Raw genomic sequence first — 81,066 nt, forward strand, 5'->3', positions numbered from 1 at the left:
CCGACCACGCCCCAAACCACCCAACCCCAACCTCCCGCCCCCAAGCCCGAGCGAGCGAAGCGAACAAAGCCCAGGCCCCAGGCCGAAACCCAGCCCAAGCCCCCGGCCCAGGCCGAGCGAGCGCCAGCGAGCAAAGGCCAGGCCCCCGGCCGAAACCCAACCCCACCTCCCAGCCCAAGCCCGAGAGAGCGCAGCGAACGAAGGGCAGGCGCCCGGGCGAAGCCCGGCCAGCGGCGACGAAGGAGCCGCGAGGCGGCGGAGCCGCCGCGCCTACCAGGCGAGCGTCCCCGGCGCCCCCTTGAACGGTCCGGTGACGCGTGACGTGATCCATCCCCCGTAGAAGTCGCCCTCCTGCGCCTGCACCTGCTCGCCGTCGAGCAGGCAGCGGTCGACCTTGCCGGGATAGATCGCGACGTGGTCGACGAGGTCGCGGTAGCCGTCGTTGGGCGTCCGGTAGGTCCAGGCCCCGGCGGCGATGGTGCGCTCGGGCGTGACGACGTCGAAGTAGGACGCCGCACCCTTCCACTCGCACCACGTCGATCCCGGAACGGGCCGGAGCACGCCCTCGGCGAACGCCCCGACGGGCAGGTAGTAGGTCGGCGGGTGGCTCGTCTCGCAGATCCGGTAGGACGTGCTGGTCTCGGCGATCCGTACCCCGCCCATCGCGACCACGATGCGCTCGTCGCTCGGCTCGATGGACGGCGGACGCGGATAGTCCCAGACATTCTCGACAGGGCGGGGTGAAGGCATGACACCGAACGTACCCATGTCGCACGAGACCCGCTCGCGAGAACGCACCCTGCTGCCCGCAGCGAGCCCTTCGACTTACGAGGTCTCGACCATGTGACGCCTCCGGCGTGTCACGCTCGACCTGGTCTCGGCGCGATTCGCTGGCGCGAATCGACCTCAACCAAACAGCACCTCGACCTCGTCGTAGAGGTCGGGGCGGACGGTCTTGAGCTGGTCGGTGCCCTCCGACAGCGGCACCCGGGCGATCTCGGTGCCACGCAGCGCCATCATCGTGCCGAAGTCGCCCTCGTGCACCGCGGTGATGGCGTGCAGCCCGAACCGGGTGGCCAGCCAGCGGTCGAACGCCGTGGGCGTGCCACCGCGCTGCACGTGGCCGAGGACGACTGCGCGCGCCTCCTTGCCGGTGCGGCGCTCGATCTCGGACGCCAGGCGGTCGCCGATGCCCCCGAGTCGTACGTGCCCGAAGGCGTCCTTCTCGCCACTGACGAGCGACATGTCGCCGCCCTCGGCGGGGACTGCCCCCTCCGAGACCACGATGATCGGTGAGTACTGCGTCGCGAAGCGGCTCTCGACCTGCGCGCACACCTTGTCGATGTCGAACGGACGCTCCGGGATCAAGATGATGTTGGCGCCGCCGGCCATCCCGCTGTGCAGGGCGATCCAGCCCGCGTGGCGTCCCATGACCTCGACGACCAGCACCCGGTGGTGCGACTCGGCGGTCGTGTGGAGCCGGTCGATCGCCTCGGTCGCGATGTTGACCGCGGTGTCGAAGCCGAAGGTGAAGTCGGTGCCCGACAGGTCGTTGTCGATCGTCTTCGGCACCCCCACGACGTTGACGCCGAGGTCGGCGAGCTTCGTCGCCACGCCGAGGGTGTCCTCGCCGCCGATCGCGATGAGCGCGTCGACGCCGTGCTGGGCCAGGTTGTCCTTGATGCGCTCGACGCCGTTGTCGATCGCGAACGGGTTGGTGCGCGAGGAGCCGAGGATCGTGCCGCCACGGGGCAGGATGCCGCGCACCGCATCGACGTCCAGCGCGATCGTGTCGTTCTCGAGCGGCCCGCGCCACCCGTCGCGAAAGCCGATGAACTCGTGGCCGTACGCCGCCACGCCCTTGCGCACCGCTCCACGGATGACTGCGTTGAGCCCGGGGCAGTCGCCTCCCCCGGTGAGCATGCCGACGCGCATCTGGATCTCCTCGTGGTGGTGGACGTGGTTCAGTCGGGCTTGATCTCTTCCCACACCTCGTCGGCCTCGGCCCGGGCGACCGCGTTGGCGGCCTCCTTGTCGCGGGCCTGGTCGCGCTTCTTGGCGTCCTGCGCGTAGAGGTCGACGTACTCCTGGCCCGAGAGGCGCATGATCTCGTACATGATCTCGTCGGTGATCGCGCGCAGGATGTAGCGGTCGTCCTGCATGCCCTCGTAGCGACTGAAGTCGAGCGGCTTGCCGAAGCGGACGCCGGGGCGGGCGAAGCTGCCGAAGATCTTGCCCGGAGGCGCGACGACGTCGGTGCCGATGACGGCCAGCGGGATGACCGGCACCCCTGCCTCGAGCGCGAGCCGCGCGACGCCCGTGCGGCCGCGGTAGAGCAGGCCGTCGTGCGAGCGCGTGCCCTCGGGATAGATGCCGCACACCTCGCCGTCGGCGAGCAGGCGCAGCTGGGTCTTGATCGCGCCGGCCGCGGCCGATCCGCTGGTGCGGTCGATCGGCACCTGACCGGCGCCGGAGAAGAAGGTCTTCTGGAGCCAGCCCTTGATGCCGGACCCCTCGAAGTACTCGGCCTTGGCGACGAACGTGACCCGACGCGGGATCACCAGCGGCATGAAGAGCCAGTCGCTGTAGGACAGGTGGTTGCTCGCAAGGATCGCGGCGCCCTCCTTGGGGACGTGCTCGGTTCCTTCGGCCCACGGTCTGAAGATCAGCTTGAGCAAGGGACCCAGCGCGAGGAACTTCAGGAACCAATAGAACACGGACAGGACACTACTCCGAACCGACCACCTTTCGCACGAGGCGACGCGCGGTGACCGATGATGATGGATGATGAGGACATGACTTCCTCGCTGGTGGCCGGCGCCGAGCCCTTCTCGGCCGACGGCGGTCGTACGGGCGTGCTGCTGAGCCACGGATTCACCGGATCCCCCGCATCGATGACGCCGTGGGCCCAGCAGCTCGCTGGCCTCGGTCACACCGTGCGGGTCCCCCGCCTGCCCGGCCACGGCACCACGTGGCAGGACATGAACCGCACCCGGTGGCACGACTGGTACGCCGAGGTCGATGCCGCCCTCACCGACCTGCACCAGACGTGCGACCGCGTCGTCGTCGCGGGGCTGTCGATGGGTGGGTGCCTGGCCCTGCGGCTCGCCGAGCAGCGCCCCGACGACGTCGACGCCCTCGTGCTCGTCAACCCGGCCGTCAACGTCAACCGCTTCGACGTCAAGCTGGTGCCCGTCCTGCAGTGGATCGTCCCGGCCATGCCCGGCATCGGCAACGACATCAAGAAGCCGGGGCAGGACGAGGTCGGCTACGACAAGACCCCGCTCAAGGCGCTGGCGTCGCAGCTGACGATGTGGAAGGACGTCCGCGCCGGACTCGGCCGCATCACCCAGCCCCTGCTGCTCTTCCGCTCCGTCGACGACCACGTCGTCGACGAGTCCTCGCAGGCGATCATCCTCGACGGGGTGTCATCGACGGTCAAGGAGCTCGTGACGCTGCACGACAGCTTCCACGTCGCGACCCTCGACAACGACGCACCGCTGATCTTCGACCGCACCGCGGCCTTCATCACCGAGCACGTGGGAGCAGGGGCGGCATGACCGAGCGCGACGACTTCGACAAGATCGTCGAGGGGCTCGACCTCGACCTGTCGTTCCCCGACGAGCCCGCTGATCCGGCACCCCAGGAGCACCCGTCGATGCGCCGGCTGCCCGAGTCACCGGGACCCGACGACACCGAGGAGCCGTTCTACCGCAAGGTCGAGCAGAAGCCGCTCGTGCCGCGTCGGCGCGGCATCCTGCTGGCCTGGGCGGGCGTCGTCGGCGCCCCGCTCGCCCTCGTGCTGGCGACGGTCGCCCACGTATTCGTCGGACAGTCGATCCTGGCCGGCGCCGCGCTCATCTTCGTGGCTTCGGCGACATACCTTTTCTTGCAGCTGCCCGAACACGGGCCCTCGCGGAGGGATTGGCCGGACGACGGCGCCGTGCTGTGAGCCGGGCCATGTCGGCGGCGCCGATGAGGCCCGCCTCCGGCCCGAGGTGAGCCCGGACGATCCGCGCCTCGGCGCGGAAGCCACGACCGGTGAGGGTGCGTGAGAACGCCGCCCGCGCCGGGTCGATGAGCAGCGGTCCGGCGTCGCTGACGCCACCACCGATCACGAACATGCCGGGGTCGAGCGCGGCGGCGAGGTTGGCGATGCCGACGCCGAGCCAGTCGCCGACGTCGGCGATCCACTCGATCGCCTCGGCGTTGCCGGCCTTGGCGTGCTGGCTCACCAGGTGGCCCTCGATGCGCTCGACCGTGCCGCCGGCCTCGGCGAGGAAGAGCTTGCCCAGCTCGGTGCCGTCGGTCGCGGCCTTGCGGGCCCGTCGGGTCAGCACCCGTCCGCTGGCGTACTGCTCCCAGCAGCCCTGGTTGCCGCACTCGCACTGGTTGCCCTGCGGCACGACCTGCATGTGCCCGAACTCGCCGGCGATGCCGAACTGGCCGCGGTAGGGCTGGCCGTCGATGACGATCGCCCCGCCGATGCCGGTGCCGAGGGTGATGAGCACGAGGTCGGCCTCGTTCTGCGCGGCCCCGAAGCGCCACTCGGCCCACCCGGCTGCGTTGGCGTCGTTGTCGACCAGCACGGGAAGACCCGTGCGGCGAGCCACGGAGTCGCGCAACGGCTCGTGCCGCCACGCCAGGTGCGGGGCGAACAGGACCGTCGACTGCGTCGCGTCGACGAAGCCGGCCGCGCCCACACCGATCGCCCGGATGTGGTGCTCGCGGCGGAACTCCTCGGTGATGTCGGCGATCGCGTCGATGACCTCGAGCGGCTCGGTCGTCGGGGTCTCGCGCTTGAGGCGCGCCAGGACATGACCGTCCTCGTCGACGACGCCTGCGGCGATCTTGGTGCCGCCGATGTCGATGCCGACGGCCAGCTTGTCTGCCACTACGCGGGCTCCACTCTCGCAAGATCGGCCGCGCCGATGATGCCGGCCTCGTTGCCGAGGGCGGCCAGGCGCAGCGCGGCCTCGGGACGGTGCGCCCGGGCCGGAAGATGGGTCTCGAACGCGTCGACGACCGGCCCGAGGAGCAGGTCGCCCGCAGCGGCCACGCCTCCACCGATCGCGATGACGCTGGGGTCGAGGATCGTCGCGAGCACCGCGGCTCCCTCACCGATCCAGCGGCCCAGCTCGGTGATCAGCTCGATCGAGAGGGCATCGCCCTCCTGCGCCAGCTTCGTGACCGCAGGACCGCTGATGCGCGAGAGGTCGCCGTCGGCCAGGGCCGCGATGGCCGCGGCTGCAGGGTCCTCGTTGGCGACGCGCTCACGGGCGTCGCGGACCAGGGCGCTGCCGCTGCCGTACTGCTCGTAGCAGCCGCGCTGGCCGCAGCCGCACAGGATGCCGTCGGGGACGACGCGCATGTGACCGATCTCGGCCGCGACGCCGAAGCCACCGCGGAAGAGCTGACCGCGGTGGACGATGCCGCCACCGATGCCGGTGCCGACCGTGATGAGCAGCAGGTCGTCGGTGTCCTCGCCGGCGCCGAAGCGGAACTCGCCCCACGCCGCGGCGTTGGCGTCGTTCTCGACGACGATCGGCAGGTCGACGAGGGCGCGCACGTGGGCGGCGAGGGGCTCCTCGCGCCAGTCGATGTTGGGCGCGAACCGCACCGTGGCGCGATCCTCGCCCACGAAGCCGGCCGCCCCGATGCCGACGCCCACCGGGCGGTCGTCACCGGTGAGGCGGTCGACGAGGTCGGCGACGATCGCGGGGATCTTGGTCGAGTCGTCGGGCGTCGGCTCCGAGACGGCCTCCAGGATCTCCCCGGACGCGGACACGAGGCCGGCGGCGATCTTGGTGCCGCCGATGTCGACGCCGATGGCGAGGGTCACTTCTCCTCCTGGGGCGCCAGCGCCGTGTCGACCAGGTCGCGCAGCGACCGGGCGAACGCAGCAGCCGACTGGGTCACCGAGGCGAGCGCCTCGGGGTTGTCACGCACGAAGCCGACGACCTGGCACACCGGGCACCAGGACGTCGAGCACACGTGGTCGCTCTTCGGGGTCTCCGGGGCGGCGGTGCTCGCATGAGGAGCACTCGCCACGGCGCGGAACAGCTTGAACGCCTCCTCGGCGATCGAGCCGACCGGCTCGGCACTGCTGGCAGAGGCCGAGGTGGCGTCCGCGGTCGGTCCTGGACCGGTCACAGGGCCTCGACCTGTTTCTTCAACCCCTTGAGGGCGGTGTCGATGATGACCTTCTCAGCCTTGCGCTTGAGCATCCCCAGCAGCGGGACGGAGACGTCGACCGCGAGCTGGTAGGTCACCCGGGTCTGCGCGTCGCCGAGCGGCTCGAGGACGTAGGCACCGTCCATCGAGGTCAGCATCTTGCCCGACTGCGTCAGGCTCCACGACACCGTGCGGTCACCGTCCCAGACATAGCCCAGGTCGTACTCGTCACGGATCGGCGTCGCATCGAGCACGAAGTGCACCTGCTCGGCCCGTCCGCCTGCGCCCGCCACGACGACATCAGCGGTCTTCACGCCCGTCGCCCACACCGGGTAGGCAGCGAAGTCGGCGATCACGTCCATGATGCGGTCAGCGGGGGCGTCGATGACGATGTCGCTCGTGGTCCGCGCCATCACCCCTCCTCGTCCGGCTCGCTGTGTCCACCCATGCTAGTGGTTCCCGCGACCATCACCTGCGCCGGTACTCAGCCTCGTGGCGGCGCGGCCCCTTCGGTCGTGCCGGGTCCGGGCGAGTAGCCTGCCGTACGTGACGCAGCCGCAAAAGCCCGCTCTGGGCAACCTCAGCGATGACATCCTCGACCGCCTCCCCCAGCACGCCGACGACGTGGCCCTGGCCCGCGCCGAGGGTGACGCCTGGACCGACGTGACCCTCGCGGAGTTCCACCGCGACGTCGTCGCGGTGGCCAAGGGGCTCGTGGCTGCCGGGGTCTCCCCCGGTGACCGCGTCGCGCTGCTGTCGAAGACCCGCTACGAGTGGACCGTCTGCGACTACGCGATCTGGTGGACCGGAGCGGCGACCGTGCCGATCTACGAGACGTCCTCGGCCGCACAGATCGCCTGGATCCTGTCCGACTCCGGTGCCGTCGCGGCGATCGTCGAGAACGACGGCCACCTCGGACGCGTCGAGGAGTCGCGCTCGCAGGCCCCCACGCTGCAGCACGTCTGGACGATCGACGCCGGTGGCATCGACACGATCACCGCGCTCGGGGCCGACGTCACCGACGAGCAGCTGGAGGAGCGCCGCGCGACCCTGACGAGCGACACCCTGGCGACGCTGATCTACACGTCCGGCACGACGGGCCGGCCCAAGGGCTGCCGCCTCACGCACGGCAACTTCCGCTACGAGCTGCAGGCGGCCACCGAGCAGCTGCCCGACCTGTTCGGCACCGAGAACGCGTCGACGCTGCTGTTCCTGCCGCTGGCGCACGTGTTCGCCCGCATCATCCAGGTCGGCGCGATCCGCTCCGGCGCCAAGCTCGGACACACGGCCGACGTCAAGGACCTCGTGACGCACCTCGGCACGTTCCAGCCGACGTTCGTGCTGGCCGTGCCCCGGGTGTTCGAGAAGGTCTTCAACACCGCGAGCGGCAAGGCGTACGCCGACGGCAAGGGCAAGATCTTCGACCGCGCGGCGCAGACCGCGATCGCCTACAGCCGGGCGCTCGACACCGGGAAGCCCGGGCTCGCGCTGCGGGCGCGCCACACGGTCTTCGACAAGCTCGTCTACGGCAAGCTCCGCGACGCCCTCGGCGGGCACGCCGAGTGGGCCATCTCGGGCGGCGCGCCGCTCGGCGACCGGCTCGCCCACTTCTACCGCGGCATCGGCGTCACCGTGCTCGAGGGCTACGGCCTGACCGAGACGACGGCTGCGCTGTGCGTCAACACGCCCGAGGGACAGCGGGTCGGAACGGTCGGACAGCCGCTGCCCGGCACCGAGGTGCGGGTCGCCGACGACGGCGAGCTGAGCTTTCGCGGGCAGCAGGTCTTCGACGGCTACTGGCAGAACGAGGCCGCCACCGCCGAGGCGATCGACGCCGACGGCTGGTTCGCGACCGGCGACCTCGGCGAGGTCGACGACGACGGCTACGTGCGCATCACGGGTCGCAAGAAGGAGATCATCGTCACGGCCGGCGGCAAGAACGTCGCCCCCGCGGTGCTCGAGGACCGCGTGCGCGCGCACCCCTACGTCAGCCAGTGCCTCGTGGTCGGCGATGGCAAGCCCTTCGTCGCCGCCCTGGTGACGATCGACGAGGAGGCCTGGACCGGCAGCCTCGACGACCCGGCCCTGCTGGCCGAGGTGCAGAAGGCCATTGACGACGCCAACACCCAGGTGTCGCAGGCCGAGTCGATCCGCAAGTTCCAGATCCTGCCCGAGGACTGGACCGAGGAGAACGGCTACCTCACCCCCTCGTTCAAGGTGAAGCGCAACGCGGTCCTGCGCGATCTTCACGACACGGTCGAGGCGCTCTTCGTCAGGTAGTCCCGCCACTCGGCGGTCAGCTGCTGCACCGTCAGGCCGAACGAGTCCCGCAACGCGGTGCTCAGGCGCGTGCCGCCGAGAACCGACTCGTAGAAGTCGACCACGTCAGCGCGCCCGTAGCGCTCGTCGAGCAGGCGGAAGGCCATCCACGCGGCCTCGTAGGCCGCGCCGAGCCCGTGACTCGTCGCACCGAACGCCGCGGCGTCCGGCAGCGATGTCGGCACCCGGCCTGCCGTGACCTCGGCGAGGACCTGACCGGCGCTGACCGACAGCGGCGCCGAGTCGTCGCGCAGCGCCACGTAGTCGGCGAAGCCCTCGACGACCCAGCTCTCGGCACTGGTGCCGACCGCGCCGGTCAGCAGGTGCGTGCCCTCGTGACTGAGCACGACCTGGGCGGCCCGGCGGTCCATCGTCGCGAAGAGTGCGGGGTTGAGGACGATCACCGACCCACCGGACGACGTGGTGCTGCGGTCGAGCCGGGTCGTGACGGCGGCGATCTGGCGGACGTCCTCGACGCCCTGTCCGACGATGCGCGCCATCTGGTCCTGGGTGCGCGGCGACACGATGACGAGCTCGCCCTCGGCGCCCGGGACGGCCGACGCGACCGCGGCCCGGGCGGTCGCCGCCATTGACTCGACGGGCAGCTGGTCGTCACCCCCGTCGACCGTCACGACGGTGCTGCCGGACGTCCGCTCCACGGCGACCCGGCCGGCCAACCAGATCGGCAGCGTCGTCGTGCGCGGTGCGGCGTCGACGATCGAGAAGTCGCCGTCGGTCTGCGGCGCCACCCGGAAGGCGACCGACGAGCGGTGCAGCGTGTCGGAGCCGAGACCGGACTCGGGCCCCGGGCGCCAGGCCACCTCCGCGACCATCCGTGCGGTGCCGTCGGCGCGGTCGGCGACGTCGCCGCCGCTGATGTAGCGCAACGAGACCTCGGTGGCGCCGACCGCGACGAGCGAGGCCCAGGTGCGACGGCCGAAGTCACGGCCGGCGGCCAGGTCTCCGGTCGCCTCGACGAACTGCTGCTCGGTCGTCGCCGACGACAGGTCGCGCAGCTGGCTCGTCAGTCGCGACGAGGCGTCGGCGCCGATGGGGACGACGGCGGGCTCGTCGGTTCCCCCGTCCCACGGTCGCTGCCACAGCAGCAGCGACCCGGCGAGCAGGGCAAGCACCACCACGGCCGCCACGTTGGGCGACGGCCGGAGGCGGCGCTCAGCCAAGCGAGTGTCAGCCGACCCGTGCAGCGCGGGTGAAGCCGCTCAGGGTCGTGATCTCGACGCTCTTGCCCGGACGCGGAGCGTGGACGACCTTGCCGTTGCCGACGTAGAGGCCGTCGTGCGACATGTCGCCGTAGGCGACGATGTCACCGGGCTGCAGCTGGTCCATCGGCACGGCCTTGCCGGCCGCGATCTGCGGGCCGACGACCCGCGGGATCGAGACGCCGGCAGCGGCCCACGCCTTCATGACCAGGCCGGAGCAGTCCCAGCTGTTGGGGCCGGTGCCGCCATAGACGTAGGGGTCGCCCATCTGGGCCATCGCGAACGCGAGCGCGGCCTTGGCCTTGCCGGACGCCTTGACGTCGAAATCGATGTCGAGGCCGCTGCCGGCGTTGAACTTGGCCTGCTCGGCCGCCGTGAGGCGCGCGAGCTCGGCCTTGGCGGCCTCGTACTTCTTGCGGATCTCGGCGCGCTTGTCGTCGGCCTTCTTCGTGGCCTCCTTCAGCGCGTCCTTGCGGTCCTCGAGCTGCGCACGGCGGTTCTTGAGCTGCTTGCTCGTGCGGCCGAACTGGGTGAGCTCGTCGGCACGGGTGCTGTTGAGGGCCTGGACGGCGCCGAGGCCCTCGAGGAACTCCTCGGGGTCGTCGCTGCCGAGCAGGCTGGCCGTCGGGCCGAGCGGGGCGTCGAGCTGCTGCTGGACGATCGCTTCACCCAGCGCCTGCTTCTGCTCGCGGTAGGTCGTGAGCTGGCGATCGATGTCGGTCGTCAGGTCGTCGATCTCGGCCTGGGTCGCCTTGGTCTGCTCGCCGAGCGCGTTGACCTGCTCGTTCATCGCCTCGACCTCGTGGAACGCGTTCTCGACGTCCTTGGAGGTGACGGCCGGCTCGGCCTGGGCCGACGGGAACGCGAACATCGCACCCGTGACGACCAGGGCTGCCGTCACGGCGATGCCTCGGCGGCCGCGGGAGCTGCGTCGGGCAGCGGTTCGATCAAGAGCGGGGGGGTGCATGCGCACGCAGAACTCCTACATCCTCGACGTCTACCGGGTGAGCTGACGGGTTCGGGCCTCGGATTGCCCTACGGTCCGTGCGAGCACGGACCGACTCACCCCACCTACGTGGTTCCCCGGTTCGCCCCAGACATCTTCCCCATGGCTGCGGCGACTCGACGGTGCGTCCGACACCGCCCTGGAGGGCGGCGTTCACCGGACGCACAAGCCATCACTCTAGGTGCAGCCATGGGCCAATTCAACTTGGACCCGCCCGAGACGAGGGGGTCAGACCGCCTGGGTCTCGGGACCGGCCAGCGGCGTCACGAGACGTAGCGGGGGTGTGAGACCGGCGTCGGACAGTACGCCGAGAGCGGCCATCTCGTCGGCGTCGATCTCGATGCCGGCCGGCGGGGCGCCGAGCAGGAACGTGACGACGCAGTCGCCGCAGGCGCTGGGGCTGCGGACGAGGCAGCGGTCGCAGTCGACGACCACCGAGTCGGCGGGATGGAACTCGTGCATCTCGTGACCTCCTGTGCTGTTCATGCGGACGCCTCCTGGTGTGGGGAAGACCCCGTCGTTCGGGGACATCGACCACGCTAGGAGGCGCCTCCGACAGAAACGCCGCAGACCACGGCAGATCCGTGCGCCTCCACCCGACTGTCGGTGGTCGCGCCTACCGTGTGCGAGGTGGAAGCCGTGCAGGGATCGTTCGACGAGCTGGGTCGCCATCTGGCCGACGTCACGTTCTGCGTGGTCGACCTCGAGACCACCGGCGGGTCAGCGGCCAAGGGGTCCAAGATCACCGAGTTCGGCGCGGTCAAGATCCGCGGCGGCGAGGTGCTCGGCGAGTTCCAGAGCCTGGTCAACCCCGACGAGGTCATCCCGGCCTACATCACGGTCCTGACCGGCATCACCAACCAGATGGTCATCGACGCCCCGCGCATTGCCGAGGTGCTCCCGAGCTTCCTGGAGTTCGCCCGCGGCACGGTGCTGGTCGCCCACAACGCCCCGTTCGACGTCGGCTTCCTCAAGCACTTCAGTGCCGTCCTTGCGATCCCCTGGCCCGGTTTCGAGACGCTCGACACCGCGATCCTCGCGCGCCGCGTCCTGAGCCGTGACGAGGTGCCCAACTGCAAGCTCTCGACGCTCGCCGCCCGGTTCGGCGCGACGACCACGCCCAACCACCGCGCACTGTCCGATGCACGGGCCACGGTCGACGTCCTGCACGCCCTGTTCGAACGGCTTGGCCCGCTCGGCGTCACGACGCTCGAGGAGGTGTCGACCTACACGTCCAAGGTCAAGCCCGAGCAGCGCCGCAAGCGCCACCTGGCCGAGCACCTGCCCGAGGCACCCGGCGTCTACCTGTTCCGCGACGCCAACGACGAGATCCTCTACGTCGGCACCTCCCGCAACCTCCGCACGCGCACCCGGTCCTACTTCACCAAGGCCGAGACCCGCACCCGCATGGGCGAGATGGTCATGCTGGCCCAGCGCATCGAGGGCATCGTGTGCGCGACGGCCCTCGAGGCGCAGGTCCGCGAGCTGCGCCTGATCGGCAAGCACCGCCCGCCCTACAACCGCCGGTCCAAGTTCCCCGAGCGGCTCAGCTGGCTCAAGCTCACCCGCGAGCCCTGGCCCCGGCTGTCGATCGTGCGCCAGATCCTCGACGACGACGCCGACTACATCGGCCCCTTCCGGGGCCGATCCGCCGCCGAGAGCGCTCTCACGGCCCTGCACGACTCGTTCCGCATCCGCCAGTGCACGCCCCGGCTGGCCCAGAAGTCCCGCTCGTCCCCCTGCGCGCTGGCCGAGATGGGCCACTGCCTCTCACCGTGCGACGGATCGGCCGACGCCGGCGAGTACGCCGCCGAGGTCGCTCGCGTCCGCCGCGCCATGACAGGCGACCCCGAGGACCTCGTCGTCACGGTCCGCGCGCGGATGCTCGACCTCGCCCGGTCCGAGCGGTTCGAGGACGCAGCGGTGTGGCGCGACCGCCTCACCTCGTTGCTGCGCGCCGTCGTGCGCACGCAACAGCTCCGCGAGCTCACCAGCATCGACGAGCTCGTCGCCGCCGGCCCCCATCCCGACGGCTGGGAGGTGCACGTCATCCGCCACGGCCGGCTCGCGGCAGCGGGCATCCTGCCCCGCGGCGTCCACCCCGCCGGATGGACCGATGCGCTGCTCGCCACGGCCGAGACCGTCGTGGGCGGGTTCGGTCCCATCCCGGCGGCGACGGCCGAGGAGACCGAGACGCTGCGCCGCTGGCTCGACTCCCCCGGGCTCCGCATGGTGCGCGGCTCGTGGCAGACCCCCCTCGAAGGCGCCGCGCGTCACCTCACCCCCCTGGAGCAGGCCAGCGCGACCTGGCAGCAGCTGCAGCGACCGGGCTGAGCCCGGGCATACGCTGAGACCATGATCACCGCCATCGTCTTCATCCACGCCGAGGTCGCACAGCTCAGCGACATCGCCGAGCAGATCGCCGACATCGACGGCGTCAGCGAGGTCTACTCCGTGACGGGCGACCTCGACCTCGTCGCGATGGTGCGCGTGCGCGAGATCGACGACGTCGCCACGGTCGTCGCCGACCAGCTCAACAAGGTCGACGGCGTCCTGTCGACCCAGACCCAGATCGCCTACCGCGCCTACAGCCAGCACGACCTCGAGGACGCCTTCAGCATCGGCCTCTGACCCTCAGCGGGGTGGGGCGAGCTCCTGCGTCACGTCCGACCACGTCGCCAGCGACTGCGCGGCTGCCCCGGAGTCGATCGAGTCACGGGCTCGCTCGATGCCGGCGGCGATCCGCTCGACCAGCGTGCCGGGCGTGGCGGCATGGGCCGCGATCGCCGCACCCGCGTTGAGCAGCACCGCGTCACGCACCGGGGACACCTCGCCCTCGACCACACGGCGGAACACGTCGGCGTTGTAGGTCGGGTCTCCGCCGCGCAGCGCCTCAGCCGACGACAGCGTGATGCCGAGCTCGCGCGGGTCGAGCACCCCCTCGGTGACCGATCCGCCCAACACCTCCCAGACGCGGGTCGTGGTGGTCGTCGTGATCTCGTCGAGGCCGTCGTCGCCGCGGAACACGAACGCGTCGGCGCCGCGCTCCGCGAAGACACCTGCCATGAGGGGCGCCATGCGGATGTCGGCGCACCCGATCGCCGATGCCCCCGGCTGGGCGGGGTTGACCAGCGGACCCAGGAAGTTGAACGTCGTGGGGACGCCGAGCTCACGCCGCACCGGACCGGTGTGCCGGAACGACGGGTGGAACACCGGCGCGAAGCAGAACGTGATGCCGGCACGCTCGAGGACCTCGACGATCCGGCCGGCGGGCACGTCGAGCCGCACCCCGAGCACCTCGAAGACGTCAGCGGTGCCGCTGGAGCTGGACGCCGCGCGGTTGCCGTGCTTGACGACGCCGACCCCGGCACCGGCCGTGACGACCGCCGCCATGCTGGAGATGTTGACCGTCTTGGCCATGTCGCCGCCGGTGCCGACGATGTCGACGACCCGACCGGGCACCGTCAGGAGCGTCGCGTGCTGGAGCATCGAGTCGACGAGTCCCTGCAGCTCGACCAGCGTCTCGCCCTTGCTCCGCAGCGCCATCGCGAAGCCGGCGATCTGCGCCGCGGTCGCGTTGCCGGAGAGGATCTCGTCCATCGCCCACGACGTGGAGGACGCGTCGAGGTCCCTGCCCGCCACGAGTCCGGTGAGGACCTCGGGCCAGGTGTGTGTCATGGCCGCGCCGCTCAGCCGGGCTGCAGCACGCCCCGCGCGAGGTCGATGACGACCTCGGCGAGACGGATCGGCTCGATCGGGTGCGCGAGCGCCGCCTCGGCGCGCGACCAGGTGGCGAGCCACGCGTCCTGCGGACGTCCGGTCAGGACGAGCACCGGAGGCGCCTGGAAGATCTCGTCCTTCATCTGACGGGCGATGCCCATGCCGCCGGCAGGGACCGCCTCGCCGTCGAGGATGACCAGGTCGATGCCGCCAACATCGAGGTGCTGGAAGACCACCGGCTCGGTCGCGCACTCGACGTACTCGAAGGGCGGAAGGTCCGGGTGAGGGCGCGCGCCGAGCGCTGCCAGCACGGCAGCGCGGACGTCACGATCGTCGCTGTAGACCAGGACACGTAGGGGCTTGTGCTCACTCACAAGTCGATCGTACATAATGGTGATGTGGCGACTACATCAGTGATTCCGGCTTCCCGACTTCACGGCCAGGAAGGCCGCCCCTCCATGGTGACGGTGGGCACCATCGTCTGGCTCTCCAGCGAGCTCATGTTCTTCGCCGGCTTGTTCGCGGCGTACTTCACGATCCGCAACATCTCCCCCGAGCTGTGGGACCAGTCCACGCAGCTGCTCAACGTCCCGTTCGCGACGGCCAACACGACGATCCTCGTGCTGTCGTCGGTGACGTGCCAGTTCGGCGTCTTCGCCGCCGAGCGCGGCAAGCCGGGACGCAGCGGCTCAATCTGGCAGTTCAGCCAGTGGGGCATGCGTGAGTGGTTCGTCCTCACGTACGTCATGGGCGCGATCTTCATCGGTGGCCAGGCGCTCGAGTACGCCGAGCTGGTCCGCGAGAACGTGACCATCCCCAGCTCGCCCTACGGAAGCCTCTTCTACCTCGCCACCGGCTTCCACGGCATCCACGTCGTCGGTGGTCTCCTCGCCTTCCTGCTCGTGATCGGCCGCACGTTCGCGGCACGCAAGTTCACGCACGAGCAGGCGATCTCCGCGATCGTCGTGTCCTACTACTGGCACTTCGTGGACATCGTGTGGGTCGGGCTCTTCGCCACGATCTACCTCATCAAATAAGGCTTGCCTCCATCCAGCCAGACAGTGCACCGAAAGGTACGCTGGCACCACTTCTAGGAATGAGGTTCTCGGTGCGGAAATTGTCCACGAGGCGCCGGCATCCACTCGCCGGACTCGTCGTTCTCCTGATGGCTCTCCTCGTCGTCGGCGGTGTCTACACGGCCGTCGCGCCGAAGCCCGCCACCGCTGAGACGGCCACCACCAACGACGTCGAGGCCGGCCGCCAGCTGTTCCTCGTCGGTTGCGCCAGCTGCCACGGCAAGAACGCCGCTGGCATCGAGACCAAGCGCGGCGGCAACTACGGCCCCACGCTGATCGGCGTCGGTGCGGCCTCGGTCGACTTCCAGGTCGGCACGGGTCGTATGCCCATGGCACAGACTGCGCCGCAGGCTCCGCGCAAGACCCCGGTCTACACGGCCGAGGAGACACGCCAGCTGGCCGCGTACATCGCCTCGCTCAGCCCCGGCCCCGCCGTCCCGGACGGTGAGTACACCGACCTGGACAAGGCGAGCGTCGAGGACGTCCGCGAGGGCGGCGAGCTGTTCCGCAGCAACTGCACCGCGTGCCACAACTCGGTCGGCGCCGGTGGCGCCATGCCCGGCGGCAAGTACGCGCCCACCCTGAAGGGCGTGTCCGCCAAGCACATCGCCGAGGCCATGATCACCGGCCCGCAGCAGATGCCGGTCTTCTCCGACGACGTCATCACGCCCGAGGACAAGCGCAACATCATCGCCTACGTCAAGCAGGTCCAGGACCAGCCCAACTACGGCGGTCTCGCCGGCGGTGGCCTCGGCCCCGTGGTCGACGGACTGTTCACGTGGGTCATCGGCATCGGCGGTCTCGTCATTGCCGCGATCTGGATCGGAGCACACGGAGCAAGGGTGAAGAAGTCATGAGCGACGAGCTGGACACCCGTCAGGACGCCGAGCCGATCAAGGACCCGGGACTTCCCGAGCACCTCTACCGGCCGCAGGACGTCGACGAGAGCCAGGCACGCCGGACCGAGCGTCAGATCGCGTGGATGTTCCGCATCGCCGCGCTGCTGCTCCTCGGCTTCTGCTTCGGCTACTTCCTGATCGACAAGGACGAGACGTTCCTCGGCTGGTCGGCCCAGAACTTCACGTTCGGCATGACGCTCGGTGGAGCGCTGCTCCTCATGGGCGTCGGCATCATCCAGTGGGCCAAGAAGCTCATGGGCGACCACGAGATGGTCGAGATGCGCCACCCGTCGGCCTCGTCCGCCGAGGATCGCGCTGCGGTTCTCCAGGACATCAACGACGGTGTCAAGGAGTCCGGCTTCGGTCGGCGCCCGATGATCCGCAACAGCCTCCTCGGTGCCATGGGCGCCCTGGGACTGCCGGCGATCGTCCTGCTGCGTGACCTCGGCCCGCTCCCCCACGGCCAGCGCGACACGGTCTGGAAGAAGGGCATGCGCCTGGTCAACGACGTCACCGGCACGCCGATCAAGCCGTCCGACATGCAGGTCGGACAGCTGGTCAACGGCGAGCCTGCGATCGTCTACGAGGTCGACGCCGACGGCGAGCGCGTGCTGCACGGCACCGAGCTCCTGCAGGCCAAGTCGAAGGCCGCCATCATCGTGGTGCGCATGCGCCCCGAGGACATCACGCCCTCCAAGGGACGCGAGAACTGGGGCATCGACGGCATCCTGTGCTACTCCAAGATCTGCACCCACGTCGGCTGCCCCATCAGCCTGTGGGAGCAGCAGACTCACCATCTGCTGTGCCCGTGTCACCAGTCGACCTTCGACCTGGCTGACAACGGAAAGGTGGTCTTCGGACCTGCTCACCGGCCGCTCCCGCAGCTGCCCCTGGGCCTGGACGACGAGGGCTATCTCATCGCCATGAGCGACTTCCCGGAGATCGTCGCGCCGAGCTATCCTGAACTCGCGCGAGACCAGAAGAAGCTGGACAATAAAGCATGAGCACCACCGAGCAGGAGTACACGCCGATCCAGGACACCGGGTTCGGGAAGAAAGCCGCAGGACCCGTCGAGTGGTTGGACGATCGTCTGGGCCTGGCTGGCGTCGCCAAGAAGAACCTCCGCAAGGTCTTCCCCGAGCACTGGTCGTTCATGCTCGGCGAGATCGCCCTCTGGAGCTTCGTCGTCCTGCTGCTGACCGGCGTCTTCCTGACGTTCTGGTACCAGCCCAGCATGACCGAGGTCGAGTACCAGGGCTCCTACCTGCCGTTCAACGGCCTGGAGATGTCCAGCGCGTACAAATCGACGCTCGACATCTCGTTCGACATCCGCGGTGGCCTGCTGATCCGTCAGATCCACCACTGGGCCGCGGCGCTGTTCGTCGCCGCGATGATGGTCCACATGCTCCGCGTGATGTTCACCGGCGCCTACCGCAAGCCGCGCGAGATCAACTGGCTGATCGGTCTCACGCTGCTGCTCCTCGGCCTGGTCGAGGGCTTCGCGGGCTACTCACTGCCTGACGATCTGCTGTCGGGCACCGGCCTGCGCTTCGTGGACGGTCTCATCCGCTCCATCCCGCTGGTCGGTTCCTACGCGGAGTTCTTCATCTTCGGTGGCGAGTTCCCCGGTGACGAGATCATCCCCCGCCTCTACATGGCGCACATCCTGCTGATCCCGGCGCTGCTGCTGGGTCTCATCGGTGCGCACATGCTGCTGCTGGTCTTCCACAAGCACACGCAGTGGCCTGGCCCGGGACGCACCGAGAAGAACGTCGTCGGCTACCCGATGCTTCCGGTGTACGCGGCCAAGGCCGGCGGATTCTTCTTCGTCGTCTTCGGCTTCCTCGCCGTCATGGGTGCACTGCTGCAGATCAACCCGATCTGGGCCTACGGACCGTACAACCCGTCCGAGGTCACGGCAGGCTCGCAGCCCGACTGGTACATGGGCTTCGTCGAGGGCGCCGTCCGCGTCATGCCCAACTGGGAGAGCACGATCTTCGGCTCCACCGTGAGCTGGAACGTGTTCATCCCCGGCATGATCCTGCCCGGCATCTTCTTGACCGTCGGCATGCTCTGGCCCTTCCTGGAGCAGTGGATCACCGGTGACAAGCGTGAGCACCACCTGCTTGAGCGCCCCCGCAACGCCCCGTTCCGCACGGCGTTCATCGTCGCCGGCATGACGGCCTACGCGGTGCTCTGGATCGGCGGTGGCAACGACATCATCGCCACGAAGTTCGGTCTGAGCCTCAACGCGATCACCCGGTTCGTCCAGGTCGGCTTCTTCGTCGCCCCGGTCATCGCGTTCATGGTGACCAAGCGGATCTGCATCGGCCTGCAGCGCGCAGACGCCAACCGGATCCTGCACGGCTACGAGACCGGTGTCATCGAGCGGACGCCTGACGGCGGCTTCTCGGAGCGCCACGCTCCCCTGCCGGCGGGTTCGCAGTACACGCTCACGGCGCACGATCGCCTTCCCGCGCTCGAGGCTCCGGCCGAGACCGACGGCAACGGGGTGGCGGCGCCGCACGGACGAGTGGCCAAGGTCCAGTCCTGGCTGCGTGCTCGCTACTACGACGGCGCACTCGACAAGCCCACCGTCGAGGACGTGCACCACGCCGAGGAGCACCTCTCCGGCCACGACGGTCACCCCGTCGAGCTGGGCGACGAGTTCCAGGGCGTGTCGGAGACGGGCATCCCCCGCGTCCACTGAGTCACGGCTCTGACGAGGCCCCCACCAGCGCTGCTGGTGGGGGCCTCGTCCGTCTAGGGTGGTCCGGGTGATCGACTACGTGCGCCCGGCCGTCGTCGTCGAGGACTATCTCGACCGCGACGGCAGCGTCATCCCGTACGGCCGCAGGTGGCCCGAGAACGGTGGAGACGGGCCCGACGAGACCTACAGCGTGACCCAGCACACACAGAGGTTCAGGCCGCTCCTCGTCGTCGCCCAGGCCATCCTGGAGCACCTCGCCCTGACCTATGACGTGTCACGCACCGACACCCCGACAGGCGCCGTGCTCCGGCCCGCTGACCCGGACGCCGCTCCCCTGGTCTTCACCTTCACCGAGGGTGACGAGCCCTGGGCCCAAGTCCGCGCCGGGGTCGACCACGAGCTCGTGGTCGAGTGCGGCTGTGACCACTGCGACTGCGACGTCCTGGACCTCGTCGACTCGCTCGAGGAGTCAGTCGACGCGGTGCTCGACGGTCACCTCAGCGAATGGCTCAACGAAGGTGAGCGGTACGACCCGGACGACTTGTTCGTCGTCCACCAGGTGAGGGGTCCGGACGGCGAGACCAGGGAGAGCGGGAGCAGCGAGGTCACCGACGAGGACGCCCGCGAGCAGCTGCGCCGACGCTACGCCCAGGTGCCCGAGCGGTGGGCACCGTGGAGCCTCAGGCGTCGTTGACCTCGGGGTCGCCGATCGGCTCCTGCTCGAGCGCCGAGCCGGACGTCCACTCGCTCCACGGGACGTTCCAGTCGGTCCAGCCGTTGCGGTCCTCCAGGGGGCGCGGGCTGTTGACGTACTTGACGACGTCTCCGCGGCGGGAGTTGTCGTAGAGCCACTTGGCGTTGGCCGTGCTCATGCCGGTGCAGCCGTGGCTGACGTTGGCGTTGCCCTGCGAGGCGACCGACCACGGCGCCGCGTGCAGGAACTCCCCGGAGTTGGTGACACGCATCGCCCAGCGCACGTCAGAGATGTTGTAGTAGCCGGGGTCCTCGGAGTCGACGCCGGTCGTCGCGGCGTCCATGTCGACCGAGGAGAACTTCTCCATGATGACCTTGATGCCCTCACGGGTGCGGTGGGTGTCGTCACCGGTCGTCACGGGGATCTTGCGGACGACCTCGTTGTCGACGGTGTAGCTCAGCCGGTGCTGGGCGACGTTGACGATCGTGACGGCCTTCTTGCCGACCTTGAAGTCGATCTTCTGGTCCTGCTGTCCGTAGACTCCCCCACCGGCCGGCAGGCTGTTGAGCGTCAGGTCGACCTTGACCCGGGTGTGGGCCGGCCAGAACTTCTCGGGACGATAGTGCGCCTCGCGGTCGCTGAACCACGTCCAGGAGCCTTCGACGTCCTTGTTGGTCGTGACCTGCATGTGCTTCTCGTAGAGCGAGCGGTTCTTGACCGGGACGTCGAACGTCACGATGACCGGCATGCCGACGCCCACCGTCTCGCCCTGCAACGGGGCGACGGACGGATAGGTCTGCTCCGCCAGGCTCAACGCTTGGGTCGTGAACGTGCGGGTGACGGTGTCGGTTCTGCCGTCCTCGCCCGTGCCCTCGGCCCGGAGCCGATAGGTCGTGCTGGGCTCGAGCCGCTCGGCGGCCGTCCAGCCGTTCTTGCCGACCCGGCCGTTGATCGTGGTGCCTTTGTCGACGGTCGTGAGCGTCGCCCTGGAGATCTCGCCGTTCTCGGCCAGGACCTTGACCCGGGTGCTGACCTTGACGCCCGAGGCCTTCTGCTCGACGTTGGGCGTCAGCGTGATCGGCTCCTTGGGTGCCTGATCAGGCGTGACAGCATCCTTGACGTCGCTCGCCGAGCATCCGGCGACGACGATGAGCGCGGCACAGGCCGCAGCAGCGGTCAGTCGATGTTCCCTCACCAGCACAGTTTACGGGGTGCTGGTGAGGAAACCGGACGTGGCGCGGTGAACGCTCAGTGAGCGTGGATGCCGCGGTAGTACTCGAAGATCCAGCCACACACCATGACCGCACCGATGACGGTGCCGATGATGAACAGCCACCACCCGATGACGACGCCGAGCACGCAGACGGCCAGCGCCAGCGCGCAGAACAGCGGCCACCAGCTGTAGGGCGGGAAGAATCCCTGCTCGCCCGCACCGTCGGCGATCTCGCCGTCGCTGCGGTCCTCAGGCCGCTCGGGGATCTGCCGAGCGACGACGCCGAGGTAGAAGCCCAGCAGCACGCACAGCAGGGTCGTCATGACCAGGGCGGTCGTGCCCGTCGGGTCCTTGGTGAGGACCCAGTAGACGGGAGCGATCAGTGCGAAGAAGATTCCGCACGACAAGATGGTCCAGGTCTCGGCCTTCATGGATCAGTGACCGCCCTCTTCTTCGTGCGACTGGGACTGGACGCGGCCGTTGGCCTGTCCGTTCTTGCCACTGACGTCGGGTGCATCCGCGAACGCAGAGTTCTCGCCCGGGTTGTGCGCAAGCTCGAGGGCTGCGATCTCCGGGTGGTGCAGGTCGAACGCAGGGCTCTCGGAGCGGATGCGCGGCAGCGACGTGAAGTTGTGACGCGGCGGCGGGGATGACGTGGCCCACTCCAGGGAGCGACCCCAGCCCCACGGGTCGTCGAGTCCCACGAGGGGCGACTTGCGCGACTTCCACACGTTGTAGAAGAACGGGAGCGTCGACGCACCGAGCAGGAACGCTCCGATCGACGAGATCTCGTTGAGCGTGGTGAAGCCGTCGCCGGGTCCGTAGTCGGCGTAGCGCCGCGGGAAGCCCTCGACGCCGAGCCAGTGCTGGACGAGGAACGTCAGGTGGAAGCCGATGAACAGCAGCCAGAAGTGGATCTTGCCGAGCTTCTCGTCGAGCATGCGCCCGGTGAGCTTGGGCCACCAGAAGTAGAAGCCGGCGAACATCGCGAAGACCACGGTGCCGAACACGACGTAGTGGAAGTGAGCCACCACGAAGTAGCTGTCGGACAGCTGGAAGTCGAGCGTCGGCGACGCGAGGATGACGCCCGTCAGACCACCGAAGAGGAAGGTCGTGAGGAAGCCGAGCGAGAAGATCAGCGGCGTGTCGAACGACAGGGAGCCGCCCCACAACGTGCCGATCCAGTTGAAGAACTTCACGCCGGTCGGGACCGCGATCAGGAACGTCATGAAGGAGAAGAACGCCAGGTCGACCGAGCCGGTGACGAACATGTGGTGCGCCCACACCGCGACCGAGAGAGCCGCGATCATCAGCGTCGCGCCGACGAGGCCGACGTAGCCGAAGATCGGCTTGCGGCTGAAGACCGGCAGGATCTCGGTGATGATGCCGAAGAACGGCAGCGCGATGATGTAGACCTCGGGGTGCCCGAAGAACCAGAACAGGTGCTGCCACAGGATCGGTCCGCCGTTGGCTGCGTCGAAGACGTTGGCACCGAGGCGGCGGTCGGCCTCGAGCGACAGCAGCGCCGCGGCGAAGATCGGGAACGCGATCAGGACCAGCATGCTGGTGACCAGCGTGTTCCAGACGAAGATCGGCATGCGGAACATCGTCATGCCCGGCGCACGCATCGTGAAGATCGTGGTGATGAAGTTGACGCCACCGAGGATCGTGCCGAGGCCCGACATCCACAGGCCCATGACCCACAGGTCACCGCCGAGTCCCGGGGAGTTGACCGCATCGCTGAGCGGGGCGTAGGCGAACCAGCCGAAGCTGGCCGCACCACCGGGCACGAAGAAGCCGGAGACGACGATCGTGCTGCCGAACAGGTAGAGCCAGTAGCTGAACATGTTCAGGCGCGGGAACGCGACGTCGGGCGCACCGATCTGCAGCGGCATGATCGCGTTGCCGAAGCCGAAGAACAGCGGTGTCGCGAACATCAGCAGCATGATCGTGCCGTGCATCGTGAACAGCTGGTTGTAGGTCTCGTCGTCCACGAGCTGCGTGCCCGGCTGGGCCAGCTCGGCGCGGATCAGCAGGGCGAGGATGCCGCCGATGATGAAGAACGCGAAGGACGTGACCAGGTACATGTTGCCGATCACCTTGTGATCGGTGGTCGTCAGCACCACCACGACCTTCTGGCCGAGGGTGCGCTCCCGGGTCGCGGTGCGCGACCCGTCATCGAATGTTGCTGTTGCCGTCGTCATCAGGATCCTGACCCGTCTCCCTGAACGCCTTCGACGTTCCCGCTCTTTTCCTCGCCCTCGAGACCTGCGATCTCGTTGGCCTCCGATGCGCCCTGAGGCGCTCCTGTCTGTCCCTGCTTCTCCAGATCAGCGAGGTGCAGGTCGTACTCGGCACGCGACACCACGTTGACCTTGAAGAGCATGCGTGAGTGGTAGAGCCCGCACAGCTCGGCGCAACGGCCCGTGAAGGTGCCCTCACGCGTGGGCGACAGGTCGAACGTGTTGACCTTGCCCGGGACGACGTCCATCTTGAAGTAGAACTCGGGGATCCAGAACGAGTGGATGACGTCAGGCGACTTGAGCTTGAAGCGCACCGACTCGTTGACCGGGAGCCACAGCTCGGCCGGCTCCTCCGGGGTGCCGAAGTCGTAGACGTCCTCGCCCTTCGTCGCGGTCTCGTCGAGGTAGTTGAAGGCCCACTGCCACTTGCTGCCGACGACCTCGATCGTGTGGTCGGGGTTGTCGACGCGCTCGAGAACATTGTTCTGCGAGGTCACCGTGTGGAAGAAGAACACCGCCACGATGATGACCGGAGCGAACGTGTAGAGCGCCTCGATCGGCAGGTTGTAGCGCACCTGGGCCGGGATCTCGTCCTCGCTGCGGCGACGGTAGCGGATCATCGCGTAGATGATCAGGCCGAAGACCAGCAGGAAGATCACGAGCACGGCGATCCAGGCGCCGAGCCACAGCTCCCAGATGTCCTGGGTGCGATCGGTGCTGCCCTTGGGCAGCGCGAGGCGCTCGAGATCCGAGTCGCCGTCTGGCGAGCAGCCGCTCACAACAAAGGCGGCCACGATGAGAACCGCCCACTTCATACGTTCCACGAGGCGCCTTTCTGAACCATGACTGTCATTGGATGACTTCAAGAATCGTAACGCAGCAGGCCCTCGGAGCTGAGGTGAGGTATGCCTGTCCGGCGTCGTCGAGCTGCGAGGTCCTGTCACGTCAGCGAGAGTGCTGCGTCGACCTCGGCCTGGGCGGTCTCGCCGTAGGCGGACCCGATCCGCTTGAGGAAGCCCTCACGCTCGAGCGAGTACTCCTGGGTGCCCTTGGTCTCGACGACGCTGGCGGCGATCGTGCAGCCGATCTGCGCCGACCGCTCGAAGCCCATACCGGCTGCGATGCCGGCCAGGAAGCCGGCGCGGAAGCTGTCGCCGACACCCGTCGGGTCGACCGCGACGACGCCCTCGATGGCGCCGACCTCGATCGCGTCGCCGTCTGCGGGGAACACCGAGACGCCGTTCTTGCCACGCGTGATGATCTGGGTGCCGACGTGCGCGCGCACCTCGGCGGTCGTCCAGCCGGTCTTCTGCTCGATGAGCGCGGCCTCGTAGTCGTTGCTGAACAGGTAGGCAGCGCCGTCGATCAGGTCGCGGATGACCTCGCCGTCGGCCCAGGCGAGCTGCTGCGACACGTCGGCGGCGAACGGGACGCCCCGCTCGCGGCAGGCGCGCGTGTGGCGCAGCATGCCCTCCGGGTCGTCGGGGCCCACGAGGACGAGGTCGAAGTCGCTGCCGAGGGCGAACAGGTCGATGTCGCGCGACTCGGACATGGCGCCGGCGTAGAACGTGGCGAACTGGGCCAGGTCGGTGTCGGTCGTGCACACGAAGCGGGCGGTGTGGCGCGTGTCGGAGACCAGCACGCCCGACGTGTCGACGCCGGCGGCGTCGAGCCAGCCGCGGTACTCGGAGTCGAAGTCACGTCCGACGGCGCCGACGAGCAGCGAGCGGTGGCCCAGCTGGGCGAGCGCGAACGAGATGTTGGCCGCGCACCCCCCGCGGCGCACGTCGAGGTCCTCGACGAGGAACGAGAGCGAGATCTTGTCGAGCTGGTCCGGCACGAGGGAGTCGGCGAACTTGCCCGGGAAGGTCATGAGGTGGTCAGTGGCGATCGAACCGGTGATTGCGAGATGCACCCCCACACCATAGACAACGCCCTCCCGCTTTCGCAGGAGGGCGTCGTGTGACGTGGCCCGGGATGACGGCAACCCTGGGGATGTCGGCACCACGAGCGCCCGCGCAGCGGGCAGGCACGAGCACCCAGCGGAAGGAGTCATCGACAACGCCCTCCCGCTTTCGCAGGAGGGCGTCGACTGACATGGCCCGAGATGACAGCAACCCTTGGGATGTCGGCACCACGAGCGCCCGCGCAGCGGGCAGGCACGAGCACCCAGCGGAAGGGACATCGACAACGCCCTCCCGCATTCGCAGGAGGGCGTCGTCTGACGTGGCCCGGGATGACGGCAACCCGTGGGATGTCGGCACCACGAGCGCCCGCGCAGCGGGCAGGCACGAGGGCCCAGCGGAAAGAATCGACAACGCCCTCCCGCATTCGCAGGAGGGCGTCGTCTGACGTGGCCCGGGATGACGGCAACCCTTGAGATGTCGACACCACGAGCGCCCGCGCAGCGGGCAGGCACGAGGGTCTAGTGGAAGGAGTCGCCGCAGGCGCAGGAGCCGGTGGCGGCGGGGTTGTCGATCGTGAAGCCCTGCTTCTCGATCGTGTCGACGAAGTCGATCGTCGCGCCGCCCAGGTAGGGCAGGCTCATGCGGTCGACGACGACGTTGACGCCACCGAACTCGAAGATCTGGTCGCCGTCGAGCGAACGCTCGTCGAAGAAGAGCTGGTAGCGCAGGCCGGAGCAGCCGCCGGGCTGCACCGCGATGCGCAGGGCGAGGTCGTCGCGACCCTCCTGGGCCAGGAGGCTGGCGACCTTCTCGGCAGCGCCGTCGCTCAGGCTCACGCCGGTCGCGGTGGTGTCGGTGGTCTGCTCGGTCTCGACTGTCATGTGAACTCCCGAAGGTGTGGTCTGGGGTCTCGTCACGGTGATCAACGTGCGCCGTGCCGATTCCATTCCATCGTACGCGCTCAGGCCTGAGGACGGGGTGACCACGTCCGCGCGACGCGCGCGGCGAGATCGGCCAGGTGCTCGTAGGGCCGGCTCATCGAGGCTTCGAGGCCGACCAGGTCGCTCACCGCATAGGCGGACTCGACGCCCATCGCCCGCATCTCCCGCGACCCGACGAGCACCTGGCCGGCGAGCACGATGCAGGGCCGCGCCGCCTGGCCCGCGACCGACGCCACGCCGTAGACGACCTTGCCGGCCCGCGACGAGAAGTCATACGTGCCCTCCCCCGTGACGACGAGGTCGTGGGCGGCGGCCTGCCGGGTGAGGCCGACCGTCTCGGCGACCAGGTCGATGCCGGACACGACCTGACCACCCAGCAGCATCAGCGCGAACCCGAGCCCACCGGCGGCACCGGCGCCCTTGGCGTCGGCGGTGCGACGCTCGGCCGGGGTCGCGCCGCAGGCCGCGACGACGAACCGGTCGAGGATGCCGTCGACCAGCAGGACCTGCTCCTCGGTGAGCCCCTTCTGCGGGCCGAACGTCTTGGTGGCGCCGAACATGCCGAGCAGCGCGAGGTCGACGTCGGACGCGATCACGATCTCGACGCCCGCGACGCGTGAGCGGGCAGCGGAGACGTCGACCGTCGTGACCGGCGCGAGCCCCGCGGGCCCGGCGTCGAGCGGGACGTCGGCGGTCGCGCCGAGGGCACCCAGCAGCCCCGCTCCCCCGTCGTTGGTGGCGCTGCCACCGAGGCCGATGACGACGCGGCGGGCACCGGCGTCGATCGCCGCGCCGACCGCCTGGCCCACGCCGAAGGTCGACGCGTGCATCGGGTCGAGCGGGTCGAGCAGATGCAGGCCGCATGCCTGGGCGCTCTCGACATAGGCCGTGCCGTCGGCGTGCAGCACCGTGACCGGCGCCTCGACCCCGACTGGTCCCCTGACGGTCACGATCGCCAGATCTCCGGCCAGCGCGGCGTGCAGGACGTCGACGAGCCCGGGACCGCCGTCCGACATGGCCGCCTGGGTCAGCACGTCGTCGGGGGCGTGGCGGTGCCATCCCTCGATGACGGCACGTGCCGCCTCGGGCGCCGACAGCGTGCCGCCGAACGCGTCCGGCGCCACGAGCACCCTCATGGTCTTAGGCGAGCGCCTGCTCGGCGGCGGCGATCAGCACGCTCGTGGCGAGCACGTCGATCGCGACGCTGAGCTCCTCGGGCGACGGGTAGGACGGCGCGATGCGGATGTTGCGGTCGCGGGGGTCGTCGCCGTAGGGGAACGCAGCGCCGGCCGGCGTCATCGCGACGCCCGCCTCGCGGGTCAGCTCGATGACCCGCGACGCGGTGCCGTCGAGCACGTCGAGGCTCACGAAGTAGCCGCCCCGGGGCTCGGTCCACGACGCGACGCCGTAGGAGCCGAGCCGGTCGCGCAGGATCTGCACGACGGCGTCGAACTTCGGGGCGAGGATGGCGCGGTGCTGGTCCATCAGCGCGTGGACGCCCTCGGTGCTCTGCAGGTAGCGGGCGTGACGCAGCTGGTTGACCTTGTCGGGGCCGATCGTGCGCTTGCCGAGGTGACGGAGGTACCACTCGATGTTGTCGGCCGAGCTGCCCAGGAAGCACACGCCGGACCCGGCGAACGTGATCTTGGACGTCGAGGCGAAGATCACCGCGCGGTCGGGGTGACCCGACGCGACGCACAGGCCGAGGATGTCGGCGGTCTTGGTCTGCTCGGCCGTGAGGTGGTGCACCGCGTAGGCGTTGTCCCAGAAGATCCGGAAGTCGGGGGCGGCGGTCTCGAGGGCCGCGAGCTCGGCGGCGACTGCCTCGCTGACGACCGAGCCGGTCGGGTTGCCGTAGGTCGGCACGAGCCACATGCCCTTGACGGTCGGGTCCTTGACGGCCTCGCGGACCGCGTCGACGTCGGGGCCGTCCTCGTTGAGCGGCACCGGGATCATCTCGATGCCGTACTCCTCCAGCAGGACGAAGTGCCGGTCGTAGCCGGGCACCGGGCACACGAACTTGACGGACTCCTCGACGCCCCACGGCTGATCAGAGCCGGGAACGCCGTGGAACAGGGCGAAGACGAGGTTGTCGTGCATCATCGCCAGGCTCGCATTGTCGCCCGCGACGACCTGGTCGACGGGCACCTGCATGATCGGTGCGAAGATCTCGCGCAGCTCGGGCAGGCCGTTGAGCCCGCCGTAGTTGCGGGTGTCGGTGCCGTGGGAGTCCTTGAAGTCGTCACCCGGCAGCGTCAGCAGCGCGTTGGAGAGATCGAGCTGCTCCGGCGACGGCTTGCCGCGGGTGAGGTCGAGCTTGAGGCCGCTGTTCTGCAGCGTGCGGTAGGCCGCGGTCTGCTCGTCGAGGAGGGCCTGGATCTGGTCTCGGGAAAGTGCGTCGAAGCTCACCCCACCAACCTATCGTCCTCGTCGAGCCGCGTCCGGTCAGGCCAGTCCCGGTGCTCCCCAGATCGCGAGCCACTTGGTGAGGTCGGGCTCGACCGGGACGTCGTCGGCGATGACCCCGCGTGCCTGCAGCTCCACGGCGTTGTCGCGGCGGTCGCTCCCGTCAGGCGCGAACGGGTAGAACGTGCCCTGCTTGTAGAGGTAGACGAGACCGAACGGGCGGCCTGCAGGTGTCGCGAACACCACGGTCGAGCACAGCAGTGCGGAGCCGAACCCGGCGTCGACGAGGGAGGAGTTGACCGCGTGCAGGTCGGTCACGAGCCCCGACACGTCGGCGTCGGTGCGGGTCACGGTGAGCCAGTGGAACCCGAAACGGTCCTCGCTGCGCGTGACGGTCGACCCGGGGCTCGAGGTGATGAGCTTCTCGGCCTCGGCCATGACCACGTCGTCAGCCGTGCCCTCGACGTCGCGGAAGCACACCGAGCCCGCACCGCTGACCGTGAACCCTTCGGTCTGCAGGGAGATCGAGGCCTGCGGCACGGCGAACAGCACGTCCAGGTCGGCCGGGGGTGGCTTGCTGCGTCCGAGGATCGAGTCGAAGATGCCCACCCGGCGAGGCTACCCCTGCTCGGACAGCTCGGCGCTGACCCTGGCGAGCTGGTCGAGCCGCTGCTGCAGCGGCGGGTGCGTCGAGAACAGCGCGCCGATCGCCTCGCGGTTGATCGCCGGGGCGAAGAAGAACGCGCTCATCGCCTGGCTCTCACGCAGGTCGCGGTTGGGGATGCTCGCCATCTCGCCCGAGATCTTGACCAGCGCCGACGACAGCTTGGACGGGCGGCCGGTCATGTAGGCGCCGCTGCGGTCGGCACTCAGCTCGCGGTAGCGCGACAGCGAGCGCGTCAGGACGAAGCTCACGGCGTAGACGAGCAGGCTGACGAGGAACACGACGATGAAGGCGGGCCCGCCGTTGTTGTTGTCGCGGCCGCGACCGCCGCTGAACATTCCGCCGAAGTACATCCCGTAGCGGGTGATGAACCCGGCGAGCAGGCCGATCGACGAGGCGACCGTCATGACCGTGACGTCGCGGTTGGCGACGTGCGACAGCTCGTGCGCCAGGACGCCCTCGAGCTCGTCGGCGTCGAGGCGCTGCATGATGCCGGTCGTGACGCACACCGCGGAGTGGCTCGGCGTCCGACCCGTGGCGAAGGCGTTGGGCATGTCGGTCACCGCGACCGCGACCCGGGGCTTGGGCATGTCGGCGAGCGCGCAGAGCCGGTCGATCATGGCGTGCAGCTCGGGCGCCTGGTGCGGCTCGACCACCTGCGCCTTCATCGACTTCAGGGCCAGCGAGTCCGAGAAGTACCACTGGCCCCAGGCCAGTCCGAGGACGATGACGAAGCCGAGCGCCCCGACCGGCGTCTGGTAGAGGATCGCGGCGAAGGCGAGGTAGAGCACGCCGAGCCCGAGGCTGACGCCACCCATGCGGAGCGTCAGCCCGCGATCACTCCTGAATCTGCTGCGGGCCACGATCGTCCTTCCGGTGGGTGATCTCGTCGAGCTGGCGGTCGACCTCGGCCCCGTCGAGGGCGGCGTCGAACTGGCGACGCAGCGCGTCGTCGGCGGACTCCCCCGGCTTGCTGACGATGCCCTCGGCGACGAGCTCGTCGACGGCGTCCGACCTGGCCTCCAGCTCGCGGGTGCGACGCTCGGCCGCCTCCATCGCCTGGCCGACGTCGCTGACGGTCGACCCGATGCCGCTGGTGGCGCTGTTGATCTCGGCGCGGGCCGCAGCAGCGGTGTGGCGGGCGGCGAGGGTGTCCTTGCGGACGCGGAAGCCCTCGACCTCCTGCTCGACCTTCATGGCGGCGAGCTCGAGCTTGTCCTCCTCGGCCTTGAGGTCGGCGCTGCGCTGCTGCAGGTCGACGGCGGTCTTCTCGAGCGTCACCTTGCGGGTCAGCAGGGCACGAGCCTCGTCGTCGTTGCCGCCGGCGACGGCCTGCGCGGCCTGGTCGTCGAGCTGGGCAGTCTGCTGACGGATCGACGCGAGCTGCAGCTCGACCCGCTTGCGGCTCGTCGCCACGTCGGCCACGCCGCGGCGGACCTGACGCAGCAACGCCGTCTGGGTGCGGTAGGTCTCGTCGAGCCGGTCCTTCAGCGCACCGACGTCATCGCCGGCGCGCTGCGACCGGAAGATCTGCGCGATGCGCGTCCAGATGCTCATGCCGCCCCACGATTCGTCGTCCGGTGCCGACTGACTGTCACCACCGCCATGGCTTCCAGCGTACGGGGGCCCGCCAGCAGCCGGGTAGGGTTGCGCCCGTGGCAGACGAGACAGAGACCGGCAAGGGCCGTGCGACCCCCAGTCGCAAAGAGGCCGAGGCCGCCCGCAAGAAGCAGATGAAGACGCCGATGACCCGCAAGGAGCAGCGCAAGCGGGACATGGCGGTGCGGGAGGAGCTGCGGGTCAAGCAGCGCGAGGCGCTCAAGAACGGTGACGAGCGCTATCTGCCTGCCCGCGAGCAGGGCCCGGTCCGGCGCTTCTGCCGCGACTACGTCGACCGTCGCTACAACTTCGCGGAGTACCTGCTCCCGTTCCTGATCGTGCTGCTCATCCTGTTCGCGGTCGCCGGCAGCATCAGCGACTCCGCCACGACGATCCTGACCGCAGCGGTCTACCCGTTCGTCATCTTCGGCACGATCCTCGACGAGATCGTCCTGGTGCGCGGGCTCAAGAAGCAGCTCCGGGCCCGGTTCGGCGACGACGCCGTCAAGGGCTCGATCGTCTACTCGGTGCTCCGCAGCACGCAGCTGCGCCGCTTCCGCCTGCCCAAGGTGCAGGTCAAGCGCGGCGAGACGCTCGGCACCAACTACCGCTGAGGCAGCCGCCGGACGCCGAGGTCAGTTGATCTCGGCGTGCAGCGACATCGGGCCGTAGATCTCGGTCTCGCCGTCGAACAGACGCACCTGGTCGATGCCCTGCTCAAGCAGGTCGCCGAAGGCCTCGCCGACCCACGACTCGGCGTCGCTGCGGCTCTCGAACGCCTCGGAGCGACCGATCACGTCGCCGAGGGAGCTCTCGAACGTCCAGGTCCACGTCATGGTCATGACTCCTTCGTCGAGGGTTGGACGAACGGCGGCCGGGTGACCGTGAACGCCTCGGAGCGGCCGCGCACGTCGACGACCACCGTGGCGCCATCCTCGACTGCCTGATCGACGAGTGCAAGCGCGATGCCCTGACGCAGCGTCGGGGAGAACGTGCCCGAGGTGACCTCGCCGAGGTCGGCGCCGTCGGCGTCGACCACCGCCATGCCGGGCCGCGGGATGCCGCGCCCCTGGGCCAGCAGGCCCCGCAGGGTGCGGACGGTCTTCTCGGCCCGCTGCCTCTCCAGGACGTCCTTGCCCCAGAAGGCCGGCTTCTTCCAGCCGACGGCCCAGCCGGCCCGCGCCATGACCGGGCTGATCTCGGCGGACAGCTCGTGCCCGTGCAGCGGGTATCCCATCTCGGTGCGCAGCGTGTCGCGCGCCCCGAGGCCACAGGCCCGGATGCCGTAGGCCTCGCCCGCGGCCATCACGGCGTCCCAGACCTCGGTCGCGGACGCCTGCGGCACGACGAGCTCGTAGCCGCGCTCCCCCGTGTAGCCCGTGCGGCAGACGGTGATCTCCTGGCCGGCGATCGTGGCGTCGGCGAACGACATGTACTCGTGGTCGACCGGCAGGTCGAGCGCCTGCAGCACCTCGTCGCTGGACGGGCCCTGGATCGCAAGGATCGCGTAGTCGCGGTGCAGGTCGGTGACCTCGATGCCGGCCGGCGCGGCGGCCTGGAGCCGGGCGACGACCCCCGCGGTGTTGGCAGCGTTGGGGATGAGGAAGACCTCGAAGTCGCTGCGCAGGTAGGCGATGAGGTCGTCGACCGTGCCACCGTCCTCGTCGCAGCACAGCGTGTACTGCGCCTTGCCCGGCTCGATCCGGGCCAGGTCGTTGGTGAAGCAGGCGTTGACGAACTCGGCAGCGCCCGTGCCACGCACCAGTGCCTTGCCCAGGTGGCTGACGTCGAACAGGCCGACGCCCTCGCGCACCGCCTTGTGCTCGGCGAGCACACCTCCGCCGGCGTACTCCAGCGGCATGTCCCAGCCGCCGAACTCTGCGAGCTTGGCGCCGAGCGCCACGTGACGGTCGTGGAGGGGGGAATGCAGCAGATCCATGGTGATCAACCTAGAGGGTGGTCGCCTCGTCGCGAGCGGCAACCATAGAGTGGCTGACATGCCCACCGTCACTCTCAGCACATCGAAGCCGACCACTGCCCGCGCCGACGTCCTGATCCTCGGGATCCGGGGCGACGAGGACAAGGCTGAGCTCGCCGCCACCCTGGACCTGATGGGGTTCACCGGGGAGAAGGGCCAGACCGTGAGATTCCCCTCCGGCGGCCTCGCCAAGGCACCGGTCGTCGTCGCCGTGGCCCTCCCTGAGGAGCCGACGGCCGAGGACCTGCGTCGCGCCGCGGCCAAGGGCCTGCGCGCAGCGACCAACGCCACGAGCGTCGCGGTGGCGCTCCACCCGGCCGGTGTCGACGAGGTCGAGGCCATCGCGGAGGGCCTCGAGCTGGGCAGCTACCGCTACGAGGCCTACAAGTCGACCAAGAAGGGTGCGGCGAAGAAGCCCGAGATCACCAGCGCCGTGATCCTCACGCCGTTCGCGCGTCAGACGACCGCGACCAAGGCCGTCGAGCGGGCCGCCACCGTCGCGGCCGCCGTCAACGTGGCCCGCGACTGGGTCAACACCCCGCCCGGCGACAAGCGTCCCGCCGACCTGGTCGAGGCCTTCTCCCAGCACGCCGGGAACGACGTCAAGATCTCGGTGTGGGACGAGAAGCGTCTCGCCAAGGAGAGCTGCGGCGGCATCCTCGGGGTCGGGCAGGGCTCCGACAGCCCGCCGCGGCTGATGACCCTGACCTACGAGCCCGCCAAGCCCGTCTCGCACCTCGCCCTCGTCGGCAAGGGCATCACCTTCGACTCCGGAGGCCTCTCGATCAAGCCGGGCGCCTCGATGCAGACGATGAAGCTCGACATGGCCGGCGCCGCCGCGGTCGTCGCGGCCACGGTCGCGATCGCGCGCCTGGGCCTGCCGATCAAGGTCACCGCCTACGCGTGCATCGCCGAGAACATGCCGAGCGGCCGCGCGACCCGCCCCGGCGACGTCCTGACGATGCGCAGCGGCTCCACCGTCGAGGTGCACAACACCGACGCGGAGGGGCGGCTCGTGCTCGCCGACGGCCTCGCGCTGGCCGCCGAGTCCAAGCCCGACCACATCGTCGACGTCGCGACCCTGACCGGTGCCTGCGTCGTCGCCCTCGGCCAGCACACCAGCGGCGTCCTCGGCAACGACGACGGTTTCGGCGAGCGCGTCCTCGCAGCGGCCAAGACCGCCGGCGAGTCCATGTGGCCCCTGCCGATCGCCGAGGAGATGAAGGGGCTGGTGACGTCCTCCTCCATCGCCGACCTGCGTCAGCACAACCCCAAGCCGTACGGCGGCACGCTGTTCGCCGCGGCGTTCCTCCGCGAGTTCGTGGGCGACGTCCCGTGGGCGCACCTCGACATCGCCGGACCGTCGTTCAACGAGGGCGGCGCCTTCGACTACACCCCCGTCGGCGGCACGGGCACCGGCGTGCGCACCCTGGTCAAGCTCGCCACGGAGCTGTCCGGGTCGTGACCTCGCTCGACCCGACGACCACGGCTGCGCTCGACCGGCGACTCGCGGTCGAGCAGTCGACGCAGCGACTGCCCTCGGTCGTCGCCGCCGTCGTCCGGGCCGGGGAGCTGGTGTGGGCCGGCGCCGTGGGCGCGGTCGACGGCCGGCCGGACGGCGCGCCGGCGACCCCCGACACGCAGTACCGCATCGGATCGATCTCCAAGACGTTCGTCGCGGTCGAGGTCATGCGGCTGCGCGACGAGGGACTCCTGTCGATCGCCGACACGATCGGCGCCCACCTGCCCGAGGTGCCGTTCGGTCACGTGACGATCGCACAGCTGCTGACCCACACCTCCGGCCTGCAGGCCGAGACCGACGGTGACTGGTGGGAGCGCACCGCCGGCGGCTCGTGGGCCGACCTGCTCTCCACCGTCCCCGGGCTGCGGTTCACACCGGGCACCGCGTTCCACTACTCCAACGTCGGCTACGGCGTGCTGGGCGAGCTCGTGGCCCGGCTGCGCGGGCGTCCGTGGCAGGACGCGGTGCGCGACGGCATCCTGACGCCGCTCGGGATGCATCGCACGACGACCCGCCCCGTCGCCCCGTCGGCGCCCGGCCTCGCGGTGCACCCGCTCGCCGACCTGCTGCACGCCGAGCCCGAGCACGACGCCGTGTCGATGGCACCGGCCGGTCAGCTCTGGTCGACGGCCGCCGACCTCTCCACGTGGGCTGCCTTCCTCGGCGGCCGCACGCAGGGCGTCCTGGCGGACGAGACGCTGGCCGAGATGCTGCGACCCGTCGCGGTCAACGACCTGGCCGGGGCGGCCTGGGGCGGCGCCCACGGGCTCGGCTGGCAGATGTGGAACGTCGACGGCCGCCGGTACGCCGGCCACGGCGGGTCCATGCCCGGCTTCCTCGCCGGCCTGCGCGTCGACGTCGAGTCCGGCGACGGCATCGTCCTGATGACCAACGCGACCAGCGGCCTGGGCACCGCGACGACCGACCTGCTCGACCTGCTGCGCGAGCGGGAGCCCGTCTCGCCCGCACCGTGGCACGCCGACGCCTCGCAGGCGCCGGCGCTCGACCTGGTCGGGCCGTGGTTCTGGGGCACCTACGCGTTCACTCTGTCGCTCGACGGTGACGGCGGCTTCCGCCTCGGCGAGCCCGGTCAGGGCCGGGGGGCCAGGTTCCGTCGCGACGACCAGGGCTGGGTGGGCCTCGACGGCTACTACCGCGGTGAGCCCCTCAGGGTCGAGCGCGACGCTGCCGGCCGTCCGGCCCGCCTGGTCCTCGCCAGCTTCGTGTTCACCCGGACCCCGTACGACCCGACGGTCGAGGTGCCCGGCGGCATCGACGAGCATGGCTGGCACTGACGCCGAGCCGGGCGGGCCACAGACCTGGGTCAGTCGGGCAGACCGAGGGCGCGCGCGGCGTCCTCGACCGTGTCCCACTTCTCGCGCTCACCACCGAGGCGGTCGGGGTGGGCCTGCTTGCGGGCCTTGCGGTAGACCCGCATGAGGTCGTCGAACGACGGGTTGCTCGGCAGCGGGTCGGAGCCCGCGATCGACTCGAGCGTCATGATCGCCCGCAGCTCGCGAGGCGTCTGGGTCTTCGTGGCGGGAGCGCTGGGCGTCGACGACGTCGTCGACGAGGACCCCTTGGCCTTGCGCAGGTCGTACTCGCGCTTGCGCGCCGGGATCGGAACGAGGTTGGAGTCGTAGACCGGGATCTGCAGCTTCTTGCGGGCGAAGTCGTGGCCGGCCTGCGGAGACGCGACCCGGCGGCGGATCGACTCGCCGTCGTGCGCGACCAGCAGCAGGGTGGCCTGCGTGACCGAGGTCCGGGGCTCGATCCACGCCTCGACGCCGCGCCGGGACTCGGCGAAGTCGCGCAGAGCGGCGAGATCAGCGCGGCTCGCGTCGCGGTCCGAGACGGCGGCGCCGCCGGCGGTCCTGGCCTTCCGGCCCCGGAAAATTCCCATGGGACAAGTGTGCCCGATCGTCGGGAACGGACGGGCGAACCCCGGTGGCACGAGTCTTGCCGCGAGTGACAAGATGAGAAAGCACATCTTCTTTGGGAGGAAACCGTGGCGGACGGCGCCGGCAACAACTTCGACATCGTGATTCTCGGCGGCGGAAGTGGCGGCTACGCCTGCGCGCTCCGCGCCGTCCAGCTCGGCAAGACGGTCGCGCTGATCGAGAAGTCCAAGCTCGGAGGCACGTGCCTCCACTGGGGCTGCATCCCGACCAAGGCCCTGCTGCACACGGCCGAGGTCGCCGACCTGGCCCGTGAGGGCAGCACCTTCGGCGTCAACTCGACGTTCGAGGGCATCGACATGACGCAGGTCAACAAGTACAAGGACGGCGTCATCGACCGTCTCTACAAGGGTCTGCAGGGCCTCATCAAGTCCGGCGGCATCACGGTCGTCGAGGGCGAGGGCAAGCTCGTCGACCCCAAGACCGTCGAGGTGGGCGGCGAGCGCTACACCGGCACCAACGTCGTCCTGGCCACCGGCTCGGTCTCCCGCACGCTCGGTCTCGAGATCGGCGGACGGGTCATCACCAGCACCGAGGCGCTGACGATGACCGAGGTGCCCGAGAAGGTCGTCATCATCGGCGGCAGCGTCATCGGCGTCGAGTTCGCATCGGTCTGGAAGTCCTTCGGGGCCGACGTCACGATCATCGAGGGCCTGCCCACGCTCGTGCCGCTGGAGGACCCGACGCTCAGCAAGGGCCTGGAGCGCGCGTTCCGCAAGCGCAAGATCAACTTCAAGACCGGCGTCAAGTTCGACTCCGTCAAGCAGACCGACGACGGCGTGACCGTGACGCTCGAGAACGGCGACACGATCGAGGCCGACCTGGTCCTGGTCGCCGTCGGCCGCGGCCCCAACTCCGCCGGCATGGGCTACGAGGAGGCCGGCATCACAGTCGACCGTGGCTGGGTGCCCACCAACGAGCGCCTCGCGACCAACGTCGACGGCGTCTTCGCGGTCGGCGACCTCGTCCCCGGCCTGCAGCTGGCGCACCGCGGCTTCGCCCACGGCATCTTCGTCGCCGAGGAGATCGCGGGCCTGGCGCCCCAGCCGGTCGTCGACTCCGGCATCCCCCGGGTCACCTACTGCGAGCCCGAGATCGCGTCGGTCGGCATCACCGAGCCCCAGGCCAGGGAGAAGTACGGCGACGCAGGCGTCGAGACCATCGAGTACAACCTCGGCGGCAACGGCAAGTCGCAGATCCTCGCCACCGCCGGCACGGTCAAGCTCGTCCGCGAGAAGGATGGCCCGATCGTCGGCGTCCACATGATCGGTGCCCGCTTCGGTGAGCAGGTCGGCGAGGCGTCGCTGATGGTCAACTGGGAGGCCTACCCCGAGGACGTCGCGCAGTTCATCCACGCGCACCCCACCCAGAACGAAGCACTCGGTGAAGCCGCCCTGGCCCTCGCCGGCAAGCCCCTTCACTCGCACGCCTGACCCGGAGATCATCATGGCCACGTCCGTCACCCTTCCCGCTCTCGGCGAAAGCGTCACCGAGGGCACCGTCACCCAGTGGCTCAAGTCTGTCGGCGACACCGTCGCCGTCGACGAGCCCCTCCTGGAGATCTCGACCGACAAGGTCGACACCGAGATCCCCTCGCCCGTCGCGGGCGTCCTGCTCGAGATCAAGGCCGAGGAGGACGACACCGTCGAGGTCGGCGCCGTCCTCGCGATCATCGGCGAGGAGGGCGAGAGCACCGGCGGCGACGCAGCACCTGCTGCCGAGGCCCCGGCCGCCGAGGCCGCCCCGGCCGAGGCTCCCGCAGCCGAGCCCGCTCCGGCCGCCGAGCCGGAGCCCGCCGCGGTCGCCGAGGAGCGCACCCCCGAGCCTGCGCCGAGCGCCGAGGCGCAGCACGACGCTGCCGAGACCGCTCCGGCCCCGCAGGCCGAGACCGCACCCGCGTCCGGCGGAGGCACCGAGGTGACGCTGCCCGCCCTGGGCGAGAGCGTCACCGAGGGCACCGTCACCCAGTGGCTGAAGGCCGTCGGCGACGACGTCGCCGTCGACGAGCCGCTGCTGGAGATCTCGACCGACAAGGTCGACACCGAGATCCCCTCCCCCGTGGCCGGCAAGCTGCTCGAGATCCGTGCCGACGAGGACGAGACCGTCGAGGTCGGTGCCGTCCTGGCCGTCATCGGCGCCGAGGGCGCTGCTCCGGCAGCCGCCGCTCCCGCCCCGTCGGCTCCCGCCGCCGAGGCCCAGCCCGAGGCCGCCCCCGAGCCGACCCCGGAGCCCGAGCCGACGCCTGCGCCGCAGGCCGAGCAGGCACCGCCCCCGCCGTCCCCGGCCCCCGAGCCGGTCGCTGCCCCCGAGCCCACGCCCGCACAGCCCGAGACCCAGGCAGCCCCCGAGCCGGCTCCGGCGCCCGCCGCACCGGCCGAGAGCAGCGGCGACTCCTACGTCACCCCGATCGTCCGCAAGCTCGCGAAGCAGCACGACGTCGACCTGGCCGCCCTGACCGGCACCGGTGTCGGTGGCCGCATCCGCAAGCAGGACGTCCTCGACGCGGCCGCAGCCAAGCCGGCCGAGGCAGCACCCGCCGCAGCAGCACCGGCTGCCGCCGCGGCACCTGCCGTGGAGCCGTCGGAGCTGCGCGGCAAGACCGAGAAGCTCTCGCGCCTGCGCAAGGTCATCGCCTCGCGCCTGGTGGAGTCCCTCGAGATCTCGGCCCAGCTGACGCAGGTGCACGAGGTCGACGTCACCGAGGTCGCTCGTCTGCGTGCCCGCCACAAGGACGCCTTCCTCGATCGCGAGGGCGTCAAGCTCACCTACCTGCCGTTCTTCGCCAAGGCTGCCGTCGAGGCGCTCAAGGCCTACCCGAAGCTCAACTCGGCGCTCGACCTCGAGGCCGGCACGATCACCTACCCCGCCGGTGAGCACCTCGGCATCGCGGTCGACACCGAGCGCGGCCTGATCGTCCCGACGATCAAGGACGCGGGCGACCTGTCGATCGCCGGCATCGCCCGCAAGATCGCCGACGTCGCCGAGCGCACCCGCACCAACAAGATCTCGCCCGACGAGCTCTCCGGTGCGACGTTCTCGATCACCAACCTCGGCAGCAACGGCGCCCTGTTCGACACGCCGATCATCAACCAGCCGCAGGTCGCGATCCTCGGTGTGGGCGCGGTCGTCAAGCGTCCGGTCGTCGTCACCGACGCCCACGGCAGCGACAGCATCTCGGTGCGCAGCATGGCCTACCTCGCGCTGACGTACGACCACCGCATCGTCGACGGTGCCGACGCCGGACGCTTCCTGACTGCGGTCAAGCAGCGACTCGAGGCCGGCTCGTTCGAGGCAGAGCTGGGGTCCTGATCCCGTGCACGTCGTCATCGGTGGAGCATCGGGGTTCCTCGGCACGGCTCTGACCGCGCACCTGCGCGAGCGGGGCCACGAGGTCACGCGGCTCGTCCGCTCGGGGCAGCCCGGTGACGACGCGTCGGTGTGGGACCCCTCGACGGGCCGCATCGACCAGGTGCTCGTCGACCGGGCCGACGCGGTGGTCAACCTGTCGGGATCGCCGATCTCGAAGTGGCCGCGCACCAAGGCCCGCAAGGCCGAGATCCTGGCGTCCCGGCTCACCGCCACCGCCACGCTCGCCAAGGCGGTCGCCGGCTCGTCGACGCCGACGGTGTTCATCTCCGGGTCGGGCATGTCGTGGTACGGCACCGACCGCGGCGCCGAGCTCCTCACGGAGGCGGCCAGCGCCGGCACCGGGTTCCTCGCCGACGTCTCCCAGCAGTGGGAGGCCGCCGCGGCGCCCGCGATCGAGGCGGGTGCCCGCACGTGCTTCGTGCGCACGTCGCTCGTGCTCGACCAGGAGGGCGGGGTGCTCGCCCTGATGCTCCCCGCGTGGAAGCTCGGCGGCGGAGCCCGCCTGGGCAACGGCCGTCAGTACATGTCGCTCATCTCGCGGCACGACTGGGTCCGCGGCATCGAGCACCTGCTCGAGACCGACGGACTCTTCGGACCGTTCAACTTCGCGATGCCGGTCGCCGTCACCAACGCCGAGTTCACCGACGCGCTGGGTGACGCGGTCAACCGGCCGACGTTCCTGGCCGTCCCGGGGTTCGCGGTCAAGGCAGCCCTCGGCGGCCTCTCGGACGACCTGCTCGGATCGTTGCGCGTCGTCCCGCACGCGCTGACCGACTCCGGCTTCACCTTCAGCGAGCCCGATCTGCCCGCAGCGCTCGCCGTCGCCGTGTCGTGACCCTGCCGCTGCCCGAGCCGACCGGACCCGTCACGGATCCGGCGGCACGGGTCGTCGACTACCTCGACTTCTTCCGGGCCGAGGTGCGTCGCAAGGCGACGGGCCTGCCGGCGGACCGGCTCGCAGGGGCCGCGGTGCCCTCCGGCTGGACGATCACCGAGCTCGTCGAGCACCTCGTGCACATGGAGCGACGCTGGCTGGTGTGGGGGTTCCTCGGCGAGGACGTGCCCGCGCCGCACGGCGACCGCGACGCCGACGGCCGGTGGGTCACGTCCCGGCGGCTCGACGAGGTCCTCGACGCGCTCGACGCCGGCGGACGGCGCACCCGCGAGATCGTGACCCGCCACGACCCCCACGACGTCGCCTCGCCCCACGGGAGGTTCGCCGGCGACGAAGCGCTGCCGACCCTGCTCGGCATCCTGTTCCACGTGCTGCAGGAGTATGCCCGCCACGCCGGCCACCTGGACATCGTCCGCGAGCTCGCTGACGGACTCACCGGCGAGGACGAGGTCACGACCGAGGGCTGAGCCCGACCGAGCCCGCCAGGCGCCAGCCCTCGGGGGTGCGCTGGAGCGTGACCCGCCGCCGTGACGGCTGGTCGCGGGGCAGCTCGGTCGAGCTGCCGTCGCGCCAGGCGACCTGCGCCGGTGCCAGGACGTCGACGACGTCGAGCGTCACGCGCGCCGGTGTCGCCCTCACGACCCGGCACGAGAGCACCCTCAGCTCGGCACCCAGCACCCGACCGCCGCGGCGGGCGTAGGTCCGGATCGTGCGGCTGTCCTGGGTGCGTGCGCTGCTGCCCGCGACGTAGACCCGCTCGAGACGCCGTGGATCGGCGGTGGCGAAGGCAGCCGCCCGCTCGCGGTCGAGCGTCGCGAGCCGGGTGGCCCACTGGTCGTCCGGCGCGGGCGACGCCTGCCGCAGCACCAGGATGATCACCCACAGCCAGTCCATGCGACCACTGTCGTCGCCGAGGCCGCACGATGCACCCGCTCGTCCACAGGCGCCGGCGAGCTCCGGGCGTACCCTCGGGGCATGCACATCGGGCAGCACGCTCCGGCCGAGCACGTTATCGCCCACGTCAGCGACACCCACGTCGGCGCCGGCACCACGGTCTACGGGCGCATCCGCGCCGCCGAGCAGCTGCGCACCGTGATGGACAGGATCGTGGAGATCGCGCCAGACGCGATCGTCTTCACCGGTGACGTCGCCGACGCCGGGGAGTCCGCCGCGTACGAGACCGTGCGCTCCATCGTCGAGCCCGCAGCCGACCGGATCGGGGCCGAGGTCGTGTGGGTGATGGGCAACCACGACGCGCGCGCACCGTTCGCCCGGCACCTGATGGGCGTCGAGGCCGATCCCGACGCGCCCCTCGACCACGTCACCGAGCTCGACGGCCTGCGCATCGTCGCGATCGACACCACGATCCCCGGCTATCACGACGGGCGGCTCTCGGCCGCCCAGCTCGACTGGCTCCGCGACGTGCTCGCCAGCCCGGCTCCCCACGGGACGGTCCTCGCGATGCACCATCCGCCGATCCCGAGCCACATGCCGTTGATGACCGTGATCGAGCTGGCCGACCAGCACCAGCTCGCCGAGGCCGTCGAGGGAACCGACGTGCGCGTGATCCTCGCCGGTCATTACCACTACTCCGCCCACAGCACGCTCGGCTCCGTGCCGGTCCACGTCGGCTCGTCCACCTGCTACGTGGTCGACACGGGAGCCGATCCACGGGGCATGCACGCGGTGGACGCCCCCGTCGCCTTCGACCTCGTCCACGTCCACGCCGACCGTGTCGTGCACAGCTCGGTGCCGGTCTCCCCCGGCGCGCTGGTGCTCGACTACCCCGTCGAGTCGCTCGACCACGTCTCGGCGATGACCGCGGAGGTCCGTCGCGAGACGTTCGCCCGGGCCTCGGCCGACATCGATGCGATCGCGCTGGTCCGCGGGGATACGCTGGGCGGGTGACGACGATCGAGATCCTCGACGACTGGTACGGCCCCTCCGCGATCGACTTCGAGGACGCCTGGGAGATCCAGCGCACGCTGCACGCCCAGCGCGTCGCCGACGAGATCGGCGACACCGCGATGTTCCTCGAGCACCCGCCGGTCTACACCGCCGGGCGCCGCACCGAGCCGCACGAGCGGCCGTTCGACGGGACGCCGGTCGTCGACGTCGACCGTGGCGGCAAGATCACGTTCCACGGTCCCGGTCAGCTCGTCGGCTATCCCATCGCCAAGCTGCCCTCGCACGTCCTGGTCGTCGACTACGTGCGCCGGGTCGAGGAGGCCATGATCCGCGCCGCGGCCGATCTCGGCGTGGCCACCGGCCGCGTGCCGGGCCGCTCGGGAGTGTGGATCGCCGCCTCCGCGGCCCGCGCCGAGCGCAAGGTCGGTGCGATCGGCATCCGCGTCGCCCGCGGCGTGACGATGCACGGCTTCTCGCTCAACGCCGACGTCGACCTGTCGTTCTACGAGCGCTTCGTCCCGTGCGGCATCGCCGATGCGGGCGTGACCAGCCTGAGCGCCGAGCTGGGTCGCGACGTCACGGTGCGCGACGCCGCCGCCGCCATCGCCCCGCACCTCGCCGAGCTGCTCCAGTGGCAGCCCTACACGCCGGCGCCCGACCTCTCCGACCTGACGGAGAAGGCGCCGCTGATCCCGGTCGGCCGCCACGCCGTGCGCTGAGGCTCGGTCGCCGACGGTCAGTCGCGCAGGCGCATCGCCTCGGTGAAGCCGATCCGCCGCTCGGTCCGCATCAGCGTGCGCCCGTAGAGGCGGGCCGCGAACCGCACCAGCAGCGCCGCCCCGACGACGTTGACCAGCAGCGCCACCACGATCTGCCACGCCGGCACACCGCCCTCGGCCATCCGCGCCGGCATGATCATCGCCGAGACGACGGGGGCCATCGACACGATCGTCTTGACTCCCTCGCCAGCGGTGACCGCGATCAGGTAGGGCGCGAACAGGATGATCTGGCCGGGCATCGTGGTCGAGCCGAGATCCTCCTGCCGCGACGCCAGCGAGCCGGCCACGGCCCACAGCCCTGACAGGGCGACGAATCCGAGCACGAAGAAGACGACGTAGCCCGCCGCAGCAGGTCCGATCGACGACAGGAGCTCCGTCTCCCCCGTGGCGGCCAGCGCGACGGCCCCGGTGACGACGAGCAGCACGATCTGCGCCAGCGCGAGGACGGTGTTGCCGGCGATCTTGCCCCACAGCATCGCCCGGATGGGCACCGCCGCGGCCAGGATCTCCACGACCCGGCTCTCCTTCTCCTGCACGACGCTCTGCGCGATCGTCATGCCGAAGGTCACGGCGGTGATGTAGAACAGCAGGACGAAGACGAACGCCGTGAGCTGGCGCGCTCCGGAGTCCTCCGCGTCCGGGTCGAGCAGCCGCTCCGAGACCGTGGCCCCGGCCTGCAGCTCGGCCAGGTCGACGCCTTGTTCCTGGGCGTTGCTCTCGAGCGCGGACGTCGCCGCCACGCTCGACAGGGCCGCCGACAGCGAGGAGTCGACCTTGTCGTCGCCGACGACCTCGTAGCCGTCGTCGGAGGCCACCAGCACGGCGTCGACGTCGCCGTCCCTGACGGCCTGCTCGGCCGCCGCGACGGAGTCGAACGTCCGTGGCTTCGCGGACGACCCGTCGTCGGTGCGGTCGACCACGTCGGACGCCGCCGTGACCACGCCGGCGGCCTGCTGGTCGACGACGCCGACCGTGTAGTCCGTCGGTCGTCCGCCCAGGATCGACGTCAGCACGACAGTCGCGACGATGCCGACGACCATGGCCAGCAGGCTGTAGCGGAAGGCCTTTTCGTGGACGCGGGTCGTGATCTCGCGCTCGGCGACGACGCGCCAGGCACCACGGACGGCGGTGTCGCTGGGCTCGCGGGTGAGGGTGCTCATCGGATGGCCTCCCGGAAGATCGTGGACAAGGGTTGACGGACGGGGCTGAACTCGACCACCGGACCGCGCGACACGACCGCAGCCAGCAGGTCGGACGCCGTCGTGCCGTCGAGGTCGACGAGCGCCGTCGGTCCGTCGATGTCGCGCACGCGGATGCCTCGCAGGTCACGGATCCATGCGGCGTCGCCGGTCTCGAGGCGGATGCGGAAGCGGTCAGGTCCCGTGCCCCGGAGGTCGTCGACGGCCCCGGCCGCGACGACCCGCCCCTGGGAGAGGATGACCAGGTCGTCGCACAGTCGCTCGACCAGGTCGAGCTGGTGGCTCGAGAACAGCAGCGGCTTGTCGCCCGCCTCCTTGGCGAGCAGTGCCGCCATCGCATCGACCGCGACGGGGTCGAGCCCGCTGAACGGCTCGTCCAGCACCAGGGCCTCCGGGCGGTGGATCAGCGCTGCGGCGATCTGCACGCGCTGCTGGTTGCCGAGCGACAACGTGTCGAGCACGTCGCCTGCCCGGTCGCCGAGGTCGAAGTGGTCGAGCAGCTCGTGGGCGCGGCGGGTCGCCTCCGCCTTCTCGAGGCCGTGGAGCCGGGCGAGGAACACCAGCTGGTCGGCGATCTTCATCCGCGGATAGAGGCCGCGCTCCTCGGGCATGTAGCCGAAGCGACGGCGCTGCGCCGTCGAGATCGGCAGGCCGTCCCACCGGACCTCGCCCGACGTCGGGGACAGCACGCCGAGGATCATCCGCATCGTGGTGGTCTTGCCCGCGCCGTTCGCCCCGACGAAGCCGGTCATCCGACCGGGCTTGACGGTGAAGGAGACGTCATCGACGACGAGCGAGTCGCCGTACGCCCTGCTGAGGTGGGAGATGTCCAACATGGGACCCACGCTATGAACCGGGCCGCTGCGGCGCATCGGCCGCGAGGATGAGTCCGTGCTCATCCCTTCGGTGGAGGCTCCTCAGTCGCTGGATGCGTCCATCAGACCCGACTCGTGCGCGACGATGACGGCCTGCACCCGGTCGCGCACCTCGAGCTTGGTCAGCACCCGCGACACGTGCGACTTCACCGTCGCCTCGCTCACGAACAGCTCACCGGCGATCTCGCTGTTGCTGAGCCCGCGTCCCATCGCGACGAGCACTCCGTGCTCCCGGTCGGTCAGCTCGTCGAGGCCCGACGGCCGAGGACCGCGCTCGCGCTCCGTCGAACGGGCGATGACCCGCTGGGTCACCTGCGGAGCCAGCAGCGAGTGTCCTTGGGCGACGACCCGGATCGCGGAGACGAGGTCCTCCGGCGGGCAGTTCTTGAGCATGAAGCCGCTGGCCCCGGCCTGCAGCGCCGCGAAGAGGTAGTCGTCGTCGTCGAACGTCGTGAGGATCAGGACCCGGCACCCCGGCACGTGCTCGACGACCTGACGGGTCGCCTCGATGCCGTCCATGTGCGGCATCTGCACATCCATGAGGACGACGTCGGGTGACAGCGCACGAGCCCGGGCCACGGCATCGACCCCGTCCGACGACTCTCCCACGACCTCGAGATCGTCCTCGGCGCCCAGGATCATGCCAAAGCCCGTCCGCACGAGCTCCTGGTCGTCCGCCACCAGCACCCGGATCGTCTGCTCCACCGCACTCATCCCCTCACACCGCCACCGGGATGCGGACGCGCACCCTGAAACCGCCCTCGGGCCGCGGCCCGATCTCGTGGGAGCCGCCGTGCATGACGGCCCGCTCCCGGATGCCGGTCAGGCCGAAACCGCCCGACTCGACCGGTGCGTCGTCCCCGGTCGCGCGGCCGTCGTCGATGACCTCGACCTCGACCGAGGCCGGCTCGTCGTCGCCCGCAGCCGTGTAGCGGACGACGACCTCGCCGACACCCGCACGGGCGTGGCGCCGCAGGTTGGCCACCGCCTCCTGCGCGATGCGGAACAACGAGAGGCTCACGGTCGGCGGCACCTCGAACGGCTCCCCCACCTGACGGAACGTGACCACCGGCGTCCCGTCAGGGCTTGCGAGCGTGTGGAGGTCGGCCAGCCCGGGCTGCGGCCCTCGACCGTCGTCGTCGCCGTCGGCGCGCAGGAGCCCGACGAGCTGGTGCATCTGCTGCACCGCCTGGCGCGACGACCGCTCGATGAGCTCGAGCGACTGCCGCGCGTCGTCGGGGCGCGACCCGATGATGCGGCTGGCCCCGGCGGCCTGCACGCCGATGCCACTGACGTGGTGGGCCACCACGTCGTGCAGGTCACGGGCGATGCGCACACGCTCGGCCTGCACCGCGCTGTCACGGTCACGGTCCTGCGCCCGTCGTTGCGCCGCGGTCCGCTCGGCGATCTCCGCCTGCTGCCGGGCGCTGCGCCAGGCGCCGTGCCCCCAGGCCATGGCCCCGAAGAAGTAGATGACGTTGATCGCCAACGTGTAGGTGATCAGGGCGCCGTACCGGGGCAGCAGCCCGACCTGCGGCGCCGGCGCGGGAGCGTCGCGGACGAACTGCCACACCAGCCAGCCGAACATCGCCACGATCACGAGCGCGCTCGTGACCAGCAGCGACCGCGGCCGGCGCGACCAGGCCCAGGCCGAGTAGAGCGAGACGAACAGGATGATCTGCAGCGTGAAGATGACCCCCAGCATCGGCTGCCGCTCCCCGATGACGATGAAGATCGCCGACTCGGCGAGCAGGGTCGTCAGCGGGATGCGTCGTCGCCCGGCGAACAGCAGACCGGCCAGCGCGAACAGCGCGTGCACCAGGAGTGGGTCCTTCAGCTCGACGCCGGCTCCGCTGCGCCACACCTCCAGCGAGACCACCGACAGGACCGCCGCGACGACGCCCCCGACGGTGTCGGCGCGCACCTGGGCAGGCGTGGGCGCGGGGCGGCTCCAGCGGCGATCCAGGTCCAGCACAGGTCGAGCCTAGGCGACGGCCTGTCGTTTCCCGACCGGCGTACAGTGGGAGCGTGACTATCGCACCTGAGGGCCGCAAGATGTTGCGCCTCGAAGTCCGCAACGCCGAGACCCCCATCGAGAAGAAGCCCGCGTGGATCAAGACCCGGGCGAAGATGGGTCCTGAGTACAACGAGCTGATGAAGCTCGTGAAGGGCGAGGGCCTGCACACGGTCTGTCAGGAAGCCGGCTGCCCCAACATCTTCGAGTGCTGGGAGGACCGCGAGGCCACGTTCCTCATCGGCGGCGAACAGTGCACCCGTCGCTGCGACTTCTGCCAGATCGACACCGGCAAGCCCGATCCGCTGGATCGTGACGAGCCGCGCCGCGTCGCCGAGTCCGTGCAGAAGATGGAGCTGCGCTACGCCACGATCACCGGCGTCGCCCGTGACGACCTGCCTGACGGTGGCGCCTGGCTGTATGCCGAGACGGTCCGCAAGATCCACGAGCTCAACCCGGGCACCGGAGTCGAGAACCTCATCCCCGACTTCAACGGCATCCCCGAGCTGCTGACCGAGGTCTTCGAGTCGCGTCCCGAGGTGCTGGCGCACAACGTCGAGACGGTGCCGCGAATCTTCAAGCGCATCCGTCCCGCGTTCCGCTACGAGCGCTCGCTCGACGTCATCACCCAGGCGCGCGACTTCGGCCTGGTGACCAAGTCCAACCTGATCCTCGGCATGGGCGAGACCCGCGAAGAGGTCAGCCAGGCACTGGTCGACCTGCACGAGGCCGGCTGCGACCTCATCACGATCACGCAGTACCTGCGCCCGTCCAAGCGCCACCACCCCGTCGAGCGGTGGGTCAAGCCCGAGGAGTTCGTCGAGCTCGCGGCCGAGGCCGACAAGATCGGCTTCGCCGGTGTCATGTCCGGTCCGCTCGTCCGCTCGTCCTACCGCGCGGGCAACCTCTACAAGCAGGCCATCGCCTCCGGACGCGGCATGGGCTCCGCAACCATCGCGCCGTAGACTGACCGGCATGTCCAACACCGTTCCCACCCCCGCCAAGGGCCGCATGGGCCAGATGCGCCAGGCCTACGCGATCACCAAGAAGAGCGACCGCAACATCGGTCTCATCCTCCTTCTGACGTTCCTCGTGGTGGGTGGCGCCTTCGGCGCGCTCGGATTCGTCCTGTTCGGGTCCGGCACGATCGGCCTGATCATCACGATCGTGTTCGCCCTGCTGACCGGTGTCCTGGGCGTGCTGATCGTCTTCGGTCGTCGCGCCGAGAAGGCTGCGTACGCGCAGGTCGAGGGCCAGCGGGGAGCCGCCGCCGGCGCGCTGCAGATGCTGCGCCGAGGCTGGGAGGTCAAGCCCGCCATCACGTTCAACAAGCAGCAGGACGTCGTCCACCGCGTCGTCGGACGTCCCGGCATCATCCTCGTCGGCGAGGGCAGTCCGTCGGCCGTGCGCGGCCTGCTCGCCGCGGCGATCAAGGACCACGCCCGCGTCGCGGGCGACGAGGTTCCGGTCATCCGCATCGTCGTCGGCAAGGACGAGGGCCAGGTCCCGCTGACCAAGCTCGTCAAGCACATCAACAAGCTGCCCAAGAAGATCAAGCCGGCGCAGATGACCGATTTGATCTACCGGCTCAAGGCGCTGGAGAAGACCCGTCCCGCCGCTCCCATGCCGCGTGGCCCCGTGCCGACGAGCATGAAGGGCCAGCGCAAGGCCATGCGCGGCTGATCCAGCCCGGTCTGATCCAGCCTTCGAGCTGATCTAGCCGCGGACGACGCGCGATCCGGCCGCGAGGTCGTGCAGTCCTCGCTTGTCGTCGGTCATGACGACGGCAGGCAGCACGATGCTGAGCAGCAGCGTGCGCAGCAGCGCGCGCGGCACGCCGATGGGCTGCCCGTTCACGTCCTCGACCCGCATGCCGAGGGCGCGCTTGCCGATGGACCGCCCGACCAGACCGGTCAGCACGCCGACCTCCACGACGAAGAACGCCAGGATGATGAACGTCTGGCTCGGGTCCTCGTCGATCGGTGCCGGCGGATAGCTCACCCCGGTGAGCGCGACGGCACTGAGGGCCGCCACGATCCAGTCGACCAACAGCGATGCGATCCGGCGTCCGAGCGAGGGAATCTCCACCCCGTGAGCGTAGCGATCGAGTCCACGAATCACGGCCGGAGGGCACTTGTAACATTCTGGAAACAATCCCGAGACCGATGGGAAACTGCACGCTTCTAGCGTCGACGATACGGTGCAGTGACGCACTTACCTGCCGTATCGACAACGAAGGCCGCTGCGCGGCTGAGGAGGCCACATGTTCGGCAATGCCGACGACCTGTTCAAGTTCATCAAGGATGAGGGCGTCGAGTACCTCGACGTCCGCTTCACCGACCTGCCGGGCATCCAGCAGCAGGTCACCTTGCCTGCTTCGACCTTCGACGCCGACATGGTCGCCAACGGCGTCGCGTTCGACGGCTCGTCGATCCGCGGCTTCCAGACGATCGACCAGTCCGACATGGTGCTCTTCCCCGACGTCAAGACGGCGTACGTCGACCCGTTCAAGGCACGCAAGACCATTGCGATGGACTTCTTCGTCCACGACCCGATCACCGGCGAGGCCTACTCGCGCGACCCGCGCAACATCGCCCGCAAGGCCGAGGCCTACCTCGCGACGACCGGCATCGGTGACACGGCGTTCTTCGCCCCCGAGGCCGAGTTCTACATCTTCGACCGTGTAAACTACGGCACCAGCGCCAACAAGTCGTTCTACGAGATCCAGTCGGCCGAGGCCGCCTGGTCCACCGGCGACGACATCAGCGACAACCGCGGCTACCAGGTCCGCTACAAGGGTGGCTACTTCCCGGTCGCGCCGACCGACAAGACGGCCGACCTGCGCAACGACATGATGTCCAACCTCACCAACGCCGGGCTCGTCCTCGAGCGCGGCCACCACGAGGTCGGCACCTCCGGCCAGGCCGAGATCAACTACAAGTTCGACACCCTGCTCAAGGCTGCCGACGACGTCATGAAGTTCAAGTACATCGTCCGCAACACCGCGTGGGCCAACGACAAGACGGTCACGTTCATGCCGAAGCCGATCTTCGGCGACAACGGCTCGGGCATGCACGTCCACCAGTCGATCTGGAACGACGGCAAGCCGCTGTTCTACGACGAGACCGGATACGGCGGACTGTCGGACCTCGCACGTCACTACATCGGCGGCATCCTGAAGCACGCGCCGTCGCTGCTGGCGTTCACCAACCCGTCGACCAACTCGTACCGTCGTCTGGTGCCGGGCTTCGAGGCCCCCATCGCGCTGGTCTACTCGGCGCGCAACCGGTCGGCCTGTGTCCGCATCCCGATCACGGGCTCGAACCCCAAGGCGAAGCGCATCGAGTTCCGTTGCCCCGACCCGTCCTCCAACCCGTACCTCGCGTTCTCGGCGTTGCTGATGGCCGGCCTCGACGGCATCAAGAACAAGATCGAGCCGGCGGCCCCGATCGACAAGAACATCTACGAGCTGCCGCCGGAGGAGTACGAGGCCATCGACATGGTCCCGACCTCGCTCAACGCGGTGCTCGACTCGCTCGAGGCCGACCACGAGTTCCTCACCGCCGGTGACGTGTTCACGCCCGACCTGATCGAGACGTGGATCGACTACAAGCGTCAGGAAGAGATCCTGCCCGTGCAGCTGCGCCCGCACCCGCACGAGTTCGAGCTCTACTACGACATCTGAGTATCAGACGTCACGAAACCCCCGGGATTGCAGTACTTCCCGGGGGTTTCTCTTTCTAGTCTGAGGTCAGATTCCGCAGGGATTCCGCAGGACGTCCGCGCAACGTTCGAATTTGTGTCGATTCCTCCCGCGGAGCAACCACCAAGGCACGTCAGCTTTCCCCAACTATCACAGTTAGGGCGGCGTCAAAGTTACCGGAATTGGTCGTATTCCACATTGTGTGGAACTTTGCTATTCTCGGAAAATGACCGCAACGCGTATCCTGAGTCTGCCCCGCGAAGGATACGGGCCCGAGCCCCGCACCTCCGCGGACATCATGATGCTCATCGGTGCCAGAGTTCAGCTCCTCCTACCCAGCAGGTGGACCGTTGCCTTCACGACCTCCGTCGGTGCTCCCGACTCGGGATCAGACGCAACGTTGACGGTCGCTCGCGACGGCGAGACGGTCGTATCCTTCGACGCTGAGATCAAGCGGTCGATCACCCGGGGTGCCGTGCTGAGCATGACTGCCCGGCTCGAGGCGATGCGCGCATCCGACGGGCGAGTTCTCGTGGTGTCGCGGTACATCACACCCCGGGTGCGCGAAGAACTCCGTCAGCAGGGGATCTCGTACGCGGACGCGACGGGCAATCTGTTGCTGACCACCGTCGATCCGCTCATGCTCGTCAGCGACCGCGGAGCGACATCGGACCCGTGGAGCGGGCCGGGTCGTCCCACCACCAGTCTGAAGGGACTGCCAGCAACTCTGTTGGCACGCGCCTTGATCGATTACGCACCGCCGTACACAGTGTCGGAGCTGGCCAGGCTTGCAAAGACTTCACTCGGCGCGTCGTACCGGCTTGTCGACTACCTGGTGGCTGAAGGGATCGTGTCGCGTGCCGAGCGTGGGCCGATCACCGCGGTGGACTGGCCGGAGCTGCTTCGCCGGTGGAGCGCCGACGCGAGGTACCTGGACACCAACACCACTCGTGGCTTTCTGGAGCCCCGCGGGCTGGATAGTCTCACCACCAACTTGGCACAAGCTGCGCCGGCCCAGCGCTACGCCGTGAGCGGATCGTTGGCGGCCCAGCCGTACGCACCCTTCGCCGAACCCCGGCTGGCGCTGCTCTACGCCGATGATCCTGTCGAACTGGCAGCAACGCTCGGACTGCGCGAAGTCGAGACCGGAGCGAACGTCCTCATGGCATCGCCTCGCTCCCCCACCGTCTTCGAACGCACGACAACATGGCAAGGCGTGACACTCGTGTCGCCCAGCCAAGCGGTCGCCGACCTCTTGAGTGGTCCGGGCCGAAATCCCGCCGAGGGTGACCACCTGCTCGAATGGATGGAGAACAACGTCGACACTTGGAGGCTCAGCAGTGATCGTTGAGGCCCGTGCCGCACTGCTGGACGCGCTGGACGCGTTGGCTGCCCACCAAGACTCGGTGATTCTTGTTGGCGCCCAGGCGGTCTACCTCCACACCGGTCAGGCGTCGTTCGCCATTGCTGAGGCCACGAAGGACTCGGATCTTGCCATCGACACTCGCGTACTCGGTGACAGTCCTCTGATCGAGGACGCCATGACGTCCGCCGGGTTCGTGCTCGATCCGACGAGCCGACAGCCAGGTGCCTGGATCTCTCCCAAGGGCGTTCCGGTCGATCTGATGGTGCCCGAGTTGCTCTCCGGTAAGCGAAGTCGCCGGGCGGCGAAGATCCCGCCGCACGGCGGGCAGGCAGCACGACGCACCGTGGGTCTGGAGGCCGCAGTCGTCGATCACAATTCAAGGACTGTTGAGTCACTGGACGGCGATGGGCGGAGCGCGATCGTCCAGGTGGCCGGACCGGCAGCCTTGCTGGTGGCGAAACTGCACAAGATCGGTGAGCGCGTCGAGAGTCCAGACAGGCTGAACGACAAGGACGCGCATGACATCTACCGCCTGTTGGTCGCGACAACGACGGTCGACATGGCGACGGCGACTCGCAGACTCTTGGCCGACGACCTCTCAAGCGACGTCACCCGCGTTGCCGTAGGCCTGCTGCATACCTTGTTCGCCGAAGGACCAGAGTCGTTGGGATCGGTCATGGCTGGACGAGCCGAGGAGGGCGTGGGCCAACCTGCGCTCGTCTCAGCGTCCGTCAGCTTCCTCGCTCAGGACCTGCTCGCCGAGCTGAGCGGCATGGACACCTGAGGTCAGGCGGTTCCCTGCACGCTTCCGTCGCCGCTCTTCCTACGCGTGAGGTAGACGGCCGCGACGGCTTCGCGAGAGGACTCGTCCCGATCCGGCCAGAGGTGGCTGTACGTGTCGAGCGTCGTCTTGGCGGATGCGTGGCGTAGCCGGGCCTGGACGACCTTCACGTCAAGGCCCGACGCGATCAGCAGTGACGCGAAGTAATGACGCAGGTCGTGGAAACGGAAGTCATCGGGAAGGTCGTCGATGGACTTGCGCGCGGCACGAATGCCCCGTTCGATGGTCCATGGCCCGCCCGGGTTGCGCCACTCGTCGGTGACGATCGATTTTCCCTTACCGAGGCGGACCGCTTCTGCGAGTTCAAAGGCCATCTCCTGCGGGATGGGAATCGAAGAACGACTGATGTGGGACTTGAGCGGCCTGTCGGGCCATTGGATGGCGGGCGAGACGACCCCGCGCATGAAGTCCACGTCGCTTGGTCGCAGTGCGGCCGCCTCGGCGAGCCGGAGCCCAGCGTGGGCGCCGAGGAGGATGGCTGGTCGTACGCCAGGCGGCACCGCCTCGTAGATGGCCCAGATCTGTTCGGTCGTCGCCACATAGGGTCGCTGCTTCCCCATCCCCGGCGACGTCCGTCGGGAGCACGGGTTGCGGGCCACGAGCCCGTCGTGGACGGCATCGCTGAAGAGCTGTGAGAGCCGCGCGTAGATCGCGTACACGTACGAGTCGGCGCGGCCTTCGGCTTTGAGCTTGGCTGTCCAGCTGCGAACATCCGACGGCTTCACTGCTGAGAGCGGAACGGCGTTGAAGTGGGCTCTGATGATCTTGATGTGCACCTCGGCCTGACGCACCGTCGACTCGCGCCGGGTCCGGTAGCCCTCCAGCCAGACCTCGCACCACTCCCCTACCGTCATCCGAGCGGCCTTGGGATCAACATGGTCGCCGCGAAGCAGCGATGCCACTGCGGCGTCCAGCCACGACTTCGCATCAACCTTCCGCTTGAAGTGTCGGGTGTGTTCCTTGCCAGCGTCGTCGACATAGCGAGCTCGCCAGCGTGTCACTTTCCCAGCAACGGCGGATGGAACTTCGATCGAGTTGCCGTGCTCGTCCTTCGCACGTTTGGTCCACCGGTCTTCGATGGATCCTCGCTGGTTGCGAGCTCGCATAGGAGTGGGTCTCGTCTGGCTAGTCATGACTACGGACTTACCGGCTCGGCTTGATGCGGTCCAGGGGCAATTGCCGATCTGTGGAAGTCATGGGAGGCGGCCTTCAGCTTCGGCACTCTGCTCGGTCAACCACGTCAGGACGTCCTGACGCCAGTACCGAACGGCTCGTCCTACGCGGAACCCCTGGGGGCCGGTGCCGAGATGACGCCAGTAGCGAAGGGTGGCGATCGGAGCACGCACCATCGCCGACACCTCGTCGATGGTCATCAGCTCGTCGGTTGCGTGGTCAAGGTAGATGCGGTCGGTCATGGTCTGCTCCTGTTTGTCGTGAACGGCTTGCTCCATACAGGCCCCCGTGCAGCTCTGAGCGGCCTCCACAAACACGAGAAACTCGACGAATCTGTCGATGCGTGATTTCGACCGCAGGAGGCAATGTCCCGGCACACCACTGCGAACGACCGCTTGTAGGCGTCTGCCTCGGGTCCAACTCTCAACGCTCGGGAGAGGATCCTCTACGTGGGGGTTCGAGACCGCCGGCCGGGTCGCTTCGTTCAGGACCTCGCGACCGAGACCTCCGCTTCTCAAGGTCGACCAGGCGGGTAATCCTCGAATCGAGAGCGGCGGTCGCGTGATCGTCGGGGAGCTGGCCATCGCGAGTGGCGGACGCGAGCAGTTGTCCCGCGTCGTGTCCGTCCTGTGCCAGGCGAGCGAGTCGCTCGGCCAGGACCGGAGTGTGACTGTCCCGCCGTCCGACGGCGGCAACGATCGGCTGGATCCACGTCTCTCCGTGCCGGCTGAGTTGGTCTTCGATTCGCCGGTCGAGGGTGCGCTGGTAATCACGGGCCACGATTTCCGGGCGGGGCGAGCCGGTGGGCCGACGGTCGCTGTCGGGCACGCCAAACGCGGCACGCCACACCTGAACGTCAGCGATCAGCCCGGGCGAGAGCGTGACCTCACCAGGCTCCCATCCCGGGGCATTTCGGTGCGGTTCCTCGCGTACTTGAGCCTCGAGGTCGTCAACCCTGCTGGCACGGCCTGTTAGGTAGGGACCCCAGGTCGGGTGGCCGGCGAGCTGGTCCGGCACTTCCGATAGCCACGGCAACGGGCCGCTCTTCTGAGGTGCGAGTGTGTCGAGGCGCCATCCGATTACTGCGGCTGGATCGTCTGAATCATCGAGAGATCGGTAGGTGATCGCCATGTCCAGAAGTTCTGCCGCGTCAGTACCGCTGGCTTCGGCGAGCAGCAAGTGGATCGCGAGTGACGGCCAGCCGTCGGCGCTGGTGAGGCCGGGAAGCAGCTCTTCGGCCCGCTGAGCAATTTGATCGACGCGCGACGCCCCGACGACGTCTTCGGCGGCAGCGACCACACCGTCGGAGTAGCGGATGACCGCATCGCGCAGTTGAGCGGGGGGTTCGAGCACCTTGAGGGCTTCGGTTGTGGCGGAGATCGCCGATCCGTCTCGAGCCAGGATGGCCTCCACGACCTCTGCCGCGGAGGCTGGTTGCCGGCCTTCGGGGGTCAGCATCTGGTGCAGATCGCCGTCTCTAGCGATGGCCAGATGAACGTGGTTCGCGTGCCGTCCCCGCGTCATCATCGTGTAAAGCATCTGGCGTGTCTCGCTGCCGACGGCGATGCCGTGCATCGTGTCTGCGGTGACGCCTTGGGCCGTGTGAACCGTGGAGGCGTATCCGAGCTGCACGTGCTCAGCGACGTATTCAGACGGCAGGATGGCGCGCAGTCCGGACGTCCTGTGTCGCACGTCGAGCGCACCGTTTCGGATGCCGGTGACTGTCCATCGGTCGCCGTTCTTGACCCAGTCGCTGTCGCTGATGGAGATCCTGCGGTCGTTGCGGCGGGTGAGGATGGTATCGCCCACTGACGCCTGGCTGCCGTCCCTCAGAGCCACTTCGCCATTCACGGAGGTCCCGTCGGTCCGCGCGACGCGTGCCCGTTGATTCAGCTCGAGGACGAGGTCGCGGGTCGGCGCCAGCATCAACGAGTCAAGTCCGGTGGCCGTGTCCGACGACCATGACGCGAACACGTCGTCCACACAACCGGTCGTGTCGCCGATGTGGATGCGGTCCCGATCGAGGTAGAAGCCGAGCGCAGCGACGTCACCCCCGCGTAGACCGAAGGAGGCTGCAGCTTCGGCGGGATCGTCGAACCGCATCAGCTCCTCGAGCCGCACCGCGTCGTGCGCGCGAGCGATGTCGCGAAGAACGCCACCTGCACCTACTGCTGAAAGCTGTGCGTCGTCGCCGATGAGTCGAACGGAGGCGCCTCGATCGACGGCCTCCTGAATCACGCGAGCTAGTGTCAGTGTGTCGGCCATGCCTGCCTCATCGACGATCAACAAGGTGGCCGGTCCGACAACAGGTTTGCTCGGTACGGTGTCGAGTTTGTGGACGAACTTGGCGAGCGTGTCCGACCGGATGCCGGCTTCCGTCTGCAGCGCGCTTGCCGCTGCAGCGGACGGTGCGAGGCCGACGACATGACCGCCAGAGTCGGTCCACGCCCGAGCGAGCACCTGCATCGCCGTGGTCTTGCCGGCACCCGCAGGCGCGATCGCGACCTGGACTCGTGCGCCGCTGGTCGCCATGGTGCGCACCAGTGCTGCCTGTCCTTCGTTCAGTGCCATGCCGTTAGCCGCGCTCTCAACCAGAGCAACGTCCACGTCGTCGTCGGGGACCGTCCGACCCTCCCTGAGCTCGGCGACCGTCGTGATGACTTCCTCAGCGGAGAGGATTCGCTGACTCGTAAATCGGTCGCGCCCGCCGTGCCGGTACACGCTCGTCCCGTCTTCACGACGAAGCGATTCCGGGTCAACAATCGGGTCGGGATCGGGTGTCAGATTGATCGACAACCGCTCCAGGACATGGCTCACAACAGCCTCTACAGTGCCGTTGACCTCGTCAGCGGGCAGTTGAGATGTGCGCACCTGGCGGAGTGCTTCTGCTCGAACGTGTGCTTGTCTCCACGTCGCGCGGCGCTGTTCGAGCTCGTCGACGACACGCTTCCCCGCCGTCTCGATCCACCCCGTCGGCAGCGACGTGAAGCCGCCTACCGGACTTGCCAACGCAGTCCGCACCATCTCGTCGGTCGCCGATTCCGTGCCGAGGATGCCAACGGCATCGCGTCGCCACGTGTCTCGTTGCTCGGCCGATGACCGTGGGTCGTGCTTGGCCTGCCGGGTGTCGAGGTTCGCCTGCTGCGCGAGTGCGATCGCCTCGCCCGGGGTAGGAGGTCGCCCGTGTTCTTGCTGGAACTCGCGCGCCAGTTCACCGCGTCGGACGTCGATGTCTTGCCTGCGTTTAGACCAGTGTTGGTTCAGCGCAGGTTCGATTCCGACGATCTCCCGGACCGATCGCGTCCCAATCCCAGCGCTCGAACGCTCGGCGAACCGGACGCCGAGCCGTCCAGACAGGTGCGCCTCGAGTGCTGTGTTGTATGTCTCCGACGCCGCCACCGCAGACTCGTAAAGCACACGACCATAGATCGCCAGCCACTTCCCCTCGGCCGTCTGCACCTTATTTGCGACCGCCACATGAGTGTGCAGATCCGGGTCGCCGGCACGCGAGTCACGGTGCGTGAACTGCGCCGCAATGAGCCCCCGTGTGTCCACCTGCCGTGCACCATCGAGCCCTTCGCGCGTGAACAACGCCTCGCGTTCGAGGTACCTCAGCGCGTCCGACACAGCGCTCTGGTGCGCTTGCTCGATGACCGCGGCGACCTCGCGAGGAGCGATCGCCCACAGCGTCGACACCGACTTGACCGGCGAGAACGTCAGGTCGAACCCGGCTACCGCGACCCGAGTCGGCCGGGAGTAACGCTTGACCGCCGAGTCCAGCTCGCGGGCACCAACCGGTTCGCGTCCTTGATCACGGACGAAGAATGCCCGGGCCACATCACTGCGAGCTCGGGACCGGATCGACGCCGGGTCCCCGCCACCACCTTCTACCCTAATTGTCTCAACCCGACGTGCGACCGCGTCGCGGAAGTCATCGGCGGCCTGGCTCTCGTAGAGCCGATACGGACGGCCGAGACGGTCGCCCGTCGTCGGATCCAGCCCGTGTCCGAACAGGTTGAGCATCTGCTCCGCCGTGACGATCGAACCTTCCTCTTGGTCGATACCGCTCAGACCCGAGCCCAACCACACTCCAGGCGACTCCCCCTTGGCGGAGTAGTAGTCGGCAAGGGGAACGTGACCCTTCTCAGTCGAGTCCAGCGCCGCGACCTGCCGCGTCAGGTACTCATACCCCGAGCCAGCCGAGAGCTTGTGCAGCGTCATGGTCACGTCGTCCTATGGCCAACGGAAAGTCGTGAGCGGCCACGAAGGTCACCTGAATGAAAGAGGTGTGTCGATGTTGTCGCGTGTGGTTTTGTCTGCTGTCAGAGATGACGGCCGTTTCGAGAGTTTAGGACTGCGGGCTCAGGATGCGACCAGTCGTGGCGCAAGGGCACCGATGCGGCTGTCGATCTCGATGAAGGCATGGTCGAAATGCTGCGTCGTAACCGCCAGCCACAGGGTCGGAGATCGACCAATACAACGACACGGCGGAGCCGAGCTCTTCGTAGGCGCTGTCACGGACGGCGATCATGAAGGCATCGCCGGTCGTGGCGAGGTCGAACAACTGGGGGTGCCGGCCACCAGAGTCAGCGAGCGGCGATCCGCGACAGCCCTCGCCCCGCCGGCGATGCGATCGGCGGGACGGGTGGCTGAGGCAACGGGAACGTCGCTCCCGCGGTCGAGACAATGCCGTCGTTCGCGCCCAGAACACCCGCGCGAGGCCAGTTCAACTGTGAAGCCATCCCGGCCGTGTGCGGCTCCCCGGGACCCGCGCTACCCACCGGGCCGCGTCGTCGAGCTCATGTCCGTGTCAGCCCAGGCCGCCTTGGCGCCGCTGTGGCCGATGCGGGCCACCTGGACGGACGTTCCGACTACGGCGACGACCGACAGCACGGCAACCCCGACCATGAGTGCTTTGACTGCGGAGTTCCCGTGCTTGGCCCGCCAGTGGAGTCCATACCCGACGACTGCCACGACCGTCAGTCCGATCATCCATGGGAGCAGGCCGTCGGCGAGGTGCGTGTGCTTCTCGAGTAAGGCGGAGCGTTCGACGTGCTTCTCGAGGGTCTCACCGGTTGAGGTCGATAGCGGGACCAGAATGAGTCCGACGATGCTCAGACCGGCCGGCAGTGGGCCCGCCCAGTTCCGGAAGCGCGGCCACAGGGCTGAGAGCAGGACGGTCAAGGCCGCGAGCGGGATGATTACCACCGTGGCGTGAACGATGAGTGGGTGTAGCGGCAGACCATAGAAGTCATTAGGCATGAGCAGTCCTCAGGTGTCTTGGGCTTGGGCGCCGGTGGGTCTTGCTTCGTGCAGACCTCTCGCGACTGACACGAGATGGCCGTTCTCTACTTCCTTGCGGCGTCGAGCTCTTCCGTGCGAGCGGTCGATGGGCCGGTTTCCGAGGTTTCGACGTCTGCGTGTGTCACAGCCAGGTAGACCACGAGTCCTGCGAAGATGACCAGGGCGAGACCGGTGACTGGTCCTGTCCCCCAGCCGAGGCCACCATGCTTGTGGGATGCGCTGAGCCAGTCCGCGACGGAAGCCCCGAGCGGTCGTGTGAGGACGTACGCGGCCCAGAAGGCGATGGTGGCGTTGAGGCCGAGGCGCCACAGGCCGAGCGGGACCAGGATGAGGACGCTGAACAGCACGATGGACAATGCGAACCCGAGTCCCATCTCGATGGCCGTGGCGTCACCGACTGCTGTGCCGAGGCCGAAGGTCAGAAGTACCGCGCCCCAGTAGAACCGCTCGCGGCGACTGGTGGTGATCGAGTGGACCGAGAGGGTGCCTTCGCTGCGCTTCCACCAGGTCAGCAGGCCGACGAGTAGCAGCAGGTAGATGCCGGAGTCCACCGCGTACGGGGTGCCCAGCACGACGTGGGGGCCGTCGGCGATCATCGTCCCGAACAGGGCGACGGTCAGCACGGTCACCCAGTACCGGACGGGGTGATAGCGGTCTGCCCGCAGCTGCAGCCACAGGGCGGCAAAGAAGCCACCTATCCCGATGACGGCAGCTAGAGGGATGCTGACGGTGCCGAGGTAGTCGGAGCCGGCCTCTCCCATCCCGGTGGTGAGGAGCTTGACGATCCAGAACAAAAGGAAGACCGCGGGGACCTTGGTGTCTCGAAAGGTGCGCATGGGTGGCATGTCAACGAACGCTAGGGTCAGCTACCTGACTGGAACCTGACTGCACCTGCGGCCTTTCATGTTCGTGCTTCTTCTGCTTTCAGTTCCTTGCCAAGGCGATGGCGGCAGCGACCACCGAACAGGCCGCGAGGCTGACGGTGGTGAGCTTGACGTTCCGAGCGACAAAGTAGAGCCTTCGAAGAAGTAGCCCGCTGCCACGACGGCGGCCGACCAGAGCGACGCGCCGACGAAGTCGTCGATGGCAAACCGGTGCCAGTAACCACAGCAGGCGAAGTCCGATGATCGCGAGAATCACCACGGCTCCCAGCAACCCGTCGGTACGACGCGTGCACCCGGACGGTTCTCACGCTGCTCCCGCGCCGGAGCGCGTTCAGCGTGGATCGTCCTGCCCACACCGTGGCTGCTCCGACCTGAACGCCACCTGACCGTCAGACGCCGCGTCACCGCAGTCAGGTGCAGTGCAGGTTCGCGACGGGACGCTGGGCACCTCATGACGACGGAGGTTCAGGTGCCCGTGCTCGAGTTGCGAACAGTCTCGCCCGCATCCGCGACTGCTGACGACGGAGCGAGCACGGATCTCCCTGCGGGATTGGGCACCTCGCAGCGGCGGAACGAGCGATTCGGACTCGTGGCGCTGCTCTCGGCGACAGCAGTGATCTACCTCTGGCACGTCAACATTTCCGGCATGGCCAACGAGTACTACTCCGCAGCGGCTCTCGCCGGCTCGCAGTCCTGGAAGGCGTTCTTCTTCGGCTCGCTCGACGCGAGTGGTGCCATCACCGTGGACAAGCCACCACTGGCCATCTGGCCCATAGCACTCTCGGTAAGGCTGTTCGGCCTCTCCTCGTGGAGCCTGCTCGTCCCCCAAGCCGTGGAGGGTGTCGCCTCAGTCGCGCTCCTGTACTCCACGGTCAGGCGCTCGACGGGGTCCCCAGGGGCCGCGCTTCTTTCTGGCGCCGTCTTCGCATCCACGCCCATAGCCGTGCTGATGTTCCGTTACAACAACCCCGACGCGCTGCTGGTGCTGCTGATGGTCGCTGCCTCCTACGCCACGGTCAGGGCTCTGACCAGCGCGCACGCACTGTGGTGGCTGGCATCGGGTGGAGCGCTGGTCGGCACCGCGTTCATGTGCAAGCTGTTTCAGGCGTTCATGATCCTGCCGTCGCTCGTTCTGGTGTACGCGCTGTTCGCCACTGTGCCCATCAGCCGCCGAATCGTCCACCTGCTCGTGGCGGCGGCCACGACGATCCTTGCCGCCGGATGGTGGATGGCAACCGTCGAGTTGTGGCCAACCTCATCACGTCCCTGGATCGGCGGGTCGACCAGGAACTCGGTCCTGGAGCTCGCGCTGGGGTACAACGGCATCGGACGCCTCACGGGCAACGAGGTCGCGGGGTCATCCACATCAGGCTGGCACGGCACGAATCTTCCCCGGATGCTCGGTACCCCTGTGTGGACCGGGGTTATGTGGTTGGTGCCGGCTGCGCTGATCCTGGCCGCCGGCGCAGCCTGGGCGTCGCGGCGATGCCCTCAGGGCCGCGGCGTCCGCGCGGCGACATGGTTGTGGATGTCCTGGTTCGTGGTCAACACCGTGGTCTTCTGCCTGATGGCCGGCATCTTCCACTCCTACTACACGATCGTGCTGGCTCCTGCCGTTGCCGCACTCATCGGCATCAGCGGTCTGGTCCTGTGGCGAGCTCGTCGTCACCGCGGTGTCAGCGCTGTGCTGACCTTCGCGTCGGCGACGACCACCGTCGTTGCCGTCGTCATCCACGGATCGAACTCCGTGCGCCCGAGCGGGCTCAACCCGTGCATCTGGGCGCTCGGCCTGGCCTCTGCTGTGCTGATCGTGCTGGATGTCGCGCCGAGGCGAGCCGGTCAAGGCATCGTCGGCCTTGCCCTCGTCGCAGCACTGCTCAGCCCGGTCGTCTACGGAGTCGCCACTGCTGCCTCACCGCACGCGGGATCCGGGCCCCAAGCAGGTGCGGGATCGGGCCAGACGAACAACCAGGTCCCAGCACAGCTGGTCCGCGCCTTGCGCTCCGACGCAGACCGGTACGACTGGGTTGCCGCCGTACCCGGCGCACGAGCGTCCTCCGCCTACCAGCTCGCAACGGGAAGACCGGTCATCGGCGTCGGTGGATACAAGCAGACCGACCCCGCTCCCAGCGTCGAGCAGTTCGCAGCGTGGGTCGCCGATGGGCGGGTGCACTACTACATCGACGCCACAGCGAGCGGTCCGGCGACGCAGCTCGTTCGGGACTGGGTCAAAGCCAACTTCACGCCAGAGCTCATCGGCGACCACACGGTCTACGACCTCACGAGCGCCTCCTGATGGTCGTGCCGGTGACGCTCGAGCTGGTCATCCCTGTCCACAACGAGGAGACCGACCTCCCGGCCGCCGTGCGCAACCTCGTCCGCACGTTGCACAGCCTGCCGTGGACGTGGCGCATCACGATCGCCGACAACGCGTCCACCGATGCGACACCGGCCGTCGCCAGGTCACTCGCCGAGCAGTATCCGCACGTACGGGTCGCGACCTTTGCCGAGAAGGGACGCGGCCGTGCCCTCAAGAGCGTCTGGCGGGAATCCGATGCCCAGGTCCTCGCGTACACGGACGTCGACCTCTCGACTGACCTCAAGGCGCTTCTGCCTCTGGTGGCGCCCCTGATCAGCGGGCACTCCGACGTCGCCATCGGGTCGCGCCTCGCACGTGGCTCTCAAGTGACTCGAGGCGTCAAACGCGAGCTGGTCTCGAGGTCCTACAACGTCCTGCTGCAGTCCGTCCTCGACACCCGATTCAGCGATGCACAGTGCGGGTTCAAGGCGGTCCGCCGCGAGGTCGCGGACGCCCTGCTGCCGTGGGTGGAGGATGACACCTGGTTCTTCGACACCGAGCTGCTGGTGCTCGCAGAGCGGTCGGGCCTGCGGATCCACGAGGTTCCTGTCGACTGGGTGGACGACCCCGACTCTCGCGTCGACGTGATGCGCACCGCGCTGGACGACCTGCGCGGAATGCGCCGACTGGGGTGGGCGCTGCTGACCGGACGCATCCCGGTCGACGACCTCCGCCGGCGGGTCGGCTCGGCGCGGGATGCCGGGCGCCTGAGGGCCCAACTGGCGCTCTTCGCGTTCGTGGGTGTCGTCAGCAGCATCGCCTACACCTGCCTCTACGGCTACCTTCGCCATCATCTGGCCGGTCCAACCTCCAACGTCCTGGCTCTGGTGCTCTCGACGGTGCTCAACACGTCGCTGAACCGCCGCTTCACCTTTGGCAACTCCGGACCGGGCGCGGTTCGGGCCCAGGCCAAAGGCCTGACTGTCCTGGTCGGCGGCGTGGCGACGACGACCGTCGCCCTCGTTCTGCTTCGCCGCGCGTCGCCGAACGCGGCCCTCCCCACCGAGGTGTTGGTCCTGTCGTTGGCCAACCTCAGCGTGACAGCGCTGCGGTTCGCGGCGATGCGCCAGTGGGTGTTCCGTCGCCGAGACACGGTCGGAGGAGCCACGTGAGGGTCCTGCTGGTCGAGGACGAGCGCCGCCTGTCCGACACTGTCCAGCGCGGGCTGACCGACGAAGGCTTTGTGGTCGAGACGGCCTACAACGGGGTGGACGGACTCTGGCTCGCGACCGAGGAGACGTTCGACGCGATCGTGCTCGACATCATGCTGCCCGGCATGCACGGGTACGAGGTCGTCAGGCAGCTTCGCGCCCGAAGCGTGTGGACGCCGGTGCTGATGCTGACCGCCAAGGACGGTGAGTACGACCAGGTCGACGCATTCGACCTCGGCGCGGACGACTACATGACCAAGCCGTTCAGCTTCGTCGTCCTGGTGGCGCACCTGCGGGCCCTGATCCGCCGCGGCGCTCCTGAGCGGCCTGTCCTGCTGACGGCCGGCGACCTCACCCTCGACCCGACCACCCACCGCGTGACGCGAGCCGGCGATGACGTCGTCCTGACGCCTCGTGAGTTCGCTCTGCTGCACTTCTTCATGAGCGAGCCTGGTGCGGTGCGGACCAAGGCGCAGATCCTCGACCACGTGTGGGACCCGGCCTTCGAGGGCGACGTGAACGTCGTCGAGGTGTACGTGCGCTACTTGCGGGTCAAGCTCGACCATCCGTACGGCCGCCACAGCATCGAGACCCTGCGTGGCGTCGGCTACCGGCTCGACCCGGCGGGCGGTTGAACCAGCTGCACGGTCACAGTGACGCGCGCGCCGCCTGTCGGCGACTCATCCATCGTGACGGCCCCTCCGTGTGCAGCGACGATCTCTCGAACGATCGCCAGGCCGAGTCCGCTGCCACCGCTGTCCCGGCTTCGACTGTCGTCGAGACGCACGAACCTCTCGAACACCCTCTCTCGGTGTGCCACCGGGACACCGGGACCGTCGTCCTCGACCACGATGCGCGCCGATCCATCTATGCTTGCCAGACCGACATGCACCGACCCCGAGGCGGCCGCCGCCGCGTTCTCGACCACGTTGCGGACCGCACGCGACAGTCGCCCCCGGTCACCCCGCACCCGGACAGGAGCGATGGTCGCTGTCACCCTGAGCCGCCCGTGGGAGCGCATGCGGCGCACCTCGTCCTCGACGATGTCGTCGAGGTCGACGTCCTCGACATGAAGGACCATGCCCCGGTCGTCCGCTTTCGCCAAGAGGAGCAGATCGTCCACGAGCCGCGCCATGCGGGCGACTTCAGCGGTCATGACGGCTCTCGTCTCGGTCCACCGCGACTCAGACGGCGCCACTCCCACGACGTCCAGGGAGGTCGACAGCGAGGTCAAGGGGCTCCGCAGCTCATGGCTGGCGTCTGAGACGAACGCACGCTGAAGCTGGTGTGCGGAGTCCAGTCGCTTCAGCATCTCGTTCATGGTCAGGGCCAGGCGCGCGATCTCGTCGTCGGACTCCGGAACCGGGACCCGTTCACCAAGTCCTTGCGAACCGATCGTGGCGACGTGCCTGCGAATGCGTTCCACCGGTCGCAGCGACCTGCCCACGAGAACCCACATGCCGATCCCGACGAGGACGCTGCCCATGGGCACCAGGACGACCAGATACCGCACGAGGGCTGCCACAGACTCGCTCTGAGAGCTCACCGACGTGGCCACGACGACGGTGCACAGCTGACCATCCACATTGACACCGAGCGCGGTCAGGACGAACGGGGTCTCGCTGCCAAGAGCAGGGACGCGGGCCTTGTCGGCGCGGAGGGTCTGCCCCTTGCGCGGGGCAAGCGTCGTCAGGGGCCGGCCGGCCGCCTGCTGCGACGACGCAGCCACCACTCGCCGTGACCCGTCGAGCACCTGAATGACCTGGTCTTCGCCGGCGTTGTCCTCGAGGTCCACGGATTTACCTGGCTCATCGGAGTCGGTGATCAAGCGGGCCACGTCCTCGGCGCGACCATCTGCGGTCTCGTTAGCCGTGCTCGCCAGTGCACGCTGCAGCAGCAGGACCAGGAGGACTGAGCCGATGATGGAGCCGACCAGGATCACGACCGTGCCGGCGATCGTCGAGCGCACGCGGACGCTGGCCATCCATCGACTGGTTGACGTGGACAGTGGTCTGCTCATCGGGGACACGTTGCATCCGTTGCGCTGAGTACACGCTGAGGACCGGCCTCCGGCATCGCCTGATCACTCAGCGCGGCCACAGGTCCGTCCGCGCACTGTGGTGTCACCGGCCGCACAAGGCGGCCGACCACCGAAGGGAACCTGATGTTCACCATCAAGCGCAACATCGCGGTCGTCGGAGCGACCGCCGTCATCGCGATGCTCGGAGTGGGCGGCGTCATGTCCGCCAACGCGAGCAGCTCGTCGCCTGCGCCGGCCAGCACGTCGTCAACCACCGCGGACGTCCCCGACGACCAGGCTGACGGCGAGACGGCCGACGACGGAGCCAACGAGCCGAACGAGGCCGACGAGAAGGGCACCGAGACGGCCGACGACAAGGCCGAGACCGGCGAGACCGGCGAGACCAACGACGGCCCTGACATCGGACCCGACGCGAACCCGAACGAGCCCGGCCACCAGGACGCCGGCGACAAGTAGGAAACCTCGGCCGCTCGCGCGGGTAGTTTCCCACAGGACGAAGCTGCCTGCGCGGGCCGGCCACCGGTGGTCGCACTGCTCACCATCGTCAGGTCGCCGGCCGGATGGACAGCCCCAACGCTTGCGCGAAGTCCGGTGCGGTCCGCTGCTCGCCGAGTCGTGCCGTGTGACCGACATCGGCGAGCAGTCCTCCCAACGAGTACAGATTCAACGCGACATCGGTGACCACGTGCGACAACGCCGGATGCACGACGATCATGGGGATGTCATTGGCCCCGAGCGAGTTGTCCTCGTCGGCGGTGACGACGATGAGCAGATGACCGTCGGCCCAGTCGGGCCCGCTCTGGAGAAGCGCCACCTGGTCGGCGATCCAGTCGTCGGCCTGCTTGATCTGTGTCGAGCCCTCCGTCTCGCAACGGTCGTGCGCGTTGTGACAGTTGTCGGGTACGAGGGCGCCGACATGGGGAAGCGCGCCTTGCGCCACGTCGACGGACAGCGTCTGTGCGTCGACCGTGAACTTCGCGAAGTTCGCCTGCTTGGCCGGAGTGGACACGAACGGGACGGTGAACACGTGCCGCGGGGCGTACGTCCCGACATTCCGCCGCCGGTCTTCGGTACGCGATGGCAAGTTGTCCGCGTACACCTTCATCGTGCGACCGGTGCTCAGCGTGTTGTTCCACATGTCGGGCTGTTTGAGGGTTGTGACGTCGTTCGTCGACAGATACTTCCCCCCGGTGCTGAGGCACACGTAGTTGGGTTGGGACGGGTGACCGCACGGCGCCAGAGCATTGGGGGCTGTCCCGTAGCGAGCGGCCAGCGCTGTCAGACGGGGCGCGCCGGACGTGATCTGGCCTGCCGAGTGGTTCTCCAGAATGATCACCATGACCTTGTCGACCGGCGCCGCCGCCGAGGTGGGCTGAGGCGTCGAGCTCGCTGCCGGAGGCACAGTGACCGTGGGATCGTCGATGGTCCTGGACCCGTCGAAGGCGCATCCGCCCATCAGGAGTGCCACAAGTCCCGATGCCGCCAGCTGCCTGCAGTTCACGCGCTGACTCGCGTCGTGGTCCCAGGGGCTGTGACCGAGGCGGGCGTGAACACGAACCGCCGATACGACCAGAACCGGAAGATCGTGCCGAGTGCGATGCCGACGACGTTGGCCGAGATGTTGTCTGCCAGACCGCTGGTCAGCCCGAGCAGGTGGTGTGACACGAACAACGTGACGACGGAGAAGCCCAGGCCGATCGTGTTGAACAGGACGAACAGAGCCACCTCACGACGCCGGTCGGACGTGTCGGCGTCCCGCCACGTGAGGGCCCGGTTGCCCACGTAGGTCACGACCATCGCGAGTGCAACAGCCACGATCTTGGCCAGCGTGGGATCGTGACCGGCGAACAACGGCACTGAACGGAGGAGGTTGAAGCCGCCGACGTCCACGACGTATCCCGCTCCCCCGACGGCCAGGAAGGTGATGACCTCTGGGCTGGTCAGTCGGGCGAGGAGGTCACGCGGTGACATCGGCGCGCTGCCTTGACGGGCGGTAAAGGTGGGAGCGGATCTGCCTCCATCGCCAGACAAGAGCCAGCGCGAGGGCCTCGCGCACGATGCCGGCGGACATCTTGGACCTTCCCGTCGTGCGGTCGGTGAACGTGATCGGCACCTCGATGGTGGTCAGGCCGAGCTGACCGGCGCGCCAGGTGTTCTCGATCTGGAAGGAGTATCCGTTCGACTGCGAGTCGAGCACACCGAGCCGCAGGAGGGACTCGCGGCGGAAGGCCCTGAAGCCGGCCGTCGCGTCGCGGACCGTGAGGCCAAGCACGGTGCGGACGTAGGTGTTGCCCGCCCACGAGATGAAGCGACGGCTCACGCTCCAGTTGCTGACGCCGCCCCCCTCGACGTACCGGGATCCGATGGCGACGTCCGACCTGTCGAGGGCAGCGATCAGCTCGGGGATCTTGACGGGCGGGTGCGAGAGGTCCGCGTCCATCTGCACGATGACGTCGTATCCGCGCTCGAGGGCCCAGGCGAAGCCTGCGCGGTACGCCGCACCCAGCCCGTTCTTCCCATCCCTGCTGAGCAGGGAGACGCGGTAGCCGAAGTCGGGGTGGCCGGCCACCAGCGCGGCCGTGCCGTCGGGGCTGTTGTCGTCGACGACGAGGATGTCGGCTGATGGCTGAGCGCGGCGCACGGCGTCGAGCATGATCTCGATCCCGTCGGCCTCGTCGTAGGTGGGGATGACGACGACAGCGTTCATGGCTGTGACTCCTTCGTACTGCTGGCCAAGGACGCTCCTCGGCAGGTGGTGATGGGCTGAGGCGCGGCGCGGTCGGTGCCGTTGCGCAGGTAAATGGTCCGGTCGCAGACCGTGGAGACCTTGCGGTAGTCGCGGGCGACGAGGGCTGCGGTGGCATCGGTGTCGAGACCCCAGCTGCGGATACTGCGGCCGGTCACGAGCCACGTCGGGGCGTCGGGGCCGGCCAGGACGGCGTCGAGCTCGGTCAGCGACGGGTCGAGCGTCTTGACCGGGAGGCTCCACAGGTGCTCGTACGGCGAGCTGAGGCCGGAGGTCTGCACGACGTCGGCGTGCCCGTAGAGGTTGACGATCGTGTCCTTCGGCTGCGCCACGGAAGCGATGCCCGTCCCGACCGTCTCCCCCTCGCTACCTTGGGGCAGGGCGAGACTTCCCACCCAGGCGAGCACGGCGGAGGCGACGGCGAGCCCGACGAGCGCCCGTATGACCGGGGCTCGGTCGGCAGCGGTGACGCCAACGGCGAGCGAGACAGGGACAACCAGACCCACGAGGTAGTGGTGCCAGAAGTTGCCGCCGATCAGGACCGAGGCCGTCGCGAAGGTCAGGGTCGCGAGAAGCGCCCACCAGACCGGGCTACGGCGCCGACGACGCACCACATCGACCAGGACGAGACACATCAGTGGGATGACCATCGCCGAGAACGCAACCGCCAGGAGCCCGTGGAGCCGGGCAGTGGAGTGGACCCGCCCACCGGCGGCGATGACCTGTCCGGCCTCCACACGGAACGGGTACATCGCGTCGAACACGCCGCGTAGCGACGTTCCGTGCGCCACGGTCCAGACGGACAGGACACCCAGAGCCACCGCGGCGCCGACCGACGCCGCTGCGGTCAGGGCCACCAGTCGTCGCCAGGTGATGTCGGACCGGACGGCCGACAGCACGAACGCGACGGAGCCGAACACCGCGACGTCGGCGAAGTTCTGCTTGACCATCAGCGCGCTCACAGCGCATGCGCCGGCCAGCACGCTCCAGCGGACACTCTGCCCCTCGTCATCGGCACGCAGGGCCGAGATGACCGCGATGATGCCACCGACCACAAACGGTGCGGCGAGCAGCTCGCCGTTGACGGCATAGCCACCGAGCAGCGGGGACACGCAGAGCGCTGCTGCCGTCACCGCCGCCCAGCGGCCTACCTGCTCGCCGTGCATCAGCGTGGCAGCGCAGGCACAGCCCAGGACGACCAGCAGCACGGCGAAGCAGCCGATGATCCGCAGGGCGGGCACCCCTTCGAGCAGGGAGGCTGCCCGGAAGATGGTGACGAGCAGCGGCGGCCGGTCGACCCAGTAGTTCCCGTACAGGGACGTACCCGCACCATTCCATTGCGCGCCGACCAGGAGGAATCCGGACTCATCGGGTCCTGGGGCGTGCCCCAGGAGCGGCAGTCGGGCCAGCACCGCGACGACCGCTGCGGCGGGAACGGTCCAGCTCGGGAGAGACCGGGACCGGGTCCCTGGGCGGACACCACGACCGGGCAGGGTCGGACGGGTGGCAATGGTCGTCATGGGACCAGCGTCGGTTCGCGAACCTGCACAGCACCTGACTGCATGGACGAGAAGGCCTTGATGGAGCGGATCGATACGGCACGATGGGCGGCATGACAGTTGTCGGCATCTGCGAGGACGACCCGGACGTCCGACGTGTGCTGACAGATGCGCTGAAGATGGGCGGCCACCGCGTCGTCATCGCCCGCAACGGCCGCGAGGCCGTCGAGAACCTCGGTCGCGATAGCGGGGTCGAGGTGCTGGTGCTGGACATCGGCCTGCCGGACGCCGACGGCCGCGACGTCTGCCATGCCCTGCGTGCCGCAGGACAGCACGCGCCGGTGCTGTTCCTGACGGCGTTCGACGCCGTGCACGACCGGGTGTCCGGCTTCCATGCGGGCGGTGACGACTACGTGGTCAAGCCGTTCGCGATCTCTGAGGTCCTGGTGCGGATCGAGTCGCTCGTGCGACGAGCGCGCCCGCAGCCGGAGAGCACCAGCGGCCTGGTGCTGAACCCCGACCGGGTCTCGGTGCACGTGGGCGACCGCGAGGTCACGCTGACGCCGACGGAGTTCCGCCTGCTCGCGGCCATCGCCGTCGAGCCGGGCTCAATCGTCCGCCGACGCACCGCGGTCGCGGCCGCCTGGCCCGACGGGGCCATCGTCAACGAGAACACCATCGACTCCTACATCCGCCGGCTCCGGGTCAAGCTCGCCTTGATCGACTCACCGGTCGAGCTCGCGACGGTGCGCGGCGTCGGGTTCACGCTGCGATGAGGGCTCCCGGACGCACCCTCCAGTCACGCATCGTGTGGACCACCACGGTCGTGACCGCGCTCGCGATGGCGGCCATGATCGGCACCGTGCTGCTGATCCTGCAGGCTCTGAACATGAACAACGTCGACCGTCGGCTCACCGACCAGGCCTCAGCCATCTCGACCACGATCGTCGTGGAGGCCGATGGCAGCGTGACCGCGTCGGAGACCCCGAACGACAGCATCGACGACACCACGTGGATCTACAACCCGGACGGCACCCTCGTCGAAGGTCCCAAGACCGGCACCCGCGTGGCGACCGTCGTCAAGTCTCTGTCGCGTGTCGAGAAGCGCACACGGCTCGAGAAGGACGAACGGGTCTTCCTGGCCGTCCCGGTCCGTGAGGAGGGGACGACGACCGCGGTCGTCGTGGTCGAGGCATCGCTCGAGCCGTACGAGTCGACCCGCAACGCCGTGCTCGTCGGGCTCGTCGGTCTCGGTGCCGTCGTGACCGCCGGGTCGGCCGCGGTGGCGGCGTGGACCGTGCGGCGCACCCTCGCGCCGGTCGAGTCGATGGCCAGGCGAGCCGAGGACTGGTCCGAGCACGATCTCGACGCACGGTTCGCCGCCACCGGGACCGACGACGAGTTCGCGCACCTCGGTCGCACCCTCAACGTCCTACTCGACCGGGTCGCCGGCGCGCTCCGCAACGAGCAGCAGCTCACCGCCGAGCTCGCCCACGAGCTGCGCACACCGCTGACCGCGATCCGCGGCGAGGCCGAGCTGACCCGCATGGCCACCCTCACCCCGGACGTCGACGAGCGGCTCTCCCGGGTCATCGACCTCGTGGACCGGATGAGCACCACGATCTCCTCGTTGCTGGCCATCGCACGCGGCGAGCACCGCACGGATGCCCGGACGACAACCGCCGAGATCATCGCCGCTGCCGTCGAGCACGCCTCAGCGCGCGACGGCGTCGAGATCTCGGTCGTGGACGCCGGTAACCACGATGTCCCGGCGCCGCTCGAGCTGGCCGTGAGGGCCCTGTCGCCCGTGGTCGAGAACGCCGTGCGCCATGCGAGGTCCAGGGTGACCGTGACGGTGGCCGCCACCGATCGGACCATCGACCTGCTCGTCAACGACGACGGACCCGGCATCGGATCGGCAGACCCCGAGTCCCTGTTCCAGTCGGGCGTCCGCGGCGCCGACAGCACCGGCGCCGGCCTCGGGCTCGCACTCGCCCGACGCGTCGCGCGCACGCTCGGCGGCGACGTCCACGTGAGCTCGGCGGCCGACCCGACCACATTCGCCCTGTCCTTGCCGCGGTTCTGAGGTTCCAGCCCCGGCCCCGGGCACTGAGTGTCGGCAGTCAGGTTCCTGTCAGGTTCTCCGTCGCATGGTGTGTGCATGAGCCACTCACACACCACCACCCCGGATCGCTCGACGACGCACGTCGACCACGGCGCGTGGACCCGCACGCTGCTGAACAAAGTCCCCCAGGTCACTGTGCTGTTCTGGGTGGTCAAGATCCTCTCGACGACGGTCGGTGAGACCGCCGCCGACTTCCTCAACAGCAACGTCGGCCTCGGGCTGTCCGCGACGACCGCCCTCATGGCGGTCCTGCTCGCCGCTGTGCTCGTCGTGCAGTTCTCGGCGCGGAAGTACGTGCCGGTCGTCTACTGGTTGGCCGTCGTGCTCATCAGCGTCGTCGGCACCCTGTTCTCGGACAACCTCGTCGACAACTACGGCGTCAGCCTCTGGACGACCAGTGCGATCTTCGGCGCGGGCTTGATCGCGTCCTTCGTCGCCTGGTACCGCTCGGAGAAGACGCTCTCGATTCACACCATCGTGACTCGTCGCCGCGAGGCCTTCTACTGGCTGACGATCCTGTTCACGTTCGCCCTCGGCACATCGGCCGGCGACCTGGTCGCCGAGAAGCTCGCGGTCGGCTACCTCCCGTCCGCCCTGATTTTCGGCGGCGTCATCGCGGCCATCACCGCCGCCTTCTACGGCCTGAAGGCCAATGCCGTCATCGCGTTCTGGGCCGCGTACATCGTGACCCGCCCGTTCGGTGCCTCGATGGGCGACTTCCTGACCGCTCCCACTAAGGACGGCGGCCTGGGCATCGGCACGAACGGGACGAGCGCCATCTTCTTGGCGATCATCGTCGGCTGCGTCGCCTGGTTCACGGTCAAGGCCAAGCGCGATGACCGCGAGCTCGAGTCCGTCTGACCCCCGAACCGACCCGTCCGCCCCTCCCCCGGGGGCGGACGGGTCCTGACGTCCTGGAAGGAACACCCATGATCCTCGTCCGCCCCCACCCCCAAGGTCTCGTCCTCTCGGTAGTCACTATCGGCGCAGCGGCAGGCGCGTTCACGATTCTCGCCGACTCCGTCTCCGAGGGCGACGGGCTCGCGGGTCGCGACCCCTCCATCACCGCCGACGTGGTCGATCACCGCACCAGCGTGCTGACCCACGTCGCTCACGTGCTGAGCTTCATCGGCAGCGAGGCCGTGCTCGCGGTGCTCGCCCTCGGACTGGTCATCATCCTGCTCGAGCGACGTGGTCCACGGCATGCGATCATCGCCGCCACGACCATGGCCGTGTCGGCCGGCCTCACCGTGGCCGTCAAGCTGGCGTTCGGGCGTGCCAGGCCTGGCGCGTCCGACCGTCTAGGGCCGTTCGACAGCACGTACTCGTTCCCGTCCGGCCACACCCTGAACTCCGCGGTGTTCCTCGGGCTGGTCTGCCTCCTGCTGGTCCCGTTGCTGCGCCGGCCTTCGCTAAGGCTCGTCGCCTATGGTGCCGCCGCCATGCTCGCGGTCGGGATCGGTGCGAGCCGCATCTACCTCGGCTACCACTGGACCACCGATGTCGCGGCCTCGTGGACCATCGCCGCCGTCCTCCTGGCCGTCGTCAGCGTCACCGCACGCGCGGTGGCCGACCGATCACACCAGTCAGGCAACGTGCAGGTGGACCGGGCCACGGTGGACTCATGATCGCGACCTTCACCCCACTGCTCTACTCGCTCGGCCCGGCGGCGCTGCTGCTCGTGATGGCCATCGCCTTCGTCGAGAGTGGCCTGCTCGTCGGCTTCTTCCTGCCGGGCGACTCCCTGCTGTTCCTGGCCGGGGCCCTGGTCGCCTCGCACGTCATCGGGCTTCCCATCTGGGTACTCGCGGTCGGTGTCTTCGCCGCCGCGGTGGCCGGTGACCAGGTCGGCTACATGATCGGGCGACACTTCGGTCCCCGGCTGTTTTCCCGGCCCGACTCACGGGTCTTCTCCCAGGCCAACGCCGACCGCGCGCAGTTGTTCTTCGACCACCACGGCCCCAAGGCCGTCATCCTCGCCCGCTTCATCCCTGTGGTCCGCACGTTCGTGCCCGCCACCGCCGGCGTCGGCCGCATGGACCGACGACGCTTCACGATTTACAACCTCATCGGCGCCTCGCTCTGGTCGATCGGCATCGTCGCCGCCGGTTACTTCTTCGGTGGCATCCCGTTCGTTGCCCACCACATCGAGCTGATCACCATCGGGCTGGCGGCGTTCTCCGTCGTCCCGGCCGTCATCGCATACGTGCGCAATCGCTCTCGTCACGCGGGTGAGACCGATCTCTCCACCGAGCCCGAGAGCGCCGCTCGGTGAACTACGTGGACTCCATCATTCTCGGCGTTGTTGAGGGGTTCACCGAGTTCCTCCCGGTCTCCAGCACCGGTCATCTGATGATCGCCGAGAAGGTGCTCGGTCTTCCGATCGACGACCGCAGCGTGGGCGCCTACACGGCGGTCATCGAGATGGGGGCGATCGCGGCGGTGCTCGTGTATTTCTGGAATGACATCGTCCGCCTTGCGAGAGCATGGTTCGGCGGCGTCACGACACCTGACCGGTGCACGGACGCGGACTACCGCATGGGGTGGTTCGTCATCGTGGGATCGATACCTGTCGGCGTTGTCAGCGTCGCCGCCCAGTCGCTGATCACCGGGCCGCTCAAGAGCCTTTGGGCCGTGGGCGCCGCCCTTGTCGTGGAGCGCCGCGCTGCTGTTCGCCGAGAGGTCCGCCTCCCAGTCGCGTGGTGAGTCGGAGCTGACCTGGCGCGACGCCATCACGATGGGCCTCGTGCAGTGCGTGGCACTCGTGCCCGGCGTCTCCCGGGCAGGAGCGACGATCTCCGCGGGCCTGCTGTACGGTCTCGGCCGGGTCACCGCGTCCCGCATGGCGTTCTTTCTCGGGATCCCGTCACTGACGGCAGCCGGCCTCTACGGGCTCAAGGATGTCTCCGGCATCGGCGTCGGGCCTGCTGTCGTCGGCACGCTGGTGAGCTTCGTCGTCGCGTACGCCTCCGTGGCCTGGCTGCTCAAGTTCGTCGCCCCACCACAGCATCGGTGCGTTCGTGCCGTACCGCGTCGCAGTCGGCGGCGTGCTGCTCACACTTCTGGCAACCGGTGTCACGGCGCCCACGTTGGGCAGAGTCGGCCGCGGGCCCGATTCGAGCAACAGTTACGGGGGTGCGGATCCCGAGTAGTCAGGCCGCGACCGATGGGTGGAACGTCCTCTGCGGGCGAAGGTACAGCGCGAGAACTGGGACGATGAACGCCAACCATGCCCCGACCTGCAGCCACGACGGGTTCGGCTGGAAGTTGATGGTGCCTTTCAGGAACGTGCCGTACCAGCTGTCGGGTGGAATCGCCGCCGTGACGTCGAAAGCCAGCGATCTCACGCCGGGCAGGACCCCCGCCTCCTGCAGGTCGAACACGCCGTAGGCGAGCACGCCTGCGGCCACGACGATGAGCAGTGCTCCGGTCACGGTGAAGAACTGGCTCAGGTTGATCCTGAGTGCGCCTCGGTAGATCAGGTAGCCCAGCACGACGGAGACGACCAGGCCGAGGGTGGCACCGACGAACGGACCTGGCGTGTACGCGCCGGTGACGGTCGACCACATGATTGCCGCTGTCTCCAGGCCTTCTCGTCCAACCGTGAGGAAAGCGATGGTGACCAGAGCGACGGGCCCCAACGAGACCGCCTTCTCCATCTCGCCCTCCAGCTCGCGCCTTAGGGTCCGAGCGGTGCGGCGCATCCAGAAGATCATCCAGGTCACTAGTGCGGCAGCAAGAACGGACAGGATGCCCCCAGTGATCTCCTGGGCACGGAACGGAAGCTGGTCGAACACTGCCGTCACGGCGGCGAAGATCGCGACGACGAGAGCAAGAGCTGACCCCACACCGATCCAGATGTACTTCAGCTCGGAACGACGGTTGGTCTTGACCAGGTAGGCGATCAGGATGCTGACGACGAGACTGGCCTCGAGGCCCTCTCGCAGGCCGATGAGCAGGTTGGCGAACATACGACCGACCTTAGATGAGGTGAGCCTTGCTTGGGGGCTCGCAACCTGACTACAACCTGACTACCGAGCATCCCTGGCACCCGGGACCTTGCGCCCTCACCGCAACGACACATCTTTGAGGGAGACTGCGGGCATGAGCACCATCGACCCGGCACAGTCGACCCTCGCGGTCGTCGTGCTACTGGCGATCACGGTGATGACGGTGACCCTCGCGGGAGTGCACGTGCGGCTCGATGCCGTGGCCGCCGTCGCGCGTGCCGCGGTGCAGCTGCTCGTCGTGGCGGTCGTCATCGCCTGGGTCTTCAATCACCCCGAAGGCGTCGCGCTCTACCTCGGCGTCATGGTGGTCGCGGCGACCGCCACCTCTGCGCGTCGCATCCGCTGCGGTGTCGGGCTGGCCCCGCTCGTCGGTCTCGCGATCGTCGTCGGCGCCACGTGCGCCGTTGTCCCCGTGCTCGCGAGCGGCGCCCTCGAGTGGCGCTCCGAGACGATCGTGCCGTTCGCCGCCCAGATCATCGGCGGCTCGATGACCGCCGCCTCCCTGACGGGCTCACGGCTGCGCGACGACGTCGCCCGCGACTGGGGCCGGGTCGAGGCTTGGCTGTCGATCGGCGCCACCCCGCGTCAGGCCGTCGCCGAGCAGGGACGGCTCGCGGCCGGCCGCGCCCTCATCCCCGCCATCGACCAGACCCGCAGCGCCGGGCTCGTGACCCTCCCGGGCGCCTTCGTCGGTCTCCTCCTGGGCGGGGCGTCCCCTGCAGAGGCCGCCGAGGTCCAGCTGCTCGTGCTCGCGGGCCTGCTCGCCGCCGAGACGATCGCAGCCGTCCTCACGGCCCGCCTGCTCAGCGACTGGCTCGGGACCACACGACCGGAGTTGGTTGAGTGATCCGGTGCTGTCTGGAAATTGCAGTGACTGACGCCGCCCAGTGCTCGGGATTCCGCAGAGATTCCGCAGGAGAACCAAAAGAGACCGCAACCGACCAACCCCGTTACGTAGAGAATTCACTGCCTTTGCGGTGAACTCAACGGCCTTCAATCACGACCAAAACCCTCCCGACTGTTCGAGCTCTACTACGACATCTAAACCCCAGGGCTGAAACATGCTCTGACCTGCACAAACGCGAAGCCCTCGTTGGCGGTTCCCCCGGGATTCCCCCAACGGGGGCTTCTGCGTGTGCGCGACTGTCGTGCTGGGCTCCTTCTCGACGGTCCCGGCGTCGCCCCGCGGGCCACGCCGACGCGTCCAGCTCCTTGCCCTGATAGACGCGGACGTAGTCGATCCTGAAGCTGAACTGGTCGCGGGTGCGTGCCGGGTCGGGCCAGCCCCAGTACTTCGACCCGATCTGCAGGTTGAACCGGATGTGGAACGTGTCGGCGAACGTGGGGCCCCTGAAGTAGGGCTTGGTGCTCGGGTCGTCGAAGTCCACGAGGCCGACCGTTCTGCCGTCGTACAGGTACCGCAGGCAGCGCGGTGACCAGTTGACCGCGTAGGTGTGCCACCCCTGCCAGATCTTGTCGGTGCCGACGTCGGCGCGGCCGTGGGTCTGCTGCTTCTCGATGCCGGTCATCGACCCTTCGGCGGTGTCACCCCAGCTGTTCCACTCGTACGAGCTGGACGGGTCGAAGCTCCGGATCGTCGGGCCGCCATAGGACTCCATCGCGTCGATCTCGCCGGCCTGGTGGTCAGCGCGCAGCCAGAAGGCCGGCCAGATGCCGCGGGACATGGTGGCCTCGGACGGGACCCACATGCGGGCCTCGAAGTGCCCGTACCTCTGGCTGAATCTCTCGTCGGAGGCTGCGTCGGCGGACTCGTACGTCTTGTTCTTGATCGAGTCGACGTAGCCGGTCGAGTAGGAGCGGACGCGGTTCTCCTCGCCGTACAGGGCGTTCGGGTTGGAGCGCCAGCTCGCCCTCGGTTCACGCCTGCCCCTGATGTCGAGATAGCCGTCGTGCACCGAGACGTTCTTCTTGGCGATGAAGGCGGCGTCGTGGTTCAGGAACGTGTTGTCGCGGACACGCCACTCCCGCGGGTCGAGGCCTGCTCCGTTGAACTCGTCGGAGTATGTGAGGTCGCCCTGCGCCGGGTCCTTGAAGCTGACGTCCTCGCACCTGGCCCCGACCGTGGGGACGACCGGCGGAGTGACGGTGACGTTCACGTCGGTCACGCGGAGCAGCTGCCCCGTCCTGGCGTCCTCGAGCGCGGCAGAGACCTTGATGCGTGTGCGGGCCCTCGTCGTACGGAGCTCGGCACCGACCCAGAACCAGCCTCGCGGGGCGGTGGTGCGCGAGCGGGCGGACGAGACGACCTTGCCGTGCTGCAGCGCGTAGGCACGGTAGGAGACGATCGTGCCCGGAGCCGACGTCCAGACCCGCGCTGCGGCGTGGACGTGCGTGCCGGCGACGGGTATCTGCGTCGGCGAGAGGCTGGAGGTCAGCCGCACCGTGCGCGGCTTGCGCGTCGTCCTGGTCTTGACCTGCCCTGCGTGTGCCTTCTTGCCGTCGATCGTCACCTTCACACGGGCCTTTGTCGCGTGCGCGGACGCGGTCCAGAAGGCTGAGCTGCGGGTGAAATCGGGGTTCTTCACGTAGATCACCGCGTCGGCATGAACCGCGACCACGGCGGCCGTGGCAGTAGTCATGAGAGCGCCGGCGACCAATGTCGCGACGGTGCGCACAGGTCTGATGTTCACGGTGTGCCTGCCTCCCATGGAGCCGCAGCAGAGACGTGAGGCATTCTCTGCCAGCCTTCACGGCGAGTGTGCGCGCAGCACGTCCACCGCAGACAGGGTCCAGCGACCCGAAAGCGACCCGCCACGCTCTGGACGACACGGCGAGGGTGTGGTGGGGTGGCTGAGTCGGTGTCAGCGCCGCTCATCCGCGGCCGCCGACAGTTCCTAGGGGGGACAACACGTGAACACAGGTATGTCCAGAGCCCGACGCGGGCTCACCATCGGGGTCGCCACACTGACCCTCGGCGTCATCGCGAGCACGCTCACCAGCGCCAACGCGGCGAAAGAACCCACGTCCACGCCCGTGCCGATCTCGACGCCCGAGGGCCAGGTCAGCAGCTACGTGGTCAACGCGAAGAAGCCCACCGCGAAGGGCACCGCCGATGCACGCGCGGTCGTCAAGCGGGCGGGCGGCACGGTCGTGCAGCAGTGGCCGCAGATCGGTGTGATCGTGGTCCACTCGACCCACGCAGACTTCCGCTCAGACGTCTACCGCCTCGGCCGCAAGACTGTGGCCTCGGTGGGCGCCACCCGGACCGTCGCGGTCAGCGAGCGGACCGACGCGCCGACCGCGCGACGCAAGGCACAGGGCGTCGTGAAGGAGGAGTTCGCCAACACCGCCGAGGAGTTCGTCCAGCCCGACCCGCGCGAGGGCGAGCAGTGGGACATGGCCCACATCAAGGCCGATCACGCCCACGAGAAGACCGACGGCTCCCGCAAGGTGCTGGTCGGCGTCCTCGACAGTGGCATCGACCCCGACCACCCCGACCTGGCGGCCAACATCGACGTCAAGAGGTCGGTCAACTGCACCGACGCCGGCACCGTCGACCGGTCGCCCACGGGATGGTTCCCGACCACCAGCGACCACGGCACGCACGTGGCGGGCACGATCGGCGCCGACCGCAACGGCATCGGCATCACCGGGGTCGCCCCCAACGTGCGCATGGCCTCGGTCAAGGTCGTCAACGACGACGGCTTCATCTACCCCGAGTACGCGATCTGCGGCTTCATGTGGGCCGGCCTGCACGGCATGGACGTCACCAACAACAGCTACTACATCGACCCGTTCGAGTACTGGTGCGGTGACCAGCCGGACCAGGCAGCCGCGATGGAGGCCGTCAGGCGTGCGGTGTCCTGGTCGACCAAGAAGGGCACCTTCCACGTGGCCGCAGCGGGCAACTCGGGCACCGACCTGAGCAACAACACGACCAACGACACCAGCCCGAACGACAGCACACCGATCGAGCGCACCATCAACTCCGGGTGCAAGGACATCCCGACCGAGCTCGACGGTGTCGCGACTGTGTCGTCGTACGCGCGCATCGGCACCAGCAACGAGACGCAGCTGTCGTACTTCTCGAACCGGGGGCTGAACGTCATCGACGTCGCCGCCCCGGGCTCGGCGATCCTGTCGACGATCGTGGCCGGCAACGGCTACGGCCTCAAGAGCGGCACGTCCATGGCCTCGCCGCACGTGGCCGGCGTCGCGGCGCTGATGAAGTCGGAGCACCCCGGCTGGGGCCCGGCCAAGCTGCTGGCACAGCTCAAGGCGCAGGCCGACGACCGGCCCTGCGCGGCGCAGCAGCCGATCGGTCCCGGTGGCGCACCGTGCACGGGGACGGCGCGCAACAACAGCTACGCCGGTGAGGGCATGGTCGACGCTCTTGACGCGGTGAAGTAGCCAGACACCACACCGCCACACAGCACGACGAGAACGGCCCCGGGTCATCGACCCGGGGTCGTGCTCGTGGGCTGCGCGGCGACCTAGGGCACGTCTCCTTATTGGCGTAGCCAGATGGTGATGGCGCGGAGGACAGCTCCGCCTCGGTAGGTCAGGGCGAGTTTGTCGTAGCGGGTCGCGAGTCCGCGCCATTGCTTGAAGACGT

Annotated in this window: 81 protein-coding genes and 1 riboswitch; of the genes, 37 read left to right on the top strand and 44 right to left on the bottom strand. The window is 68.8% G+C overall.

Features of this window, described 5'->3' with window-relative positions:
- Positions 1 to 270 precede the first annotated feature (270 nt).
- The 3 genes from HQK15_RS14280 to HQK15_RS14290 form a co-directional block, all read right to left on the bottom strand.
- Entirely contained in the window at positions 271 to 750 is a 480-nt protein-coding gene (locus HQK15_RS14280; RefSeq protein WP_217361674.1) for a DUF427 domain-containing protein, read from the bottom strand.
- A 156-nt stretch (positions 751 to 906) separates the two neighbouring features.
- Positions 907 to 1,935, bottom strand: coding sequence for a 6-phosphofructokinase (locus tag HQK15_RS14285; RefSeq protein ID WP_173492143.1), 1,029 nt, complete (start codon positions 1,933 to 1,935; stop codon positions 907 to 909).
- A 29-nt stretch (positions 1,936 to 1,964) separates the two neighbouring features.
- On the bottom strand, positions 1,965 to 2,717 hold the full coding sequence (locus HQK15_RS14290) for a lysophospholipid acyltransferase family protein (RefSeq protein WP_173492144.1): 753 nt from the start codon (positions 2,715 to 2,717) through the stop codon (positions 1,965 to 1,967).
- A gap of 78 nt (positions 2,718 to 2,795) precedes the next feature.
- Here HQK15_RS14290 and HQK15_RS14295 point away from each other — a divergent pair, with 78 nt between their 5' ends.
- Positions 2,796 to 3,560, top strand: coding sequence for an alpha/beta hydrolase (locus HQK15_RS14295; protein WP_173492145.1), 765 nt, complete (start codon positions 2,796 to 2,798; stop codon positions 3,558 to 3,560).
- Positions 3,557 to 3,952: a hypothetical protein gene (locus HQK15_RS14300; RefSeq protein ID WP_173492146.1), complete on the top strand. Its 396-nt coding sequence runs from the start codon at positions 3,557 to 3,559 to the stop codon at positions 3,950 to 3,952. Before HQK15_RS14295 ends, HQK15_RS14300 begins: the two co-directional genes overlap by 4 nt.
- Here the strand turns inward: HQK15_RS14300 and HQK15_RS14305 are convergent.
- From HQK15_RS14305 to HQK15_RS14320, 4 genes are read right to left on the bottom strand one after another with little or no spacing between them, the layout of a single operon-like run.
- Positions 3,858 to 4,895, bottom strand: a complete 1,038-nt coding sequence (locus tag HQK15_RS14305) for an ROK family glucokinase (protein ID WP_173492147.1) — start codon at positions 4,893 to 4,895, stop codon at positions 3,858 to 3,860. The two genes, HQK15_RS14300 and HQK15_RS14305, sit on opposite strands and share 95 nt — an antisense overlap.
- Positions 4,895 to 5,842 carry an ROK family glucokinase gene (locus HQK15_RS14310; protein WP_173492148.1) on the bottom strand — a complete coding sequence of 316 codons (948 nt, stop codon included), beginning with the start codon at positions 5,840 to 5,842 and terminating at the stop codon, positions 4,895 to 4,897. The genes HQK15_RS14305 and HQK15_RS14310 overlap by 1 nt, the downstream gene beginning before the upstream one ends.
- The gene (locus HQK15_RS14315) at positions 5,839 to 6,153 is read right to left on the bottom strand and encodes a hypothetical protein (protein WP_173492149.1); all 315 of its coding nucleotides are present in this window, start codon (positions 6,151 to 6,153) and stop codon (positions 5,839 to 5,841) included. Before HQK15_RS14315 ends, HQK15_RS14310 begins: the two co-directional genes overlap by 4 nt.
- Positions 6,150 to 6,587, bottom strand: coding sequence for an SRPBCC family protein (locus tag HQK15_RS14320; protein ID WP_173492150.1), 438 nt, complete (start codon positions 6,585 to 6,587; stop codon positions 6,150 to 6,152). Before HQK15_RS14320 ends, HQK15_RS14315 begins: the two co-directional genes overlap by 4 nt.
- 133 nt (positions 6,588 to 6,720) lie before the next feature.
- Between HQK15_RS14320 and HQK15_RS14325 the strand changes: the two genes are divergently transcribed.
- Complete coding sequence (locus tag HQK15_RS14325) at positions 6,721 to 8,454, top strand: AMP-dependent synthetase/ligase (protein ID WP_367649191.1); 1,734 nt, start codon at positions 6,721 to 6,723, stop codon at positions 8,452 to 8,454.
- On the opposite strand, the gene HQK15_RS14330 is transcribed toward HQK15_RS14325, so the two are convergent.
- The 3 genes from HQK15_RS14330 to HQK15_RS14340 form a co-directional block, all read right to left on the bottom strand.
- Entirely contained in the window at positions 8,421 to 9,674 is a 1,254-nt protein-coding gene (locus HQK15_RS14330) for a hypothetical protein (protein ID WP_173492151.1), read from the bottom strand. The genes HQK15_RS14325 and HQK15_RS14330 overlap by 34 nt on opposite strands.
- Positions 9,675 to 9,681: 7 nt before the next feature.
- Entirely contained in the window at positions 9,682 to 10,680 is a 999-nt protein-coding gene (locus HQK15_RS14335; protein WP_254451064.1) for a C40 family peptidase, read from the bottom strand.
- Between the two features lie 20 nt (positions 10,681 to 10,700).
- Positions 10,701 to 10,841: riboswitch (cyclic di-AMP (ydaO/yuaA leader) on the bottom strand.
- Between the two features lie 106 nt (positions 10,842 to 10,947).
- Complete coding sequence (locus HQK15_RS14340) at positions 10,948 to 11,205, bottom strand: hypothetical protein (protein WP_173492153.1); 258 nt, start codon at positions 11,203 to 11,205, stop codon at positions 10,948 to 10,950.
- A 144-nt stretch (positions 11,206 to 11,349) separates the two neighbouring features.
- Here HQK15_RS14340 and HQK15_RS14345 point away from each other — a divergent pair, with 144 nt between their 5' ends.
- Together HQK15_RS14345 and HQK15_RS14350 are read left to right on the top strand one after the other, a co-directional pair.
- Positions 11,350 to 13,053: a DEDD exonuclease domain-containing protein gene (locus HQK15_RS14345; protein ID WP_367649192.1), complete on the top strand. Its 1,704-nt coding sequence runs from the start codon at positions 11,350 to 11,352 to the stop codon at positions 13,051 to 13,053.
- Positions 13,054 to 13,074: 21 nt separating this feature from the next.
- Positions 13,075 to 13,350 carry an Lrp/AsnC family transcriptional regulator gene (locus HQK15_RS14350; RefSeq protein ID WP_173492155.1) on the top strand — a complete coding sequence of 92 codons (276 nt, stop codon included), beginning with the start codon at positions 13,075 to 13,077 and terminating at the stop codon, positions 13,348 to 13,350.
- 3 nt (positions 13,351 to 13,353) lie between these two features.
- Here HQK15_RS14350 and trpD read toward each other — a convergent pair whose 3' ends face one another.
- Both trpD and HQK15_RS14360 read right to left on the bottom strand, forming a co-directional pair.
- The gene (gene trpD / locus HQK15_RS14355) at positions 13,354 to 14,397 is read right to left on the bottom strand and encodes an anthranilate phosphoribosyltransferase (protein ID WP_173492156.1); all 1,044 of its coding nucleotides are present in this window, start codon (positions 14,395 to 14,397) and stop codon (positions 13,354 to 13,356) included.
- Positions 14,398 to 14,408: 11 nt separating this feature from the next.
- Positions 14,409 to 14,813, bottom strand: coding sequence for a response regulator (locus tag HQK15_RS14360; protein WP_367649193.1), 405 nt, complete (start codon positions 14,811 to 14,813; stop codon positions 14,409 to 14,411).
- Between the two features lie 39 nt (positions 14,814 to 14,852).
- On the opposite strand from HQK15_RS14360, the gene ctaE reads away from it, so the two are divergent.
- The 5 genes from ctaE (at position 14,853) to HQK15_RS14385 (ending at position 19,818) form a co-directional block, all read left to right on the top strand.
- A complete protein-coding gene (ctaE, locus tag HQK15_RS14365) occupies positions 14,853 to 15,476 on the top strand; it encodes an aa3-type cytochrome oxidase subunit III (RefSeq protein WP_437340251.1) in 624 nt (207 codons plus the stop codon).
- A gap of 71 nt (positions 15,477 to 15,547) precedes the next feature.
- The gene (qcrC, locus tag HQK15_RS14370) at positions 15,548 to 16,372 is read left to right on the top strand and encodes a cytochrome bc1 complex diheme cytochrome c subunit (protein WP_367649195.1); all 825 of its coding nucleotides are present in this window, start codon (positions 15,548 to 15,550) and stop codon (positions 16,370 to 16,372) included.
- On the top strand, positions 16,369 to 17,418 hold the full coding sequence (gene qcrA / locus HQK15_RS14375; protein WP_173492160.1) for a cytochrome bc1 complex Rieske iron-sulfur subunit: 1,050 nt from the start codon (positions 16,369 to 16,371) through the stop codon (positions 17,416 to 17,418). The genes qcrC and qcrA overlap by 4 nt, the downstream gene beginning before the upstream one ends.
- The gene (gene qcrB, locus HQK15_RS14380; RefSeq protein ID WP_173492161.1) at positions 17,415 to 19,124 is read left to right on the top strand and encodes a cytochrome bc1 complex cytochrome b subunit; all 1,710 of its coding nucleotides are present in this window, start codon (positions 17,415 to 17,417) and stop codon (positions 19,122 to 19,124) included. Before qcrA ends, qcrB begins: the two co-directional genes overlap by 4 nt.
- A 67-nt stretch (positions 19,125 to 19,191) precedes the next feature.
- The gene (locus HQK15_RS14385) at positions 19,192 to 19,818 is read left to right on the top strand and encodes a DUF6226 family protein (protein ID WP_173492162.1); all 627 of its coding nucleotides are present in this window, start codon (positions 19,192 to 19,194) and stop codon (positions 19,816 to 19,818) included.
- Here the strand turns inward: HQK15_RS14385 and HQK15_RS14390 are convergent.
- The 11 genes from HQK15_RS14390 to HQK15_RS14440 form a co-directional block, all read right to left on the bottom strand.
- Positions 19,805 to 21,013, bottom strand: a complete 1,209-nt coding sequence (locus HQK15_RS14390; RefSeq protein ID WP_367649196.1) for a L,D-transpeptidase — start codon at positions 21,011 to 21,013, stop codon at positions 19,805 to 19,807. The genes HQK15_RS14385 and HQK15_RS14390 overlap by 14 nt on opposite strands.
- A 53-nt stretch (positions 21,014 to 21,066) precedes the next feature.
- Positions 21,067 to 21,462: a cytochrome c oxidase subunit 4 gene (locus HQK15_RS14395; RefSeq protein ID WP_173492163.1), complete on the bottom strand. Its 396-nt coding sequence runs from the start codon at positions 21,460 to 21,462 to the stop codon at positions 21,067 to 21,069.
- A 3-nt stretch (positions 21,463 to 21,465) separates the two neighbouring features.
- On the bottom strand, positions 21,466 to 23,235 hold the full coding sequence (ctaD, locus tag HQK15_RS14400; protein ID WP_173492164.1) for an aa3-type cytochrome oxidase subunit I: 1,770 nt from the start codon (positions 23,233 to 23,235) through the stop codon (positions 21,466 to 21,468).
- Entirely contained in the window at positions 23,235 to 24,089 is an 855-nt protein-coding gene (gene ctaC, locus HQK15_RS14405) for an aa3-type cytochrome oxidase subunit II (protein WP_173492261.1), read from the bottom strand. The genes ctaD and ctaC overlap by 1 nt, the downstream gene beginning before the upstream one ends.
- A gap of 125 nt (positions 24,090 to 24,214) precedes the next feature.
- Entirely contained in the window at positions 24,215 to 25,189 is a 975-nt protein-coding gene (locus tag HQK15_RS14410; protein ID WP_173492165.1) for a carbohydrate kinase family protein, read from the bottom strand.
- A 510-nt stretch (positions 25,190 to 25,699) separates the two neighbouring features.
- Positions 25,700 to 26,062: a HesB/IscA family protein gene (locus HQK15_RS14415; RefSeq protein ID WP_173492166.1), complete on the bottom strand. Its 363-nt coding sequence runs from the start codon at positions 26,060 to 26,062 to the stop codon at positions 25,700 to 25,702.
- An 80-nt stretch (positions 26,063 to 26,142) separates the two neighbouring features.
- Complete coding sequence (locus HQK15_RS14420) at positions 26,143 to 27,258, bottom strand: glycerate kinase family protein (RefSeq protein ID WP_173492167.1); 1,116 nt, start codon at positions 27,256 to 27,258, stop codon at positions 26,143 to 26,145.
- A 4-nt stretch (positions 27,259 to 27,262) separates the two neighbouring features.
- Positions 27,263 to 28,531 carry an aspartate aminotransferase type Ic gene (locus tag HQK15_RS14425; protein ID WP_173492168.1) on the bottom strand — a complete coding sequence of 423 codons (1,269 nt, stop codon included), beginning with the start codon at positions 28,529 to 28,531 and terminating at the stop codon, positions 27,263 to 27,265.
- A gap of 36 nt (positions 28,532 to 28,567) precedes the next feature.
- Entirely contained in the window at positions 28,568 to 29,137 is a 570-nt protein-coding gene (gene pspAB, locus HQK15_RS14430; protein ID WP_173492169.1) for a PspA-associated protein PspAB, read from the bottom strand.
- 9 nt (positions 29,138 to 29,146) lie between these two features.
- Positions 29,147 to 30,055, bottom strand: coding sequence for a zinc metalloprotease HtpX (htpX, locus tag HQK15_RS14435; RefSeq protein ID WP_173492170.1), 909 nt, complete (start codon positions 30,053 to 30,055; stop codon positions 29,147 to 29,149).
- A complete protein-coding gene (locus HQK15_RS14440) occupies positions 30,030 to 30,749 on the bottom strand; it encodes a PspA/IM30 family protein (RefSeq protein ID WP_173492171.1) in 720 nt (239 codons plus the stop codon). The genes htpX and HQK15_RS14440 overlap by 26 nt, the downstream gene beginning before the upstream one ends.
- 98 nt (positions 30,750 to 30,847) lie before the next feature.
- Between HQK15_RS14440 and HQK15_RS14445 the strand changes: the two genes are divergently transcribed.
- The gene (locus HQK15_RS14445; RefSeq protein WP_173492172.1) at positions 30,848 to 31,405 is read left to right on the top strand and encodes a DUF3043 domain-containing protein; all 558 of its coding nucleotides are present in this window, start codon (positions 30,848 to 30,850) and stop codon (positions 31,403 to 31,405) included.
- Between the two features lie 21 nt (positions 31,406 to 31,426).
- Here the strand turns inward: HQK15_RS14445 and HQK15_RS14450 are convergent, their stop codons facing one another.
- Positions 31,427 to 31,627, bottom strand: a complete 201-nt coding sequence (locus tag HQK15_RS14450) for a YegP family protein (protein WP_173492262.1) — start codon at positions 31,625 to 31,627, stop codon at positions 31,427 to 31,429.
- Between the two features lie 2 nt (positions 31,628 to 31,629).
- Positions 31,630 to 32,730 carry a glycine cleavage system aminomethyltransferase GcvT gene (gene gcvT, locus HQK15_RS14455; RefSeq protein WP_254451002.1) on the bottom strand — a complete coding sequence of 367 codons (1,101 nt, stop codon included), beginning with the start codon at positions 32,728 to 32,730 and terminating at the stop codon, positions 31,630 to 31,632.
- Positions 32,731 to 32,788: 58 nt separating this feature from the next.
- Here gcvT and HQK15_RS14460 point away from each other — a divergent pair, with 58 nt between their 5' ends.
- Positions 32,789 to 34,234: a leucyl aminopeptidase gene (locus HQK15_RS14460; RefSeq protein ID WP_173492174.1), complete on the top strand. Its 1,446-nt coding sequence runs from the start codon at positions 32,789 to 32,791 to the stop codon at positions 34,232 to 34,234.
- Entirely contained in the window at positions 34,231 to 35,586 is a 1,356-nt protein-coding gene (locus tag HQK15_RS14465; protein ID WP_173492175.1) for a serine hydrolase domain-containing protein, read from the top strand. Before HQK15_RS14460 ends, HQK15_RS14465 begins: the two co-directional genes overlap by 4 nt.
- Positions 35,587 to 35,615: 29 nt before the next feature.
- Here the strand turns inward: HQK15_RS14465 and HQK15_RS14470 are convergent, their stop codons facing one another.
- Entirely contained in the window at positions 35,616 to 36,194 is a 579-nt protein-coding gene (locus HQK15_RS14470) for a hypothetical protein (RefSeq protein WP_173492176.1), read from the bottom strand.
- Between the two features lie 105 nt (positions 36,195 to 36,299).
- Between HQK15_RS14470 and lpdA the strand changes: the two genes are divergently transcribed.
- Genes lpdA through HQK15_RS14490 form a run of 4 tightly spaced genes read left to right on the top strand, consistent with a single transcriptional unit; the run spans position 36,300 to position 40,980 of the window.
- Positions 36,300 to 37,682, top strand: a complete 1,383-nt coding sequence (gene lpdA, locus HQK15_RS14475; RefSeq protein ID WP_173492177.1) for a dihydrolipoyl dehydrogenase — start codon at positions 36,300 to 36,302, stop codon at positions 37,680 to 37,682.
- Positions 37,683 to 37,695: 13 nt separating this feature from the next.
- The gene (sucB, locus tag HQK15_RS14480; RefSeq protein ID WP_173492178.1) at positions 37,696 to 39,558 is read left to right on the top strand and encodes a 2-oxoglutarate dehydrogenase, E2 component, dihydrolipoamide succinyltransferase; all 1,863 of its coding nucleotides are present in this window, start codon (positions 37,696 to 37,698) and stop codon (positions 39,556 to 39,558) included.
- A gap of 4 nt (positions 39,559 to 39,562) precedes the next feature.
- On the top strand, positions 39,563 to 40,453 hold the full coding sequence (locus HQK15_RS14485; protein WP_173492179.1) for a TIGR01777 family oxidoreductase: 891 nt from the start codon (positions 39,563 to 39,565) through the stop codon (positions 40,451 to 40,453).
- A complete protein-coding gene (locus tag HQK15_RS14490) occupies positions 40,450 to 40,980 on the top strand; it encodes a mycothiol transferase (RefSeq protein ID WP_367649197.1) in 531 nt (176 codons plus the stop codon). The genes HQK15_RS14485 and HQK15_RS14490 overlap by 4 nt, the downstream gene beginning before the upstream one ends.
- Here HQK15_RS14490 and HQK15_RS14495 read toward each other — a convergent pair.
- A complete protein-coding gene (locus tag HQK15_RS14495) occupies positions 40,964 to 41,407 on the bottom strand; it encodes a hypothetical protein (protein WP_173492180.1) in 444 nt (147 codons plus the stop codon). The two genes, HQK15_RS14490 and HQK15_RS14495, sit on opposite strands and share 17 nt — an antisense overlap.
- Before the next feature lie 81 nt (positions 41,408 to 41,488).
- Between HQK15_RS14495 and HQK15_RS14500 the strand changes: the two genes are divergently transcribed.
- Together HQK15_RS14500 and lipB are read left to right on the top strand one after the other, a co-directional pair.
- Complete coding sequence (locus tag HQK15_RS14500; RefSeq protein WP_173492181.1) at positions 41,489 to 42,421, top strand: metallophosphoesterase family protein; 933 nt, start codon at positions 41,489 to 41,491, stop codon at positions 42,419 to 42,421.
- Positions 42,418 to 43,140, top strand: a complete 723-nt coding sequence (gene lipB / locus HQK15_RS14505; protein WP_173492182.1) for a lipoyl(octanoyl) transferase LipB — start codon at positions 42,418 to 42,420, stop codon at positions 43,138 to 43,140. The genes HQK15_RS14500 and lipB overlap by 4 nt, the downstream gene beginning before the upstream one ends.
- A 17-nt stretch (positions 43,141 to 43,157) precedes the next feature.
- Here lipB and HQK15_RS14510 read toward each other — a convergent pair whose 3' ends face one another.
- The 4 genes from HQK15_RS14510 to HQK15_RS14525 all read right to left on the bottom strand — a co-directional run bounded on the left by HQK15_RS14510 (position 43,158) and on the right by HQK15_RS14525 (position 47,249).
- Positions 43,158 to 44,360 (bottom strand): ABC transporter permease, encoded by a 1,203-nt coding sequence (locus HQK15_RS14510; RefSeq protein WP_173492183.1) that lies wholly within the window; start codon positions 44,358 to 44,360, stop codon positions 43,158 to 43,160.
- A complete protein-coding gene (locus HQK15_RS14515) occupies positions 44,357 to 45,235 on the bottom strand; it encodes an ABC transporter ATP-binding protein (RefSeq protein WP_173492184.1) in 879 nt (292 codons plus the stop codon). The genes HQK15_RS14510 and HQK15_RS14515 overlap by 4 nt, the downstream gene beginning before the upstream one ends.
- Before the next feature lie 81 nt (positions 45,236 to 45,316).
- On the bottom strand, positions 45,317 to 45,988 hold the full coding sequence (locus HQK15_RS14520) for a response regulator (RefSeq protein WP_173492185.1): 672 nt from the start codon (positions 45,986 to 45,988) through the stop codon (positions 45,317 to 45,319).
- Positions 45,989 to 45,992: 4 nt separating this feature from the next.
- Positions 45,993 to 47,249: a histidine kinase gene (locus tag HQK15_RS14525; protein WP_173492186.1), complete on the bottom strand. Its 1,257-nt coding sequence runs from the start codon at positions 47,247 to 47,249 to the stop codon at positions 45,993 to 45,995.
- A gap of 80 nt (positions 47,250 to 47,329) precedes the next feature.
- Between HQK15_RS14525 and lipA the strand changes: the two genes are divergently transcribed.
- Entirely contained in the window at positions 47,330 to 48,253 is a 924-nt protein-coding gene (gene lipA / locus HQK15_RS14530; RefSeq protein WP_217361742.1) for a lipoyl synthase, read from the top strand.
- Between the two features lie 10 nt (positions 48,254 to 48,263).
- Positions 48,264 to 48,971: a DUF4191 domain-containing protein gene (locus HQK15_RS14535; protein WP_173492188.1), complete on the top strand. Its 708-nt coding sequence runs from the start codon at positions 48,264 to 48,266 to the stop codon at positions 48,969 to 48,971.
- A 33-nt stretch (positions 48,972 to 49,004) separates the two neighbouring features.
- Here HQK15_RS14535 and HQK15_RS14540 read toward each other — a convergent pair whose 3' ends face one another.
- Positions 49,005 to 49,376, bottom strand: a complete 372-nt coding sequence (locus HQK15_RS14540) for an RDD family protein (protein WP_173492189.1) — start codon at positions 49,374 to 49,376, stop codon at positions 49,005 to 49,007.
- A gap of 175 nt (positions 49,377 to 49,551) precedes the next feature.
- Here HQK15_RS14540 and glnA point away from each other — a divergent pair, with 175 nt between their 5' ends.
- The 3 genes from glnA to HQK15_RS14555 all read left to right on the top strand — a co-directional run bounded on the left by glnA (position 49,552) and on the right by HQK15_RS14555 (position 53,141).
- Positions 49,552 to 50,973, top strand: coding sequence for a type I glutamate--ammonia ligase (gene glnA, locus HQK15_RS14545; RefSeq protein WP_173492190.1), 1,422 nt, complete (start codon positions 49,552 to 49,554; stop codon positions 50,971 to 50,973).
- A gap of 244 nt (positions 50,974 to 51,217) precedes the next feature.
- On the top strand, positions 51,218 to 52,342 hold the full coding sequence (locus HQK15_RS14550) for a hypothetical protein (protein ID WP_173492191.1): 1,125 nt from the start codon (positions 51,218 to 51,220) through the stop codon (positions 52,340 to 52,342).
- A complete protein-coding gene (locus HQK15_RS14555; protein WP_173492192.1) occupies positions 52,332 to 53,141 on the top strand; it encodes a GSU2403 family nucleotidyltransferase fold protein in 810 nt (269 codons plus the stop codon). Before HQK15_RS14550 ends, HQK15_RS14555 begins: the two co-directional genes overlap by 11 nt.
- A gap of 2 nt (positions 53,142 to 53,143) precedes the next feature.
- Here the strand turns inward: HQK15_RS14555 and HQK15_RS14560 are convergent, their stop codons facing one another.
- From HQK15_RS14560 to HQK15_RS14580, 5 genes are all read right to left on the bottom strand, one after another.
- Positions 53,144 to 54,304, bottom strand: a complete 1,161-nt coding sequence (locus HQK15_RS14560; protein ID WP_217361675.1) for a tyrosine-type recombinase/integrase — start codon at positions 54,302 to 54,304, stop codon at positions 53,144 to 53,146.
- A gap of 87 nt (positions 54,305 to 54,391) precedes the next feature.
- Positions 54,392 to 54,613, bottom strand: coding sequence for a helix-turn-helix transcriptional regulator (locus HQK15_RS14565; protein ID WP_173492194.1), 222 nt, complete (start codon positions 54,611 to 54,613; stop codon positions 54,392 to 54,394).
- A 181-nt stretch (positions 54,614 to 54,794) separates the two neighbouring features.
- The gene (gene mobF, locus HQK15_RS14570) at positions 54,795 to 58,592 is read right to left on the bottom strand and encodes a MobF family relaxase (RefSeq protein ID WP_173492195.1); all 3,798 of its coding nucleotides are present in this window, start codon (positions 58,590 to 58,592) and stop codon (positions 54,795 to 54,797) included.
- 552 nt (positions 58,593 to 59,144) lie between these two features.
- A complete protein-coding gene (locus tag HQK15_RS14575) occupies positions 59,145 to 59,633 on the bottom strand; it encodes a DUF2231 domain-containing protein (protein WP_173492196.1) in 489 nt (162 codons plus the stop codon).
- Positions 59,634 to 59,719: 86 nt separating this feature from the next.
- The gene (locus HQK15_RS14580) at positions 59,720 to 60,511 is read right to left on the bottom strand and encodes a COG4705 family protein (protein WP_217361676.1); all 792 of its coding nucleotides are present in this window, start codon (positions 60,509 to 60,511) and stop codon (positions 59,720 to 59,722) included.
- Positions 60,512 to 61,148: 637 nt separating this feature from the next.
- Between HQK15_RS14580 and HQK15_RS14585 the strand changes: the two genes are divergently transcribed.
- From HQK15_RS14585 to HQK15_RS14595, 3 genes are read left to right on the top strand one after another with little or no spacing between them, the layout of a single operon-like run.
- The gene (locus HQK15_RS14585) at positions 61,149 to 62,855 is read left to right on the top strand and encodes an ArnT family glycosyltransferase (protein WP_173492198.1); all 1,707 of its coding nucleotides are present in this window, start codon (positions 61,149 to 61,151) and stop codon (positions 62,853 to 62,855) included.
- Positions 62,856 to 62,866: 11 nt separating this feature from the next.
- Positions 62,867 to 64,030 carry a bifunctional glycosyltransferase family 2/GtrA family protein gene (locus HQK15_RS14590; RefSeq protein ID WP_367649199.1) on the top strand — a complete coding sequence of 388 codons (1,164 nt, stop codon included), beginning with the start codon at positions 62,867 to 62,869 and terminating at the stop codon, positions 64,028 to 64,030.
- Positions 64,027 to 64,704, top strand: a complete 678-nt coding sequence (locus HQK15_RS14595; RefSeq protein WP_173492200.1) for a response regulator transcription factor — start codon at positions 64,027 to 64,029, stop codon at positions 64,702 to 64,704. Before HQK15_RS14590 ends, HQK15_RS14595 begins: the two co-directional genes overlap by 4 nt.
- On the opposite strand, the gene HQK15_RS14600 is transcribed toward HQK15_RS14595, so the two are convergent.
- Positions 64,677 to 66,089 carry a sensor histidine kinase gene (locus HQK15_RS14600; protein WP_437340252.1) on the bottom strand — a complete coding sequence of 471 codons (1,413 nt, stop codon included), beginning with the start codon at positions 66,087 to 66,089 and terminating at the stop codon, positions 64,677 to 64,679. The genes HQK15_RS14595 and HQK15_RS14600 overlap by 28 nt on opposite strands.
- Positions 66,090 to 66,233: 144 nt before the next feature.
- Here HQK15_RS14600 and HQK15_RS14605 point away from each other — a divergent pair, with 144 nt between their 5' ends.
- Positions 66,234 to 66,566 (top strand): hypothetical protein, encoded by a 333-nt coding sequence (locus HQK15_RS14605; protein WP_173492202.1) that lies wholly within the window; start codon positions 66,234 to 66,236, stop codon positions 66,564 to 66,566.
- A gap of 88 nt (positions 66,567 to 66,654) precedes the next feature.
- Here the strand turns inward: HQK15_RS14605 and HQK15_RS14610 are convergent, their stop codons facing one another.
- From HQK15_RS14610 to HQK15_RS14625, 4 genes are read right to left on the bottom strand one after another with little or no spacing between them, the layout of a single operon-like run.
- Positions 66,655 to 67,578 carry an alkaline phosphatase family protein gene (locus tag HQK15_RS14610; protein ID WP_173492203.1) on the bottom strand — a complete coding sequence of 308 codons (924 nt, stop codon included), beginning with the start codon at positions 67,576 to 67,578 and terminating at the stop codon, positions 66,655 to 66,657.
- A gap of 29 nt (positions 67,579 to 67,607) precedes the next feature.
- Positions 67,608 to 68,081: a GtrA family protein gene (locus HQK15_RS14615; RefSeq protein WP_173492204.1), complete on the bottom strand. Its 474-nt coding sequence runs from the start codon at positions 68,079 to 68,081 to the stop codon at positions 67,608 to 67,610.
- Positions 68,068 to 68,817, bottom strand: coding sequence for a polyprenol monophosphomannose synthase (locus HQK15_RS14620; protein ID WP_173492205.1), 750 nt, complete (start codon positions 68,815 to 68,817; stop codon positions 68,068 to 68,070). Before HQK15_RS14620 ends, HQK15_RS14615 begins: the two co-directional genes overlap by 14 nt.
- Entirely contained in the window at positions 68,814 to 70,376 is a 1,563-nt protein-coding gene (locus HQK15_RS14625; protein ID WP_173492206.1) for a glycosyltransferase family protein, read from the bottom strand. The genes HQK15_RS14620 and HQK15_RS14625 overlap by 4 nt, the downstream gene beginning before the upstream one ends.
- 92 nt (positions 70,377 to 70,468) lie before the next feature.
- Here HQK15_RS14625 and HQK15_RS14630 point away from each other — a divergent pair, with 92 nt between their 5' ends.
- The 7 genes from HQK15_RS14630 to HQK15_RS18660 all read left to right on the top strand — a co-directional run bounded on the left by HQK15_RS14630 (position 70,469) and on the right by HQK15_RS18660 (position 75,700).
- Positions 70,469 to 71,131 carry a response regulator transcription factor gene (locus HQK15_RS14630; RefSeq protein ID WP_173492207.1) on the top strand — a complete coding sequence of 221 codons (663 nt, stop codon included), beginning with the start codon at positions 70,469 to 70,471 and terminating at the stop codon, positions 71,129 to 71,131.
- A gap of 32 nt (positions 71,132 to 71,163) precedes the next feature.
- The gene (locus HQK15_RS18910) at positions 71,164 to 72,441 is read left to right on the top strand and encodes a sensor histidine kinase (protein ID WP_173492208.1); all 1,278 of its coding nucleotides are present in this window, start codon (positions 71,164 to 71,166) and stop codon (positions 72,439 to 72,441) included.
- A 75-nt stretch (positions 72,442 to 72,516) separates the two neighbouring features.
- On the top strand, positions 72,517 to 73,341 hold the full coding sequence (locus HQK15_RS14640; RefSeq protein WP_173492209.1) for a COG4705 family protein: 825 nt from the start codon (positions 72,517 to 72,519) through the stop codon (positions 73,339 to 73,341).
- 68 nt (positions 73,342 to 73,409) lie between these two features.
- A complete protein-coding gene (locus HQK15_RS14645) occupies positions 73,410 to 74,108 on the top strand; it encodes a phosphatase PAP2 family protein (RefSeq protein WP_173492210.1) in 699 nt (232 codons plus the stop codon).
- Positions 74,105 to 74,755 (top strand): VTT domain-containing protein, encoded by a 651-nt coding sequence (locus tag HQK15_RS14650; RefSeq protein ID WP_173492211.1) that lies wholly within the window; start codon positions 74,105 to 74,107, stop codon positions 74,753 to 74,755. Before HQK15_RS14645 ends, HQK15_RS14650 begins: the two co-directional genes overlap by 4 nt.
- Positions 74,752 to 75,186: an undecaprenyl-diphosphate phosphatase gene (locus tag HQK15_RS18655; protein WP_367649200.1), complete on the top strand. Its 435-nt coding sequence runs from the start codon at positions 74,752 to 74,754 to the stop codon at positions 75,184 to 75,186. The genes HQK15_RS14650 and HQK15_RS18655 overlap by 4 nt, the downstream gene beginning before the upstream one ends.
- The gene (locus HQK15_RS18660; protein ID WP_254451003.1) at positions 75,128 to 75,700 is read left to right on the top strand and encodes an undecaprenyl-diphosphate phosphatase; all 573 of its coding nucleotides are present in this window, start codon (positions 75,128 to 75,130) and stop codon (positions 75,698 to 75,700) included. The genes HQK15_RS18655 and HQK15_RS18660 overlap by 59 nt, the downstream gene beginning before the upstream one ends.
- Here the strand turns inward: HQK15_RS18660 and efeU are convergent.
- A complete protein-coding gene (gene efeU / locus HQK15_RS14660; RefSeq protein ID WP_173492212.1) occupies positions 75,633 to 76,451 on the bottom strand; it encodes an iron uptake transporter permease EfeU in 819 nt (272 codons plus the stop codon). The two genes, HQK15_RS18660 and efeU, sit on opposite strands and share 68 nt — an antisense overlap.
- Positions 76,452 to 76,584: 133 nt before the next feature.
- Here efeU and HQK15_RS14665 point away from each other — a divergent pair, with 133 nt between their 5' ends.
- Positions 76,585 to 77,337: an ABC transporter permease gene (locus HQK15_RS14665; RefSeq protein ID WP_173492213.1), complete on the top strand. Its 753-nt coding sequence runs from the start codon at positions 76,585 to 76,587 to the stop codon at positions 77,335 to 77,337.
- Positions 77,338 to 77,473: 136 nt separating this feature from the next.
- Here the strand turns inward: HQK15_RS14665 and HQK15_RS14670 are convergent, their stop codons facing one another.
- Positions 77,474 to 79,090 carry a glycoside hydrolase family 16 protein gene (locus tag HQK15_RS14670; protein WP_173492214.1) on the bottom strand — a complete coding sequence of 539 codons (1,617 nt, stop codon included), beginning with the start codon at positions 79,088 to 79,090 and terminating at the stop codon, positions 77,474 to 77,476.
- Between the two features lie 283 nt (positions 79,091 to 79,373).
- Between HQK15_RS14670 and HQK15_RS14675 the strand changes: the two genes are divergently transcribed.
- Positions 79,374 to 80,861: a S8 family serine peptidase gene (locus HQK15_RS14675; protein ID WP_173492215.1), complete on the top strand. Its 1,488-nt coding sequence runs from the start codon at positions 79,374 to 79,376 to the stop codon at positions 80,859 to 80,861.
- Positions 80,862 to 81,066: the final 205 nt, after the last annotated feature.

Source organism: Aeromicrobium stalagmiti (genome assembly GCF_013283745.1).
In the GTDB taxonomy this organism is placed as follows: Bacteria; Actinomycetota; Actinomycetes; order Propionibacteriales; family Nocardioidaceae; genus Aeromicrobium; species Aeromicrobium stalagmiti.

Excerpts from the sequence above, each read along its gene's own strand:
- HQK15_RS14335 (WP_254451064.1), bottom strand. The coding sequence starts at position 10,680 with ATGCACCCCCCCGCTCTTGATCGAACCGCTGCCCGACGCAGCTCCCGC.
- HQK15_RS14620 (WP_173492205.1), bottom strand. The coding sequence starts at position 68,817 with ATGAACGCTGTCGTCGTCATCCCCACCTACGACGAGGCCGACGGGATC.
- HQK15_RS14565 (WP_173492194.1), bottom strand. The coding sequence starts at position 54,613 with ATGACCGACCGCATCTACCTTGACCACGCAACCGACGAGCTGATGACC.
- ctaC (WP_173492261.1), bottom strand. The coding sequence starts at position 24,089 with ATGAAGTGGGCGGTTCTCATCGTGGCCGCCTTTGTTGTGAGCGGCTGC.
- trpD (WP_173492156.1), bottom strand. The coding sequence starts at position 14,397 with ATGACACACACCTGGCCCGAGGTCCTCACCGGACTCGTGGCGGGCAGG.
- HQK15_RS14450 (WP_173492262.1), bottom strand. The coding sequence starts at position 31,627 with ATGACGTGGACCTGGACGTTCGAGAGCTCCCTCGGCGACGTGATCGGT.
- HQK15_RS14645 (WP_173492210.1), top strand. The coding sequence starts at position 73,410 with ATGATCCTCGTCCGCCCCCACCCCCAAGGTCTCGTCCTCTCGGTAGTC.
- HQK15_RS14670 (WP_173492214.1), bottom strand. The coding sequence starts at position 79,090 with ATGACTACTGCCACGGCCGCCGTGGTCGCGGTTCATGCCGACGCGGTG.
- efeU (WP_173492212.1), bottom strand. The coding sequence starts at position 76,451 with ATGTTCGCCAACCTGCTCATCGGCCTGCGAGAGGGCCTCGAGGCCAGT.
- HQK15_RS14640 (WP_173492209.1), top strand. The coding sequence starts at position 72,517 with ATGAGCCACTCACACACCACCACCCCGGATCGCTCGACGACGCACGTC.
- HQK15_RS14295 (WP_173492145.1), top strand. The coding sequence starts at position 2,796 with ATGACTTCCTCGCTGGTGGCCGGCGCCGAGCCCTTCTCGGCCGACGGC.
- HQK15_RS14350 (WP_173492155.1), top strand. The coding sequence starts at position 13,075 with ATGATCACCGCCATCGTCTTCATCCACGCCGAGGTCGCACAGCTCAGC.
- HQK15_RS14560 (WP_217361675.1), bottom strand. The coding sequence starts at position 54,304 with ATGCGAGCTCGCAACCAGCGAGGATCCATCGAAGACCGGTGGACCAAA.
- HQK15_RS14280 (WP_217361674.1), bottom strand. The coding sequence starts at position 750 with ATGCCTTCACCCCGCCCTGTCGAGAATGTCTGGGACTATCCGCGTCCG.
- qcrB (WP_173492161.1), top strand. The coding sequence starts at position 17,415 with ATGAGCACCACCGAGCAGGAGTACACGCCGATCCAGGACACCGGGTTC.
- HQK15_RS14395 (WP_173492163.1), bottom strand. The coding sequence starts at position 21,462 with ATGAAGGCCGAGACCTGGACCATCTTGTCGTGCGGAATCTTCTTCGCA.
- HQK15_RS14600 (WP_437340252.1), bottom strand. The coding sequence starts at position 66,089 with ATGAGCAGACCACTGTCCACGTCAACCAGTCGATGGATGGCCAGCGTC.
- HQK15_RS14665 (WP_173492213.1), top strand. The coding sequence starts at position 76,585 with ATGAGCACCATCGACCCGGCACAGTCGACCCTCGCGGTCGTCGTGCTA.
- HQK15_RS14440 (WP_173492171.1), bottom strand. The coding sequence starts at position 30,749 with ATGAGCATCTGGACGCGCATCGCGCAGATCTTCCGGTCGCAGCGCGCC.
- HQK15_RS14420 (WP_173492167.1), bottom strand. The coding sequence starts at position 27,258 with ATGAGGGTGCTCGTGGCGCCGGACGCGTTCGGCGGCACGCTGTCGGCG.
- HQK15_RS14460 (WP_173492174.1), top strand. The coding sequence starts at position 32,789 with ATGCCCACCGTCACTCTCAGCACATCGAAGCCGACCACTGCCCGCGCC.
- HQK15_RS14500 (WP_173492181.1), top strand. The coding sequence starts at position 41,489 with ATGCACATCGGGCAGCACGCTCCGGCCGAGCACGTTATCGCCCACGTC.
- HQK15_RS14630 (WP_173492207.1), top strand. The coding sequence starts at position 70,469 with ATGACAGTTGTCGGCATCTGCGAGGACGACCCGGACGTCCGACGTGTG.
- HQK15_RS14535 (WP_173492188.1), top strand. The coding sequence starts at position 48,264 with ATGTCCAACACCGTTCCCACCCCCGCCAAGGGCCGCATGGGCCAGATG.
- HQK15_RS14320 (WP_173492150.1), bottom strand. The coding sequence starts at position 6,587 with ATGGCGCGGACCACGAGCGACATCGTCATCGACGCCCCCGCTGACCGC.
- qcrA (WP_173492160.1), top strand. The coding sequence starts at position 16,369 with ATGAGCGACGAGCTGGACACCCGTCAGGACGCCGAGCCGATCAAGGAC.
- HQK15_RS14510 (WP_173492183.1), bottom strand. The coding sequence starts at position 44,360 with ATGAGCACCCTCACCCGCGAGCCCAGCGACACCGCCGTCCGTGGTGCC.
- HQK15_RS14650 (WP_173492211.1), top strand. The coding sequence starts at position 74,105 with ATGATCGCGACCTTCACCCCACTGCTCTACTCGCTCGGCCCGGCGGCG.
- HQK15_RS14605 (WP_173492202.1), top strand. The coding sequence starts at position 66,234 with ATGTTCACCATCAAGCGCAACATCGCGGTCGTCGGAGCGACCGCCGTC.
- HQK15_RS14415 (WP_173492166.1), bottom strand. The coding sequence starts at position 26,062 with ATGACAGTCGAGACCGAGCAGACCACCGACACCACCGCGACCGGCGTG.
- glnA (WP_173492190.1), top strand. The coding sequence starts at position 49,552 with ATGTTCGGCAATGCCGACGACCTGTTCAAGTTCATCAAGGATGAGGGC.
- HQK15_RS14300 (WP_173492146.1), top strand. The coding sequence starts at position 3,557 with ATGACCGAGCGCGACGACTTCGACAAGATCGTCGAGGGGCTCGACCTC.
- lipA (WP_217361742.1), top strand. The coding sequence starts at position 47,330 with ATGTTGCGCCTCGAAGTCCGCAACGCCGAGACCCCCATCGAGAAGAAG.
- HQK15_RS14625 (WP_173492206.1), bottom strand. The coding sequence starts at position 70,376 with ATGACGACCATTGCCACCCGTCCGACCCTGCCCGGTCGTGGTGTCCGC.
- HQK15_RS14550 (WP_173492191.1), top strand. The coding sequence starts at position 51,218 with ATGACCGCAACGCGTATCCTGAGTCTGCCCCGCGAAGGATACGGGCCC.
- HQK15_RS14340 (WP_173492153.1), bottom strand. The coding sequence starts at position 11,205 with ATGAACAGCACAGGAGGTCACGAGATGCACGAGTTCCATCCCGCCGAC.
- HQK15_RS14675 (WP_173492215.1), top strand. The coding sequence starts at position 79,374 with ATGTCCAGAGCCCGACGCGGGCTCACCATCGGGGTCGCCACACTGACC.
- HQK15_RS14470 (WP_173492176.1), bottom strand. The coding sequence starts at position 36,194 with ATGGGAATTTTCCGGGGCCGGAAGGCCAGGACCGCCGGCGGCGCCGCC.
- mobF (WP_173492195.1), bottom strand. The coding sequence starts at position 58,592 with ATGACGCTGCACAAGCTCTCGGCTGGCTCGGGGTATGAGTACCTGACG.
- HQK15_RS14520 (WP_173492185.1), bottom strand. The coding sequence starts at position 45,988 with ATGAGTGCGGTGGAGCAGACGATCCGGGTGCTGGTGGCGGACGACCAG.
- HQK15_RS14515 (WP_173492184.1), bottom strand. The coding sequence starts at position 45,235 with ATGTTGGACATCTCCCACCTCAGCAGGGCGTACGGCGACTCGCTCGTC.
- HQK15_RS14285 (WP_173492143.1), bottom strand. The coding sequence starts at position 1,935 with ATGCGCGTCGGCATGCTCACCGGGGGAGGCGACTGCCCCGGGCTCAAC.
- ctaD (WP_173492164.1), bottom strand. The coding sequence starts at position 23,235 with ATGACGACGGCAACAGCAACATTCGATGACGGGTCGCGCACCGCGACC.
- HQK15_RS14575 (WP_173492196.1), bottom strand. The coding sequence starts at position 59,633 with ATGCCTAATGACTTCTATGGTCTGCCGCTACACCCACTCATCGTTCAC.
- HQK15_RS14615 (WP_173492204.1), bottom strand. The coding sequence starts at position 68,081 with ATGTCACCGCGTGACCTCCTCGCCCGACTGACCAGCCCAGAGGTCATC.
- gcvT (WP_254451002.1), bottom strand. The coding sequence starts at position 32,730 with ATGGATCTGCTGCATTCCCCCCTCCACGACCGTCACGTGGCGCTCGGC.
- HQK15_RS14580 (WP_217361676.1), bottom strand. The coding sequence starts at position 60,511 with ATGCGCACCTTTCGAGACACCAAGGTCCCCGCGGTCTTCCTTTTGTTC.
- HQK15_RS14495 (WP_173492180.1), bottom strand. The coding sequence starts at position 41,407 with ATGGACTGGCTGTGGGTGATCATCCTGGTGCTGCGGCAGGCGTCGCCC.
- sucB (WP_173492178.1), top strand. The coding sequence starts at position 37,696 with ATGGCCACGTCCGTCACCCTTCCCGCTCTCGGCGAAAGCGTCACCGAG.